The organism is Klebsiella indica (assembly GCF_005860775.1).
Classification (GTDB): domain Bacteria; phylum Pseudomonadota; class Gammaproteobacteria; order Enterobacterales; family Enterobacteriaceae; genus Klebsiella; species Klebsiella indica.
Genome location: NZ_VCHQ01000016.1, coordinates 1 through 115,343 on the forward strand (window position 1 = coordinate 1; position 115,343 = coordinate 115,343).

General features: G+C 53.7%; 102 protein-coding genes, 1 tRNA gene and 4 pseudogenes. 66 read left to right on the top strand and 41 right to left on the bottom strand.

Annotated elements, in window-relative coordinates:
* Positions 1–786 precede the first annotated feature (786 nt).
* Positions 787–874: transfer RNA gene (locus FE839_RS12535), tRNA-Ser, on the bottom strand.
* Between the two features lie 267 nt (positions 875–1,141).
* Here FE839_RS12535 and ghrA point away from each other — a divergent pair.
* The 6 genes from ghrA to FE839_RS12565 all read left to right on the top strand — a co-directional run bounded on the left by ghrA (position 1,142) and on the right by FE839_RS12565 (position 5,461).
* Positions 1,142–2,080, top strand: a complete 939-nt coding sequence (ghrA, locus tag FE839_RS12540) for a glyoxylate/hydroxypyruvate reductase GhrA (RefSeq protein ID WP_138361139.1) — start codon at positions 1,142–1,144, stop codon at positions 2,078–2,080.
* A gap of 86 nt (positions 2,081–2,166) precedes the next feature.
* On the top strand, positions 2,167–2,904 hold the full coding sequence (locus FE839_RS12545) for a phosphatase (protein ID WP_171034873.1): 738 nt from the start codon (positions 2,167–2,169) through the stop codon (positions 2,902–2,904).
* Positions 2,905–2,926: 22 nt separating this feature from the next.
* Complete coding sequence (locus FE839_RS12550; protein ID WP_138361141.1) at positions 2,927–3,481, top strand: TorD/DmsD family molecular chaperone; 555 nt, start codon at positions 2,927–2,929, stop codon at positions 3,479–3,481.
* A gap of 102 nt (positions 3,482–3,583) precedes the next feature.
* Positions 3,584–4,066, top strand: coding sequence for a DUF1097 domain-containing protein (locus tag FE839_RS12555; protein WP_138361142.1), 483 nt, complete (start codon positions 3,584–3,586; stop codon positions 4,064–4,066).
* 213 nt (positions 4,067–4,279) lie between these two features.
* Entirely contained in the window at positions 4,280–4,801 is a 522-nt protein-coding gene (gene ymdB, locus FE839_RS12560; RefSeq protein ID WP_138361143.1) for an O-acetyl-ADP-ribose deacetylase, read from the top strand.
* A 72-nt stretch (positions 4,802–4,873) separates the two neighbouring features.
* Positions 4,874–5,461 carry a TetR/AcrR family transcriptional regulator gene (locus FE839_RS12565; RefSeq protein WP_138361144.1) on the top strand — a complete coding sequence of 196 codons (588 nt, stop codon included), beginning with the start codon at positions 4,874–4,876 and terminating at the stop codon, positions 5,459–5,461.
* A 39-nt stretch (positions 5,462–5,500) separates the two neighbouring features.
* Here FE839_RS12565 and mdoC read toward each other — a convergent pair whose 3' ends face one another.
* Entirely contained in the window at positions 5,501–6,661 is a 1,161-nt protein-coding gene (gene mdoC / locus FE839_RS12570) for a glucans biosynthesis protein MdoC (protein ID WP_138361145.1), read from the bottom strand.
* A 252-nt stretch (positions 6,662–6,913) separates the two neighbouring features.
* Here mdoC and mdoG point away from each other — a divergent pair, with 252 nt between their 5' ends.
* From mdoG to FE839_RS12585, 3 genes are all read left to right on the top strand, one after another.
* Complete coding sequence (gene mdoG, locus FE839_RS12575) at positions 6,914–8,470, top strand: glucans biosynthesis protein MdoG (protein ID WP_206665974.1); 1,557 nt, start codon at positions 6,914–6,916, stop codon at positions 8,468–8,470.
* Positions 8,463–10,988, top strand: a complete 2,526-nt coding sequence (gene mdoH, locus FE839_RS12580) for a glucans biosynthesis glucosyltransferase MdoH (protein ID WP_138361146.1) — start codon at positions 8,463–8,465, stop codon at positions 10,986–10,988. Before mdoG ends, mdoH begins: the two co-directional genes overlap by 8 nt.
* Before the next feature lie 68 nt (positions 10,989–11,056).
* Positions 11,057–11,284, top strand: coding sequence for a YceK/YidQ family lipoprotein (locus FE839_RS12585; RefSeq protein ID WP_138361147.1), 228 nt, complete (start codon positions 11,057–11,059; stop codon positions 11,282–11,284).
* A 4-nt stretch (positions 11,285–11,288) separates the two neighbouring features.
* Here the strand turns inward: FE839_RS12585 and FE839_RS12590 are convergent, their stop codons facing one another.
* The 3 genes from FE839_RS12590 to FE839_RS12600 all read right to left on the bottom strand — a co-directional run bounded on the left by FE839_RS12590 (position 11,289) and on the right by FE839_RS12600 (position 14,124).
* The gene (locus FE839_RS12590; RefSeq protein WP_138361148.1) at positions 11,289–11,675 is read right to left on the bottom strand and encodes a MysB family protein; all 387 of its coding nucleotides are present in this window, start codon (positions 11,673–11,675) and stop codon (positions 11,289–11,291) included.
* A 90-nt stretch (positions 11,676–11,765) separates the two neighbouring features.
* On the bottom strand, positions 11,766–13,016 hold the full coding sequence (mdtG, locus tag FE839_RS12595) for a multidrug efflux MFS transporter MdtG (protein ID WP_138361149.1): 1,251 nt from the start codon (positions 13,014–13,016) through the stop codon (positions 11,766–11,768).
* Positions 13,017–13,203: 187 nt separating this feature from the next.
* A complete protein-coding gene (locus FE839_RS12600) occupies positions 13,204–14,124 on the bottom strand; it encodes a Kdo(2)-lipid IV(A) acyltransferase (RefSeq protein WP_138361150.1) in 921 nt (306 codons plus the stop codon).
* 209 nt (positions 14,125–14,333) lie between these two features.
* Here FE839_RS12600 and trhO point away from each other — a divergent pair, with 209 nt between their 5' ends.
* Positions 14,334–15,398, top strand: a complete 1,065-nt coding sequence (trhO, locus tag FE839_RS12605) for an oxygen-dependent tRNA uridine(34) hydroxylase TrhO (RefSeq protein ID WP_138361151.1) — start codon at positions 14,334–14,336, stop codon at positions 15,396–15,398.
* Here trhO and FE839_RS12610 read toward each other — a convergent pair.
* The 8 genes from FE839_RS12610 to mdtH form a co-directional block, all read right to left on the bottom strand.
* Positions 15,384–15,497: a DUF2770 family protein gene (locus tag FE839_RS12610; RefSeq protein WP_138361152.1), complete on the bottom strand. Its 114-nt coding sequence runs from the start codon at positions 15,495–15,497 to the stop codon at positions 15,384–15,386. The genes trhO and FE839_RS12610 overlap by 15 nt on opposite strands.
* Positions 15,498–15,564: 67 nt before the next feature.
* Complete coding sequence (gene solA / locus FE839_RS12615) at positions 15,565–16,683, bottom strand: N-methyl-L-tryptophan oxidase (RefSeq protein ID WP_138361153.1); 1,119 nt, start codon at positions 16,681–16,683, stop codon at positions 15,565–15,567.
* A gap of 125 nt (positions 16,684–16,808) precedes the next feature.
* The gene (bssS, locus tag FE839_RS12620; protein ID WP_138361154.1) at positions 16,809–17,063 is read right to left on the bottom strand and encodes a biofilm formation regulator BssS; all 255 of its coding nucleotides are present in this window, start codon (positions 17,061–17,063) and stop codon (positions 16,809–16,811) included.
* Between the two features lie 286 nt (positions 17,064–17,349).
* On the bottom strand, positions 17,350–17,595 hold the full coding sequence (gene dinI, locus FE839_RS12625) for a DNA damage-inducible protein I (RefSeq protein WP_138361155.1): 246 nt from the start codon (positions 17,593–17,595) through the stop codon (positions 17,350–17,352).
* Between the two features lie 72 nt (positions 17,596–17,667).
* Entirely contained in the window at positions 17,668–18,714 is a 1,047-nt protein-coding gene (pyrC, locus tag FE839_RS12630) for a dihydroorotase (RefSeq protein WP_138361156.1), read from the bottom strand.
* Positions 18,715–18,836: 122 nt separating this feature from the next.
* Positions 18,837–19,397: a lipoprotein gene (locus tag FE839_RS12635; protein ID WP_138361157.1), complete on the bottom strand. Its 561-nt coding sequence runs from the start codon at positions 19,395–19,397 to the stop codon at positions 18,837–18,839.
* 136 nt (positions 19,398–19,533) lie between these two features.
* Positions 19,534–20,181: a glutaredoxin 2 gene (grxB, locus tag FE839_RS12640; protein ID WP_138361158.1), complete on the bottom strand. Its 648-nt coding sequence runs from the start codon at positions 20,179–20,181 to the stop codon at positions 19,534–19,536.
* Between the two features lie 65 nt (positions 20,182–20,246).
* A complete protein-coding gene (gene mdtH, locus FE839_RS12645) occupies positions 20,247–21,455 on the bottom strand; it encodes a multidrug efflux MFS transporter MdtH (RefSeq protein ID WP_138361159.1) in 1,209 nt (402 codons plus the stop codon).
* 229 nt (positions 21,456–21,684) lie between these two features.
* Between mdtH and rimJ the strand changes: the two genes are divergently transcribed.
* The 4 genes from rimJ to murJ all read left to right on the top strand — a co-directional run bounded on the left by rimJ (position 21,685) and on the right by murJ (position 25,500).
* On the top strand, positions 21,685–22,269 hold the full coding sequence (gene rimJ, locus FE839_RS12650; RefSeq protein ID WP_138361160.1) for a ribosomal protein S5-alanine N-acetyltransferase: 585 nt from the start codon (positions 21,685–21,687) through the stop codon (positions 22,267–22,269).
* A 9-nt stretch (positions 22,270–22,278) separates the two neighbouring features.
* Positions 22,279–22,926: a YceH family protein gene (locus FE839_RS12655; RefSeq protein ID WP_138361161.1), complete on the top strand. Its 648-nt coding sequence runs from the start codon at positions 22,279–22,281 to the stop codon at positions 22,924–22,926.
* Positions 22,927–22,928: 2 nt separating this feature from the next.
* On the top strand, positions 22,929–23,852 hold the full coding sequence (locus tag FE839_RS12660; RefSeq protein ID WP_138361162.1) for a Gfo/Idh/MocA family protein: 924 nt from the start codon (positions 22,929–22,931) through the stop codon (positions 23,850–23,852).
* 112 nt (positions 23,853–23,964) lie between these two features.
* Positions 23,965–25,500 carry a murein biosynthesis integral membrane protein MurJ gene (gene murJ, locus FE839_RS12665; RefSeq protein ID WP_138361163.1) on the top strand — a complete coding sequence of 512 codons (1,536 nt, stop codon included), beginning with the start codon at positions 23,965–23,967 and terminating at the stop codon, positions 25,498–25,500.
* Between the two features lie 77 nt (positions 25,501–25,577).
* Here murJ and FE839_RS12670 read toward each other — a convergent pair whose 3' ends face one another.
* A complete protein-coding gene (locus FE839_RS12670; RefSeq protein ID WP_138361164.1) occupies positions 25,578–26,792 on the bottom strand; it encodes an MFS transporter in 1,215 nt (404 codons plus the stop codon).
* Positions 26,793–26,901: 109 nt separating this feature from the next.
* Here FE839_RS12670 and FE839_RS12675 point away from each other — a divergent pair, with 109 nt between their 5' ends.
* Positions 26,902–27,837: a LysR family transcriptional regulator gene (locus tag FE839_RS12675; RefSeq protein WP_138361165.1), complete on the top strand. Its 936-nt coding sequence runs from the start codon at positions 26,902–26,904 to the stop codon at positions 27,835–27,837.
* A 38-nt stretch (positions 27,838–27,875) separates the two neighbouring features.
* Here the strand turns inward: FE839_RS12675 and rne are convergent, their stop codons facing one another.
* Positions 27,876–31,127: a ribonuclease E gene (gene rne / locus FE839_RS12680; protein ID WP_138361166.1), complete on the bottom strand. Its 3,252-nt coding sequence runs from the start codon at positions 31,125–31,127 to the stop codon at positions 27,876–27,878.
* Between the two features lie 698 nt (positions 31,128–31,825).
* On the opposite strand from rne, the gene rluC reads away from it, so the two are divergent.
* Positions 31,826–32,779 (top strand): 23S rRNA pseudouridine(955/2504/2580) synthase RluC, encoded by a 954-nt coding sequence (gene rluC / locus FE839_RS12685; RefSeq protein WP_171034878.1) that lies wholly within the window; start codon positions 31,826–31,828, stop codon positions 32,777–32,779.
* Positions 32,780–32,790: 11 nt separating this feature from the next.
* Here the strand turns inward: rluC and FE839_RS12690 are convergent, their stop codons facing one another.
* Together FE839_RS12690 and FE839_RS12695 are read right to left on the bottom strand one after the other, a co-directional pair.
* Entirely contained in the window at positions 32,791–33,936 is a 1,146-nt protein-coding gene (locus tag FE839_RS12690) for a dienelactone hydrolase family protein (RefSeq protein WP_138361168.1), read from the bottom strand.
* Between the two features lie 244 nt (positions 33,937–34,180).
* Complete coding sequence (locus FE839_RS12695) at positions 34,181–34,765, bottom strand: Maf family protein (protein ID WP_138361169.1); 585 nt, start codon at positions 34,763–34,765, stop codon at positions 34,181–34,183.
* A 141-nt stretch (positions 34,766–34,906) separates the two neighbouring features.
* Here FE839_RS12695 and yceD point away from each other — a divergent pair, with 141 nt between their 5' ends.
* From yceD to ptsG, 14 genes are all read left to right on the top strand, one after another.
* Complete coding sequence (yceD, locus tag FE839_RS12700; RefSeq protein ID WP_138361170.1) at positions 34,907–35,428, top strand: 23S rRNA accumulation protein YceD; 522 nt, start codon at positions 34,907–34,909, stop codon at positions 35,426–35,428.
* A gap of 16 nt (positions 35,429–35,444) precedes the next feature.
* A complete protein-coding gene (gene rpmF / locus FE839_RS12705) occupies positions 35,445–35,618 on the top strand; it encodes a 50S ribosomal protein L32 (protein ID WP_000290724.1) in 174 nt (57 codons plus the stop codon).
* A 197-nt stretch (positions 35,619–35,815) separates the two neighbouring features.
* Positions 35,816–36,898: a phosphate acyltransferase PlsX gene (gene plsX / locus FE839_RS12710; protein ID WP_171034875.1), complete on the top strand. Its 1,083-nt coding sequence runs from the start codon at positions 35,816–35,818 to the stop codon at positions 36,896–36,898.
* A 67-nt stretch (positions 36,899–36,965) separates the two neighbouring features.
* A complete protein-coding gene (locus tag FE839_RS12715; RefSeq protein ID WP_138361172.1) occupies positions 36,966–37,919 on the top strand; it encodes a beta-ketoacyl-ACP synthase III in 954 nt (317 codons plus the stop codon).
* 15 nt (positions 37,920–37,934) lie between these two features.
* Positions 37,935–38,864: an ACP S-malonyltransferase gene (gene fabD / locus FE839_RS12720; protein WP_138361173.1), complete on the top strand. Its 930-nt coding sequence runs from the start codon at positions 37,935–37,937 to the stop codon at positions 38,862–38,864.
* A 12-nt stretch (positions 38,865–38,876) separates the two neighbouring features.
* Complete coding sequence (gene fabG, locus FE839_RS12725) at positions 38,877–39,611, top strand: 3-oxoacyl-ACP reductase FabG (protein ID WP_138361174.1); 735 nt, start codon at positions 38,877–38,879, stop codon at positions 39,609–39,611.
* A gap of 210 nt (positions 39,612–39,821) precedes the next feature.
* Positions 39,822–40,058 carry an acyl carrier protein gene (gene acpP / locus FE839_RS12730; RefSeq protein ID WP_000103754.1) on the top strand — a complete coding sequence of 79 codons (237 nt, stop codon included), beginning with the start codon at positions 39,822–39,824 and terminating at the stop codon, positions 40,056–40,058.
* Positions 40,059–40,147: 89 nt separating this feature from the next.
* A complete protein-coding gene (gene fabF, locus FE839_RS12735) occupies positions 40,148–41,389 on the top strand; it encodes a beta-ketoacyl-ACP synthase II (RefSeq protein ID WP_138361175.1) in 1,242 nt (413 codons plus the stop codon).
* Between the two features lie 144 nt (positions 41,390–41,533).
* The gene (gene pabC / locus FE839_RS12740; protein WP_138361176.1) at positions 41,534–42,343 is read left to right on the top strand and encodes an aminodeoxychorismate lyase; all 810 of its coding nucleotides are present in this window, start codon (positions 41,534–41,536) and stop codon (positions 42,341–42,343) included.
* 2 nt (positions 42,344–42,345) lie between these two features.
* Entirely contained in the window at positions 42,346–43,368 is a 1,023-nt protein-coding gene (gene yceG / locus FE839_RS12745) for a cell division protein YceG (protein WP_138361177.1), read from the top strand.
* The gene (gene tmk, locus FE839_RS12750; protein ID WP_138361178.1) at positions 43,358–43,999 is read left to right on the top strand and encodes a dTMP kinase; all 642 of its coding nucleotides are present in this window, start codon (positions 43,358–43,360) and stop codon (positions 43,997–43,999) included. The genes yceG and tmk overlap by 11 nt, the downstream gene beginning before the upstream one ends.
* A complete protein-coding gene (gene holB / locus FE839_RS12755) occupies positions 43,996–45,000 on the top strand; it encodes a DNA polymerase III subunit delta' (protein ID WP_138361179.1) in 1,005 nt (334 codons plus the stop codon). Before tmk ends, holB begins: the two co-directional genes overlap by 4 nt.
* A gap of 10 nt (positions 45,001–45,010) precedes the next feature.
* Positions 45,011–45,805: a metal-dependent hydrolase gene (locus FE839_RS12760; protein WP_138361180.1), complete on the top strand. Its 795-nt coding sequence runs from the start codon at positions 45,011–45,013 to the stop codon at positions 45,803–45,805.
* A gap of 297 nt (positions 45,806–46,102) precedes the next feature.
* Entirely contained in the window at positions 46,103–47,536 is a 1,434-nt protein-coding gene (gene ptsG, locus FE839_RS12765) for a PTS glucose transporter subunit IIBC (protein ID WP_138361181.1), read from the top strand.
* 245 nt (positions 47,537–47,781) lie between these two features.
* On the opposite strand, the gene fhuE is transcribed toward ptsG, so the two are convergent.
* Positions 47,782–49,962 carry a ferric-rhodotorulic acid/ferric-coprogen receptor FhuE gene (gene fhuE, locus FE839_RS12770; protein WP_138361182.1) on the bottom strand — a complete coding sequence of 727 codons (2,181 nt, stop codon included), beginning with the start codon at positions 49,960–49,962 and terminating at the stop codon, positions 47,782–47,784.
* Between the two features lie 348 nt (positions 49,963–50,310).
* Between fhuE and hinT the strand changes: the two genes are divergently transcribed.
* The 8 genes from hinT to FE839_RS12810 all read left to right on the top strand — a co-directional run bounded on the left by hinT (position 50,311) and on the right by FE839_RS12810 (position 56,760).
* Positions 50,311–50,667 (top strand): purine nucleoside phosphoramidase, encoded by a 357-nt coding sequence (gene hinT / locus FE839_RS12775; RefSeq protein WP_138361183.1) that lies wholly within the window; start codon positions 50,311–50,313, stop codon positions 50,665–50,667.
* A 5-nt stretch (positions 50,668–50,672) separates the two neighbouring features.
* On the top strand, positions 50,673–51,047 hold the full coding sequence (locus FE839_RS12780; RefSeq protein WP_138361184.1) for a YcfL family putative periplasmic lipoprotein: 375 nt from the start codon (positions 50,673–50,675) through the stop codon (positions 51,045–51,047).
* 21 nt (positions 51,048–51,068) lie between these two features.
* Positions 51,069–51,695 carry a penicillin-binding protein activator LpoB gene (gene lpoB / locus FE839_RS12785; RefSeq protein WP_171034880.1) on the top strand — a complete coding sequence of 209 codons (627 nt, stop codon included), beginning with the start codon at positions 51,069–51,071 and terminating at the stop codon, positions 51,693–51,695.
* Entirely contained in the window at positions 51,676–52,494 is an 819-nt protein-coding gene (gene thiK / locus FE839_RS12790; RefSeq protein ID WP_138361186.1) for a thiamine kinase, read from the top strand. Before lpoB ends, thiK begins: the two co-directional genes overlap by 20 nt.
* A 32-nt stretch (positions 52,495–52,526) precedes the next feature.
* A complete protein-coding gene (gene nagZ, locus FE839_RS12795; protein WP_171034876.1) occupies positions 52,527–53,537 on the top strand; it encodes a beta-N-acetylhexosaminidase in 1,011 nt (336 codons plus the stop codon).
* Positions 53,538–53,573: 36 nt separating this feature from the next.
* Entirely contained in the window at positions 53,574–54,116 is a 543-nt protein-coding gene (gene ycfP / locus FE839_RS12800) for an alpha/beta hydrolase YcfP (RefSeq protein ID WP_138361188.1), read from the top strand.
* A 419-nt stretch (positions 54,117–54,535) separates the two neighbouring features.
* Entirely contained in the window at positions 54,536–55,840 is a 1,305-nt protein-coding gene (locus FE839_RS12805) for an NAD(P)/FAD-dependent oxidoreductase (protein WP_138361189.1), read from the top strand.
* Positions 55,841–56,220: 380 nt separating this feature from the next.
* Positions 56,221–56,760 carry a glycine zipper 2TM domain-containing protein gene (locus tag FE839_RS12810; protein WP_138361190.1) on the top strand — a complete coding sequence of 180 codons (540 nt, stop codon included), beginning with the start codon at positions 56,221–56,223 and terminating at the stop codon, positions 56,758–56,760.
* Between the two features lie 167 nt (positions 56,761–56,927).
* Here FE839_RS12810 and FE839_RS12815 read toward each other — a convergent pair whose 3' ends face one another.
* The gene (locus FE839_RS12815; protein ID WP_138361191.1) at positions 56,928–59,105 is read right to left on the bottom strand and encodes a TonB-dependent siderophore receptor; all 2,178 of its coding nucleotides are present in this window, start codon (positions 59,103–59,105) and stop codon (positions 56,928–56,930) included.
* Between the two features lie 395 nt (positions 59,106–59,500).
* Positions 59,501–60,145 carry a TetR/AcrR family transcriptional regulator gene (locus tag FE839_RS12820; RefSeq protein WP_138361192.1) on the bottom strand — a complete coding sequence of 215 codons (645 nt, stop codon included), beginning with the start codon at positions 60,143–60,145 and terminating at the stop codon, positions 59,501–59,503.
* A 248-nt stretch (positions 60,146–60,393) separates the two neighbouring features.
* Between FE839_RS12820 and bhsA the strand changes: the two genes are divergently transcribed.
* The gene (gene bhsA / locus FE839_RS12825; protein ID WP_138361193.1) at positions 60,394–60,651 is read left to right on the top strand and encodes a multiple stress resistance protein BhsA; all 258 of its coding nucleotides are present in this window, start codon (positions 60,394–60,396) and stop codon (positions 60,649–60,651) included.
* Between the two features lie 232 nt (positions 60,652–60,883).
* Here bhsA and ldtC read toward each other — a convergent pair whose 3' ends face one another.
* Both ldtC and mfd read right to left on the bottom strand, forming a co-directional pair.
* Positions 60,884–61,828, bottom strand: coding sequence for a L,D-transpeptidase LdtC (gene ldtC / locus FE839_RS12830; RefSeq protein ID WP_138361194.1), 945 nt, complete (start codon positions 61,826–61,828; stop codon positions 60,884–60,886).
* Positions 61,829–61,992: 164 nt separating this feature from the next.
* Positions 61,993–65,439, bottom strand: a complete 3,447-nt coding sequence (gene mfd, locus FE839_RS12835; protein ID WP_138361195.1) for a transcription-repair coupling factor — start codon at positions 65,437–65,439, stop codon at positions 61,993–61,995.
* A 39-nt stretch (positions 65,440–65,478) separates the two neighbouring features.
* Here mfd and FE839_RS25105 point away from each other — a divergent pair.
* From FE839_RS25105 to cobB, 6 genes and pseudogenes are all read left to right on the top strand, one after another.
* Positions 65,479–65,544, top strand: a pseudogene (locus FE839_RS25105) (hypothetical protein); the annotation flags it as partial.
* A gap of 200 nt (positions 65,545–65,744) precedes the next feature.
* Positions 65,745–66,944, top strand: coding sequence for a lipoprotein-releasing ABC transporter permease subunit LolC (gene lolC, locus FE839_RS12845; protein ID WP_138361197.1), 1,200 nt, complete (start codon positions 65,745–65,747; stop codon positions 66,942–66,944).
* Positions 66,937–67,638, top strand: coding sequence for a lipoprotein-releasing ABC transporter ATP-binding protein LolD (gene lolD, locus FE839_RS12850; RefSeq protein ID WP_138361198.1), 702 nt, complete (start codon positions 66,937–66,939; stop codon positions 67,636–67,638). Before lolC ends, lolD begins: the two co-directional genes overlap by 8 nt.
* Positions 67,638–68,882 carry a lipoprotein-releasing ABC transporter permease subunit LolE gene (gene lolE, locus FE839_RS12855; protein ID WP_138361199.1) on the top strand — a complete coding sequence of 415 codons (1,245 nt, stop codon included), beginning with the start codon at positions 67,638–67,640 and terminating at the stop codon, positions 68,880–68,882. The genes lolD and lolE overlap by 1 nt, the downstream gene beginning before the upstream one ends.
* Before the next feature lie 48 nt (positions 68,883–68,930).
* Entirely contained in the window at positions 68,931–69,842 is a 912-nt protein-coding gene (gene nagK, locus FE839_RS12860) for an N-acetylglucosamine kinase (protein ID WP_138361200.1), read from the top strand.
* A 14-nt stretch (positions 69,843–69,856) separates the two neighbouring features.
* Positions 69,857–70,687, top strand: a complete 831-nt coding sequence (cobB, locus tag FE839_RS12865; protein ID WP_138361201.1) for a Sir2 family NAD+-dependent deacetylase — start codon at positions 69,857–69,859, stop codon at positions 70,685–70,687.
* 60 nt (positions 70,688–70,747) lie between these two features.
* Here cobB and potD read toward each other — a convergent pair whose 3' ends face one another.
* Genes potD through potA form a run of 4 tightly spaced genes read right to left on the bottom strand, consistent with a single transcriptional unit; the run spans position 70,748 to position 74,550 of the window.
* Complete coding sequence (potD, locus tag FE839_RS12870) at positions 70,748–71,794, bottom strand: spermidine/putrescine ABC transporter substrate-binding protein PotD (protein ID WP_138361202.1); 1,047 nt, start codon at positions 71,792–71,794, stop codon at positions 70,748–70,750.
* Positions 71,791–72,576 (bottom strand): spermidine/putrescine ABC transporter permease PotC, encoded by a 786-nt coding sequence (gene potC, locus FE839_RS12875; protein ID WP_138361203.1) that lies wholly within the window; start codon positions 72,574–72,576, stop codon positions 71,791–71,793. Before potC ends, potD begins: the two co-directional genes overlap by 4 nt.
* On the bottom strand, positions 72,573–73,430 hold the full coding sequence (potB, locus tag FE839_RS12880; protein WP_138361204.1) for a spermidine/putrescine ABC transporter permease PotB: 858 nt from the start codon (positions 73,428–73,430) through the stop codon (positions 72,573–72,575). Before potB ends, potC begins: the two co-directional genes overlap by 4 nt.
* Positions 73,414–74,550: a spermidine/putrescine ABC transporter ATP-binding protein PotA gene (potA, locus tag FE839_RS12885; RefSeq protein ID WP_138361205.1), complete on the bottom strand. Its 1,137-nt coding sequence runs from the start codon at positions 74,548–74,550 to the stop codon at positions 73,414–73,416. The genes potB and potA overlap by 17 nt, the downstream gene beginning before the upstream one ends.
* Before the next feature lie 257 nt (positions 74,551–74,807).
* Between potA and pepT the strand changes: the two genes are divergently transcribed.
* The gene (pepT, locus tag FE839_RS12890; RefSeq protein ID WP_138361206.1) at positions 74,808–76,037 is read left to right on the top strand and encodes a peptidase T; all 1,230 of its coding nucleotides are present in this window, start codon (positions 74,808–74,810) and stop codon (positions 76,035–76,037) included.
* Between the two features lie 278 nt (positions 76,038–76,315).
* Positions 76,316–76,807 carry an REP-associated tyrosine transposase gene (locus FE839_RS12895; RefSeq protein WP_138361207.1) on the top strand — a complete coding sequence of 164 codons (492 nt, stop codon included), beginning with the start codon at positions 76,316–76,318 and terminating at the stop codon, positions 76,805–76,807.
* Between the two features lie 111 nt (positions 76,808–76,918).
* On the opposite strand, the gene FE839_RS12900 is transcribed toward FE839_RS12895, so the two are convergent.
* The 8 genes from FE839_RS12900 to rluE all read right to left on the bottom strand — a co-directional run bounded on the left by FE839_RS12900 (position 76,919) and on the right by rluE (position 84,851).
* Positions 76,919–78,040, bottom strand: coding sequence for a ribosomal protein uL16 3-hydroxylase (locus FE839_RS12900; protein ID WP_138361208.1), 1,122 nt, complete (start codon positions 78,038–78,040; stop codon positions 76,919–76,921).
* Between the two features lie 86 nt (positions 78,041–78,126).
* On the bottom strand, positions 78,127–79,593 hold the full coding sequence (gene phoQ / locus FE839_RS12905; protein ID WP_138361209.1) for a two-component system sensor histidine kinase PhoQ: 1,467 nt from the start codon (positions 79,591–79,593) through the stop codon (positions 78,127–78,129).
* Positions 79,590–80,264, bottom strand: a complete 675-nt coding sequence (phoP, locus tag FE839_RS12910) for a two-component system response regulator PhoP (RefSeq protein ID WP_138361210.1) — start codon at positions 80,262–80,264, stop codon at positions 79,590–79,592. Before phoP ends, phoQ begins: the two co-directional genes overlap by 4 nt.
* A 218-nt stretch (positions 80,265–80,482) precedes the next feature.
* Positions 80,483–81,853, bottom strand: coding sequence for an adenylosuccinate lyase (gene purB, locus FE839_RS12915; protein WP_138361211.1), 1,371 nt, complete (start codon positions 81,851–81,853; stop codon positions 80,483–80,485).
* Positions 81,854–81,856: 3 nt separating this feature from the next.
* Positions 81,857–82,498 carry a high frequency lysogenization protein HflD gene (gene hflD / locus FE839_RS12920; RefSeq protein ID WP_138361212.1) on the bottom strand — a complete coding sequence of 214 codons (642 nt, stop codon included), beginning with the start codon at positions 82,496–82,498 and terminating at the stop codon, positions 81,857–81,859.
* 59 nt (positions 82,499–82,557) lie between these two features.
* Positions 82,558–83,664: a tRNA 2-thiouridine(34) synthase MnmA gene (gene mnmA / locus FE839_RS12925; RefSeq protein ID WP_138361213.1), complete on the bottom strand. Its 1,107-nt coding sequence runs from the start codon at positions 83,662–83,664 to the stop codon at positions 82,558–82,560.
* A 56-nt stretch (positions 83,665–83,720) separates the two neighbouring features.
* Complete coding sequence (locus FE839_RS12930; RefSeq protein WP_138361214.1) at positions 83,721–84,179, bottom strand: NUDIX hydrolase; 459 nt, start codon at positions 84,177–84,179, stop codon at positions 83,721–83,723.
* Between the two features lie 21 nt (positions 84,180–84,200).
* Positions 84,201–84,851: a 23S rRNA pseudouridine(2457) synthase RluE gene (gene rluE / locus FE839_RS12935; RefSeq protein ID WP_138361215.1), complete on the bottom strand. Its 651-nt coding sequence runs from the start codon at positions 84,849–84,851 to the stop codon at positions 84,201–84,203.
* A 233-nt stretch (positions 84,852–85,084) separates the two neighbouring features.
* Between rluE and icd the strand changes: the two genes are divergently transcribed.
* Positions 85,085–86,335 (top strand): NADP-dependent isocitrate dehydrogenase, encoded by a 1,251-nt coding sequence (gene icd, locus FE839_RS12940; protein WP_138361216.1) that lies wholly within the window; start codon positions 85,085–85,087, stop codon positions 86,333–86,335.
* A gap of 119 nt (positions 86,336–86,454) precedes the next feature.
* Here icd and FE839_RS24875 read toward each other — a convergent pair.
* Positions 86,455–86,541: pseudogene (locus FE839_RS24875) on the bottom strand (hypothetical protein); the annotation flags it as partial.
* Between FE839_RS24875 and FE839_RS12950 the strand changes: the two are divergent.
* The 17 genes and pseudogenes from FE839_RS12950 to FE839_RS13040 all read left to right on the top strand — a co-directional run.
* Positions 86,505–87,710: pseudogene (locus FE839_RS12950) on the top strand (DNA cytosine methyltransferase); the annotation flags it as partial. The pseudogenes FE839_RS24875 and FE839_RS12950 overlap by 37 nt on opposite strands.
* Before the next feature lie 33 nt (positions 87,711–87,743).
* The gene (locus FE839_RS12955; protein ID WP_138361217.1) at positions 87,744–88,004 is read left to right on the top strand and encodes a hypothetical protein; all 261 of its coding nucleotides are present in this window, start codon (positions 87,744–87,746) and stop codon (positions 88,002–88,004) included.
* Between the two features lie 930 nt (positions 88,005–88,934).
* On the top strand, positions 88,935–90,050 hold the full coding sequence (locus tag FE839_RS12970; protein ID WP_138361220.1) for a 1-propanol dehydrogenase PduQ: 1,116 nt from the start codon (positions 88,935–88,937) through the stop codon (positions 90,048–90,050).
* A gap of 125 nt (positions 90,051–90,175) precedes the next feature.
* Positions 90,176–90,865, top strand: a complete 690-nt coding sequence (gene pduL / locus FE839_RS12975) for a phosphate propanoyltransferase (protein ID WP_138361310.1) — start codon at positions 90,176–90,178, stop codon at positions 90,863–90,865.
* Positions 90,858–91,676 (top strand): ethanolamine utilization protein EutJ, encoded by an 819-nt coding sequence (gene eutJ, locus FE839_RS12980; RefSeq protein ID WP_138361221.1) that lies wholly within the window; start codon positions 90,858–90,860, stop codon positions 91,674–91,676. The genes pduL and eutJ overlap by 8 nt, the downstream gene beginning before the upstream one ends.
* An 11-nt stretch (positions 91,677–91,687) precedes the next feature.
* On the top strand, positions 91,688–92,434 hold the full coding sequence (locus FE839_RS12985; protein ID WP_138361222.1) for a hypothetical protein: 747 nt from the start codon (positions 91,688–91,690) through the stop codon (positions 92,432–92,434).
* The gene (locus tag FE839_RS12990) at positions 92,416–92,688 is read left to right on the top strand and encodes a EutN/CcmL family microcompartment protein (RefSeq protein WP_138361223.1); all 273 of its coding nucleotides are present in this window, start codon (positions 92,416–92,418) and stop codon (positions 92,686–92,688) included. The genes FE839_RS12985 and FE839_RS12990 overlap by 19 nt, the downstream gene beginning before the upstream one ends.
* Before the next feature lie 20 nt (positions 92,689–92,708).
* Positions 92,709–93,212: a GlcG/HbpS family heme-binding protein gene (locus tag FE839_RS12995; protein ID WP_138361224.1), complete on the top strand. Its 504-nt coding sequence runs from the start codon at positions 92,709–92,711 to the stop codon at positions 93,210–93,212.
* Between the two features lie 33 nt (positions 93,213–93,245).
* On the top strand, positions 93,246–94,457 hold the full coding sequence (gene tdcD, locus FE839_RS13000) for a propionate kinase (protein ID WP_138361225.1): 1,212 nt from the start codon (positions 93,246–93,248) through the stop codon (positions 94,455–94,457).
* A gap of 195 nt (positions 94,458–94,652) precedes the next feature.
* Positions 94,653–94,934: a propanediol utilization system shell hexameric protein GrpH gene (gene grpH / locus FE839_RS13005; RefSeq protein WP_004863596.1), complete on the top strand. Its 282-nt coding sequence runs from the start codon at positions 94,653–94,655 to the stop codon at positions 94,932–94,934.
* 21 nt (positions 94,935–94,955) lie between these two features.
* A complete protein-coding gene (gene pduB / locus FE839_RS13010) occupies positions 94,956–95,741 on the top strand; it encodes a propanediol utilization microcompartment protein PduB (protein WP_138361226.1) in 786 nt (261 codons plus the stop codon).
* Between the two features lie 44 nt (positions 95,742–95,785).
* Positions 95,786–97,294, top strand: a complete 1,509-nt coding sequence (locus FE839_RS13015) for an aldehyde dehydrogenase family protein (RefSeq protein WP_138361227.1) — start codon at positions 95,786–95,788, stop codon at positions 97,292–97,294.
* A gap of 25 nt (positions 97,295–97,319) precedes the next feature.
* Positions 97,320–97,619 carry a BMC domain-containing protein gene (locus tag FE839_RS13020; RefSeq protein WP_138361228.1) on the top strand — a complete coding sequence of 100 codons (300 nt, stop codon included), beginning with the start codon at positions 97,320–97,322 and terminating at the stop codon, positions 97,617–97,619.
* Positions 97,620–97,629: 10 nt separating this feature from the next.
* Entirely contained in the window at positions 97,630–98,205 is a 576-nt protein-coding gene (locus tag FE839_RS13025) for a DJ-1/PfpI family protein (RefSeq protein ID WP_138361229.1), read from the top strand.
* Positions 98,206–98,284: 79 nt separating this feature from the next.
* Positions 98,285–100,834 (top strand): glycyl radical diol dehydratase GrpM, encoded by a 2,550-nt coding sequence (gene grpM, locus FE839_RS13030; RefSeq protein WP_138361230.1) that lies wholly within the window; start codon positions 98,285–98,287, stop codon positions 100,832–100,834.
* 110 nt (positions 100,835–100,944) lie between these two features.
* Positions 100,945–101,862: a glycyl-radical enzyme activating protein gene (locus FE839_RS13035; RefSeq protein WP_138361231.1), complete on the top strand. Its 918-nt coding sequence runs from the start codon at positions 100,945–100,947 to the stop codon at positions 101,860–101,862.
* 103 nt (positions 101,863–101,965) lie between these two features.
* Positions 101,966–102,790, top strand: a complete 825-nt coding sequence (locus tag FE839_RS13040) for an MIP/aquaporin family protein (protein ID WP_138361232.1) — start codon at positions 101,966–101,968, stop codon at positions 102,788–102,790.
* A gap of 3,298 nt (positions 102,791–106,088) precedes the next feature.
* Here the strand turns inward: FE839_RS13040 and FE839_RS25110 are convergent.
* From FE839_RS25110 to FE839_RS13070, 6 genes and pseudogenes are all read right to left on the bottom strand, one after another.
* Positions 106,089–106,355: pseudogene (locus FE839_RS25110) on the bottom strand (BMC domain-containing protein); the annotation flags it as partial.
* Positions 106,356–106,374: 19 nt separating this feature from the next.
* On the bottom strand, positions 106,375–107,559 hold the full coding sequence (gene metK, locus FE839_RS13050) for a methionine adenosyltransferase (RefSeq protein ID WP_138361234.1): 1,185 nt from the start codon (positions 107,557–107,559) through the stop codon (positions 106,375–106,377).
* Between the two features lie 137 nt (positions 107,560–107,696).
* A complete protein-coding gene (locus FE839_RS13055) occupies positions 107,697–108,743 on the bottom strand; it encodes a response regulator (protein WP_138361235.1) in 1,047 nt (348 codons plus the stop codon).
* Positions 108,744–108,758: 15 nt separating this feature from the next.
* On the bottom strand, positions 108,759–109,988 hold the full coding sequence (locus tag FE839_RS13060) for a sensor histidine kinase (RefSeq protein ID WP_171034877.1): 1,230 nt from the start codon (positions 109,986–109,988) through the stop codon (positions 108,759–108,761).
* A gap of 498 nt (positions 109,989–110,486) precedes the next feature.
* The gene (locus FE839_RS13065; RefSeq protein ID WP_138361237.1) at positions 110,487–112,271 is read right to left on the bottom strand and encodes a sensor domain-containing diguanylate cyclase; all 1,785 of its coding nucleotides are present in this window, start codon (positions 112,269–112,271) and stop codon (positions 110,487–110,489) included.
* Positions 112,272–112,499: 228 nt separating this feature from the next.
* Positions 112,500–113,681, bottom strand: coding sequence for an HD-GYP domain-containing protein (locus FE839_RS13070; protein ID WP_138361238.1), 1,182 nt, complete (start codon positions 113,679–113,681; stop codon positions 112,500–112,502).
* A gap of 311 nt (positions 113,682–113,992) precedes the next feature.
* Between FE839_RS13070 and fraE the strand changes: the two genes are divergently transcribed.
* Positions 113,993–115,036, top strand: coding sequence for a fructose-asparagine asparaginase (fraE, locus tag FE839_RS13075; RefSeq protein ID WP_138361239.1), 1,044 nt, complete (start codon positions 113,993–113,995; stop codon positions 115,034–115,036).
* The last annotated feature ends 307 nt before the right edge of the window (positions 115,037–115,343 follow it).

Here is a 115,343-nt window from a genome sequence, read left to right on the forward strand (position 1 = left end):
TCTCATCCCCCCCTGAGTGTGCGATATACAAAAAAGAGCCCGTACTTGCGTACGCGCTCTTCTTTAAAGATGGCGGTGAGGGGGGGATTGACTCGCTGCGCTCGCCCTGCGGGCAGATTCCTCGCGGGCTCGTCATCTGTCCAACTGGCTACGCCAGTTGTCGACCCCCGGTCGGGGCTTCTCATCCCCCCCGGCGTGTGCGATATACAAAAAAGAGCCCGTACTTGCGTACGCGCTCTTCTTTAAAGATGGCGGTGAGGGGGGGATTGACTCGCTGCGCTCGCCCTGCGGGCAGATTCCTCGCGGGCTCGTCATCTGTCCAACTGGCTACGCCAGTTGTCGACCCCCGGTCGGGGCTTCTCATCCCCCCTGGCGTGTGCGATATACAAAAAAGAGCCCGTACTTGCGTACGCGCTCTTCTTTAAAGATGGCGGTGAGGGGGGGATTGACTCGCTGCGCTCGCCCTGCGGGCAGATTCCTCGCGGGCTCGTCATCTGTCCAACTGGCTACGCCAGTTGTCGACCCCCGGTCGGGGCTTCTCATCCCCCCCGGCGTGTGCGATATACAAAAAAGAGCCCGTACTTGCGTACGCGCTCTTCTTTAAAGATGGCGGTGAGGGGGGGATTGACTCGCTGCGCTCGCCCTGCGGGCAGATTCCTCGCGGGCTCGTCATCTGTCCAACTGGCTACGCCAGTTGTCGACCCCCGGTCGGGGCTTCTCATCCCCCCCGGCGTGTGCGATATACAAAAAAGAGCCCGTACTTGCGTACGCGCTCTTCTTTAAAGATGGCGGTGAGGGGGGGATTCGAACCCCCGATACGTTGCCGTATACACACTTTCCAGGCGTGCTCCTTCAGCCACTCGGACACCTCACCATATTGTCTTTCCCGCTGATCTCGGGAACGGCCGCTAATTTAGGGAAATACGTTTCGCCCGTCAATCACCTTTTTGAAAAAAACGCGCGTTTAGCCAAACTTCAGGCAACTTGCTGCCTAAGTACGCGGAAATTGATTTTTTTCTCGCCATTCCCTTTTTCACTCGCGGGTCAGGTGAAATTTGCTATGCTGGCAACTTAATAGAAAACAAAGAGTAAAATACCGCGTTGACGTCACCGTACGTGGCGTCGGCTATCAGGAGTCTTCATGGATATCATCTTTTACCACCCAACCTTCGACACACCTTACTGGATTGCGGAACTGGAAAAACAGTTGCCAGGTTCTCGAGTCCGCGAGTGGAAAACCGGCGATAACCAACCTGCAGACTATGCTCTGGTCTGGCATCCACCGGTAGATATGCTGCAAGAACGAGAACTGAAAGCAGTCTTTGCTCTTGGTGCCGGCGTTGATTCAATTCTTAGAAAGCTCCGGGAGCATCCGGAGATGCTGCCGCAGTCGATTCCGTTGTTCCGCCTGGAAGATACCGGTATGGGGTTGCAGATGCAGGAATACGCGGTGAGTCAGGTGCTTCACTGGTTCCGTCGTTTCGACGATTACCAGGCCTTGAAGCAGGAAGCATGCTGGCATCCGCTGGATGAGTACCTGCGCGAAGAGTTCACTATTGGAATTATGGGCGCTGGCGTGCTGGGCGCTAAAGTGGCTGAGGGGCTGCGTCCCTGGGGGTTCCCATTGCGTAGCTGGAGTCGTAGCCGTAAAGCCTGGCCACAGGTGACCAGTTTTGCCGGAAAAGAAGAGCTGAACACGTTCCTCTCGGGTACACGTGTACTGATTAATCTACTGCCTGACACCGCGGAAACCGCCGGAATCATTGATAAAGCGCTGTTGTCTCAGCTTGCGGATAACAGCTATGTGCTGAACCTGGCGCGAGGCGTTCATGTGATTGAAGACGATCTGCTGGCGGCTCTGGATAGCGGCAAGCTGAAAGGGGCGATGCTAGATGTCTTCAGCCGCGAACCGTTGCCCAAAGAGAGCCCTCTCTGGGCGCACCCCCGGGTGGCGATGACGCCGCATATCGCAGCCGTCACCCGACCGCTGGAAGCGATAGCGTATATCGCCACAACGATTGGTCAACTGGAACGAGGTGAAAAGGTGAGCGGGCAGGTGGATCGCAGGCTGGGATACTAAGCGCTAAGCCCGTCGCGGCGGGGTTTTGCTGATCATATACTCAGATTCCTGCTATCCTTGCCACAAACAAAAAGAAGGAGATTGTGATGTATCCTGTTGACCTGCACATGCACACCGTCGCCAGCACCCATGCATATAGCACTCTGCATGACTATATTGCTGAAGCCAGGCGCAAGGAAATTAAACTCTTTGCCATTACCGATCATGGGCCAGATATGGCTGATGCGCCGCACTACTGGCATTTTGTCAATATGCGTATCTGGCCTCGTCTGGTTGATGGCGTCGGCATCCTGCGTGGCATTGAAGCGAATATCAAAAATACTCAAGGTGAAATAGATTGTACCGGTCCGATGCTTAACTCGCTGGATTTGATTATCGCCGGCTTTCACGAGCCGGTTTTTCCGCCTCAGAATAAAGCGGTCCATACCGAGGCGATGATTGCGGCTATGGCGAGCGGTGCGGTTCATATTATCAGCCATCCCGGCAACCCAAAGTTTCCGGTTGATATCCCGGCTATTGCCGCCGCTGCGGCGAAGTATAATGTTGCACTGGAAATCAATAATTCATCTTTTGTTTCCTCGCGCATTGGCAGTGAGGATAATTGTCGCGCCGTGGCTGCGGCCGTGCGCGATGCCGGAGGATGGGTTGCGCTGGGTTCGGATTCTCACACGGCGTTCACGCTTGGTGAATTTGCCGAATGTCGTAAAATCCTCGATGCCGTCGATTTTCCTGAAGACAGAATTCTTAACGTGACGCCGCGTCGCCTGCTTAATTTTCTTGAATCACGTGGAATGCCACCGATTCCTGAGTTTGCTGAACTGTAATTTTAAAAACTGGAATAAATAAATGAATGAGTTTTCCATCCTCTGCCGCGTGCTGGGTTCGTTATATTATCGTCAGCCGCAGGATCCGCTGCTGGTCCCGCTGTTTACCCTTATTCGCGAAGGGAAGCTGGCGGCGAGCTGGCCGCTGGAGCAGGATGAACTGCTGGAACGGCTGCAAAAGAGCTGCGATATGCCGTCTCTGGCCACGGAATACAATGCGTTGTTTGTTGGTAAAGAGTGCAGCGTTGCGCCCTATCGTAGCGCATGGGTAGATGGCGCAACGGAAGCGGAAGTTCGGGGATTTTTTACCGCTCATGGCATCCCGACAGGTGAGGGGATGGCGGATCATTTAGGATCGCTACTGTTAGCGGCCTCGTGGCTGGAAGATCACGCGACAGAGGATGAAGACGAGGTTCTGGAAACCCTCTTTGCTGAATATATTCTGCCGTGGTGCGGCTCATTCCTCGGCAAAGTTGAAGCGCATGCGGTTACACCGTTCTGGCGGACAATGGCCCCGTTGACCCGTGAAGCCCTCTCCGCAATGTGGGATGAACTGCAGGAACAGCATAACGATTAAGTGTGACTAGAATCACAATTTATATGCAACGAAATGTTCGCTATTCCGCATAATGTGCTTTGTATCTCATTTATGGGGCGCGTATCTGCTATGATACGCGCCATGAATATACTCTTCGCAATCGCATTAACGACCGGCATTCTTTCTGGTATTTGGGGATGGGTGGCGGTCGCGCTTGGCCTGCTAAGCTGGGCGGGTTTCCTCGGCTGTACGGCTTACTTTGCTTGCCCACAGGGCGGGCTGAAGGGGCTGCTGATCTCGACATGCACGGTAATGAGCGGCGTGGTGTGGGCGCTGGTTATCATGTATGGTAGCGCGCTGGCACCGCAATTTGAAATCCTGAGTTATATCATGACGGGGATCGTGGCGTTCCTGATGTGTATGCAGGCACGCAGGCTGTGGTTATCTTTTGTTCCCGGGACCTTTATTGGCGCCTGTTCAACGTTTGCGGGTAATGGCGACTGGCATGTAGTTGTGCCTTCCCTGGCGCTGGGCCTGGTATTTGGTTACGCCATGAAAAATAGTGGGCTGTGGCTGGCGGCGCGCGCGGAGAAAAATAAGCCGCTTGCTAATGAAAGCAACTGATCTCACATAGGCCGCTTTCATTACCTTAGTACCCAGCCCGTTCAGGTTACTGCTGCTCAGTTAAGCCACTCATCGGTTTTATTATCACCATAGCGCGATGCCTGTTCTGATGGCTGATTATCGTCAACATCTTCTTCGCCTTTCGTCATGAGGGCTGTCGTGTCATATTATCCACGAATATCAATCTTAAGACGTATGTCGGCAGGAGGATAAATGGCTGTTCAACCTGAGGTTATTCTCGGCGATATTACAAAACTTGCCGTCGATGTTATCGTGAATGCGGCAAACCCCTCGCTGCTTGGCGGCGGCGGTGTTGACGGCGCGATCCATCGTGCCGCAGGGCCGGAACTGTTGGCCGCCTGTAAAGTGGTGCGGCAACAGCAGGGGGAGTGTCCGCCAGGCCATGCGGTGATTACCCTCGCGGGAAATTTACCCGCCAGCGCGGTTATTCACGCCGTAGGGCCTGTCTGGCATGGTGGTAGCCAGCAGGAAGCGGAGCTACTGGCTGATGTTTATAAAAATAGTTTGCTGCTGGCCTCGGCAAATAACTACCGATCCATTGCATTTCCGGCGATTAGCACCGGCGTTTATGGCTACCCTAAACGTGCGGCGGCAGAGATAGCCGTACGGACGGTGACGGCGTTTCTTACCCGCTATACGCCGCTGGAACGTGTCTGTTTTGTTTGCTTTGATCCCGAAACCGCCGGCATCTACAGACAATTGCTTCAGGTGTAGTCGCGTATCGCGCGGTTGTTGAAGTAAACTATGCGTTTTTAGCCGGAAATTATCACCGCGGGAGAGTAATCGGTGGCTGTAGGGAAAGTATTGCAAAAACAACAGATTCGCCGAGGAGAAATTGTTAATGCGGCGCAAAAATGCTTCGCGGAAAAGGGGCTGCACGGAGCTTCGGTTGCGGATATTGCACGCCAGGCTGGCCTGAGCGTAGGGCAGTTGTACCGCATCTTTGCCAGTAAAGAAGAAATTGTTGAAGCGATTGTCACGGAAATCGTTAATGCCAGAGTCGGCGAAATGATTGCCGGAAATCACGATTTATCCCGGATGGCAGCGATTTTAGCGGGGGCGATCCCCGTGAATGAGCATACTAAAAATGATAATTATCTGTTGATGGAAATTAACGCGGAAGCGTCCAGGAACCCGCGCCTGCGAGACATTATGCTGCAGGCAGATCGCCGTTTGAAAGAAGAAGGGGGGCGGCTTACCCGGCACTACCATCCTGATATGAGCGATGAACACATTAATGCCGCCTGCGAATTTATCGCCATATTAACGGAAGGCGCCGCCTATCGACGTGAACTGGTCACATCGATAGTGGATAAAACGGCAATGGAAGGCCTGTATCGTGATGTCTTTCGTCTGCTGTTCGCGAAAAAGTAGGCTGGTTTACATGAAATACAGTCTGTCTTGCTGTTGGCGTTAGCAGGTCGACGTCTGCGATTTAGCCGCTTTTTGTGGGTATTTCCCGGAAAAAAGAAAGCGCAACAGCGGTATCCGCAGATGGATTTCATACAGAATCAGAGCAATTCCAACAACAAAAACCAGCCCGGTCATAAATCCCAGGATATTTGATTTAATTACCGGCGCTATCCAGGCTCCGTAGAGCAGAGTTAACGGGTGGTGAACCAGATAGATAAACAGCGATGCATTGACGAAATAGGTCACGCGTGCTGACTGAAAATTGAGTAAACGGTGTCCAAGCGAAAAGACGACATTGACCATCCACAGACCCAGCACCATGGTAATAATATATTCTATTTCATACATCCAGCCATCGCCGGAGCCATACTGTTGATTGAGGCGGTAAGCGATAAAACCCAACAGCGCCGCGGTAAAACACCCAGGTGACGGAGTGGTCAACATCGTTTTCAGGCGTGCGTTAATAAATGTCTGGGCGCCGAGTATAAAGAACGGCAGATAAAACAGCGTCTGCATGACGATAAAGTTGAACAGACCGTTGCTGAGAATCGGCGGATATAAAATGAATAGCGTGCGGCGAATGATGGCATATAGCACGCCGAGAACCAGGAAAATGACCGATAGCTGCCTTAATGTGACAGCGTCACCGAAAGTGGATGCTGCGGCAGAACGCCGCTGTGCCAGCCACTTAAACAGCACAACGCCTAATGTCGTCAGTACCATCAGAACTAATAAAAACCACAGGTGTGAGATGAGTTCCCAGGCCAGTGTGTTGAATTTTTCATAACCCGAGAGCGCATGCCAGTTCTCCGTTTTTCCATTGACATACTGCAGCATAATGAACTGCGGAAGGGTGAGTAGCGGAATGGCGGTTAACATGGGAATTCCCACCCGTTCAATGCGTACCTTCCACCATTTCTTAAGCGGATAGCGCAGAAAGAGCATGTAGGAAAAATAGCCGGAAATCACGAAGAACACCTGCATGCGAAAGGCGTGGATGAAGTCATTAAACAATGTCAACCACCATGAGGGCTCGACGCTATTAACATGCCAGCTGTGGCTGGAATAGATGAGCGAGATGTGAAAAGGGATACCTAACAGCATTAACCAGGCGCGGATGCTGTCGAGGAAATATTCACGCTGTACTGGAGTATTATTCATACGATTTCACGGCATTCTCAGACAATTCGTCTTACCACTCAATGCGATAAGCTTTAAATTCACTGTAACCCTACATGAACCCCGGGTATCTGTCTCCAGGATAAGTACGTAAAGTGCGACTGAGAGAGTGAACTGTTTGTTCCCTGTACCGCTAAGCTGAACAATACAGGGATTATGTTGTCGGATTGCCCGAGTTTCCATTAAAATAGATCGGATCGATTTAAGCACACAAAGGGGGAAGTGCTTACTTATATGAAACATAAACCACAGATGATGAAAATGCGTTGGTTAAGTGCAGCTGTCATGTTGTCCCTGTGTACTTCATCTGCATGGGCATTCAGCATTGATGATGTCGCAAAAGAAGCTCAAACGCTAGCTGGTAAAGGCTACGAAGCGCCAAAAAGTAACCTGCCCTCTGTCTTCCGCGATATGAAGTATGCTGACTATCAGCAAATTCAGTTTAATCACGATAAAGCCTATTGGAACAATCTGAAAACCCCCTTCAAACTTGAGTTTTATCATCAGGGGATGTATTTCGACACACCGGTGACCATTAATGAAGTCACTGCAACCAGCGTGCACAAAATTAAATATAGCCCGGACTATTTCAATTTTGGCAATGTCCAGCACGATAAAGATACGGTTAAAGATCTGGGGTTCGCGGGCTTTAAGGTCCTGTATCCGATCAACAGCAAAGATAAGAACGATGAAATAGTCAGTATGCTCGGCGCCAGCTACTTTCGCGTGCTGGGCCAGGGCCAGGTGTATGGGCTTTCTGCCCGTGGGCTCGCCATTGACACTGCGCTGCCTTCCGGCGAAGAATTCCCGCGTTTTCGTGAGTTCTGGATTGAGCGTCCAAAAGCCACGGATAAGCGTCTGACTATCTATGCGTTACTGGATTCCCCGCGTGCCACAGGCGCTTATCGCTTTATCATCATGCCAGGTCGCGATACTGTCGTGGACGTACAATCGAAAATTTATCTGCGCGATAAAGTGGGGAAACTGGGGATCGCTCCGTTAACCAGTATGTTCCTGTTTGGGCCGCATCAGCCATCTCCCACCATTAACTACCGTCCGGCGCTGCACGATTCCAACGGGCTTTCTATCCTGGCCGGTAATGGTGAGTGGATCTGGCGTCCTCTGAATAATCCAAAACATCTCGCTGTCAGTAGTTATGCAATGGAGAATCCACAGGGATTCGGCTTGCTGCAGCGAGGCCGTCAGTTCTCGCGTTTTGAAGACCTTGACGATCGTTACGATTTGCGCCCAAGCGCGTGGATTACGCCAAAAGGCGATTGGGGGAAAGGGAAAATCGAACTGGTTGAGATCCCGACCAACGATGAAACCAACGATAATATCGTTACCTACTGGACGCCGGATCAACTGCCGGAACCCGGTAAAGAGATGAACTTCAGATACACTATCACTTTCACCCGTGACGAAGATAAATTGCATGCGCCGGATAACGCGTACGTTATGCAGACTCGTCGTTCCACTGGTGATGTCAAGCAATCAAATCTGATCCGCCAGCCTGATGGCACTATCGCTTTTATTGTTGATTTTATCGGCGATGACATGAAAAAGATGCCTGCGGATACGCCGGTAACCGCGCAGGCCAGCATTGGTGATAACGGCGAAATCGTTGAAAACAGCGTGCGCTATAATCCAGTGACGAAAGGCTGGCGCCTGATCCTGCGCGTAAAAGTGAAAGATCCGAAGAAAACGACGGACATGCGCGCTGCGCTGGTCAATGCCGACCAGACGACGTTGAGTGAAACCTGGAGCTATCAGCTGCCTGCCAATGAATAAGATAACGAAGTACATCGACGCATTGCCGCTGTCGGAGGCGGAGAAAACCGCATTACCCGACGCGAGTCTACAGGCCGTCCATGAAGCGCTGGACGCGGAGCATCATGTTTATCATCGCGAAGACGATTCACCGCTGGGCTCGGTAAAGTCGCGACTGGCGCATAGCTGGCCGCATTCGCTGTCTGGTGAGCAGTTGATTAAAGATGATGAAGGTCGCACCCAACTGAATGCCATGCCAGAAATAAAGCGTTCCTCTATGTTTCCGGACCCGTGGCGAACCAATCCCATCGGGCGGTTCTGGGATCGTCTGCGTGGTCGTGATGTCACGCCCCGTTACCTCACTCGCCTGAGTAAAGAAGAGCTGGAGAGCGAACAGAAGTGGCGAACTGTGGGTACTATCCGCCGCTATATATTGCTGTTGTTGACCTTGTCGCAGACCATCGTGGCGACCTGGTACATGAAAACTATCTTACCGTATCAAGGTTGGGCGCTGATTAATCCGATGGACATGGTTGGGCAGAACCTTTGGGTGTCCTTTATGCAACTGCTGCCCTATGTGTTGCAGTCAGGGATTCTGGTTCTGTTTGCGGTGCTTTTCTGCTGGGTTTCCGCGGGGTTCTGGACGGCATTAATGGGGTTCCTGCAACTGCTGATCGGGCGCGATAAATACAGCATTTCTGCGTCGACCATCGGAGACGAGCCGCTGAATCCGGAACATCGTACTGCGCTCATCATGCCGATTTGTAATGAAGACGTGGACCGCGTTTTCGCCGGGCTGCGGGCGACCTGGGAGTCAGTAAAAGCCAGCGGTAACGCCAGGCACTTTGATGTCTATATCCTTAGCGATAGCTACAACCCGGATATCTGCGTGGCGGAGCAAAAAGCGTGGATGGAACTGATCGCTGAAGTGCAGGGTGAAGGGCAGATTTTCTACCGTCGCCGCCGTCGGCGCGTAAAACGCAAAAGCGGCAACATTGATGATTTCTGTCGCCGGTGGGGCAGCCAGTACAGTTACATGGTGGTGCTGGACGCTGACTCGGTGATGAGCGGCGAGTGCCTGAGCGGACTGGTTCGGCTCATGGAAGCGAACCCGAATGCCGGGATTATCCAGTCGTCGCCGCGCGCTTCCGGTATGGATACGCTCTATGCTCGTTGTCAGCAGTTTGCCACGCGTGTGTATGGTCCGCTGTTTACCGCGGGCCTGCACTTTTGGCAATTAGGCGAGTCGCACTACTGGGGTCATAACGCGATTATCCGCGTAAAGCCGTTTATTGAGCACTGTGCGCTGGCACCGTTACCGGGAGAGGGTAACTTTGCCGGTTCCATTCTGTCGCACGATTTTGTGGAGGCGGCGTTGATGCGTCGCGCCGGATGGGGGGTGTGGATTGCCTACGATCTTCCCGGTTCGTATGAAGAGTTACCGCCGAACCTGCTGGACGAACTGAAGCGCGATCGCCGCTGGTGCCAGGGTAACCTGATGAACTTCCGTCTGTTTTTGGTGAAGGGAATGCATCCGGTTCACCGTGCGGTGTTCCTGACCGGTGTCATGTCTTACCTCTCGGCGCCGCTATGGTTTATGTTCCTTGCGCTGTCTACCGCTTTGCAGGTTGTACATGCCCTGACTGAGCCACAGTATTTCCTGCAGCCGCGGCAGTTGTTCCCGGTCTGGCCGCAGTGGCGCCCGGAGCTGGCAATTGCGCTGTTTGCCTCGACTATGGTGCTGCTGTTCCTGCCGAAGTTACTGAGCGTTATTCTGATCTGGTGTAAAGGGCCAAAAGCGTACGGCGGCTTTATCCGCGTCACGCTTTCTCTGCTGCTGGAAGTGCTTTTTTCCGTGCTGCTGGCGCCAGTGCGAATGTTGTTTCACACTGTGTTTGTGGTCAGTGCGTTTCTCGGCTGGGAAGTCGTGTGGAACTCGCCGCAGCGTGATGATGACTCCACCCCGTGGAGCGAAGCGTTTATGCGTCACGGTTCACAACTGCTGCTGGGCCTGGTCTGGGCGATTGGCATGGCGTGGCTGGATCTGCGTTTTCTGTTCTGGCTGGCGCCAATCGTGTTTTCGCTTATCTTGTCTCCGTTTGTGTCGGCGATTTCCAGCCGTGCGACAATCGGTCTGCGTACCAAGAGATGCAAGCTGTTCCTGATCCCGGAAGAGTATTCTCCGCCGCAGGTGTTAAAAGATACCGATACCTTCCTGACGCTGAACCGTCAGCGTTCCCTGGACGATGGTTTTATGCACGCGGTATTTAACCCGTCGTTTAACGCACTGGCAACCGCGATGGCGACGGCGCGTCATCGTCACGGTCATATTCTCGATACTGCGCGCGAACGCCATGTTGAACAGGCGCTGAATGAGATGCCGGATAAGCTTAATCGTGACCGCCGCCTGGTGTTGCTGAGCGATCCGGTCACGATGTCGCGTATGCATTATCGTGTATGGGCCGCGCCGGAAAAATATTCTTCGTGGGTGACGGCGTATCAACAGTTGACGCTGAATCCCCTCGCGTTAAAACGATGAAAGCCGTACGTTAAGGAAAATACCGGCAATTGTGCCGGTATTTTTTTACCAGAGAGTCGAGGTTTTTGATGAGAGTTTTACTGGCTATCGCTATGACGCTGCTGCTTAGCGGCTGCGGTAGTATTATCAGTCGTACCGTGCCCGGACAGGGGCATGGAAATCAGTATTATCCAGGCGTTCAGTGGGACGTCCGGGATTCTTCATGGCGTTATATCACCATTCTCGATCTGCCCTTTTCGCTGGTGTTTGATACGTTACTGCTGCCGCTTGATGCCAGCCACGGTCCTTACAACTAATACGCTAGCGGTCATCCCACTCATCGGCTGCGGTCTGACCCTCTTCGCTATCCAGAGAGGGTTCTAACTGAAACTCGCCTTCATCCCACTCGTGCAGCGTATTGTCTTCAAGCCACTCCTGGCGTAGCTCAATTTCGTCATAATCGCCGTCAAAGACGCTTTGTGCCGCCTGGCCGATGAGTATAGGTTGACATTCTCCGTCCTCATCTTCATCGGCAAGAAATTCAGCCTGCCAGGCGATATCGCCATCCTGGAGTACGTATTTCTGAATATTTAATTGTTCGACGCTGGCATTCTCTTCATCGCTATCTGAATGATTAGCAAGAAACTCTTCGCGGGCTGCATCAATAGCTTCTTCAAGCGTGGCATAGAACATTAACTCCTTTGACATGGCTAACCCCCTAAGAAGAATAGAAATGAACACGATTCAATCTATAGAAGGCGTCGGGTCAGGCGTCAAGAGAGGAATGGGCTCGCAATATTAATTTACGGAATGCTGGCCGGAACCCGGATTATCAGAGGCGCGATTGCGGCGAGGGCGGCGAAGAGTGAGGGTTGAATAGATCGCGTTAAACAGCACCACAAAGGCGGTGACTAAAAAGACGGCACGGAAGCCATAGTTAGCGGAAACCGATGCGCCAATCAGCGGTCCGGTGACGTTGCCAATATCGCGAAATGACTGATTGTAGCTGAAAATTCTACCGGATATCTGGTTGGTGGAGTTATATACCAGTAATGTTTGCACCGCGGGTAATAACGCCCCGTCGGCCGCGCCTAACAGAAAACGCAGGATCCCCAGTTGCAGTGGCGTCTGCACGAACGACATCGGTATAAGGAGGACAACGGAGATCACCATCGCGGCAATCAGGATTTTTTCCGGCCCGATGCGGTCGCCCAGTTTCCCCAGACGCGGTGCGCTGAGCAGGGCCGCAACGCCGGGTACTGACGCAATCATACCGCTAATAAACGCAATATTACTGACATTACCCGCAAGATCGCGCACGTATAGCGTCAGAATCGGGGCAATTGAACCTGTGGCGACCTGAATAATCAGCGATGTGACAAACAGACTCAGCACCAGCTTCGGATTTTTCAGCGAAGAGACAACCGCCTTCGCGTTGAGCATCTCTTTTTTATTAACCGGCACAAACTGCTCGCGGATAAGAAACCAGGTAAATAAGAAACAAATAAACAACACAGTCGCAGTGATAAAGAAGACGGTACGCAATCCCCAGTTATCGGCCAGAATCCCCCCCACCAACGGCCCAAGCAGCGCACCGCTGACGCCGCCTGTCGATAGCGTTCCCAGCGCCCACCCGCTCTTTTGTCGGGGAACCTGGGTGGCAATCAGGGCATTGGCGTTAGGAATGAATCCGCCAAGCAGACCTAACAGTGCGCGCAGGATCAGAAATTGCCAGATTGTTTGCGCCAGTCCCATCAGCAACATGACGATCCCCATGCCGAGGGCCGAGCGCAGCAGCATAATTTTGCGGCCTTTACGGTCAGCCAGCCCACCCCAGAATGGCGAAGCGATAGCAGAAAATAAAAAGGTAATGCTGAAAACCAGACCTGACCACATATTAAGCGCGCTGTAGCCGGTTACGCCGAGTTGTTCAACATACAGAGGGAGAAATGGCATTACCAGGCTGAAGGCGGCGCCGGTTAAAAAACAGCCAAGCCAGGTGACGGTAAGGTTACGCTTCCAGTTAATCGAAGTATCAGCAGCCGGCATAGGTTCCCACTGGCCTGCAGCGCAGGTCAAATAATTGAAAATATGAGCATGCTAATTATGCGCCCGGGAAAGGGTTGCCGCAATGGAGGACAGCTTTTAAAGCTTAAAAAAGGCTGACAGATGGCAGAGTTATCCCACATCCGTATTCAGATGCGGGATAACCGCGTTGCTGGGCAGGATGCGGGAATCAATAGCGGGACGGGACGCCCTGGGGACGCGTTTTAAAGCGACGGTGCATCCACATATATTGCTCAGGCGCCATCAGAATGCACTGCTCGACAACCTTGTTCATCCAGGCGGCGGTGGTTTCCCCATCATCCAGCGGTGGGTCGCATTCCGCTGGCAGGATGATTAATTCATACCCTTTGCCACCCGGTTTGCGGCGAGGAACAAAGGGAACAATGCAGGCTTTTGACATTCTGGCCAGCATCCAGGTACCCGAAGTGGTGGCGGCCTGGTCGACAGCGAAAAATGGCACAAACACGCTGGATGCCGGGCCATAATCGTGGTCGGGGGCGTACCAGATAACTTCCCCTTTTTTCAGGGCACGAATCATACCTTTCAGATCTTTGCGATCGATCATGTCTTTATTCGAACGCAAACGCCCCCATGTCTGCAACCAGTCGATGACCGGGTTGTCATTTGGGCGGTAGACGCCAATACCAGGGGCATTAATACCAAACATGCGCGCGCCCATCTCCAGGGTCAGAAAATGGATGCCAATCAGCAAAATACCGCGCTTTTGCGCCTGCACTTGCCTGATATGCTCAACGCCAATGGAGTCAGTCCAGCGCGCAATACGCTTTGTCGGCCAGAACCAGGCCATGCCGGTTTCCATGAGTCCCATGCCGACAGATTCAAAGTTAGCCACCACCATCTGGTGACATTCCCGCTCACTTTTATCCGGAAAGCAGAGTTGCAGATTACGATAAGCAATTTTGGCCCGCCGCTTCATCAAATGCCGGGCCAGATGGCCCAGTCCGGTTCCCAGACGATAAATTAGCGGATAGGGGAGTTGTACAACTAACCAGAGCAGGCCAATACCTGACCAAAGCAACCAATAGCGTGGATGCAGCAACGCTGCGGAAAATTTAGGTAATTGGGTCATCTTATACCTGTTTAATTAAGCAACGCGTTCTATTATCGCATTTTTTTATGCTCCAGCCAAAATACCGCCGCCCAATGGCATTTAATGTTAATGTGGGCACCTGTGAGTGAGAGAAATGTAGCTCAAAATGTAGGGATGTAAATTAATCGTGTTTGCTATATGATGCCCGCCGTTTATTTTACTCATTGACTATGTTGAACAGGTACACCATGCCAGTGTTACATAACCGCATTGCAAATGAGACGTTAAAAGCGCAAATGTTGGCTGAGACCGAGCCGCGCACGACGATCTCGTTTTATAAGTATTTCACGATTACCGATCCTCAAGCGACGCGCGATGCGCTGTGGCTTGCGCTGACTAAACTGAATGTTTTTGGCCGTATTTATCTGGCTCATGAAGGCATCAACGCACAAATCAGCGTGCCGCAAAGCCGGGTCAATGCGTTACGTGAATTTTTGTACGCGTTTGATCCCGCCCTGAATGGTTTGCGCCTGAATATCGCGCTGGACGATGATGGTAAATCCTTTTGGGTTCTGCGCCTCAAAGTTCGCGATCGTATCGTTGCGGATGGTATTGACGATCCGACGTTCGATGCATCAGACGTGGGGGAGTATCTGAAAGCGGCGGAAGTTAACGCGATGCTGGATGATCCGGATGCCGTTTTCATCGATATGCGTAACCATTACGAATATGAGGTCGGGCACTTCGAGAAGGCACTGGAGATCCCGGCGGATACTTTCCGCGATCAGTTGCCGAAGGCCGTTGAGATGATGCAGGAACATAAAGATAAGAAAATCGTTATGTACTGCACCGGCGGTATTCGTTGTGAAAAAGCGAGCGCCTGGATGAAGCATAATGGATTCAGTAAGGTCTGGCATATTGAAGGCGGGATCATTGAGTATGCGCGACGGGCGCGGGAGCAGGGGCTGCCAGTACGCTTTGTCGGTAAGAACTTTGTCTTTGATGAGCGTATGGGCGAACGTATTACTGAGGATGTTATTGCGCATTGCCATCAGTGCGGCGCACCTTGCGATAGTCATACTAACTGTTTGAACGATGGCTGCCACCTGCTGTTTATCCAGTGCCCGTCCTGCGCGGAGAAATTTTCCGGCTGCTGCAGCGAAGCCTGCATGGAAGAGCATAAGCTGCCGGAAGAGGAGCAGAGAAAACTGCGCGCCGGACGTGAGAATGGCAATAAGATCTTCAATAAATCTCGCGGTCGGCTGAATACTAAGTTAGGGATCCCGGACCCTGAATTTTCAGAAAAACCATAACCAGATGAGATCGAGAATCGCCAGCAGCAGCCATAGCGCGAGATAAATCATAAAATGTTCGCGGATGTTGTTGACCAGCAGTTCAAAAAGGCGACGCATAATCTCTCTCTGCACATAACGGCCTCAATTGAGGCCGTTGTTTTTTGCTCACCAGTAAATCGGGCGCTTATAACGTAAATCGCGCCAGTGAAAAGGGCGTCAGATCAAACTCAAAGGGCGCTCCAAGCGCGAACCGGGTAGCCAGTTCCCCTAGCACCGGGGCGAACTTAAAACCGTGCCCGCTGAGGCCCGTAATCAACAGCGTATTGGGCTGACCGGGAAGAGTATCAATAATAAAGTCTTCATCGACGGTGTTATCGTAGGTACAGGATGCGCCATGCAGACAGCCGCCAATACCGGGCAACACGTTACGCAAGAAGTTGAAAGACTCCGAGCCATCCGTCGCCACGCTGCCAAACGCTGTACGCTCTTCCGGGGCGGAAATGCGCTGCCCGCCGTTGTGCTTTCCGATTTTCAGTTCGTTATCTTCCGCCGGAAAACCGTAAAACTGATCGCCGTTGGCTAACTCGCCGGTAAATGCCGGGAAGTTATTTTTGCTGCTGTAACGTCCATCCGCCTGGAACCAGGCGAAAACTTTACGTACGGGCTGAACAGGGAGCTCAGGCAGAAGGCGCGTGACCCAGGTTCCGGCGCTGACCAGCAATTTTTTACCGCTGTACTCACCCTCTATCGTCTCGACCGTCACGCCATGCGATTGCGGGTGAATGGCCGAGACCGGGCAATTAAACAGCTGTGCGGCTCCCGCTTCGCGGGCGAGACGAATCCAGGTTTCAACGGCCAGTTCGCTGCGCAGTACGCCGGAGGCGGGTTCAAATATCGCCCGATAATCATCTGGCACACGAATTTCCGGCCAGCGAGCCATAACCGCTCGTGCGTCCATTTCCTCGACATCTAGCTGGAACTGGGCTGCACTGCTGGCGACGTTACGCAGGAATTCAGAACCGGCAGGCCCCAGGTTTATGACACCGGTTGGTTCAAAAACGGTTTCGCCGCTGGCTGCGGCAAATTCATCCCACAGCTTTTGCGCGCGTAATAGCAGAGGGACATATTTCTCGCCTTCGCCGTAGGCATGACGAATGAGACGCGTACTGCCATGATGGCTGCCTTCCCGATGTGGAGGCTGATGCGCATCGATCATCAGGACGTTGAGCCCTGCCTGCCGTGCATAATAACCAGCTGCGGCGCCGACTGAGCCGCTACCGAGGATGATAAGATCGTATTGCATGGTGCGTTCCGGGTTATTGCTTTATAAGCAGGGTAATTAACAACCTGTTGTTATACAAGCCCGAAAATAATTCAGGCACCCTGGGGTGCCTGTTTAGTGAATATTTAGACATCATGGCGGTAATACTAATGTCTGCGATACTCATTTTCCTGGTATTCGCCAGATTCAATCTTCGCAATACCGGCTTGCAGAATAGAAATAAACTGACGTGCGACGTCCGTCGTTAGCCATAGCGTCTGGCCAATTTCTGCGTCTTTACTGCTTTCTTGAGTGGGGTTTTGGTAGTGTAAGCGCAACATCAGCGCATCGTAACTGTCTACGGTGCTGATGTCCCATCCGACGAGGGGATGGGTCTGGATGACTTCATTATTCTTTTCCATCATAACCCCTTATTCATATGTTAAAAGACAACAGTTATCGAGGTTTAATGCGCGTTTTCTGAAGCAAGTTAATTATATCAGTAGTCAAGAATAAACTCGAGAAATTAAATGGAACAGAAGGTACATACGCTATCATTTGTTGATTTTTTGCGCAAAAAAGTATCGGTTCTTTGTTATTTTTGAAGACACTAAACAGAAGTATCAGGAGGATGTATGAGTCTGAAAAATAAAAAAGCCGGGGCGACCCGGCAAAAAAACAGCACAATGAGGGAGCAAAGTTAATTGACTAGTCGTGGACAAACCAGTCATCGGCGCTTTCCCAGGTTTCTTGCAGGATTTCACTAATCCGGTCTTTATCTTCTTTCAGGCCGCCGATAACCGACAGATTATTATTAGCCGCATAGCGTACGCTCACCTCACTGGATATTGCGGGGAACTGCTGTTCGATACGGCGGGAGAGTTCATTGTTCAGCGCTTCTAAGGCACCATTGGGTAGAGCTGTTGATTTGGCGATGGACACTTCAATGCGCATAATTGCCCCCTGCGTAATGCACTGTTTATTTATACAGTTATTATTGCGCGTTTACAACAGGGAGCGAGATTTTTATTTTTTCATTGTCCAGCGCACGGTTTCACCGGCGAGGAACGGAACCAGCGCATCGCCTGGCAGGGGAATTGTTTCCGCCACCTTGCTTTCCTCGCGCACCAGCTCAACGTAGCCTTCATTGACCGGCAGTCCGTAAAAACGCGGGCCATTGAGCGAACAAAAGGCTTCAAAGTGCTGCAGGGCGTTCATCTCTTCAAACACCGTCGCGTAACTACCCAGCGCGGTTGGCGCGTTGAAACAGCCGGCGCATCCGCAACTGGCTTCTTTACGATGGCGGGCGTGCGGCGCGGAGTCCGTTCCGAGGAAAGTGCGGTTGAAACCGCTGGCAACCAGTTCACGCAAAGCTTGCTGGTGGATGTTGCGTTTCAGAATCGGCAGGCAGTAGAGATGAGGGCGCACCCCGCCAACCAGCATATGGTTACGGTTAAACATCAGGTGCTGCGGGGTGATGGTGGCCGCCAGCAGTTCATTGCCGTCGCGTACATATTCAGCGGCATCTTTGGTGGTGATATGCTCGAAGACAACCTTCAGGCCTGGCAGACGCTGGCGCAGCGGCTCCATGACCGTGTCAATGAAACGCGCCTCCCGGTCGAAAATGTCGATATCAGGATGGGTAACTTCCCCGTGAACCAGCAGCGGCATCCCCAGTTTTTCCATGCGCTCCAGCACCGGCATAATCGCATCGGTACTGGTGACGCCATGGCTGGAGTTGGTGGTGGCATTGGCGGGATAGAGTTTGGCGGCAGTGAATACGCCTTCGTTGAATCCGCGCTCCAGCTCCGCCGGTTCGAGCGTATCGGTCAGATAGCAGGTCATCAGCGGCGTAAAATCGTGGCCCGCAGGGACGGCAGCAAGAATACGCTGGCGATAGGCGATGGCGGCGTCTACGGTGGTGACAGGCGGCACCAGATTCGGCATCACGATCGCCCGGCCATAGAATTCACTGGTATATGGCACGACGGTTTGTAACATATCGTCATCTCGCAGATGGATATGCCAGTCGTCAGGGCGGCGGATTTTCAATACCTGGGATTGTGCTGTCATGGAAGGCTCCGGCTAGTAGGTTCAGTCATCAGGGCTGTTTTTGCCGGGCACTAAGGATAAGCGTAAACGTTTTCCTTTGCACCCATTTCCGCAAAAAAACGGGCGCGTCAGCGCCCGGAGAACTAATCGGTGAACGGGATAATGATTTCCCCTGGCTTCACCTCTATACCTTTAGCATATTTCTTAGCCAGCGCTTCACCGGTGCTGGCATCTTCGCGCAGTACGTAGGCAGGCTGTTGATTAAAATAGCTGCGCAGGGACTGATTGAGATAAGGGATCAGCGTTTGCACAACGGACTGGAGCTTCTCAGGCTGAACTTTTGCATCAACGACCTCCATCTCCTGCAGGAAAATGGCCCCTTTCTCTTGATTAAATACCGGCAGTGCCTTGAGCTTCAGGTCGATGGTTGCTTTCTGATTGCCGAATAATGAATTGAGATCTAAATTGGCTTCTCCGCTTAGCGTCACCTTGTTGGGTTCTTCCCGGCCAATGGCGCTGGTAAGGTTTTGCAGTTCAATATGGGCATCCGCTACGCCCGGCAGGCCAATGTCTTTGGCGAAATGGTTACGTTTCTGCAGCGCCTGGTTGATCTCCTGCTCGCTCACGGAATACTGCGTAAGCTGGTTACAGCCGCTCAGCAGGCCGATAACCATAAGCGCGGCCACGATAAACATCTTTTTCATTGGGTTCCTTAATGTCATGCCATGGGTTCATCCTGACATAAAGCAGCATGGTCGGCCAGCGCAGGAAGTGCTAGCGGAAAATACTGAAAACGCGCCTGAATGGCAGCGAACGGCCAGACCTTTCGCTGCCTTCTTTTTAGATGGCCATGGATGACAGCAGATTTATCTGCGTCTGTTTGGCCATATTATCACGATAGGCGGCCACGCGGCTTGGCCAGTTTACGCCGGCGACCAGCGTCAGGTTCCGCAGTAGCGGGAAGAGATGAATATCATCTTCGGACAGATCACCGTTGACGGCATTTGGCTGGACTATTCGTTTATCCAGCGCGCGCAGATCGTCGCTGATGTTCTTTACCAGACCGGGTGAATGCGCAAGATGGTCGGTGAAACTGCCGATTGCCGCTTCTTTATTATTCACAAACCAGGCACGCGCTTCTGGCGTTGAGAACTCATCGAACGCCGATTTTGCAAAGCGCGGGAGCAGCAGGCGGTTAACATAACCGTTGACCTTTCGCAGCCAGGTGTCGATGGCCGGGTTACGCGAGCCGGTAAGTAGCGGTTTGCCGTCCAGTTTATCGACATAGTGCACGATATCCATACTTTCAGGCATGTAACGGCTATCGTCTTTTTGCAGGATCGGAACCATTTTTTCCCCGATCAGTCGGGTGGGTGTTGATTCATCATCGTTCAGGAGCGTGATCAGCTCGACAGGAATGTTTTTCAGGCCGAAAATCATGCGGGCTTTAAGGCAGAACGGGCAGTGATCGTAGATATATAACTTCACGTTTCTCCTCCATTGGTACTGAACATCCTCAATTCAGTATGGAGGAGAAACAAAGGACCGGCAACTCAGGTACGCGGCTCCAGCATGCGGGGCGTTGAGCGCTTTGAACTGAATTGCCACCATAACGCGACGAAGGTGGCCAGTCCGATAACGCCCAGCATTAGCCACGGCAGCGCGGGCTGAGATGCCGCTTTACCGGCGTCGAACAACCAGCCGCCACCGGCATAGCCGAAAGCGCCACCAAAGGCCAGTCCTAAACGACTAAAACCCATATAGCTGCCGCGCGCCCTGGCATCCGCCAGCGAAGCGCCCAGCGTTTCACGTGCAGGTTCCGCAATAATTGAGCCAATATAAAACACACAGATCAGGGTAAACAGCTGCTGCAGGTTGCTGGTTAAGCCGATCGGCATCATCGCGAGGGTCATCACTAACAGACCGGCCATCAGGCGCTGCTCAAGGCGAAAACGCTTTTCACTCCAGCGGGCAATGGGGTAAAGCAGGGTGAGCGAAATGGTTGCTTCAATGGCATACATCCATTTCACCGCCGACGGCGAACCGGCAATGTCGTTAACCATGATCGGCAGCATTAACATCACCTGCACCGCCAGCATGTAGTAACCCGTCAGCGTCAGAACGTAAGTGACAAAGCGTTTGTCGCGCAGCACGCGCCCCAGCCCTTCGCGAACCGGTGCTTTTACCGTCGACAGTTTCCAGGCCGGGAGATACCAGGCATTGAATGCCGCACAGGCGATAAACAGCGCCGCGCCGGCGCTACAAACCAGACGAAAATCATATTGCAACAACCAGCTACCCAACAGCGCGCCGACTACCGCGCCCGCGCTGTCCTGCATCATCAGAACAGAAAAAAAACGCCCACGATGCTGAGGGCGCACCAGTTTGACCACCAGCGCGGCGCGAGGCGGATCGAACAACGTGCCGCCGAGGCCGGAAAGCACACAGGATAGCCACAATACCCACGGTTCATGGGCGATGGCCATGGCCGCGAAGCCGGCAGCGCGCATCAGCATACCGGTAACAATCATCGGTTTGGCGCCGAAACGGTCGGCAATTGCACCGCCAAATATACCAAATCCTTGCTGTACAAGCTGGCGCAAGCCAAGGGCTATTCCGACCGTTAGCGCCGCCCAGCCCATCTGGTCGACGAAGCGAATAGAGATCAGTGGGAATACAACGAAAAAACCGAGCACCACCAGCATGTTATCGACTAACAGGAAATATTTACCCAGGCTCCTTGCCTGCGATACGCGGGACATTTCCCCTCCCGGGAAAGATAAGAATAAGCGCTGATATTTTGCGGGGTTAATGGCTATTTTCCCAGCAAACTGGCGACAATATTTTTTTATCAAAATGCAAGAACGATAGACGCTATTCATCGAAAAGCAGAGATGGTGCAGAAAATGGTATGTTGCTGTTTTCACACCACCGTGCAGGACAGGTATAGTGAAGTTAGTATGTATTGCGTCAGGGGAACAGGAGAGGGAAATGTTTGGCTATCGCAGTAACGTACCGAAGGTACGTTTGACGACGGATCGGCTGGTGGTCCGGCTGGTTCACGATCGTGACGCCTGGCGTCTGGCCGATTATTACGCGGAGAATAAAGGGTTCTTAAAACCCTGGGAGCCCGTGCGCGATGACAGCCACTGTTATCCGTCCGGCTGGCAGGCGCGGTTATCGATGATATCGGAGTTTCATAAACAGGGTTCGGCATTCTATTTTGCGCTTCTCGATCCGGAAGAAAAAGAGATTATCGGCGTGGCGAATTTTTCCAATGTTGTGCGCGGGTCGTTCCATGCCTGCTATCTGGGCTATTCCATTGCGGAAAAGTGTCAAGGGCAGGGGCTGATGTTTGAAGCGCTGACCGCGGCAATTCGCTATATGCAGCGTACACAACATATTCATCGCATAATGGCAAACTATATGCCACATAATCAGCGCAGCGGCGATTTGCTGGCGCGTCTGGGCTTTGAAAAAGAGGGATACGCCAAAGATTACCTGCTGATCGATGGGCAGTGGCGCGATCACGTACTGACGGCGTTGACAACACAGGACTGGACCCCGGGTCGCTAAGGAGACATCATGAAATATCAGTTAACCGCGCATGAAGCGCGCGTCATTGGCTGCCTGCTGGAGAAGCAGGTCACTACGCCGGAACAGTACCCTCTGTCGGTCAATGCGGTTGTGACCGCCTGTAACCAGAAAACGAACCGTGAACCGGTGATGTCGCTAAGCGAAAGCGCGGTCCAGGATCTGCTTGATACGTTAGTGAAGCGGCATTATTTGCGTACGGTCAGCGGTTTTGGCAATCGGGTGACGAAATATGAACAGCGTTTCTGCAACTCAGAATTTGGCGACCTGAAATTAACCGCCGCTGAGGTCGCTATTGTGACCACCTTGCTGCTGCGCGGCGCGCAGACGCCAGGCGAGCTACGTAGTCGCGCGCAAAGAATGTATGAATTCAGCGATATGGCGGAAGTGGAAAGCGTCCTTGATAACCTGGCGGCGCGGGAAGATGGGCCGTATGTCGCGCGTCTGCCGCGTGAGCCGGGAAAACGTGAAAGTCGCTATATGCATCTGTTCTGCGACGATATGGATTCATTTATCGCTACGGTTGACGCCGTTTCGCTGCCGGGCGACGATCTTCAGGCCCGGGTTGAAGCGCTGGAGGAGGAAGTCGCAGAATTAAAAGCACGGCTGGATTCACTGCTCGCTCATTTGGGAGATTAAGTATGGCGGCGAAGCTACGCGTCGGCGTTGTGGGTTTAGGTGGTATCGCGCAAAAGGCCTGGCTGCCGGTCCTGGGCCCCGCGGACGGCTGGACGCTACAGGCGGCGTGGTCCCCGGGGAAAGAGAAAGCGCTGCGTATCTGTGAAACCTGGCGTATACCCTATGCCGATTCTTTGGATCTGTTGGCGGCGCAATGTGACGCCGTATTCGTCCACAGTTCGACGACTTCACATTATGACGTGGTGAGTCGGTTGCTTAATGCTGGCGTTCATGTCTGCGTTGATAAACCGCTGGCGGATAAGCTTAGCGACGCGGAGGCGTTGGTTGAACTGGCGTCCCGCCGCAATCTCACGCTGATGGTCGGTTTTAACCGCCGTTTTGCTCCGCTGTATCGTGAACTTAAAACGCAACTTACGCATGCGGCGTCGCTGCGAATGGATAAACATCGTAGCGATAGCGTGGGTCACGATCTGCGTTTCACGTTATTGGATGATTATCTGCATGTGGTCGATACCGCGCTGTGGCTGGCGGGCGGGCAAGCGCGTTTGCGCGGCGGGGCGCTACAAACCACGGCGCAAGGTGAAATGTTGTATGCAGAACATCATTTCAGTTCCGGCCCGCTACAGATCACCACCAGTATGCACCGTCGCGCCGGAAGCCAGCGGGAGTGGGTACAGGCGGTGAGCGATGGCGGATTATATGAAGTACGGGATATGCGGGAGTGGCAGGAGGAGCGGGGAAGCGGTGTGCTCCAGCGTCCTGTTCCCGGCTGGCAGACCACCCAGGAGCAGCGAGGATTTACCGGTTGCGCGCGGCACTTTATTGAATGTGTGCAAAATCAGACAGTTCCTGAAACATCCGGAGAACAGGCGCTTCTGGCTCAGCGCATCGTGGAAAAGCTGTGGCGCGAAGCGATGAGCGAATAATCCGTTGTAACATCTGACAGTAGTAATTCAGTATGAACCCGGTAGACTATCGCCACTTTCCCGCGCCCGCCATTGCGGGCGTTTTACTCCAGGGTTGTGGAATAATACGTTAATGAATCTTTTAAAATCACTGGCGGCAGTCAGTTCGATGACCATGTTTTCGCGCGTGCTGGGTTTTGCTCGCGATGCGATTGTGGCACGTATTTTTGGCGCAGGGATGGCAACTGACGCTTTCTTTGTCGCGTTTAAACTGCCAAACCTTTTACGGCGTATTTTTGCTGAGGGCGCTTTTTCTCAGGCCTTTGTGCCGATTCTGGCTGAATATAAAAACAAACAGGGCGAGGATGCAACGCGCGTTTTCGTGGCCTATGTGTCGGGACTGTTGACGCTGGTACTGGCGCTGGTGACCGTTGCCGGTATGCTGGCAGCGCCATGGGTGATTGCCATTACCGCGCCGGGCTTTGCCGATACGCCCGATAAATTCACGCTGACCACACAACTGCTGCGTATTACATTTCCCTATATTCTGCTGATTTCTCTGGCCTCGCTGGTGGGCGCGATTCTCAATACCTGGAACCGTTTTTCGGTTCCGGCCTTTGCGCCGACGCTTCTTAACGTCAGTATGATCGGTTTTGCCCTGTTTGCGGCGCCATACTTTCATCCGCCGATGTTGGCCATGGCGTGGGCGGTGACGGTTGGCGGCGTGTTGCAGCTCGCCTGGCAACTGCCGCATCTGAAAAGAATTGGCATGCTGGTACTGCCGCGAATTAATTTTAAAGATGCGGGCGCGATGCGGGTCATGAAACAAATGGGGCCGGCGATCCTTGGCGTGTCCGTCAGCCAGATTTCACTGATCATTAATACCATTTTTGCTTCATTTCTGGTTTCCGGCTCCGTTTCCTGGATGTATTACGCCGATCGTCTGATGGAGTTTCCGTCCGGTGTGCTGGGCGTGGCGCTGGGGACCATTCTGTTGCCTTCGCTGTCGAAAAGTTTCGCCAGCGGCGATCACGACGAGTACTGCCGCTTAATGGACTGGGGATTGCGCCTGTGCTTTCTGCTCGCGCTGCCGAGCGCCGTGGCGTTGGGCATACTTGCTAAACCGTTGACGGTCGCGTTATTCCAGTACGGCAAATTTACCGCTTTCGATGCAGTGATGACGCAACGCGCGCTGGTGGCGTATTCCGTCGGACTGATGGGGCTTATTGTAGTGAAAGTACTGGCCCCGGGATTCTATTCGCGGCAGGACATAAAAACCCCGGTGAAAATTGCCATCGTTACCCTGATTATGACGCAGGTGATGAACCTGGCATTTATTGGCCCGCTGAAGCACGCGGGCCTGTCATTATCAATTGGCCTGGCTGCCTGCCTCAACGCTGCGCTGCTCTACTGGCAACTGCGGAAGCAGAAAATTTTCACGCCTCAGGCGGGCTGGTTTATGTTCCTGCTGCGCTTAGTGATAGCGGTGATTGTGATGGCTGTGGCACTGCTGGGGGTGATGTCCGTGATGCCGGAGTGGTCGCAGGGGACGATGCCGTTTCGCCTGTTGCGTTTGATGGTCGTGGTGGCGGCTGGCGTCATCGCCTATTTTGCGACGCTGCTGTTGCTGGGGTTCCGCATTAAAGAGTTCGCCCGCCGTACCGTCTGAGTTGCCGTGTCGGGTTGAAAATGGAGCCGCTCTGCGTCATGGCAGAGCGGCTTTTGGTTATATGAACGGGAGAATGTTTATTTGTCCTCTCGCTGGGCTGAGAGCACTCTGGCGCTTTCGAGCAAACGAATACCAAGCGCAACCGCGCCGCTGATGATCCCCAGGATAACCACGCCGCCCCAGCCTGCCAGCACATACAATTTGCTGCCGAGGATTGAACCCAGCGACATCCCAATAAATACGCCGGTGAACAGCAGTGCGTTAAGGCGACCACGGGCCTGAGGCTCCAGGCCATAAACCAGATTCTGGTGGGCCACCAGGCTGGATTGCAGCCCAAGGTCAAAACCAACAGCCGAGATGGCAATCAGCATCAACTGGCCATGCGGAGGCAGGACAGGCAGCAGGAGCATCAGGGCGAACGATGCAGTCACCAGCGCCGCGCCCATTTGCGTGACTTTTCCCGCGCCCAATTTATCGGCCAGACCACCGGCCAGCGGCGCAGCGAGCGCCCCGGCGGCACCGGCAATACCAAAGCCGCCAGCCACCGCGCTGCCCATCTGATAGCGCGCCAGCAACATAACCGCCAGTGTTGACCAGAATGCGCTGAAGGCGACGGACAGGAAGCCCTGCGCCAGTGCGGCACGGCGCAGCGCAGGATAGCGCTGCCACAGGTGTGCCATTGACTTCATCAACTGCGGGTAGCTCAGGGTGGAATGAATCGCAAAACGCGGCAGGACGCGCCACATTAGCACGCCAATGAGCGCGATACTGATCGCAGCGGCCTGATACATGACTCGCCAGCCGAATATTGCCCCCACCAGACCACTGACGGTTCTGGAGAGCAGGATCCCCAACAGCAGGCCGGTCATGACTGTGCCAACCATTTTACCTTGTTTGCCCGCCGGCGCCAGGATAGCGGCTGCCGGTACGATATCCTGCGCCATGGTTGCCGCCATACCAATAAGCAGGCTGACAATCAGCAGAGTGCTGAGTTGCCCGGTGAGACTACATAACAACAGAAGTACGGCCAGGGCGGCGCTTTTCATCAGAATGAGCGTTCTGCGATCATGGCGATCACCGAGAGGAAGCAGAAAAAGGATCCCCAGCGCGTAGCCTGCCTGAGTCAACGTCGGCACCAGACCCATACCTTCGACGCTTAGTTGCATATTGGCCCCTATCAGCGGCAGAAGCGGTTGCGCATAATAGATTGAAGCAACGCTGAAGCCGGCGCCCAGGGCGAGGATGAAGATGACCCACCCGGCATTGCGGGAGGAGAGTGGAGTCGGTGTCATGGTATGTTCCTTGTAAAAACGATGGCGCTATTTTTCCCCTAATAGGCCAGATGCGGTAGATGGCCCGGTGGTAAAACGGTTATACGCTAAACGTATAGGAAAAATAAAAATGAAGAAGCAGGAACGTATAGATCGTATTGCGCTGATGCGTACATTTATTCGTATCGTTGAGGCGGGTTCGCTCTCCGCGGCGGCGATACAGATGAATACCACGCAGGCGACGGTAAGTCGACGGCTCCAGTCTCTGGAAGGGTTGCTGGGCGTCAAGCTGATTCTGCGTACCACCCATGCAATGAAACTGACTGATGACGGTGAACGCTGTTATCAGCATGCTCGTCAGATTGTCGATGCCTGGCTGGCGCTGGAGGACGATTTGCATATCGCCGATGACCGGCCTGTCGGAGTATTAAGAGTGCGGGCACCGCATGCATTTGGTCAACAGCAGTTACTGGGACCGCTGGTGAATTTTCTCCAGCGCTATCCTGAACTTTCTGTCGAGTGGATGCTGAATGACAAGACCGTCGATTTCCTGAGTGAGGGTATCGACTGCGCGATTCGCGTGGGGGCGGAAGTGGACCCGGCGACGGTATCAGTATTGCTGGCCGAGGTGCCACGTAGCGTGGTCGCCTCGCCGACGCTGCTGGCGCGCTATCCGGCATTAACATCCCCACGGGAGATGTCGGCATTACCGTGGGTGGCGATCAGCACCTTTTATCAGCACGAGGTGATGCTGCAATCTCAGGTTGATAACCAGCTTATCACCTTTGGCATTGCCCCCTGTCTGAGCACGGATAGCGTGCATGTCGCCCGTAATACCGCCGTAGCCGGGCTGGGCGCGGCGATCGTTTCGAGCTGGGCGGTTGTGGAGGATATCGCCGCCGGGCGACTGATTGAGCTATTTCCACAGTGGCGGGCACCTTCGCTGCCGGTGCATCTTGTGTATCCCTGGGCACGCTATTATCCGATGCGCTTGCGTAAATTTCTTGATCTGATGAGAGCGGTGATGCCGCAGGTTGCCGGAATGCAGAGGCCGGAAGCTGAATAAAAAAACCGGCCGCAGGGGCCGGTTTTCAGGTGCAGACGTTACTCTACAGGATGCGGGCGGGTTGGTTCCGCCGTGGCTGTACGGGTTGCGCTATGGCCGCCAGCGGCGCCTTTGCCATCAAAAGCAAATTTCGGGCGAACCCAGTCGCTCTGGCGAGGCGCCTCCGGCACGTAGTCAGGTGCCGGGGCTCGGGTCATCGGCGCGGTCGCATGACGATTTCCCACCACGACAACCGGAGCGGCGGTGTCAGGTTTTGGTTCAACAACCGATTCCGCAACCGGGGCTGCCACCGGCGCGGAAACCACAGGGGCGTCCTCAACGGCAGTAACCGTGTCTTCGACGACAACAGGCGCCTGAGCGACGATCGCCGCTTCCGCTCCGGCTGCGTCGTGTGCAGCGGTTTCAGTGGTAGCCTCTTGTGCAACGGCCTCTACGGCTTCGGCGGCAACGTCATCGGCGACGGCCTGGTCAACCTCTGCAATCAACTGCGGCTGTTCATCAACCGGGGCAGCGATAACGTCCGGATGAGTTGTTTCGACCACCGCAACGTCAGGCTCGCTGATCGTCGCCTGCGGCTCAACAACCTCAACCTCTGCCGGATTCACAGCATTTTCTTCAACAACGTCAGGCGCGATGACTTCCGCGACAACCGGTTCTGCGCTAACCGCGGGTGTAACTTCCGGCGCGACTGCCGCAGCGGTCAGTGCCTGATCCTGAACCTGGGCCTCTTCTTGCTGCTGGTCCTGTGGACGAACAACCGGGTAACGGATCCACACTTTGCCAGACGCCATTTCCGGCGATGCGCAGGCAACGGCCAGCGGCATCGGGGATTGTGTCGGGTAACGCTCATCACGGTAGCGACGGCGACGCTGGCCGCTTACGCGCAGATGGCGTGGTGAACGACGCGAACGACGCGGCATTCCGTTAGTCTCACGAGCTTCACCGTTATCGTCGCTCTCCGCTGTTGCTGTGGTCTCAACAACCGCTGGCAGATCGACTTTTGCCAGTTCAGTGCGTGGGGCAACGGCTTCCGGCTGAGCGGCGTCTGTTTGCCCGGCAACGACCGCTTCGGCGACGTCTGCCGCAGCGGATTCAATGCGCACCTTCTGTGCCAGCTGGCGCGGTTTGCGACGTGGCATCGTCTGAACCCGCTCTTCCTGCTCGCTATCCTGTGCTACCGGCTCTTCACGGGTTTGCGCTTTTGCTTCCTGTTGCGCCTGGCGCTTGTCATCGTTACGACGACGATTACGTTCACGACGCGGCTGCTGCTCGTCGCGGGTTTTGCCTTTTTCGCTGTCTTCGTTCACGGTCTGACGAGACTCGCGCGGCTCGACGTTTTGCGGTTTCTCACGACGATTGCGTCGGTTTTCTTCACGAGGTTCACGAACGTCGCCATTTTCAGCGCGATTATCACGGTTCTCGCGACGATCGTTACGATCTCGCCGGTTGTTTGCGCGAGGTTTGCGACGTTCCTGTTGACGACCGGATTTCTCTTCGCTTTTCTTCTCGACCGGCGTTGCGGCCGGTTTGGCCTCATCCGCGCCGGAGAACATATTTTTCAGCGCGCTGAAGAAGCGTGAAATCAGACCCGGTTGCGCAGGGACAGAAACGTGAGGCGCCACCGGGGCGCTGGTGACCACTGGCGCTTTAGCCGGGGCTTCCTGTGCCGGCGCAGGAGGCACATCCGGCATCACAAACGCGGCCAGCGCCGGTTGCTCAGGAAGTTTACGTTCGGCAGGTTCTTCATCCGAAGGTAACGCCATCTCTTCTTCGTGCAGCTTCGGCAGCAGATAGCTCAGGGTCGAGGTCTCTTCGCCTTTACGCACGCGCAGAACAGAGTAGTGCGGTGTTTCCATCTGGTCGTTTGGCACGATGATGACGCGCACATCCGTCTGACGGTTTTCAATCGCGCTGACCGCAGCACGTTTTTCGTTCAGCAGGTAAGAGGCAATCGGTACGGGCACAATCGCGTGCACTTCTTTGGTGTTCTCTTTCAGCGCCTCTTCTTCAATCAAACGCAGAATGGAGAGCGACAAAGACTCGTTATCGCGGATAGTGCCTGTGCCGCTACAGCGCGGGCAGACGTGGTGGCTGGATTCGCCCAGCGACGGGCTCAAACGCTGGCGCGACATCTCCAGAAGGCCAAAACGTGAAATATGGCTGATCTGGATACGCGCTCTGTCCTGACGCACGGCTTCACGCAGGCGATTTTCCACCGCGCGCTGGTGGCGTACCGGAGTCATATCGATGAAGTCGATTACGATCAGACCGCCGAGGTCGCGCAGACGCAGCTGGCGGGCGATTTCATCGGCCGCTTCAAGGTTAGTGTTGAACGCCGTTTCTTCGATATCGCCGCCGCGGGTTGCCCGTGCGGAGTTGATATCGATAGCGGTCAGCGCTTCTGTGCTATCAATAACGATAGAACCGCCGGAAGGCAGACGAACTTCGCGCTGGAATGCGGATTCAATCTGCGATTCGATTTGGTAGTGGCTGAACAACGGGATTTCGCCGGTGTACAGTTTGATTTTGCTGCTGAAATCCGGACGCCCCAGCGCCGCGATATGCTGGCGAGCCAGCTCAAGCACTTTTGGGTTGTCGATAAGGATTTCGCCGATATCCTGACGCAGATAGTCGCGAAAGGCGCGGACAATCACGTTGCTTTCCTGGTGGATCAGAAACGGAGCAGGGCGACTTTCAGCGGCTTTCTGAATGGCTTCCCAGTGCTTCAGGCGGAAACTTAAGTCCCACTGCAGCGCCTCGGCGGATTTGCCGACGCCAGCGGTACGTACGATAAGTCCCATGCCTTCCGGCAGCTCAAGGCTGGCCAGCGCTTCTTTAAGCTCGGTGCGATCATCACCCTCAATACGGCGCGAAATACCACCAGCACGCGGGTTGTTCGGCATTAATACCAGATAACTTCCCGCCAGGCTGATAAACGTGGTCAGCGCGGCGCCTTTATTGCCGCGTTCTTCTTTATCAATCTGCACAATAACTTCCTGACCTTCACGCAGCACATCCTTAATGTTTGGACGGCCATGGGAATTGTAGCTGGCAGGGAAGTATTCGCGGGCAATTTCTTTGAGAGGGAGGAAACCATGACGCTCGGCACCATAATCAACAAATGCGGCTTCGAGGCTCGGTTCAATACGTGTGATTTTGCCTTTGTAGATGTTCGCTTTTTTCTGTTCGTGCCCGGGGCTTTCGATATCCAGGTCGTACAGGCGTTGCCCATCAACAAGGGCGACACGCAACTCTTCCTGCTGAGTTGCGTTGATTAACATTCTTTTCATCGTAACTTACTCATTATTCTTACATTGACGACTAAGCTGCGGGCAGAGTAACGCCTTACCGGGAGAAACCGATGGCCTCGTGTCTGTTTCACGTCGCCAACCTCACGGTTGTCGCGCGCTTAAGAGGCGCAGAGTGTCGGTTGCCTGTATTTCAAACGGAAACACAATGCAATTATCAGGGGAACTGCCTGGGATGTATCACCAGAGAAGATTCCATTTATACTCAATGTTTTTCACGTTGCAGGCAAAGTGGCTTAACTTGCTCACCTTAATCATCAGACTGAGATGAACATCCGGGGAACCCGGAAGTTGACGCCTTCCTGCGATGTGAAATCCATAGAGCCTGTACCGGTAAGGACTGCAACCCGCAGCCCGCTAACTGTCTGAAAGATCAATACGTCTTACGCCATTGCTGCGTGGATGAACGGTCAGACAAAATTGGTCATTCCGCTAATTTCTTGTTCTAACAAGGTTCAGCACGGAAAACTGCACCATTATTCCATTGCTGAGCGCGTTATAGCAAGTTGACTTTCACCTTTTATTTCCCGCTTACTCACCGTTTTTTCACCTGTGTATACAGATTGTTCTAATAACCAACAAAATACCGGAGGAGCATGTGATGATATGCGGATGATGATAAATATAAGCATATAAAAATGAGTGGCGCTAATGCGCAGGGATATTTAGAATCGCGCACCATGAAAACTGAGATCCCAAGCGTAAAAATGGTTGCCATTGCTGATGATGAAGCCGGGCAACGTATCGACAACTTTTTGCGTACGCAACTGAAAGGCGTACCGAAGAGCATGATTTATCGCATCTTGCGTAAAGGCGAGGTGCGGGTGAACAAAAAACGCGTTAAGCCGGAGTATAAACTGGAAGCCGGCGACGAAGTGCGTATCCCGCCTGTGCGGGTGGCAGAGAAAGAAGAAGAGGCGGTGTCGCCGCATTTGCAAAAAGTGGCTGCGCTGGCTGATGTGATTCTCTATGAAGATGAACATATTCTGGTGCTTAACAAACCTTCCGGCACGGCAGTGCACGGCGGCAGCGGCCTGAGTTTTGGCGTGATTGAAGGCTTGCGGGCGTTGCGCCCGGAGGCCCGCTTCCTGGAACTGGTGCATCGCCTCGATCGCGACACATCTGGCGTTTTGCTGGTGGCGAAAAAGCGTTCGGCGCTGCGTTCGCTGCACGAGCAACTGCGCGAGAAAGGGATGCAGAAGGATTATCTGGCGCTGGTGCGCGGCCAGTGGCAGTCGCATATGAAAGTGGTGCAGGCGCCCTTGCTGAAAAACATTCTGCAAAGCGGTGAACGTATTGTGCGGGTAAACCAGGAGGGGAAACCCTCGGAGACGCGTTTTAAAGTCGAAGAGCGTTATACGCATGCCACGCTGGTACGCTGCAGCCCGGTAACCGGGCGTACGCACCAGATTCGTGTGCACACGCAATATGCTGGTCACCCCATCGCGTTCGACGATCGCTATGGCGATCGCGAATTCGACAAGCAACTGGCAGGAACGGGCCTTAATCGCCTGTTCCTGCATGCCGCCGCGCTGAAGTTTACGCATCCGGGAAGTGGCGAGGTGCTGCGTATTGAAGCGCCGCTGGATAATCAGCTAAAGCGCTGTCTGCAGGTATTGCGTAGCACGAAATAATCCGCAGCAGTTCAGGGTTTAAGCCACTTATCCAGCCAGGGGAAAACCGCATCCTGCTGCTCTTTATAAAAGACGTGGCCCAGTTCCGGCCACGTTTTCGTTTCAAGTCGGTCCTGCGCTTTTTGTGATGCCCAGACGCTGCGTACTTTTGCGAAGGCATCGTTTACGGCCTCAGCCGGGAACAGCTTATCCTGACCACCGCTATAAATAAGCATCGGTTTTGGCGCCGCAATGCTGGCGATATCGGGGATATCCAGACGCGTGGATAAGCCCGGGTGCAGCATATAAAATGCCGATTGACCGCGCAGGATGTTATTACCCGCTTGCATCAGGCCGCTCCTGGTGCCAAACCAGGAGATAACGGCAGTGGCGGCCACATTATCGGAGAGCGCGGCAAGTTGCCAGGCGCGAAAGCCTCCCATCGAGAAACCCAGCACCCCGATTCGTGTACTGTCAACTTTTTTGAGCGTAGTGAGAAAATTGACGGTGCGCAGATCTTCGTAGGCCATTTCACCGGCCAGCGAGCGTCCAAGATTAAAATAGTTGCTGGCCAGCGCCTGCTGCTGTTCGTAAACCATAGGCCCGCGATCTCCCCAGCCTGGGCTATCAATGGCGATCACGAGATAACCGCGCTTTGCCAGTTCGTCACCGATGAATCTACCGGTGAAAAATTTATCCGCCCACGCCTGGGCGCTGGCTAACTGCGCGGCATTATTCCATGGGCGAATGAGCTTTTCCTTACCGATATCAAACTTAGCGCCATGATCGTGAAGCAGAACGATCGCCGGGTGAGGGCCTGCGGATTTTGGCGTCAACATCAGGGCGGCGATTCGATTATCGTCGGTGATATTGAGCGCGATTTTTTCGGCGAGATAACTTCCGCGATCTTCCGTCATGATCGTCTGCGGATCAAAGGGGATGGTTGAATCAGGCGTGAGCAGAGATTGCCGAAGCAGTTGACGAGCATGCTGTCGCCAGTGATTAAAATCGCTATAGCGGCCAGAGAGCCAGGAATCCGGGTAAGTCATTTGTGCTTTCAACTGTTGCCAGGAGGCGGGGAGATTGCCGTCTACCACACCTTGACGCTGCCAGTCATCGGCGTTGGCGCTGGCGGCGGCCAGCAGGGTAATAGCTAAAAGCGCGACGCGACTATTCATCGGGGCTCCATTTTTAAAATAAAACGACGTTTCATTATTGTGTGGATTGTAATGGAGGCAGAGAAATAAACTGTGATCGACAAGACAATAAAGGAGTCGATAACACCCCGTAGTGTGGGCGTGTTGTGCTGCTTGCCGCACCGCCAGGCGGGCCTGTCGGATGAACGGGTCGCGCTGGCATAAAGAAAAGGGCGCAGGAATCGGGGGCGGGCGGTGAAATCCCTGATTCCCGTTTTCTGTCTCCTTAGGCAAGCAGCGGATTAAATCCTTCCCGACGCAGCATCTGACATAAGGCGATTAGCGGTAAACCGACCAGCGCGTTCGGATCGCGTCCTTCCAGGCGTTCGAAAAGCGTGATGCCTAAACCCTCGCTTTTGAAACTTCCGGCACAGGCTAACGGATTTTCTTTGCGAATATAGCTGTCAATTTCCTGGTCGCTTAAATGGCGAAAATGAACATCAAAGGGTTCACATTCGGTTTGTAAATGACCCCTGGCTGAATTGTATAACGCCAGCCCGGTATAAAACGTCACGATGGTGCCGCTGGCTTTCTTCAACTGACGATGGGCATTTTCCGCCGTGTGCGGCTTACCGGTAATTTCGCCATCCAGGACGCAAACCTGATCGGAGCCTATAATAAGGTGTTGTGGATAGCGCTCGGCGAGGGCCTGCGCTTTAGCTTGCGCCAGGCGCATCACCAGCTGGCGCGCCGGTTCGCCGGGCAGCGGCGTTTCATCAACCTCCGGCGCCGCGCAGGCAAAAGAGACCGACAGCTTTTCCAGCAGCATCCGCCGCCAGGGGGAGGTTGACGCGAGGATCAGTTCAGACATATTTTTTCATCCACATATAGCGCTTCGCAGTGCATCATTTTAAACTATGCGCCGCAATGTGTGCGAATAAATGGCAAAAGGCAACCTGAGGCTGCCTTTTTCTTTGACTCTATGACGTTACAAAGTTAATATGCGCGCCCTATGCAAAAGGTAAAATTACCCCTGACTCTCGATCCGGTTCGCACGGCTCAAAAACGCTTAGATTACCAGGGTATCTATACTCGTGATCAGGCTGTGCGTGTCGCCGATTCTGTTGTCAGCGTGGACAGTGATGTGGAATGTAGCATGTCGTTCGCTATTGATAACCAGCGTCTTGCCGTTTTACGCGGCGATGCGACGGTGTCAGTAACCCTCGAATGTCAGCGTTGCGGGAAACCGTTCTCTCATCATGTCCACACAACGTATTGTTTCAGCCCCGTCAGAAATGACGAACAGGCCGAAGCACTGCCGGAAGCGTATGAGCCGATTGAGGTTAACGAATTCGGTGAAATCGATCTGCTGGCGCTGGTTGAAGATGAAATTATCCTCTCCTTGCCTGTAGTTCCGGTGCATGATTCTGAACACTGTGAAGTGTCCGACGCGGACATGGTCTTTGGTGAACTGCCTGAAGAGGCACAAAAGCCGAACCCATTTGCCGTATTAGCCAGCTTAAAGCATAAGTAATTGAGGAGTAAGGTCCATGGCCGTACAACAGAATAAACCAACCCGTTCCAAACGTGGCATGCGTCGTTCACATGACGCGCTGACCGCTGTCACCAGCCTGTCTGTAGACAAAACTTCTGGTGAAAAACACCTGCGTCACCACATCACTGCCGACGGTTTTTACCGCGGCCGCAAGGTAATCGCTAAGTAATCACGCATTACTCCATGGATTTCGCGTTGCAAAAAGAGGCAAGCGAGAGCGCGCCGGTAGCATAGATGATGTAACTGGCGTGAATGCGCGCAGTCACCCCCTTGTAACGTGAAAGACAAAGAGTAAACGCGTGATGAAGCTTAGTGAGGATTTCCCTGGGTGACCGGGGAATAACTGAACCGGGCAGCGACGATACTTTGACACGTCTAACCCTGGCGTTAGATGTCATGGGTGGGGATTTTGGCCCTTCCGTGACGGTGCCTGCAGCTTTGCAGGCACTGAATTCTAACTCACAACTTACACTCCTTTTAGTCGGCGATCCCGACGCAATCGTACCATTACTCGCCAAAGCTGATTTCGAGCAACGTTCGCGTTTACAGGTTATTCCTGCGCAGTCAGTTATTGCCAGTGATGCTCGTCCCGCACAAGCGGTTCGCGCCAGTCGCGGTAGCTCAATGCGCATGGCGCTGGAGTTAGTGAAAGAAGGGCGGGCGGAAGCCTGTGTGAGCGCAGGAAATACCGGCGCGCTGATGGGGCTGGCCAAGCTGTTGCTCAGGCCTATTGACGGGATTGAGCGCCCGGCGCTGGTCACGATGTTACCGCATCAGTTAAAGAGCAAAACGGTGGTGCTTGACTTAGGCGCCAACGTCGATTGCGATAGTACGATGCTGGTGCAGTTTGCCGTGATGGGGGCCGTTCTTGCCGAAGAAGTTATCGGCATTAAGAATCCCCGCGTTGCGCTGCTGAATATTGGTGAAGAAGAGACGAAAGGTCTCAGCAGTATTCGCGATGCGGCAGCCGTCTTGAAAACGTTGCCGACCCTGAATTATATCGGCTATCTGGAAGCCAATGAATTATTGACGGGGAAGACGGATGTTCTGGTTTGTGATGGATTCACAGGCAACGTCACATTAAAAACGATGGAAGGTGTTGTCAGAATGTTCCTTTCACTGTTGAAATTACAGGGAGAGGGGAAAAAAAGGTCGTGGTGGTTGCTTTTATTAAAGCGTTGGTTACAAAAAAGCCTGTCGAGGCGATTCAGTCACCTCAACCCCGACCAGTATAATGGTGCTTGTCTGTTAGGATTGCGCGGCTCGGTGATTAAAAGCCACGGGGCTGCTAATCAGCGCGCTTTTTGCGTCGCGATAGAACAGGCGGTGCAGGCGGTGCAGCGGCAGGTTCCCCAGCGAATCGCCGCTCGCCTGGAATCTTTATACCCTACAGGTTTCGAACGGCCTGAGAGCGCCCAAACGGAAACGCCGGGTCACGGACCCGGGTGACCGGATACGATCGACGCCTCACAGTTTGACTAAACCAGGTATATTACCCAAGAGTGACTGAGCGTACATGTATACGAAGATTATTGGCACCGGCAGCTATCTGCCTGAGCAAGTGCGTACTAACGCCGATTTGGAAAAAATGGTTGATACGACTGACGAGTGGATTGTGACTCGTACCGGTATCCGCGAACGCCGTATTGCCGCACCGAATGAAACAGTCGCTACTATGGGCTTTGCAGCCGCTAAGAATGCGCTGGATATGGCGGGCGTTAAGCCGGAGCAAATTGGTCTGATTGTTGTTGCGACCACCTCCGGAACCCATGCGTTCCCCAGCTCAGCTTGCCAGATTCAATCAATGCTGGGTGTTAAAGGTTGTCCGGCGTTTGATGTTGCCGCGGCGTGCGCAGGGTTTACCTACGCGTTAAGCGTTGCCGATCAATACGTAAAAAATGGCGCGGTTGATTATGCGCTGGTTATTGGCGCGGATGTTCTGGCGCGTACCTGCGATCCCGCCGATCGCGGAACAATTATTATCTTCGGCGATGGCGCGGGTGCAGTGGTGCTGGGGGCTTCTGAAGAACCGGGAATTATCTCAACGCATTTGCATGCGGATGGCAGCTACGGCGAACTACTGACGCTGCCGAACGCCGATCGCGTCGAGCCGGAAAATTCAATTTATCTGACGATGGCGGGCAACGAAGTCTTTAAAGTCGCGGTGACCGAGCTGGCGCATATCGTTGATGAGACCTTAGCGGCGAATAATCTCGAACGTTCTGAGCTGAACTGGCTGGTGCCGCATCAGGCTAACCTGCGTATTATCAGCGCCACGGCGAAGAAACTGGGGATGTCGATGGACAACGTGGTGATAACCCTTGACCGGCATGGCAATACGTCGGCGGCTTCTGTTCCCTGCGCGCTGGATGAGGCGGTTCGTGATGGTCGCATCGAGCGTGGTCAGTTGATTCTGCTGGAAGCCTTCGGTGGTGGTTTCACCTGGGGTTCCGCGCTGGTTCGTTTTTAGTATAAGGATTTAAACATGACGCAATTTGCTTTTGTGTTCCCGGGACAGGGTTCTCAGAGTGTCGGGATGCTGTCGGATATGGCGGCGGCTTACCCGGTCATCGAAGAGACATTCCGTGAAGCCTCTGCGGCGTTGGGTTACGATCTGTGGGCGCTTGCGCAGCAGGGCCCGGCGGAAGAGCTGAATAAAACCTGGCAGACGCAACCGGCGCTGCTGACCGCGTCTGTCGCGCTGTATCGCGTCTGGCAGACGCAGGGCGGTAAAGCCCCTGTTCTGCTGGCGGGCCACAGCCTCGGCGAATATTCTGCGCTGGTCTGCGCGGGCGTGATCGATTTTGCCGACGCCGTGCGTCTGGTTGAAATGCGCGGTAAGTTTATGCAGGAAGCGGTGCCGGAAGGCACTGGCGCGATGTCGGCGATTATTGGCCTCGACGATGCGGCGATTGCCAAAGCCTGCGAAGAGTCTGCTCAAGGGCAGGTTGTTTCACCGGTGAACTTTAACTCGCCGGGCCAGGTGGTTATCGCCGGTAACAAAGAGGCCGTCGAACGTGCCGGCGCCGCCTGTAAAGCGGCGGGCGCTAAACGTGCGCTGCCGCTGCCGGTCAGCGTACCGTCACACTGCGCGCTGATGAAACCAGCGGCGGAAAAACTGGCCGTTGAATTGCAAAAAATCACCTTTAACGCGCCGACGATTGCGGTGGTGAACAACGTTGATGTGAAAAGCGAAACCGCGCCCGATGCTATCCGCGATGCCTTGATCCGTCAGCTTTACAGCCCGGTTCAGTGGACCAAAACCGTTGAGTTTATGGCAGCGCAGGGCGTAACGCATCTGTATGAAGTGGGGCCGGGTAAGGTCCTCACCGGTCTGACTAAACGTATTGTTGACACCCTGACAGCCTCCGCGCTTAACGAGCCGGCGGGCCTGTCTGCGGCGCTTGAGCAATAAAAGAGGAATACCATGAGTTTTGAAGGAAAAATCGCGCTGGTCACCGGTGCAAGTCGCGGTATTGGCCGCGCAATCGCTGAAACGCTCGTTGCCCGTGGCGCGAAAGTTATCGGTACTGCGACCAGCGAAAGCGGCGCACAGGCGATTAGCGATTATTTAGGTGCGAACGGCAAAGGTTTGCTGCTGAATGTGACCGATCCTGCATCTATTGAATCTGTTCTTGGAAATATTCGCGCAGAATTTGGTGAAGTTGATATCCTGGTAAATAATGCCGGGATCACTCGTGATAACCTGTTAATGCGCATGAAAGATGACGAGTGGAACGATATCATCGACACCAATTTGTCATCTGTTTTCCGTCTGTCAAAAGCGGTAATGCGCGCTATGATGAAAAAGCGTTATGGGCGTATTATCACTATCGGTTCTGTGGTTGGTACCATGGGAAATGCGGGTCAGGCCAACTACGCTGCGGCGAAGGCGGGTCTGATTGGCTTCAGTAAATCACTGGCTCGCGAAGTTGCGTCCCGTGGTATTACTGTAAACGTTGTTGCTCCGGGCTTTATTGAAACGGACATGACGCGTGCGCTGACTGATGAGCAGCGTGCGGGTACGCTGGCGGCTGTTCCTGCGGGGCGCCTTGGCTCTCCAAATGAAATTGCCAGTGCGGTTGCATTTTTAGCCTCTGACGAAGCGAGTTACATCACCGGTGAAACCCTTCACGTCAACGGCGGAATGTATATGGTCTGATCGAGTTTTGCGCAAAACGTTCAGGAACCGCGCAGTCCGTGCAGTTCCCTGCGATGTTTTGTGCAAAATGATTTGCGTTATTAGGGGATATGGCCTCAAAATAACGTAAAATCGTGGTAAGACCTGCCGGGATTTAGTTGCAAATTTTTCAACATTTTATACACTACGAAAACCATCGCGAAAGCGAGTTTTGATAGGAAATTTAAGAGTATGAGCACTATCGAAGAACGCGTTAAGAAAATTATCGGCGAACAGCTGGGCGTTAAGCAGGAAGAAGTCACCAACAATGCTTCCTTCGTTGAAGACCTGGGCGCTGATTCTCTTGACACCGTTGAGCTGGTAATGGCTCTGGAAGAAGAGTTTGATACTGAGATTCCGGATGAAGAAGCTGAGAAAATCACTACAGTTCAGGCTGCCATTGATTATATCAACGGTCACCAGGCGTAAGTGAGCATCTCCAGGCGGTCGTTCGACCGCCTGAGTTTTATCTATATTTTGTCCCACAAGAATCTATTTTCCCTCCCTGGAGGACAACCGTGTCTAAGCGTCGTGTAGTTGTGACCGGACTGGGCATGTTGTCTCCTGTCGGCAATACCGTAGAGTCTACCTGGAAAGCTCTCCTTGCCGGTCAGAGTGGCATCAGCCTGATCGACCATTTCGATACTAGCGCCTATGCAACCAAATTTGCTGGCTTAGTAAAGGATTTTAACTGTGATGATTTCATCTCGCGCAAAGAACAGCGCAAGATGGACCCCTTCATTCAATATGGAATTGTCGCTGGCATTCAGGCCATGCAGGATTCTGGCCTTGAAGTGACGGAAGAGAATGCGACCCGCATCGGTGCTGCTATTGGCTCCGGTATTGGCGGTCTCGGTTTGATCGAAGAAAACCACAGTTCGCTGGTAAAAGGCGGACCGCGTAAGATCAGCCCGTTCTTTGTTCCTTCCACAATTGTTAACATGGTGGCCGGGCATCTGACCATCATGTTTGGTCTGCGTGGGCCAAGTATCTCCATCGCGACCGCTTGTACGTCAGGCGTACACAACATTGGCCACGCAGCGCGCATCATTGCCTATGGCGATGCCGACGCTATGGTTGCCGGTGGTGCGGAAAAGGCCAGTACCCCACTGGGCGTAGGCGGTTTTGGCGCGGCGCGTGCGCTGTCCACGCGCAATGATAACCCGCAGGCGGCAAGTCGCCCGTGGGATAAAGAGCGTGACGGTTTCGTGCTGGGCGATGGCGCGGGCATGCTGGTACTGGAAGAGTACGAGCACGCGAAAAAGCGCGGTGCAAAAATTTACGCTGAAGTCGTCGGTTTCGGTATGAGCAGCGATGCCTACCATATGACGTCGCCGCCGGAAGATGGCGCTGGCGCGGCGCTGGCGATGGTGAACGCCATTCGTGATGCGGGCATTGAAGCCAGCCAGATTGGCTACGTCAACGCCCACGGTACTTCTACGCCGGCAGGCGATAAAGCAGAAACGCAGGCGGTGAAATCCGTTTTCGGTGACGCAGCCAGCCGCGTAATGGTCAGCTCCACCAAGTCAATGACGGGTCACCTGTTGGGCGCTGCGGGCGCGGTAGAGTCAATCTATTCGATCCTCGCCCTGCGCGATCAGGCGATCCCGCCAACCATTAACCTGGATAATCCGGATGAAGGTTGCGATCTGGACTTTGTTCCGCACGAAGCGCGCCAGGTCAGTGGTATGGCGTATACGCTGTGCAACTCTTTTGGTTTCGGTGGCACTAACGGTTCGTTGATCTTTAAAAAGGTGTGATGTGCGCCCGACGTAACATCGTTGATGTCGTCAATGCGCATCGGAAAACTGGCCCGCTTGTCGGGCCTTTTTTATTCGGTTTTCTCCGCTTGCTCCATACCTTTCCTCCTGCGACACTGACCGGTCAGCGATAAGGAGTCCTTTATGTTTTTGATAAATGGCACTAAAAGTGAAACGCTTGCGGTTAACGATCGTGGTGTACAGTTCGGCGACGGCTGTTTTACCACCGCCCGCATCGTCAGAGGCCGCGTTCAGTTCCTTGTGGCCCATCTGGAGCGGTTGCGGACTACCTGTGAAAAACTTTTTATTCCCTATAATGAGTGGGCATTATTACGTCAGGAGATGAAGCATCTTGCGCAATCGCAGCAGGATGGCGTACTGAAGGTGATGATCACACGTGGAGCGGGAGGACGTGGCTACAGTACCGCAGGGTGTGTGAATCCCACGCGTATTCTTGGCGTATCACCTTATCCTGCCCACTATACCCGCTGGCGCGAAGAGGGGATCTCTGTGACGCTGAGTCCTGTTCAACTGGGACGTAACCCTTCCCTGGCGGGACTTAAACATCTCAACCGCCTGGAGCAGGTGCTGATTCGTTCTTATCTTGAGCAGACGGACGCCGATGAAGCGCTGGTCCTTGACAGTGACGGGTGGCTTACGGAATGCTGTGCCGCAAACGTATTCTGGCGTAAAGGCTTTGACGTATATACTCCACGCCTCGAACAAGCGGGCGTTAACGGTATTATGCGTCAGCATATTCTCGCGCAGCTGGCACCCTCGCCGTTTCGTGTTGTCGAAACCACCGCACGCCCCGAGGCGTTACGCGATGCCGATGAGGTGCTTGTCTGCAACGCATTAATGCCGCTGGTGCCGGTTCGCCGCTGGGACGATATATGCTGGTCCGCGCGGGAGCTTTACCCTATTTTAGCCCCATTGTGTGAGCTGTCTGATTAGTTATGAAGAAAATGTTACGTTTCATCCTGTTGCTGGTGGTGATGCTGGGCATCGCCGCAGGCATCGGTATGTGGAAGGTTCGTCAACTGGCGGACAGCAAGTTACTGATTAAAGAAGAGACTATTTTTACTCTTGCCGCGGGTACCGGACGTCTGGCGTTGGGGCAGCAGTTGTATGGCGAGAAAGTGATTAACCGGCCCCGGGTTTTCCAGTGGCTGTTGCGCGTTGAGCCGGAGTTATCTCATTTTAAGGCCGGGACCTATCGTCTGACGCCTGAAATGACGGTACGGCAGATGCTGCAACTTCTGGTCAGCGGCAAAGAAGCCCAGTTTCCGCTACGCTTCGTTGAAGGGATGCGGGTGAGTGATTATCTGCGCGAGCTGCGCGATGCGCCTTATGTGAAGCATACGCTGGCGGATGATAGTTATGAAACCGTTGCTAAAGCGCTCAACCTGGATCATGCGGATTGGGTTGAGGGCTGGTTCTGGCCGGACACCTGGATGTATACCGCCTATACCAGCGACGTCGCAATCCTCAAACGCGCACATGAGAAAATGGTTTCTGAAGTTGAAAAGGCCTGGGCAGGGCGAGCGGATAATCTGCCGTATAAGGATCAGAATCAACTGCTGACGATGGCGTCGATCATTGAGAAAGAGACGGCGGTACCCGAAGAGCGCGATCGCATCGCGTCTGTATTTATTAATCGTTTACGGATCGGTATGCGCCTGCAAACCGATCCGACCGTGATTTACGGGATGGGTGAGCGTTATAATGGTAGGTTAACGCGTAAAGACCTGGAAACCCCTACTGCTTACAATACCTATGTCATTAACGGCATGCCGCCAGGGCCAATTGCTACACCGGGTGAAGCCTCACTGAACGCTGCCGCGCATCCGGCAAAAACGCCTTATCTCTATTTTGTCGCAGATGGTAAGGGCGGGCACACGTTTAGCACTAACCTGGCCAGCCACAACCGTGCGGTACAGGACTATTTAAAGGTACTTAAGGAAAAAAATGCGCAGTAACTATATTGTCATCGAAGGCCTGGAGGGGGCGGGGAAGACTACCGCACGTAATCTGGTGGTGGAGACGTTGCAACAGTCAGGCGTCAGCGATCCGCTGTTTACCCGCGAACCGGGCGGCACCATTCTGGCCGAGAAGCTGCGTAGCCTGGTGCTGGATATCCAATCTACCGGCGATGAGGTGATCAATGATAAAGCGGAAGTGCTCATGTTTTATGCCGCTCGGGTGCAACTGGTCGAAACGGTGATTAAACCGGCGCTGGCCCGTGGACAATGGGTGATTGGCGATCGTCACGACCTGTCGACTCAGGCTTACCAGGGCGGGGGACGCGGTATCGATCAAACAATGCTGGCGACGCTGCGGGATGCGGTGCTGGGGGATTTTCGCCCTGATCTGACGCTCTATCTTGACGTTACCCCTGAGGTCGGCCTGAAACGTGCTCGCGCACGCGGTGAGCTTGATCGCATTGAACAGGAGTCGCTGGATTTCTTTAATCGTACCCGCGCACGCTATCTTGAACTGGCGGCGCAGGACGCCACTATTCGCACCGTTGACGCCACGCAGCCGCTGGAGGCTGTTGCGCGCGACATTCGCGCTGCGGTCACTCAGTGGCTCGCGGAGCAGCGTGCATGAAATGGTATCCGTGGTTACGCCCCTCTTTTGAACAGTTAGTCTCCAGCTACCAGGCGGGACGGGGGCACCATGCGTTACTGGTCCAGGCCCTACCAGGAATGGGGAGTGACGCGTTGATTTATGCGCTGTGCCGCTTCCTGATGTGTCACCAGCCCCAGGGGCATAAGAGCTGCGGTCATTGTCATAGCTGTCAGTTGATGCAGGCCGGTACCCATCCTGATTATTATCTCCTGGCCCCTGAAAAGGGAAAGATTTCCCTTGGGATCGACGCTGTGCGTGAGGTAAGCGAAAAGCTTTATGAACGCGCCCGATTAGGGGGGGCTAAGGTAGTATGGATAGACGATGCCGCGATGCTGACTGACGCAGCGGCCAATGCATTACTGAAAACGCTGGAGGAGCCGCCGGAGAATACCTGGTTCTTCCTTGCCTGTCAGGAGCCCGCTCGCTTGCTGGCTACGTTGCGTAGCCGCTGCCGCTTGCATCATCTTGCTCCCCCGTCAGAACACTATGCGCTGGCGTGGCTGGAGCGAGAAGTGACAATGTCACAAGATGCATTGCTGACGGCGTTACGCCTCAGCGCCAATGCGCCAGCGGCGGCTCTGGCGCTGTTACAGGAGGCGCACTGGGCCTCACGCCAGCAACTGTGTCAGACACTGGCGACAACTTTAACCCACGGTGACTGGCTGACCCTGTTGCCGATTCTGAACCATGAACAGGCCGCCGTTCGTCTGTACTGGCTGGCATCGCTGCTGGTTGATGCGCAAAAAAGGCAGCAGGGGGTCACGCTGGTCAGCAACCCGGATGTCTGGCCCCTGTTGAATCAACTGGCCGCCACGTTGCCTGCCGCCTGCTTACAGGCGATTGCGGGTGATGTTGGCGTCTGCCGGGAACAGCTGTTGAGTGTGGTCGGCGTTAATCGCGAACTGCTACTAACCGAGCGTCTTCTGCGCTGGGAACACTATCTGCAACCCGGGGCGGTTTTGCCCCTATCCCACCTCTGAGAGAGACATCATGATTTTAGTCGACTCCCATTGCCATCTTGATGGCCTGAATTATCAAACGCTGCATAAAGATGTAGACGATGTGCTGGCAAAAGCCTCTGCGCGTGATGTGAAATTTTGTCTGGCGGTTGCCACGACGCTGCCGGGGTATCGTGATATGCGCAAACGGGTGGGCGAGCGTAACGATGTGGTTTTCTCGTGCGGCGTGCATCCGTTAAATCAGGATGAAGAGTATGACGTTGACGAGCTCCGCAAACTTGCGGCAGAGGAAGGGGTAGTGGCGATGGGAGAAACCGGCCTGGACTATTTCTACACGCCGGAAACTAAAACGCGTCAGCAGGCATCGTTTCGTGACCATATTCGCATTGGTCGGGAGCTGAATAAGCCGGTTATCGTGCACACCCGCGACGCCCGGGCTGATACGCTGGCGATTTTGCGCGAGGAAAACGTGATGGATTGTGGCGGCGTACTACACTGTTTCACTGAGGACAGGGAGACGGCGGGTAAGCTGCTGGATATGGGATTCTATATCTCGTTTTCCGGTATTGTGACGTTCCGTAATGCAGAACAGCTTCGTGATGCTGCGCGTTATGTGCCTCTCGACCGCCTGCTGGTCGAGACCGATTCACCATACCTGGCCCCGGTACCGCACCGGGGTAAAGAGAACCAGCCGGCGATGGTTCGGGATGTCGCCGAGTACATGGCGGTTCTGAAAGGTGTTTCGCTGGAGCATCTGGCTCGACAGACCACGGAAAATTTCATTACGCTTTTCCATATCCATCCCTCCAGGCTGCAATCTGTCTGATACCCCTATTATTTTAATGCTCGTAATTAATAGCTAAAGCGAGTAAAGTTCACCGCCAAAAATGCGGCGGTGAAGGGGTTATGACAACCTTCAAGACCATGATGTGTAAACTAACGTAAATTTTTATCTGATGTCTGTTTGAAACGTGATAGCCGTCAAACAATCATTCGGGGAATTATTTTACTCTGTGTAATAAATAAAGGGCGCTTAGATGTCCTGTCCACGGTGCGGTTCTCCCCCCGCGCCAATGCGTGAAAGCGTAAAAAAAGCACCAAATACTCAGGAGCACTCTCAATTATGTTTAAGAATGCATTTGCTAACCTGCAGAAGGTCGGTAAATCGCTGATGCTGCCAGTATCCGTACTGCCTATTGCAGGTATTCTGCTGGGCGTCGGTTCTGCGAACTTCAGCTGGCTGCCAGTCGTCGTCTCTCACGTCATGGCGGAAGCGGGCGGTTCGGTCTTCGCTAATATGCCGCTGATTTTTGCTATCGGTGTCGCGCTGGGCTTCACCAATAATGATGGCGTATCCGCGCTGGCATCGGTTGTCGCGTACGGCATCATGGTGAAAACCATGGCGGTTGTGGCGCCATTGGTTCTGCATTTACCCGCGGAAGAAATCGCGGCTAAACACCTGGCGGATACCGGCGTCCTTGGCGGTATTATCTCGGGCGCTATCGCAGCGTATATGTTCAACCGCTTCTACCGTATCAAACTGCCTGAATATCTGGGCTTCTTTGCGGGCAAGCGCTTTGTGCCGATTATTTCCGGTCTGGCCGCGATCTTCACTGGTGTGATCCTGTCCTTTATCTGGCCGCCGATCGGTACTGCTATCCAGACGTTCTCTCAATGGGCCGCGTACCAGAACCCGGTTGTGGCGTTCGGTATCTATGGCTTTATTGAGCGCTGCCTGGTGCCGTTTGGTCTGCACCATATCTGGAACGTTCCTTTCCAGATGCAGATTGGCGAATACACCAACGCTGCGGGTCAGGTCTTCCACGGCGATATCCCACGCTATATGGCGGGCGACCCGACGGCGGGTAAACTGTCCGGCGGCTTCCTGTTCAAAATGTATGGTCTGCCGGCTGCTGCAATTGCTATCTGGCACTCCGCGAAACCGGAAAACCGCGCGAAAGTGGGCGGTATCATGATCTCCGCGGCGCTGACCTCGTTTCTGACCGGCATTACCGAACCGATCGAATTCTCTTTCATGTTCGTTGCGCCGATCCTGTATGTTATTCACGCAATTCTGGCAGGTCTGGCCTTCCCTATCTGTATCCTGTTAGGGATGCGTGATGGCACGTCGTTCTCTCATGGGTTGATCGATTTCATCGTTCTGTCCGGCAACAGCAGCAAGCTGTGGTTGTTCCCGATTGTGGGTATCTGCTACGCGATCGTTTACTACGTCATATTCCGTGTGCTGATCAAAGTACTGGATCTGAAAACGCCGGGTCGTGAAGACGCAACGGACGACAGCAAGGCTGGCGTCGCCAGCGAGATGGCTCCGGCGCTGATTGCCGCCTTTGGGGGTAAAGAGAACATTACCAACCTGGATGCATGTATCACCCGTTTGCGTGTGAGCGTGGCGGATGTAGCGAAAGTTGATCAGGCGGGCCTGAAAAAACTGGGCGCCGCTGGTGTGGTGGTTGCAGGTTCAGGCGTTCAGGCGATTTTCGGTACCAAATCCGATAACCTGAAGACTGAAATGGATGATTATATCCGCAGCAACTAAGTTGTGATGTGGGGAGACTAAGGCAGCCAGACGGCTGCCTTTTTTAATGCGCGCAATAAATCTGTGGCGACCAGGCTGCAGAAGGCCGTAATAAATAACATTCTGCAGGCGGAAGCAGAGTAGACATTACTTTCGTCGTCCCATCCGTAAAAAGAGCGTTACGCCGGTAAGCAAAATAAAAACCGGATGACGCCCGTAACGGACCTGCTTTAGCCCGTTACTCCCTTTACGCCGCGAATAAGGGATCAGAACTGATAGCTGGCAGTGATACTAAAGTTGCGGGGTTCACCGTACACAATCGAACCATCAATATTGGTATCGTAGGTTTTGTCAAACAGGTTATTAACGTTACCCTGTATGGCAAAATTTTTGCTGACCTGATAACGGGTGAACAAATCAACCAGCGCATAGCTGCCTTGTTCGACACGGAAAGTACCGTATGGCGTCACCTTATCTGTATAAACGCGGTTCTGCCAGGTGACACCGCCGCCCACCGTCAATGCGGGCATAGCCGGCAGGCGATAGCGAGTGAAGAGTTTGACGCTGGTGCGCGGCAGATTCGGGTTTACCGTATTGCCTTCATTGTCTTTGGCGACAAAGCGCGTGGCCCCGAAGGTCATCTGCCAGTTATCGGTGAGCGCGCCGTTGATTTCAAACTCCACCCCTTTGCTTACGGTACCGTTGACGGTCTTATAAGCGTCTTCGCCGTTGCTGCCGGGAATTTGCGCGCCGGTCGCCTGGGCGAGATTATCCTGTTCGATTCGGAAAAGGGAGAGGCTGGTGGTCAGGCGGCTATTCATCCAGTCTGACTTCAGACCGACTTCATAGTTATTCCCGGTAATGGGCGTCAGATATTTTCCGGAAATATCGCGCTTATTCTGCGGCTGGAAGACGGAAGTATAGCTGGTATAAGCCGACCAGTTATCGTTGATGTCGTAGACCACACCGGCATAGGGGGTGGTATGATTTTTCTCCATAGTGTAGGTCAGCGTCTCGATACTCCAGTTGTTAAAGCGGACGCCAAGGATCAGATGCAGCGGGTCAAGCAGCGAAAAGCGCGTCGCCGCGTACAGCGACTTCATCCGCGTGGTATCGTCCTGCGCCAGGCTCTGCGGACCCCAGTTGGTTTCCGGGAAGTTGCTGCTATTGAAGTTATAGAAACTGCCGATCTCATCCGGGAAGACGTTCGCCCAGGCGCTGAAATAGCGGTTATTTTGTTTACTGTAGCTGCCGCCAATCATCAGATTATGCTGGCGGCCGAACAGGTCGTAGCCGCCGTCAACGAACAGATCCAGAGCATCAACTTTTCGCTTGCCGCTGTTCCAGCCGGTTCCGCCGACGTAGTCGTAGCCTGCGCCGTAATTACTGTAGGGGCCCTCCAGCATTCCGGTGTCTTTGTTGACGTACGCATCTACATACATCATTTTACTGTCGAACTTAACCTCTGAATGGGTTGCATTCAGGGTCGCCTGCCAGGTTTCGGCAAAGCGCTGTTTCAGCGTGACGAAAACTTTGTTGAACTCTTTATCGTTATAGGCCCAGTCCGGTGAGGTACTGTGGGCGCGATCGTAGTGGTTCTTGCTGCCATCCGTGTTCCAGCGCGGCAGACCGCCCCATGTCGGGCTATTGACGTCGATACGTTGATATTCGTAGCCTGCGGACAAGCGGGTTGATGTCCCGAGGTCAGCATCGATAATACCGGAGAAGAAGGTTTTCTCATTGTTATAGCGATCGAGCCATGAATCGTTGTTCTGGTAGCCCGCGATAATACGGGCGCGTACGTTGCCATCTTCAGTCAGCGGGCTCTGCAGATCGGCAACGTAGCGCTGCTTGTTCCAGCTACCATACTCCGCGGAGACATGACCTTTGAACTCACGGCTGGTTGCGTGTTTGCGAATCATATTGATTGAAGCGGCTGGGTTGCCTGTGCCGGTCAATAAGCCATTGGCGCCACGTACGATTTCGACCCGCTCGAAGAGGGCCATATCAGAAAGCGCGTCGCCAAGATTCCAGCGGGATTCAAACCATGTCGGGATGCCGTCAACCATATAGTTGTCGATCTGAAAACCGCGTGAGTAATAGGTGGTACGATCGGAGTCCGCCTGACTACCGTTGATCCCGAGCGTGTGATCCATCACGTCGCCGAGCGTTTGTAACTGCTGATCCTGCATCCGCTGTTCGGTGATGATACTGACCGATTGCGGAATATCGCGCTGGGTCATTTCCATTTTAGTCCCGGCAGCGGTGGTTTTGACGTTGTAATCCTGCGCTTGTGTATCGGAATCATTATTAGTGGAACCGTCTACAATAATGGTGTCTTCGCTATTGGCGGCGTGGCTGAGATGAGGGAAGAGCGCCAGGGTAATAGCCATAGCAAGCAGGGATGGTGCAATACGCCCATCACGAGAAGATGTGGAGAGAAACATTGTAATTCCTTGATCATATGAGTGTTGTTATTCGCCATGGATCTGTGTCCGCGGTCGATTGGGAATATTTCTACTTATGAATGCAAATGAGAAATATACGCATTAATATTTAATATGTAAACATAAGTAACATAGATGCTGTGAATGGTTTCCGCGAAGACTGCCGTAGGGGAAAACGTACGAAGTGATGAATCAACCAACAGCTAAATGGTTTGTTGCGTAAGAAAAAACGCATTCAGGTTGAAAGAGAGGGAGTAACTCGCTCATACTCTTAGGCGAATCCTGTGCATCCGCGTTTATCTGCAGAGGCAGGCCAGAGCACAGTTAAAAATTAAGAAGGAATCAGTCATGGCAGAAGAAACGATTTTCAGCAAAATCATTCGCCGGGAGATCCCGTCGGATGTGGTCTATCAGGACGAGTTAGTTACCGCCTTTCGCGATATCTCTCCGCAGGCGCCGACCCATATTTTAATCGTTCCCAATATTCTGATTCCTACCGTTAACGATGTGACCGCCGAGCATGAGCTGACGCTGGGGCGTATGATGACCGTAGCAGCGAAAATTGCCCGCGATGAGGGGCTGGCCGACGATGGTTATCGTCTGATCGTCAACTGCAATCGCCACGGCGGTCAGGAGGTCTATCATATCCATATGCATTTGCTGGGTGGTCGCCCGCTAGGCCCGCTACTGGCCCATAAAGGCTAATACTCGTGCGCGTGGTCCCTTTCTGTGTCTTCCTGGCGGCAGTGCTGTTGGCCGGATGTCGTTCGCATCCGGAAATTCCGGTCAGCGATCGGCAAAGTCTGGTGATGGAGTCCAACGTCCTTGCCGCAGGGATTAGCGCTGAAGTACCGACGGTGAGCGCATCCGAGATCCAGGCGAGGGCGACAACCAGAGTGTTTAATGAACGCCCGGTACCGGTCACCGTGCATTATCGCTTTTTCTGGTATGACGCCAGGGGACTGGAGATGCACCCGCTGGAGCCTGCGCGTAGCATAACAGTCCCTGCGCACGCTTCCGTTACGCTGTATGGCAGCGCCAATATTCTCGGGGCGCACAAGGCCCGACTTTATCTTTATCTGTAAGAGGTCTTCGTAATGACTAAAATATGTCGCTATGCATTCGTTACCGCACTGGCGATATTCCTTGCCGGATGCGCGGGGCAACGCCAGGAGCCCGCTCCCGTTGAGGAAGCGCAGCCGAAACCGCAGCAGCCCGTTCAGCCGCAGCCGGTAGTGCCGAGTATTCCGGTGATACCTACGCAACCCGGTCCGATTGAACATGGGGAGCAGCCAACTCAGCCGGCACCACGCGTGCGTCATTTTGGCTGGAGCGCGGCGGTTCAGCCCATGGTCGGGCAGATGCTGCAGGCAGGCGGCGTGAATGCAGGTAGCATTTTGCTGGTTGATAGCGTCAATAACCGTACGAACGGCTCACTGGATGCCAGTGAAGCCACAACGGCGCTGCGCAATGCGCTGACGGGGAACGGGAAATTTGTTCTGGTATCCCAGCAGCAGTTGAGCGTGGCCAAACAGCAGCTTGGCCTGTCGCCGCAGGATAGCCTCGGCAGCCGTAGTAAAGCGATGGGCATTGCACGCGCCGTTGGCGCGCAGTATGTGCTTTATTCCAGCGCGACCGGCAACGTCAATTCACCTGAGCTGAAAATGCAACTGATGCTGGTGCAGACCGGCGAAATTATCTGGTCAGGTAAAGGTGCCGTTCAGCAACAATAAACTCTCGCGCGATGAAGTGTTATCGCGCTTTTTCCCGCGTTATTCACCCGTCGCCGCGCAGTCCCCGTCGGGTCTGAGCGGCGGCAGTTGTATTCTCAGCGATGGTCGACGAAAGCTGGTGTTGCGTCAGCCGCATGATTTGCAGGCGCCCGTTTATCATTTTCGTCGCCAGTATCATGCGCTTTCCCGCCTGCCTGATTCTCTCTCGCCGGTGCCGCTTTTTTATTCTCCCGCCTGGATGGTGGTGGAATATTGCGCGGGTGAAATCGGAAACGTACTGCCAGCGTGTCCGGCGCTCGCAGGGTTATTGTATCATCTGCATCAGCAGCCGCGTTTTGGCTGGCGCATCGCGTTGAGGCCATTGCTTGAGTTGTACTGGCAGCAGTGCGATCCCGCCCGGCGTACCCCGCAATGGCTACGCTGGCACAAACGGCTGCTGCGCCACGGCGAGCCCCGTCCTCTGCGTCTTGCCCCCTTACATATGGATGTTCATACCGGCAATATTGTGCATGGCGCAGGCGGGCTGCGCTTGATTGACTGGGAATATGCAGGGGATGGCGATATTGCGCTGGAGCTGGCGGCGGTATGGGTCGATCCGGTTACTCGTCGCCGGTTAGCGGCAGAATATGCGAAACAGGCACATATTGATGAGCGTCAGCTCTGGCGACAAATACGGCGCTGGCGTCCGTGGGTGCGGTTGCTGATGGCAGGATGGTACGAACGACGCTGGCAGCAAACCGGCGACCGACAGTTTATCGCGCTGGCGGATGAAATATGGCGTCAGTCAGACAACGAATAAAAGGATAAAGAGAGGTTTATGTGGGGCCGGTAATGTTGGATGTCGAAGGTTTTGAACTGGATGCGGAAGAGCGAGAGATTCTGGCCCATCCGTTGGTTGGCGGGTTAATACTGTTTACCCGCAACTACCACGATCCGGCGCAGCTACGTGAACTGGTTCGCCAGATCCGTGAGGCATCGCGAAACCATCTGGTGGTGGCCGTCGATCAGGAGGGCGGTCGCGTGCAGCGTTTTCGCGAAGGTTTTACCCGTCTTCCCGCGGCGCAATCCTTCGCGGCGTTGCTGGGCATGGAAGAGGGCGGCAGACTGGCTGAAGAGGCAGGCTGGCTGATGGCCAGTGAAATGATCGCCATGGACATTGATATTAGCTTTGCGCCGGTGCTGGATGTTGGTCATATCAGCGCCGCGATCGGCGAGCGCGCATATCATGAAGAGCCCGAAAAAGCGCTGGCGATAGCCCGCCATTTCATCGACGGGATGCACGGCGCGGGCATGAAAACGACGGGTAAGCACTTTCCGGGGCACGGCGCGGTGACGGCCGATTCCCATAAAGAGACGCCGCGAGACCCGCGCACGGAAGCGGAAATTCGCGCCAGAGATATGGCCGTGTTTCGCACGCTTATTAGCGAGCAGCGGCTTGACGCCATCATGCCTGCCCACGTTATCTACAGCGATGTTGACCCACGACCGGCGAGCGGCTCCGCTCACTGGCTAAAAACGGTTCTGCGCGGTGAGCTGGGTTTTGACGGGGTGATTTTCTCTGACGATCTGTCGATGGAAGGAGCGGCGATTATGGGCAGTTACGCTGAACGAGGACAGGCATCGCTGGATGCGGGTTGCGATATGATCCTCGTTTGCAATAATCGTAAAGGTGCGGTCAGCGTGCTGGATAACCTGTCGCCGATCAAAGCAGAGCGTGTTACAAAATTGTATCATAAAGGTTCATTTAGTCGTCAGGCGTTAAGGGATTCCGCCCGCTGGAAGACGATAAGCGCGCAACTGGATCAGCTTCAGGCGCGCTGGCTGGAGGCGAAATCAGCATAATTAACCTGAACGGCGTTGTTGTCTGGTGAGGATGCGATGATTATTTATTTACATGGTTTTGACTCAAACAGCCCCGGTAACCATGAGAAGGTGCTTCAGCTACAGTTTATCGACCCCGATGTCCGGTTGATTAGCTACAGCACGCGGCATCCCAAACATGATATGCAGCACTTGTTAAAAGAGGTCGATAAGATGCTGCAGCTCAGCGCCGACGCTTGCCCGTTGATTTGCGGCGTGGGCCTCGGTGGTTTCTGGGCGGAGCGGATTGGCTTCCTTTGCGATATTCGTCAAACTATTCTGAACCCGAATCTGTTTCCCCATGAAAACATGGAAGGGAAGATTGATCGGCCGGAAGAGTATGCGGATATCGCTACCAAGTGCGTGGACAATTTCCGCGAAAAAAACCGCGATCGTTGTCTGGTTGTGCTGTCACGGCAGGACGAAGCGCTGAATAGCCAGCGTTCGGCGGACTTGCTGAGCCGTTACTACGAGATAATCTGGGATGAAGAGCAGACCCACAAATTTAAAAATATCTCTCCGCATCTTCAGCGTATAAAGGCCTTTAAAACCCTCGGCTGATCTCCCCGGCCCGCAGCGTTAAGATGCTGCGGGTGTTTTCACCTCTCCCGTCTTTTTCTGGTTGTCGACGCGTTGGCTACACGTTTTCACATTGCTGACGAAGCGCATTCTTCCGCCACCAGAAATGGTGGATGTTGTTGACCGTCATCCTGCAGAAATGTGCGCACGTTATGTCAGCGGGCACGAGCCTGTCATCAGCCTCGTTTTTGCCCCGTAAGGCGGATTATTTGGTGTATATGTGATTGTGTGCACAAAAAATATGCAGTAAAACTTGATGCATATCAATTTTGGTATGACCAATGCACCGTTCATGTTATTCTCGATCTCGCTGAATGGTTTCACTTCCGTAACCTGTTGTTAAATAAAGGCTATTTTAATAACTTTTAATTAACAATTGGTTAATAATTTTAGGGGGTTGCGTGACTACACCATTGAAAAAAATAGTGATTGTGGGTGGCGGTGCCGGAGGGCTGGAGCTGGCCACTCAGTTGGGTAAAAAGCTGGGCCGCGGTAAAAAAGCGAAAATTACGCTGGTCGATCGCAACCACAGCCACCTGTGGAAACCGCTACTGCATGAAGTCGCGACCGGTTCACTTGACGAAGGCGTCGATGCGCTGAGCTATCTGGCCCACGCCCGCAATCACGGTTTTCAGTTCCAGCTCGGGTCGGTGGTTGATATTAACCGCGAAGCGAAAACCATCACCCTGAGCGAGCTACGTAACGATAAGGGCGAGCTGCTGGTGGCTGAACGTAAGCTGTCATACGATACGCTGGTGATGGCGCTGGGAAGCACCTCAAACGATTTCAATACCCCGGGGGTGAAAGAGAATTGCATTTTCCTCGATAACCCGCATCAGGCGCGCCGTTTCCATCAGGAAATGTTGGATCTGTTCCTCAAGTACTCGGCGAATCTCGGCGCGAACGGCAAGGTGAATATCGCGATCGTCGGCGGCGGCGCGACCGGCGTTGAGCTGTCGGCCGAACTGCACAATGCGGTGAAACAGCTGCACAGCTACGGTTATAAAGGGCTGACCAATGAAGCCCTGAACGTGACCCTGGTTGAAGCCGGGGAGCGTATCCTGCCGGCTCTGCCGGAACGTATTTCAGGCGCCGCGCACAGCGAGCTGACCAAACTTGGCGTTCGCGTATTGACCAAAACCATGGTCACCAGCGCTGATGCCAACGGTCTGCACACGAAAGACGGCGAGTTTATTGATGCTGATCTGATGGTCTGGGCTGCCGGGATTAAAGCGCCGGACTTTATGAAAGAGATCGGGGGGCTGGAAACTAACCGCATCAACCAACTGGTGGTGGAAGCGACGCTGCAAACGACGCGCGACCCGGATATCTATGCGATTGGCGACTGCGCATCCTGTGCTCGTCCGGAAGGGGGTTTTGTGCCGCCGCGCGCGCAGGCGGCGCACCAGATGGCGACCTGTGCTCTGCACAATATTCTGGCGCAAATGAAAGGCAAACCGCTGAAATCATATACCTATAAAGATCACGGTTCGCTGGTGTCGCTCTCTAATTATTCAACCGTCGGGAGCCTGATGGGTAACCTGATGCGCGGCTCTATGATGATTGAAGGGCGTATTGCGCGTTTCGTCTATATCTCTTTATACCGTATGCATCAGATTGCCCTGCATGGTTACTTTAAAACCGGTCTGATGATGCTGGTTGGACGTATCAACCGTATTATTCGTCCGCGTCTGAAGCTGCATTAAAGTTCCCTGTCTCTGGCCGCTGTCCTGGCGGCCAGTCCTGGATGCGCGCCTGCGTTCTCGCCGGGTTTCCTTGGCGCGAACAACTCCCATGCGGTGAGCCCGTAATCAATCTGCGGCTACCCGGCTGCTGCATGCCATGAAAAAACAGGCGATATTCATCAGCCCTCGTACAGCATCAGAGCCGCAAATAAAACAGCATAAAACGCCGATGGCTCGCTTAACTGACCGGCATTACCTGCCAGAGGCCGGTTATTTTCTCGGATTCATCTTAATTGCACCGCTTTTACGGATCCGCACGCACTTTTCATCCTCTTTCTTATTTTCGAGCCTGACGTCTGAATTACAGAATGACGGACAATAGCAATAAAGGAGGATCTCCCGTGAATAAATCAATGTTGGCGGGTATAGGGATTGGCGTGGCCGCCGCGCTGGGCGTCGCAGCTGTTGCCGGTCTTAACGTGTTCGATCGCGGCCCGCAGTATGCGCAGGTGGTGTCCAGTACGCCAATAAAAGAGCGTATCAAAACGCCACGCCAGGAGTGCCGGAACGTCACCGTCACCCATCGTCGTCCGGTGCAGGATGAAAACCGTATCGCCGGTTCCGTTTTAGGCGCCGTCGCCGGTGGGGTTATTGGTCATCAGTTTGGCGGCGGACGCGGGCGTGATGTCGCCACCGTGGTGGGGGCGCTGGGCGGTGGCTATGCCGGTAACCAGATCCAGGGATCAATGCAGGAGGGGGATACCTACACCACCACGCAGCAGCGCTGCAAAACCGTGTACGACAAATCGGAAAAAGTGCTGGGTTATGACGTCACTTATAAAATTGGCGACCAGAAAGGCAAAATTCGTATGGAACGCGATCCCGGTAAGCAAATTCCGCTGGACAGCAATGGTCAACTGATTCTGACGAATAAAGCGTAAAAGGGGCATTTATCTCAGTACCCGGATAATGTGGGCTTACTTAATTCAGTGAGCCGGGTGACACAGCGTTGAACCCGGCTTGCCGGCCCCTGTAAGAGAGAAATGGCCCAAATAACGCATAAGTAATGATAGTAGCCCCTCAGGCGCACAGGCTGAGGGGCGCTTTATCAGAAACTCAGAGAATAATTCAGGCCAAAGGTGCGGCCGCGTCCTTTGTACTCGTATAGCGCGCTGCTGCCGTAGGTCGGGCTGTAAAGCAACTGTGCGCGTTGCCCCCAGAGAGTGACATAGTCTTCATTGAGCAGGTTCTCAATGCTGAAGGTGAGCTTACCGAGAGGAAGTGCGTAGCTACCGATAAAGTCCACGGTATTATAACCGTCGAGTTTATTACCGCTGGCGTCGCTTAAATCAAACACCTGCTGGCTCTGTACCCGCAGCGACCACGGATCCGGCGTCCAGCCTACCCATACGGTGGCTTTTGATGGGGAGGCGAGCGTAACATCCCACTTCTGCCAGCGACCGTGGCTCTTCACCTGGGATTTCAGAACATTAAAGTTTGCCCCTGCAAGCCAGTCGCTGTTCGGGAAGACGTAATCCACCGCACCTTCTACGCCATAAATGCGACGTTTGTCCGACTGTACGTTAATCGTCATATCGGTACGGTTGACGGCGATGGTTTTGTCGGAAGTTGAGTAGTAAGCCGCCAGTTGGGTCCGCAGATTATCACCCGTGTAACGCCAGCCAAGTTCGTAAGAGTTGACTTTAATTCCCTGCAGCGGCGAGTCGCCGATGTTCACACTTGAGAGCAGTGGAAGGTGACCATTGACCGCTGCGCCATATTTTCCGATGCCGTAGTATTTACCCGGATCCGGTAGTTCAACGCCTTGAGAGAAGTTAAACCAGGTCTGCTGACGCGCGGTAAGATGGGCGACAATCCCGGCGTTAAATAAAACGTTATCGTAATCGGTTTTTCCGCCGGGAATCGCATCCGCTGAATTGGCCGCGCCGCTGGCGACAGCCTGTTGCTGGGCGTAACCTACGAAATCGTCGACCCGGTTTTCCGTCCACTGATAGCGCACGCCGCCGCTGAGGGTAAAGATATCGTTCAGGTCATAGCTGGACTGCAGGAACGGCGCCAGGTTGGTAATACTGTAGCCAGGGTAGCGACCGGTGGTATAGATAGCCTGATTGCTGAGCCCGCCGGAAGACATCGCCTGGTCCAAATCAAAGAACATCTGGTTGGCATTGAAGGTTTCGTGGTCGGCATCCACTCCCCATGTCAGGTCCCAGCCATTCAGCGGCTGGCTATTCAGGGTTATTTTCGCGCCGTATTGATCGGTATCCTGCTTTGAAGAAGAGAAACTGCTGACCTGACCATTGCTGAGTGTAGGGAAAGGGTAAAAGGTCAGGGACTCGTCGCGATAATAGACCTGGCTTATCAGGTTCTGGCCGAAGAAATCGGCATCCGAGTACTGGAGACTCATCAGGTGGCGTTCAGTGCCGGGAACGCGGTCGGAATTCAGGCCGTTAGTGGTAAAGGCTTTACCCTTGCCGGTCACCGCCGACATATTTTCACCCAGGTACAGGCCGTAATCGTCACCCTGGCTTTTATAGTATTGGGTTATTAGCTGCAGTTGACGGTTATTGTCAATTTCAACGGTTCCCGTTGCCATCACATCCAGGCGATCGGAATGCTGAAGCCCGGTCTGAGTATTATCGAGGAGTAGCGCGTCGTTGTTACCATCATACCAGCCGCCAAAACGCTGATATGCCACGGACAGCCGACCGGAAGCGTGGTCGGTACCGCCGCTCACCGCTGCTGCGACGCGCTCGTCATGATCGTTACGATTGGCAAAGCCGGTTTTTCCTCCCAGTTCCAGGTCGACCTGGCGCTCCTGCTGGCCCTTTTTGGTGACAATATTGATAAGACCGCCGGTACTGCCGCCACCGTACAGCGATGTTGCTCCGGAGATCACCTCAATGTGCTCAATGTTAAAAGGATCAATGGCGTCGAGCTGACGGCTGTCGGTACGGGAGGAGTTCAGGCGAACGCCGTCAATCAACACCACAATGGCTCGACCACGCATATTCATACCGTAGTTGGTCCGTCCCTGGCTGCTGACGTCGATACCGGGGATCAACTGTGCCAGTACATCTTTGAATTCTTTACCGCCCTGAACCTGTTGTTCAATTTCCTGTCCTTCAATAACCCAGGTGGTCTGGGCCATTTCAGCGACGGTACGGTGCGTTCGGTTGGCGCTGACGATCATATTGTCATCAGCGGACCAGGCGGGGAGGGCGCTTGCCAGCAGCAGTGGGTTAAGCACCCAGAGACGTTTTTTCATGCTCATTCCTTTTCTGAATTTACGATATTGTTGTTTTAATTTCCGGCACAGGTGCACCGTTTGTTACAAACTGAAATAAAGAGAAATATTCAAGGCTGAAGTTTGCCCGTATTGATTATTGTTATCAATATCATTCTCGAAAATTAATCAAATAAGCTATTGAAAGTACTATTAAATGTGTGGTTAAGGCGGGAGGGGAAATTAAATGGAAAAGCCGGAAAGAAAAATCGGTGACAGTGATGATAAGCCTGTATCAGCAACTGCGCTCGCCTTTCTGCCGGGGGGCGGATGACGCCTTACCCGGCAAGGAAAATCACGAATATCAGCATGTCATGCAGTGAGCCAGTCCCGCACAGGCGAAGCGCGGCCGGAAAATTCCAGAATCCGCGCTTTTGTCAGACAGCCTGGTGGTGGAGAACCAGCGGCCACAGGCGCAGCGTCGTTTCGGCGATTTGCATGATTTTAGTGAAATCAGCGCCTTCCCGGGCACTGATCGACATCCCTTGTAATATGCAATTGAGGAACTGCGCCAGCTGATTTACATCGCCGTCTGGCGGTAATTCACCACGGCGCTGTCGCTTCAGAAGAAACTGGGTGAGTGTCTGTTCCTGCATTGCGTGCCGTGATTTTACGGTATTGGCAATATCGGTAGATGAGGCCGCCAGCGCCGCGGAAGTGTTGATCATAAAGCAGCCGGCTGGTGTTTCTTTGCTGGTGAAACAGGTGGCGACGGCGGTGAAATAATCGCGCAATGCCTGATCGACGGATTTGTCTTCATCAAGCAGTAATGCTTCATGTCTGGCGGCAAAACGAGAGATATAGCGATCCAGCACTGCGCGAAACAATCCCTCTTTATTTACAAATTCGGCGTATAGCGTTGGGGCTTTAGCGCCCGTCGCCTCAACCAAATCGGCGAGAGAAGTAGCTTCATAGCCGTGCTTCCAGAAGAGTGTCATGGCCTTATCCAGCGCCGCTTCCCTGTCGAACACTTTAGGTCGGCCACGGCTTTTTTTTGTGCAACTTTGAACATCAGTTGTCATGGTGCCGTTGTACCTGTGTTGGTATGTTGAAAGGGTATTATAAAAACAAACCTTACCGGCTACCAGCACTGTCAGATTAAAAATAAATAATTCATATCCGTATGAATTTCAAACTGTTTGTTAATATTGTAACGTTCATTATGAAAATGGTTTGACGCGTGATTTGCTTCACATTATCATTTATTTATCGATCGTTAATTTAATGTGTTGGTTCCAACAAAATCATTCATCTGCACAGGTATATCATCATGAAAAATAGCACTGTAGTTGCCATCGCCGCTGTCCTTAGCTCACTCTCTTTCGCCAGCTTTGCGGCGGTTGAAGTTCAGTCAACGCCGGCAGGGCAGCACAAAATCGGCACCGTTTCCGCCTCAGCCGGGACTAACCTGGGTTCGCTGGAACAACAACTGGCGCAAAAAGCGGATAAGATGGGCGCAAGCGCTTACCGTATTACTTCCGTCTCCGGTCCGAATAACCTGCACGGGACAGCAGTGATCTACAAATAAATTTGAGGCATGGCGTACACCCCTTCGGTTAAACGCTATTGGCCGCGCATAACCCGATTTGATGGTCAGCCAGAAGCGAATACTTAATCGGGGGTTCGGGGAAAGCGATATCGTGTTTCCGCGCATGGGCCCGAAGGCCGATGAAGGCCGCCTGTTTTTATGGCGCTGAACAGGCGGCGGGCTTCATCCGGCAAGGTGGCAGACAGACGATGAAAGTCTGTGGAATCGTGACCTATAGCGACTGTTGGGTAACGTAATCGTCGCGGGTGACGTCAACCAGCGCCATGGCGCGCACCATCACCTCTTCATCGGTTAACGGCGACTGTTTAAAAGCCTGCATGCTGTCGTCAAGCGTCATCGGCAGCGTTCGCGGATCGTCATCAATATGCTTCGACAGCGGCTGATGAATTTCCACCAGCCGGGTACCGTTGGGCTCAACGGAAGCCTTCACTGGCGTATTAATAATCGTGACTTTTGTTCCCGGCGTTATTTCGTTGTACAGCGTTTTAATGTCGTCATCGCGCAGGCGGATACAGCCGGAACTAACGCGCATACCAATACCGAAATCCGCGTTGGTGCCATGCAGCAGATACACGCCGCCGTATGCCGCCAGACGAATAGCGTGATGACCCATCGGGTTATCGGGTCCGGCGGGTACCACGGCAGGTAGTTCAATGCCCATTGCTTTATAACGGGCGCGGATATTGGCCGTTGGCGTCCAGGTGGGGTTAGCGCGTTTATCCGAGACGGTGGTAACCATCGTCGGAGTGACGGTATCGCTGCCCAACTGACCAATGCCAATCGGGTAAACGGTGACCTCATTTCTGTCCGGCGGATAGTAGTAGAGACGAAGTTCAGCCAGATTAATGACCAATCCTTCGCGCGGGGTATCGGGCAGCAGGGTCTGTTGCGGAATGGTCAGCACGCTACCGGCGCGCGGAACGTAAGCATCAACGCCGGGATTGGCCTGTAGCAGAGCCAGAAAACCCACGTTGTATTTTTTGGCGATGGCTTCGAGAGAGCCGCCGTTATTCTCAACGACGTGAAACTGGTTTTGTCCGACCAGACGGCTATCAGGCGGGGGAAGTGGCCAGGTACTGGCGTGCGCGGGTAGCGCCAGCGTGGCGGTAATGGCTATCATCCTTAGCCAGACGGAAATGAGTGAACAGCGTTTCATCACCCTAACTCCATAATCACTAACCATTTATTTTTATACGCAAAGTCACTGCATTATGGCGTAGCGAGTATCAGGAAGTGCCGGAAGAGTGCAAAATGTTTGTAAATTTTTCCGCTAGTGACGGGGAACGGACCGGGATACGGAATACCGCATCCCGGATACCCCTATGCGGCGGCGTTCTCTTCCAGCTGGCGCATAAACTGGCGCACCCAGTCCATTCGCATTTTACGTTCAGTAAGATCCTGCATAAACTTCAGCCTCGTGGGGCCATCCAGCCGGTAGTGCTGAGGCTGTTTCTGCAGCAGGCCAATTAACCATAGTGGATTAACGTTATTCTTCTCGTTGAACTCAATGATGCCGCCTTTTTCGTTACTCTCCAGCTTACGGATCCCCAGTTTCTGCGCCTGCTGACGTAACCGGGCAATATCAAGCAGGTTTCTTGCCGGGTCCGGCAACATGCCAAAGCGATCGATAAGCTCGACCTTGATCTCTTCCAGCTCATTTTCGTTCTTCGCGCTGGCAATGCGCTTATAGAACGACAGGCGGGTATTCACGTCCGGGATAAAGTCGTCCGGCAGCAGCGACGGCATGCGCAGTTCCACTTCGGTCTGCTGGCTGGTGAGATCTTCCAGCGATGGCTCGCGTCCGGCTTTCAGCGCATCAACGGCGTTTTCCAGCAGCTCCATATACAGCGAGAAGCCAATGGTTTCCATGGAACCGCTCTGATCCTCACCCAGCAGTTCACCAGCGCCGCGAATTTCAAGATCGTGGGTTGCCAGCGCGAATCCGGCGCCAAGATCTTCCAGCGAAGCGATAGCCTCAAGGCGTTTTTGCGCATCGGTGCTCATGGCTTTTGGATGCGGCGTCAGTAGCCAGGCGTAGGCCTGATGGTGCGAGCGCCCAACGCGACCGCGCAACTGGTGCAACTGCGCCAGACCGAAGTGATCGGCGCGCTCGATAATAATGGTGTTGGCGGTTGGAATATCGATCCCGGTTTCAATAATGGTGGTACACACCAGCACGTTAAAGCGCTGATGATGGAAATCGTTCATCACCCGTTCCAGCTCGCGCTCGCGCATCTGTCCGTGGCCGATGGCGATACGCGCTTCCGGCACCAGTTCAGCCAGCCTGTCCGCCGCTTTTTGGATATTTTCCACATCATTGTAGAGATAGTAGACCTGGCCGCCGCGCAGCACCTCACGCAGGATCGCCTCGCGAACCACCAGCGCGTCATATTCGCGAACGAAGGTTTTGACTGCCAGACGACGGGCGGGCGGCGTGGCGATAATCGACAGGTCGCGCATGCCGCTCATCGCCATATTCAGGGTTCGCGGGATTGGCGTGGCGGTCAGGGTCAGGATATCGACGTTGGCGCGCATCGCTTTGATACGCTCTTTGTGACGTACGCCAAAGCGGTGCTCTTCATCAACAATCAACAGACCGAGATCGCGCAGCTTTACGTCCGGCTGCAGCAGCTTATGGGTGCCGATAAGAATATCGATTTTCCCTTCCGCCACCTGTTCGAGGATCTGCGCCTGCTCTTTGGCGCTACGAAAGCGTGAAAGCATCTCAATGCGTATCGGCCAGTTAGCGAAGCGATCGCGGAAGTTATCGAAGTGCTGCTGGGCGAGCAGGGTGGTGGGCACCAGCACTGCCACCTGCTTATGGTTTTCGACCGCCAGAAAGGCGGCACGCATAGCCACTTCGGTTTTGCCGAAGCCGACATCGCCGCAGACCAGGCGATCCATCGCCAGTGGTTGACACATATCGCTCAAGACGGCGTTAATGGCCTGCGCCTGATCGGGCGTGGTTTCGAATGGGAAGCTGTCGCAGAATAGCTGATACTGCTCTTTATCATGTTTAAATGCGTAGCCTTCTTTCGCCGCGCGCTGGGCGTAGATATCCAGCAGCTCAGCGGCGACATCGCGCACTTTCTCGGCCGCTTTTTGGCGCGCCCGCGCCCACGCATCGCCGCCCAGCTTATGCAGCGGCGCATTCTCTTCCGCGCCACCGGCGTAACGGCTGATCAAATGCAAAGATGAAACCGGTACGTACAGTTTGGCATCGTTGGCGTAGGTCAGCATCAGGTATTCGCCGTTGATGCCGCCTGCTTCAAGCGTGGTCATGCCCGCGTAGCGCCCGACACCATGCTCAAGATGTACCACCGGCTGGCCGATATGCAGTTCCGCCAGATTACGGATTAAGGTGTCCGGGTTAATCGTGCGTCGCGAATCCTGACGGCGGCGGGCGACGCGCTCACCCAGCATGTCGCTTTCGCAAATCAACGCCAGATTACGCTGGCTGTCGATAAAGCCATGCTCAGCCGCGCCAATCATCAGATAGCGTCCGTCACCAGTCGCCTCTTCAAGGCGCAAAATATGTTTTGGCGCCACTTTAATTCGCGCCAGCATTTCACTCAGCGCTTCGCGACGCCCCTCGCTCTCTACGGAAAAAATAACCGGCCCGCTGAAGGACTCAAGGAACCGACGCAGGTTATCCATCGGCGCTTTGTTCTGCGCCTGAATCGCCAGTTCGGGTAAGGTTTGATAACCAAGATTGGTATTGGCGGCTTTATCCGCCAGACGTTCCGTTTTGAGCTGTACGCGCGGCCATTTTTTCAGCTCGCTAAACAGTTCATCACAGCGCAGCCATAGCTGTTCCGGCGGCAGAAGCGGACGCATCGGGTCGACGCCGCGATTTTCAAAACGCGCGCGGGTCTCATTGTGGAAGCGTTCGGCGCTGGCCTCCAGATCGCCGGTGTTAACGATTAACGTCTTCGGCGGGAAATAACTGAATAGCGGCGGCAGCGGCTCGTTAAAGAACAGCGGCTGCCAGTATTCGATCCCCGCAGGCAGCGTGCCTTTACTGACCTGCTGATAAATATGTTCGGCGTCGCGTTTCACCTCAAAACGGTCGCGCCACTGGCTGCGGAAGATCTCTATGGCCGCCTGGTCGGTCGGGAACTCGTGCGCCGGAAGCAGGTTGATGCTGGCGACTTCCTCCAGCGTGCGCTGGCTATCAACGTCAAACAGACGCAAGCTGTCGATTTCGTCATCGAAAAAATCGAGGCGGTAAGGCTGTTCGCTGCCCATAGGGAACAGGTCGAGCAATGCGCCGCGCGTAGCATATTCGCCGTGCTCCATGACCTGGTCGACATGACGATAGCCGGCGCTATCCAGTTGGGCGCGCAGCGCATCGCGCGACAGACGCTGACCTTTTTTCATCACCAGCGCGTGGCCGTGAAGAAAATTATGCGGACAGACGCGCTGCATCAGCGTGCTGACCGGGACAATTAATACGCCGCGTTCCATCGTCGGTAGCTGGTACAGGGTCGCGAGGCGAGAAGAGATGATGTCCTGATGCGGGGAGAAACTGTCGTAGGGGAGCGTTTCCCAGTCCGCCAGGCCCGCCACCATGCTGTCGGTAAACTGGCTGATTTCATCATTCAGACGCAGGGCATTTTGCATATCGGGGGCAATCAGAACCACCGGACCACGATGGCGTTCGGCCATTTCCGCCACCAGAGTGGCGCAGGCCGCGCCGGTAAGTTCGCCGAGCTGGCGCTGATCGCCAGCGTTAACCGGCAAGGAGTATCGATATTGTTCAGGCATAGACGGTATCATAGTCTCTTGGGGATTCGCTTTGCCGATATGGAGGGCAACTCGCTGATATTCAATAGGGTGATTATCCGCGATCGATCCGGATTCGCCAACCCGTATCGCCAGTGTTATGTTGCGGGCAAAAATGTAACGGACTCTGATAAGCGTAAAGATAAATCAGCACTGACCTTACTATCCTTATGTTTTTATTATGTTTATAGACCAATTGCTAATAAAACCGTCAGGTATCAGACATTTACGCTGTCCATAATCGCTTATATACTCGGGCATCGGCTATCAGCAATCAGATGGATTACATGTATCAACCTGCCGCACTTTTTATCGGCCTCCGCTATATGCGCGGCCGCGCAGCCGACCGCTTCGGTCGTTTCGTCTCCTGGCTCTCGACCATTGGCATTACGCTTGGCGTGATGGCGCTGGTCACCGTTTTGTCGGTGATGAACGGCTTTGAACGTGAACTGCAAAATAACATCCTGGGGCTGATGCCGCAGGCCATTCTTAGCGCCCAGAATGGGTCCCTGAACCCGCAGAAGCTACCGGAAAGCGCCGTTAAATTACAGGGTGTTACCCGTATTGCGCCGTTAACCACCGGCGATGTGGTGCTGCAAAGCGCCCGCAGCGTGGCGGTTGGCGTGATGTTGGGGATCGATCCGGCCCAAAAAGATCCTTTGACGCCATATCTGGTTAACGTGAAGCAGAGCGATCTGCAGCCAGGAAAATATAACGTGATCCTCGGTGAGCAACTGGCAGGGCAACTGGGGGTTAATCGCGGCGACCAGATTCGCGTGATGGTGCCTTCCGCCAGCCAGTTCACGCCGATGGGGCGGGTTCCCAGCCAGCGTCTGTTTAATGTGATCGGCACCTTTGCTGCCAACAGTGAAGTCGATGGCTATCAGATGTTGACCAATATTGACGACGCCTCGCGCCTGATGCGTTACCCGCTGGGTAATATTACCGGCTGGCGTCTGTGGCTGAGTCATCCTTTACAGGTCGATACCCTGAGCCAGCAGACGCTGCCGGCAGGCACCAAATGGCAGGACTGGCGCGAGCGTAAGGGCGAACTGTTTCAGGCCGTACGGATGGAAAAAAATATGATGGGCCTGCTGTTGAGCCTGATCGTCGCCGTTGCCGCGTTTAACATCATTACCTCGCTGGGAATGATGGTGATGGAGAAACAGGGAGAAGTGGCGATTTTGCAGACTCTGGGCCTGACGCCGCGGCAGATTATGCTGATCTTTATGGTCCAGGGGGCCAGCGCTGGCATCGTCGGCGCGCTGCTGGGCGCCGGGCTCGGTACGCTGCTTGCCAGCCAGTTAAATAATCTGATGCCGATTATCGGCGCGTTTCTTGACGGTGCCGCGCTGCCGGTGGCTATTGAGCCGCTGCAGGTGATTGTGATTGCCCTGGTGGCGATGGTCCTGGCATTACTGTCTACGTTGTATCCTTCATGGCGCGCTGCCGCCACTCAACCCGCTGAGGCTTTACGTTATGAATAAGATCCTGCTGCAATGCGACAACCTGTGCAAACGCTATCAGGAAGGCACCGTACACACCGACGTGTTGCATAATGTCAGCTTCAGCATTGAAGAGGGTGAGATGATGGCGATTGTCGGTTCCTCCGGTTCCGGCAAGAGTACGCTGTTACATCTGCTTGGCGGGCTGGATACGCCGACCGCCGGCGATGTTATCTTTTCCGGCCAGCCGATGAGCCAGCTCTCTGCCGCCGCCCGTGCTGACCTGCGCAACCGTGAACTGGGATTTATCTATCAGTTTCACCATCTGCTGCCCGATTTTACCGCCCTGGAAAACGTGGCGATGCCGCTGCTGATTGGTAAGCAGAAAGCGGCGGAGATTGAGCGTCAGGCGAAAGCGATGCTGCACGCCGTCGGGCTTGAGCACCGCAGCGCTCACCGCCCGTCCGAGCTTTCAGGCGGTGAGCGCCAGCGGGCCGCCATTGCGCGCGCGCTGGTCAATAAACCGCGTCTGGTGCTGGCGGATGAACCTACCGGTAACCTTGATGCCCGTAATGCCGACAGTATTTTTCAACTGCTCGGTGAACTGAATGCGGCGCAGGGCACCGCATTTCTGGTGGTTACCCATGATCTGCAACTGGCAAAACGCATGGGTCGTCAGCTGGAGATGCGCGACGGGCGTCTGACCGATACCCTTTCCCTGATGGGGGCCGAGTAATGGCTTCTCCGTTATCGTTATTGATTGCCCTGCGCTTTAGCCGTGGACGGCGGCGCGGCGGGATGGTATCGCTGATTTCGGTTATCTCCACCATCGGCATCGCGCTGGGCGTCGCGGTGCTGATTGTTGGCCTGAGCGCGATGAACGGCTTTGAGCGCGAGCTGAACAACCGCATTCTGGCGGTCGTGCCGCACGGCGAAATTGAACCGGTTAAGCAGCCGTGGAATAACTGGCAGGATGCGCTCGCCAGGGTTGAAAAGGTGAAAGGTATTGTTGCTGCCGCCCCCTATATCAACTTCACCGGACTGGTGGAGAGCGGCAGTAACATGCGCGCAATTCAGGTGAAAGGCGTCGATCCGCAGCAGGAGAGTCGCCTCAGCGCATTACCCCATTTTGTGCAGAATAACGCCTGGGCCAGCTTTACAGCCGGTGAACAGCAGGTGATCCTTGGTAAAGGCGTCGCCGACGCGCTGCATGTTAAGCAGGGCGACTGGATTTCCATCATGATCCCCAACGCCGACGCTGAGCATCAGCTGCTGCAGCCAAAGCGTGTCAGACTTCATGTCACCGGTATTTTGCAACTTAGCGGCCAGCTCGATCATAGTTTTGCCATGATTCCGATGCAGGATGCGCAGCAGTATCTTGATATGGGCAGCAGCGTAACCGGTATCGCCATTAAAGTGACTGACGTCTTCCATGCCAATACGCTGGTGCGCGATGCCGGCGAAGTGACCAACAATTATGTGTACATCAAGAGCTGGATAGGCACCTATGGTTATATGTATCGCGATATTCAAATGATCCGCGCCATTATGTATCTGGCGATGGTGCTGGTGATTGGCGTCGCCTGCTTTAACATCGTCTCTACCCTGGTGATGGCGGTGAAAGATAAAAGCGGCGACATTGCGGTGTTGCGAACGCTTGGCGCGAAAGACGGCCTGATCCGCGCGATTTTCGTATGGTATGGTTTACTTGCCGGTTCGGTAGGGAGCCTGATTGGCGCAGCGATTGGCGTTATCTCCGCACTTAATCTGACGGCGATGATTAACGGTATTGAGGCTGTGATCGGGCATAAATTCCTCTCCGGCGACATCTATTTTATTGACTTCCTGCCGTCTGAACTGCACTGGCTGGATGTCGTTTACGTGCTGGTGACGGCACTGTTGCTGAGTTTGCTGGCCAGCTGGTATCCCGCCCGCCGCGCCAGCCGTATTGACCCGGCGAGGGTGCTGAGCGGCCAGTAATTTATCGTCATCGTCAGCGTTGCTGACGACTCAAGAGGAATTGCTGAAATGTACTATGGATTTGACATTGGCGGCAGCAAGATAGCGTTAGGCGTTTTTGATAAAGCGCGGCGACTACGGTGGGAAAAACGCGTCGCCACGCCGAAAGCGAGCTATGAGGCATTTTTACAGGCGATAGAAGCGCTGGTTCAGGAGGCCGACCAGCGTTTTGGCTGCCAGGGTTCGGTGGGAATCGGTATTCCTGGAATGCCGGAAACGGAAGATGGCACGCTGTATGCCGCTAATGTGCCCGCGGCCAGCGGCAGGCGATTGCGGGCCGATCTGAGCGAACGTCTGGGGCGCGACGCGCGTCTGGATAACGATGCTAACTGTTTTGCGCTCTCCGAAGCCTGGGATGATGAATTTGCCCGGTATCCGCTGGTAATGGGGCTGATTCTTGGCACCGGCGTCGGCGGTGGTCTGGTGCTTAACGGTAAATCGATTACCGGGCATCACTATATCACCGGCGAGTTTGGTCATATCCGTCTGCCGGTAGATGCGCTGGACGTGGTAGGACGTGATTTTCCACTGGTCCGCTGCGGCTGCGGTCAACTGGGCTGCATTGAAAATTACCTTTCTGGCCGTGGTTTCGCCTGGCTGTACGACTATTTTTATCAACAATCCTTCACCTCGCCAGAGATTGTTGCACTCTGGCAGCAGGGGGACGCAAAAGCACATGAGCACGTTGAGCGCTATCTCGACCTGCTGGCGGTCTGCCTGGGAAATATTTTAACCATTGTCGACCCGGATCTGCTGGTGCTTGGCGGAGGATTGTCTAACTTTACTGCAATTACAGAAGGACTGGCGCAGCGCCTGCCGCGACATTTGCTTCCGGTCGCCAGCGCGCCGCGTATAGAGCGTGCGCGTCATGGTGATGCCGGCGGCATGCGCGGAGCGGCTTTTCTTCATCTGACTCATTAATGACAGAGGTAGCTATGCAGTCGCGCCGCTTACATCGATTAAGTCGATTTCGCCGCAACAAACGTCGGTTACATGACCGTCTGCGTCAGCGGATTTTTTTCGGCGAAGATAAGGAGACTTTAGCAACGATGGAAAAACCAAGAGTAGTGGTGCTGACCGGGGCGGGTATTTCGGCGGAATCGGGAATTAAAACCTTCCGCGCCGCCGATGGCCTGTGGGAAGAGCATCGGGTTGAAGATGTGGCGACGCCGGAAGGCTTCGCTCGCGACCCGGCGCTGGTGCAGGCGTTTTACAACGCTCGTCGTCGCCAGTTGCAAAGCCCGGATATCGTGCCTAACGCGGCGCATCAGGCGCTGGCGCGGCTGGAAGAGGCGCTGGGTGACCGTTTTCTGCTGGTCACCCAGAATATCGATAATCTGCATGAACGCGCCGGCAACCGTCGGGTGATTCATATGCACGGCGAGCTGCTGAAGGTGCGCTGTTCGTGGAGCGGACAGGTACTGGAGTGGACCGGCGATGTGACGGCGGATGACAAGTGCCACTGCTGCCAGTTCCCGGCGCCGCTGCGTCCGCATGTAGTGTGGTTTGGAGAGATGCCGCTGGATATGGATGAAATTTATCTGGCGCTGGCCGAAGCTGATATTTTTATTGCCATCGGCACCTCCGGGCACGTCTATCCGGCGGCAGGCTTTGTTCATGAAGCGCGGCTGCAGGGCGCCCATACGGTTGAGCTAAATCTTGAGCCAAGCCAGGTGGGCAGCGAGTTTGAAGAGAAGCATTACGGCCTGGCGAGCAAGGAAGTACCGCGTTATGTGGATAAACTGCTGAAAGAGATAGCCGGGTAACCACACAACGCGCTTTTAGGCGCGAAGGGCGTGAGCCTTTCGCGCAGATTTTGCCGGTAACTAGCGACCCGCTTTCAGCTTCTGATAATACTCTTCGTACAGGGCGCTGGCGCTGCCGACGTCATTCTGCCATTCGCCTTTTTGAATGGTCGCGGCATCAGGGTAGAGCGATTTATCGTTGGCGATTTCCGGCTTCAGCATTTTACGCGCGGCAAGGTTTGGCGTCGGGTAGCCGATAGTTTCTGCTACCTGTTTGGCGATTTCCGGACGCAGCAGGAAGTTGATCAGCTTCAGCGCGCCGTCGACGTTTTTGGCGTTGGCCGGAATCGCCAGACTATCCATCCAGAAAATACCGCCTTCTTTCGGCCACACCACTTCCAGCGGCGTACCGGCCTGGCGCGCGACCCAGGCGGAGCCGTTCCATACCATGCCGAGATTCACTTCGCCTTCCATATACGGGTTCGCCGGATTATCGGAGTTGAACGCCGCTACGTTTGGCATCAGCTTTTTCAGCTCGTTATAAGCCGCTTCGATCTCTTTTGGATCGGTGGTATTGCCGGAATAGCCCAGTTTACGCAGCGCAATCTGGAACACTTCGCGTGCGTCATCGGTCAGCAGCAGGCTATTTTTATACTGCGGCTTCCAGAGGTCGGCCCAGCTGGTCACGGTCTTCGGGTCGATAGCATCGCTATTAACGCCAATCGCTGTGGCGCCCCAAATGTAGGGAATCGAGTAGTCGTTATTCGGGTCGAAGGGTTTATTGAGCATTTGCGGATCGAGATTGCCGAAGTTGGTCAGCTTGCTTTTATCGATCTTCTGTAGCATGCCCTCTTTGCGCATTTTATCGACAAAATAGGTGGAAGGCACCACCAGGTCATAGGCGCCGTTTTTGTAGGTTTTGAGCTTGGCGTACATGGTTTCGTTTGACTCGTAGGTCGAATAGATAACCTTGATACCGGTCTCTTTGGTGAACTGTTCCAGCAGGCCTGGCGGAACATACTCGGTCCAGTTGTAGAAATAGAGCGTTTTGCTATCGTCCGCATGCGCGGTGCTCATCCCGATTGCCAGAGCGCCTGCAGCGAGCAGGTGGCGCGACCATTTTTTCATTTTAACGTCCCCTGAGTTTTATCACGTGCAATTAACTGGCTGGCAATAACCATCACCAGCGACAGAACCAACAGAATGGTCGCCAGCGCATTAACCTCTGGCGATACCCCAACTTTGACCATTGAATAAATTTTTAGCGGCAGGATCTCATAACCCGGCCCGGTAACGAACGACGAGACCACCACGTCGTCCATCGACAGGGTAAAGCTCAGCAGCCAGCCCGCAGCCACAGCGGGCAGCGCCAGCGGAAAAATGATTTTCCGCAGAATAGTCAGCTCGCTGGCGCCGAGATCTTTCGCAGCTTCCAGCATTCGCACATCAAAGCCTTTCAGGCGCGAAAACACCGTGACCACCACGAAAGGCAGGCAGAAAGTAATATGCGAAAACAGCAGCGACCAGAAGCCCAGTTGAATACCGATCAGCATAAACAGCACCAGAAGCGAAATGGCCATCACGATATCCGGTGACATCATCACTACAAATAACATCCCGCTAACGAACGGCTTGCCGCGAAAGCGATAGCGATACAGCGCTACGGCGGTCAGGGAGCCGATAAGCGTCGCGAAAGTTGCCGACAACACCGCCATGGTCAGCGAGTGCTGCGCCGCCTGCAACAGGCTGTCGTTGTTTATCAGCAGGCTATACCACCTGGCGGTGAAGCCCTGCCAGTTGATGCCGAATCGCGAACTGTTAAAAGAGTTAACGATCAGAATAATAATGGGAATATAGAGATACGCGTAAATGGCGGTCATAAAGCCGCCGCGCAGCAGTCGACCGATCATTCCAGCTCTACCTTTTTATTAAGCAGACGCGCCGCGCGCCAGTAAATCAGCAACATCAGGCCCATTACCAGCGTTAACGTAATGCTGGTTGCCGCGCCGAACGGCCAGTCGCGAATGTTAAGAAACTGGCTCTTAATCACGTTACCAATCAGCAGGTTTTTCGCTCCGCCCATCAGGTCGGAAACATAGAACAGCCCCATTGCCGGGAGCATCACCAGCAGGCAGCCGGCAATAATTCCCGGCATGGTCAGCGGAATGATAATGCGGATAAAGGTTTGCAGCTTGTTGGCGCCCAAATCTTTTGCTGCTTCCAGCAGCGGACGATCGAGCTTTTCAATGCTGGAATAGAGCGGCATCACCATAAACGGCAGCAGAATATAGACCAGACCTAAAATCACCGCTGAAGGGGTGTACATGATGCGTATTGGTGTATCAATAACGCCCAGCCACAGCAGGAATTCGTTGAGATAACCTCTGGTGCTGAGAAAAATCTTTAGTCCATAAATACGAATCAACGAGTTGGTCCAGAACGGTACGATCAGCAGAAACAGCATCAGGGGGCGCACTTTCTCCGGCAGCCTTGCCAGAAACCAGGCGAAAGGATAGCCCAGCGCCAGGCAGGCCAGCGTCGCCTGCAGAGCCATATTTAACGAGTGCAGCAGTACCTCGTAATAGAGCGGGTCGAGCAGGCGCGCGTAGTTGTCCAGCGTAAAGACCAGTTTGACGAAATTAGCATCGTCGCGGGTCAGAAAACTGGTAGCGATGATCATCAGGTTGGGCAGAAAGACAAACAGCACAAGCCAGCCCACGATAGTGGCGATCACCACACTCTGGAATTTACTTGTGTTCTTCATCGGCCAGCACAACCTCCCAGCTTTCTACCCAGTTAATCGCCATTTTCTGATTGAGAGAGTGGTCAAAATCGGGATCGTCTTCGTTAAAGAATTCGCTGACCATCACCATCTTGCCGTTTTCCAGTTCGACCACCGACTCCAGCGTCATGCCTTTATAGTTGCGTTCGCGGATATAGCCGATCAGGCCATCGGCTTCATTCGCGTGATGGATCTCGTCGACGCGCAGGTCCTCCGGGCGCAGTAAGACGTTAAGGCGCTGGTCTTTTTCAACGGCGAAGTTGACGTAAATATTACATTCGCGGCCTTCAACGCTGGCGCGGACCCGCTGTTCGTCAATACGTTCGATGACCGTGGCGCTGAAGATGTTAATTTCGCCAATAAAGCTGGCGACAAACAGATTTTTCGGCTCTTCATAGATTTCGCGCGGCGTACCGTCCTGCTCGATTTTGCCATCGCGCATTACCACAATACGGTCGGACATGGTCAGTGCCTCTTCCTGATCGTGGGTGACAAAGACGAAGGTGATACCGAGTTTACGCTGCAGTGCTTTGAGCTCGTTTTGCATCTGCTTGCGCAGTTTGTAATCGAGGGCGGAGAGCGATTCATCAAGTAGTAGCAGGCTGGGTTTGTTGACCACGGCCCGGGCAATCGCCACACGTTGCTGCTGCCCGCCGGAGAGCTGGTGCGGCTTACGCTGGGCGAACGCTTCAAGCTGCACCATCCGCAGGGCCTCGTGGACGCGCGGGGTGATTTCCGCCGCCGGAGTTTTCTGCATACGCAGACCAAACGCGACGTTCTCAAATACCGTCATGTGCGGAAACAGGGCGTAGCTCTGGAATACGGTGTTGACATGGCGATTTTCCGCCGGGATTTGGGTGATATCCTGATCTTCGAGATGGATTCGGCCGCTATCGACATTTTCCAGCCCGGCAATAAGACGAAGAACGGTGGTTTTACCGCAGCCGGAGGGGCCAAGCAGGGTGAGAAACTCACCGTTGTTGATGGTCAGATTGAGGTTGGATATTACCGTTTTACCATCAAAGCTTTTGCTAATTTCCGCCAGTTGAACCAGCGGCGCACGCGAACGCGGTTGCATATTCAATTTTTGACTCTGTCCCATGTAGACGCAACGGAAAGCTGACCGATGCGGGGTTTGTGGTTAACCACCTTTGGGGTTGCGCATAGAATAATAAGGGCCCGCATTCTACGGCAAACGTCTATAATCGCCAATGATTGATGCACCATGATGACCGACCTTTACAACATTATTGTGCGAAATGTATTAAATTCTCATTTGCCGGGCTAAAAATGACCTGACGCAATATTTGTCTTGTCCGGCTTATCAATAATGTTGTCACAAGAGAAGAGGGTGGCTACATGGATAAATTGCTTGAGCGTTTTTTACAGTACGTTTCTTTGGACACGCAGTCGAAGCCCGGCGTGCGTCAGGTACCGAGCACGGAAGGGCAGTGGAAACTATTACGTCTGCTTCAGACTCAGCTGCAAGAAATGGGACTTGTCAATGTGACGCTAAGTGAGAAAGGGACGGTCATGGGCACCCTGGCGGCCAACGTCGCGGGCGATATTCCGCCCATTGGCTTCATTTCCCACGTTGACACGTCGCCTGACTTTAGCGGCAAGAACGTCAATCCGCAGATCGTAGAAAACTACCGCGGCGGCGATATCGCTCTTGGGATCGGTGATGAGGTGCTCTCACCGGTGATGTTTCCTGTTCTGCATCAGTTGCTCGGTCAGACCCTGATTACCACCGAGGGGAAAACGCTACTTGGCGCTGATGATAAAGCGGGGATCGCTGAAATTATGACCGCGCTGGCGACGTTAAAGGCGAAAAACGTTCCCCACGGCGATATCCGGGTGGCCTTTACTCCGGATGAAGAGGTGGGCAAAGGGGCGAAGCATTTTGACGTTGCCGCGTTTGACGCTCGCTGGGCCTATACCGTGGATGGCGGCGGTGTCGGCGAGCTGGAGTTCGAAAACTTTAACGCCGCGTCGGTGACCATTAAAATTGTCGGTAACAATGTTCACCCCGGCACGGCGAAAGGGGTGATGGTCAATGCGCTGTCGCTGGCGGCGCGCATTCATGCCGAGGTGCCTGCCGATGAAGCGCCGGAAACCACTGAAGGTTACGAGGGCTTCTATCATCTGGCCAGTATCAAAGGCACGGTCGACCGGGCCGATATGCACTATATTATTCGCGATTTTGACCGTAAGCAGTTTGAGGCCCGCAAGCGAAAAATGATGGAGATTGCCAAAAAAGTCGGCAAAGGGTTACACCCGGATTGCTATATTGAACTGGTGATTGAGGACAGTTATTACAATATGCATGAGAAGGTGATGGCGCACCCACATGTGGTGGAGATTGCCCGTCAGGCGATGGTTGACTGCCAGATTGAGCCGGAGATGAAGCCAATTCGCGGCGGCACCGACGGCGCGCAGCTCTCGTTTATGGGGTTACCGTGTCCGAATCTGTTTACCGGCGGTTATAACTACCACGGCAAGCATGAGTTTGTGACTCTGGAAGGCATGGAGAAAGCGGTGCAGGTGATTGTGCGCATTGCCGAACTGACGGCAAAACGAGGCGAGTGACGGTTGTTTTCACCGGCTTGCGCTGTGCTTATCCCATGCTTCCCGCAGGCCCGGTAAGGCGCCAGCCGCCACCGGGCAAAACGAAGAGTCCGCAATATAAACCGCAGTGCGCTTTTGTAGGCCCGGTAAGGCGTTAGCCGCCACCGGGCAAAACGGAGAGTCCGCAACATAAACCGCAGTGCGCTTTTGTAGGCCCGGTAAGGCGCGAGTCTCCACCGGGCGAACTGACGACTCAGCACTCAAAGCCGCCGTATCTGCTGGAGAGGAGGGAACCTCTGATGTCAAATTATCGCCGTAGTTATATTCCCGGCGGCACCTGGTTCTTTACTGTCAATTTGCAAAACCGCCAAAGCGATCTTCTGACTCGTCATATGGATCAACTTCGTGTTGTGACAGCCCTCATTAAACGCAAAAATCCCTTTCTGATTAATGCCTGGGTTATTTTACCCGAGCATATGCACTGTATCTGGACGTTGCCGGAAGGTGATACTGATTATTCGGGACGCTGGCGGGATATTAAAAAAACGTTCACCCGCGATCTGGGAATGCGTCAGGTCTGGCAGCCTCGTTTTTGGGAACATACGATCCGCAGCGAAGACGATTACCGACGGCATATGGATTACGTTTATATCAATCCGGTGAAGCATGGCTACGTAAAGCGGGTTATTGACTGGCCGTATTCAACTTTTCATCGCGATGTGCGTACGGGATTGTATCCGGCTGATTGGGCAGGGGATGTTGTCGATTTTAACGCTGGCGAGCGCAGATAGAACGCCGGGTGGCGGCTTACGCCTGACCCGGCCTACCAAACCTAACCCGGAGTTTATCCCACAGGCCCGGTAAGGCGCCAGCCGCCACCGGGCAAAACAGATACGGATGCCTCAGTCCCCAAAGAACCAATAGCCGCTGTTGACCAGCGCGGCCAACAGGGCGAGAAAGGACGGATCTTCCAGCGCATCGCCGAAGTGTTCAGCTTTCAGCGTCAGGTGGGTTGCCAGCGCATCAAGGGCCGGGCGGTGCGGAGAGTTAATTTTTTCGCCATTGACGAACACCTCGCCATCAATGCGCAGCACGCGCAGCCCCCCGAGGCGCGAGAGTGTATCCCCCTGCTGCAGGGCATCGTATATCTCATCCGGCTGGTACGGTGGTTCGGGCGGCGCAACATCCAGTTCGTGACGGGACTGGGTGATAAACTCGCCAAACCACTGCGTAAAGTGCTCCGGCTGGTTAATTAAGTCCAGCATCATATCGCGCAGGCGATCCAGCTCTGATGGCAGAATATCTGCCGGATGATCGCGCGACGGCACATCGGGATCGGCATAGCGCTGGCTACCCAGTTCCCGTTGCAGAACATAATCGGCAAAGCCGCTGAACAGCTCGCGGGCGTTAGGCGCGCGATAGCCAACCGAATAGTTAAGCGAATTCTCCAGCGAATAGCCTTCGTGCGGGAATCCTGGCGGAATATAAAGAATATCCCCCGGCTCCATCTCTTCATCAATAATGGCGTCAAACGGGTCGACCTGCAGCAGGTCCGGATGCGGGCAGTGCTGCTTCATCGGCACTTTCTCGCCTACGCGCCAGCGGCGGCGGCCGGTGCCCTGAATAATAAACACATCATATTGATCGAGATGCGGGCCGACGCCACCGCCGGGAACGGAAAAGGAGATCATCAAATCGTCAATGCGCCAGTCGGGCAGGGCGCGGAAAGGATGCATGAGCGCCGCCGTCGGTTCGTGCCAGTGATTTACCGCCTGTACCAGTAACGACCAGTTATTCTCACTCAGATGATCGTAGCTCTCAAACGGACCGTGACTGACCTGCCATTTACCGTCCTGATGACTGACGAGGCGGCTGTCGACTTCGCTCTCCATAGCCAGTCCTGCCAGCTCGTCCGGGCTTAACGGATCGACGAAATTGGTAAAGCCCCGCTTCAGGACCACCGGGCGTTTTTGCCAGTAGCGTTCAATAAAGTCGGGCCAGTTAAGCGTTAATTGATAATCCATATTTATATTCCATAGCAGGTGTCTGTCAGGGATTATAACGGATAGAGCCCTGGCATGATGCAGGCGCCGTTAAAAAACGGGCTGGTTTAGCTCTCTTTATCTTCCGGGAACTGGCGGCCAAAAATAACTTCCATGCAGGCGCCGCCAAGTAAGCTCTCTTCGGTAAGGATACGACCATCGTACTGTTCAACGATATCACGCGCGACGGCCAGCCCCACGCCCTGACCGGGGCGCAGGGTATCGGCGCGCTGGCCACGGTCAAACACCACATTGCGCAGACTTTGCGGGATCCCCGGACCATCATCTTCAACCAGAATATGCAGGGCGTTGTCGTTGGTCTGACGCACAGAGACTTCCACAAACTCCAGACAGTATTTGCAGGCGTTATCGAGCACGTTGCCCATGACTTCCATAAAGTCATTCTTTTCGCCAACAAAACTGATTTCCGGCGATATATCAAGAGTAATGTTCACCCCTTTACGCTGATAGACTTTATTCAGCGCAGAAGTCAGGTTGTCGAGCAGCGGGGCAATAGGGTGCAGTTCACGGCTGAGCAGTGAGCGGCCGCTACGCATGCTGGCGCGGTGCAGATAATAACCGATTTGCTGTGAAATACGGCTAATCTGTTCCAGCATTATCGGCTCTGCCTCGTTGACGCCAAGCTTCCCGCCGCGCATGGAACGCAGCGTACTTTGCATGACCGCCAGCGGTGTCTTCAGACTATGAGTGAGATCGGTCAGCGTCGTACGGTATTTGTTATAGCGCTCACGCTCGCTTTTCAGCAGGCGGTTTAGGTTGCTGACCAGTCGCGTAAGCTCGCGGGTCGTGTTCGGGTTGAGCATTTCACGGTGATGCTCTTCCAGTTCACGTACTTCTTTAGCCAGCGACTCAATAGGACGCAAACTCCACCACGCGGCGACCCACAACAGCGGGATGACCAGCAGCAGGTTGGCTGCCAGCACGTAGATAAACCAGCTCCACACCATATAGGAGTTCTTAAGCTCCACGGGAATAGTGTCGACAACGACGATACTCAACTGCGGCATTGTGCTGGTCGCCGGATAGATATTGATCGCGACCGAATGGGTCATTTCGGTATCGTCACCCTCTTCACGAATAGCGTCCAACTGTTGTTGAATTTCATGATTGTTGTGCTGCAACATACTGCTCTTACTGATGTCAGTTTCAATCTCATGAAAGCCGTTGTTTTTAAGCCATTCCGGCTGAATGCGTTTTGTCAGCCAGGGGACATCGTGTTGCGCCCATAACAGACGGCCGTTGGCGTTGTAAATCAACGTTACCGTCGGGCTTTGCATATTGAGATTTTCGGGAATATCAACGACGATGGTATCGTTTTCCCACTTCGCCAGCATATAAAACAGGTTACTTTCGCCGCGCAGCAGGCGGAAAGTGGTTTTATCGAAGCTTACGCTATAACCAACCAGCGCGACCATGCCATAAGATAGCGACAGCACCAGAACCACGGCGGCCGTCGCCAGCAAAAAGCGGACGCGTAGCGACAACGGCAAAATATGCCGCATCAGCCCTTTCATCCGCGCAGTTCGAACAGATAGCCCTGGCCGCGCACTGTCGTAATGACATCCTGCGGATATTCGGCCTGGATTTTTTTGCGCAATCGCCCCATCAGGACATCAATCGTGTGGCTTTCCCGCAGTTCGGCATCGGGATAGAGTTGCAGCATCAGCGAATCTTTACTGACAACTTTACCCCGGTTACGGATCAGGGTCTCCATAATCGTGTATTCGAACGCCGTCAGTTTGATTGGCTGACCGTTAACTGAAAGCTCCCGGCGCGACAAATCCACCTGGAAAGGCGGAATAGAGATAATCTGCGATGCCAGGCCGCTATTACGCCGCAGAAGCGCCTGCATGCGGGCGGCAACCTCTTCGATATGGAACGGCTTGGTGACGTAATCATCGGCCCCGGCGCTCAGAACTTCGACTTTATCCTGCCAGCCTTCGCGTGCGGTCAGCACCAGCACCGGCACCGAAACGTCATGACTGCGCCAGCGGCGGATCAGGGAAAGTCCGTCTTCATCAGGCAGGCCAAGATCGACGATGGCGATATCCGGAACGTGTTCATCCAGATAGTAATCCGCTTCCTTTGCGTCTTCCGCCGCATCGACCTGATGGCCCAGCTCTTGTAGCTGAACTTTCAGATGATGGCGCAGCAGAGCGTTGTCCTCAACCACGAGTACGCGCATGCCAGTTCTCCATTTCATTGTGATTTGAATAGTTTAACGCTGATTTGCGGTTATGGGGATAAACATTGTATAAACCGAACGGCAGCGCGCTTTATTCAGCAGATTAATCCGCCACACGTCAGGCGCTGCATCTCTGAGACGCTTTCCGTGCAGAACCTATATCGAACAGGCGTTGACCAGCAGGCCCCTCTTCCCGGGCGGGAAGAGGGGAAGGGGAATTACTTCAGTTCGTCAACCAGGGTAATCGCGCGACCGATATAGTTGGCTGGCGTCATGGCTTTCAGGCGAACTTTCTCATCTTCCGGCAGCGCCAGGCTGTCGATGAACTGCTGCATACCTTCCGCGTCAACGCGCTTGCCGCGGGTCAGTTCTTTCAGCTTCTCATACGGCTTCTCGATGCCGTAGCGGCGCATCACGGTCTGAATAGGTTCCGCCAGAACTTCCCAGTTATGATCCAGTTCATCCAGCAGACGATCCTGATTCAGCTCCAGCTTGCTTACTCCCTTCAGCGTGGACTGATAAGCGATCAGCGCATAGCCAATACCTACTCCGAGGTTACGCAGTACGGTGGAGTCGGTAAGGTCGCGTTGCCAGCGGGAAACCGGCAGTTTGCTCGCCAGATGCTGCATGACCGCATTGGCCAGACCGAGGTTGCCTTCGGAGTTCTCGAAGTCGATCGGGTTAACTTTATGCGGCATAGTCGAGGAACCGATTTCGCCGGCAATGGTTTTCTGTTTGAAATGATTGAGCGCAATATAGCCCCATACGTCACGATCGAAATCGATCAGAATGGTGTTGAAGCGCGCAACGCAATCGAACAGTTCGGCGATATAGTCGTGCGGCTCAATCTGCGTGGTGTACGGGTTCCACTGGATGCCCAGCGAGGTCACGAACGTTTCGCTGAACTGGTGCCAGTCCACTTCCGGGTAAGCGGCGATATGGGCGTTGTAGTTACCCACCGCGCCATTGATTTTGCCAAGAATTTCAACCTGATTCAGCTGACGGTACTGGCGTTCCATACGGTAAGCGACGTTTGCCATCTCTTTACCCATGGTGGACGGCGTTGCCGGCTGACCGTGAGTGCGGGAGAGCAGCGGAATATCGCGATACTGCTGCGCGAGATCTTTAACTGCGTCGATCAGCTTGCGCCACCAGGGCAGGAGCACTTCATCGCGGGCGGTTTTCAGCATCAGCGCATGGGACAGGTTGTTGATGTCCTCGGAGGTGCAGGCGAAATGGATAAACTCGGAGACCGCATGCAGTTCAGGGACGTCGGCGACTTTTTCCTTGAGGAAATACTCAACCGCTTTCACGTCGTGGTTAGTGGTACGTTCGATAGTTTTGATGCGTTCTGCATCTTCTACGCTGAAATCGGCGACGATTTTATCGAGGTAACCGTTTGCGTCGGCAGCAAAAGCAGGAACTTCCTTGATCGCTGCGTGCGCGGCCAGTTTTTGCAGCCAACGTACTTCTACCTGAACACGGAATTTCAGCAAGCCGAATTCGCTGAAGATACCGCGCAGCGCGCTGACTTTGTCGCCGTAGCGGCCGTCGACTGGGGAAACGGCGGTCAGTGAGGATAATTCCATAGATCAAAACTCCGGGGTTAAATGAGCAAGAATTTGTTTTGCCTGGTTAACCAGACGATGACGAGAAAACATGAGCTGCAGGCGTCCACCGCCCACCTGGTGCCAGAGCACGGCGGAACGAATGCCCGCCAGCAGGGCTGAGCGCACCTTTGCCTGTACCTGAGGGCTTTGTAGCACGGCTGGCGAACCGGTGACCTGAATTCGCGGGCCCAGCGGGCTAATCACATCAACATAGATGCCCGCCATCGCGCTGAGCAGCGTTTCAGATTGCAGATCGAAATGCTCCAGTTGACGGCGCAGGCCACAGATACGGTTGCCAAGGGTATCCATAGCCTTTTTGTTGGCGGCAAGCTTACGCTCCAGCACCATCAGGCTTAAAGTATAGCGGGTGAGTTCCGCGTTCATACCCTGGCGACTGCTGGTATTCAGCACGCCGAGGAGGGTTTCCAGCCCGAGGCGAAGATTGGTTTCACTGCCGCCGAACACCGCCAGCGTTGACGCCGGGTCGAGGTCGATGATGCTGTTCAGCGATACATGCAGGGCATCGTTGTTACAATGTCCCTGATGCGCCAGTTCCTGAACCAGCCGCGCGGCCTGGCAAATTCCGGCCAGCGCCAGCGTAATGTCATAATAATTCTTCGCCACACATTCTCCTTGTAAACCGCCGCTCGCCTGACTGAGGCGTTCGGCGGCAAAAATGTCTGTCAGGCCTGCAGAGGCAAGCGTTGTTCAATAATACCGCCGCCAAGGCAGACTTCATCGCGATAGAAAACCGCTGACTGGCCTGGCGTGACCGCCGCAACCGGCTCATCAAAAATCACTTCGATGCGGTCATCGTCCAGCGCGTTTACGGTGCAGGAAATATCAGACTGGCGATAGCGGGTTTTTACCGTACAGCGCAGCGTTCCGGTTAGCGGCTCGCGATCGACCCAGTGAAGCTGCTGGGCGATCAGTCCGACGGACATCAGGCGCGGATGGTCATGGCCCTGAGCCACAACCAGAATATTGTTTTCCACGTCTTTATCGACCACATACCACGGATCTTCGCCGCCGTCTTTAATGCCGCCGATACCCAGCCCTTTGCGTTGACCCAGCGTGTGGTACATCAGCCCCTGATGTTCACCAAGTTCGTCGCCGTCAACGCTGACAATTTTACCGGGCTGAGCGGGCAGGTAGCGGCCGAGAAACTCGCGGAATTTCCGCTCGCCGATAAAGCAGATACCGGTCGAGTCTTTTTTCTTCGCGGTGACCAGGCCCAGATCCTCGGCAATTTTGCGTACCTGCGGTTTTTCCAGTTCGCCGACCGGGAAGAGGCTTTGCGCGATTTGCTCGTGGCTCAGGGTGTAAAGGAAATAGCTCTGGTCCTTATTGCCGTCGAGGCCGCGCAGCAACCGGCTCTTGCCGTTCACATCGGCACGGCGCACGTAGTGGCCGGTGGCGATGTAGTCGGCGCCGAGGTCTTCTGCGGCAAATTCGAGGAAGGCTTTAAATTTAATCTCTTTGTTGCACAGAATATCCGGGTTCGGCGTGCGTCCGGCTTTATATTCTTCGAGGAACAGTTCGAATACGTTGTCCCAGTATTCTGCGGCAAAGTTAACGGTGTGAAGTTCAATCCCGAGCTTATCGCAGACGGCCTGGGCGTCGGCAAGATCGGCTGCAGCGGTACAGTATTCCTCGCCGTCGTCCTCCTCCCAGTTCTTCATGAACAGGCCTTCCACCTTATACCCTTGCTGGAGCAGCAGCCAGGCGGAAACGGAGGAATCAACCCCGCCGGACATGCCGACGATCACTTTTTTCTGGCTTTCTGACATTGGAATACTCACTACATTCAACTTCGAGGCGGCGTATTCTAGCACGCGCCAACCGTTCAGGCACCCCCTGTGAACGGCCAGTTAAATTCCCCGATCAATGACAACGGATAACGTGGTTCCTGGTGATAGCTGCGAATACTCTCGGCAACCAGGGGGGAACGCAGGTTTGTTGCGTTAAGAATTTCCTCATCACTAAGCCACAGGCAGCGATCGATATCGCTGTCGTGCGGTTCGGTTGCGCACATAGCGTCAAGCTCGATAGCAAAAAGGAAACGCAAAAAAGGAGTGCGATCCGGCGCGATCCACTGATGCATGCGAATAAAATGCTGCGGCGTGGCGCGAATGCCGGTCTCTTCCCAAAGCTCGCGTTCTGCGGCCTGTACCAGGGTTTCATCGGCTTCGAGATGACCCGCAGGCTGATTCCATAGCGCTTTACCATGAATGGTTTCTTCAACGATCAAAAATTTGCCTTTTGCGTGCACCAGGCAGGCAACGGTAACGTGTGGTTTAAACATCGTTTTTCCTTATGAAGGTTGTTATTCGCTTTTGCGCCATTCGCCGTTGACCAGCCCATCCAGCGTATAGCCGCCCATGGCATAGCGAATCAGGCGCAGCGTCGGATAGCCGACATGCGCGGTCATACGCCTTACCTGGCGGTTGCGCCCTTCGTAAAGGGTGATTTTCAGCCAACGGGTAGGAATGGATTTTCGCTCGCGGATCGGCGGGTTACGCGGCCACAGCCATGCAGGTTCCTCCACCCATTCAACGCCTGCCGGCAGGGTCGGGCCATCATTCAACGTGACGCCGTCCCGTAGTGCAGCCAGCGCCTCAGGTGTGGGTTCTCCCTCAACCTGAACGTAATAAATTTTACCCGTACGTTTACCTGGCTGGGTGAGCGCCGCCTGCAGCGCGCCATCGTTGGTCAGCACCAGCAAACCTTCGCTGTCGCGATCAAGGCGGCCTGCGGCATAGACTCCGCTGACGGGAATAAAATCTTTTAGCGTTCGGCGTCCGGATGCATCGGTAAATTGCGGCAACACATCATATGGTTTATTGAACAAGATCACGGTTTTTACTTGGCGTTCTCTATTTTGTCTGGTGACTTGTCGGCGGCTGAATCGCTCAACGCGATGTTTTCTAAATGAAGTTTTTTGCATGGTATTTTCAGACTCTGTCAATTGCCGCATTATAGCCTAATTACGAATGCCTTTCATGGACGCAAACATTCAGGTAGTATCGACATGCCCATTACAAATTATTAACAAAAGTTGCTCACACCGATTCGCATCGCAGGAAGGCGACAAGGACGCGACATCTTCGGTTAGCGGAACATTCCGATAGCGGGAGGGGCGGATAAAGCCAACGCCCGGCTGGCGTGAAGAGGGAAGAGCAGAACCAGAAGCGCTCGAAGGAGAGGTTAATGGAAAGCAAAGTAGTAGTTCCGGCGGAAGGTCAAAAAATCACCCTACAAAATGGCAAGCTGAACGTTCCTGACAATCCGATTATCCCGTTCATTGAAGGCGACGGAATCGGTGTTGACGTCACGCCGGCAATGCTGAAAGTGGTTGATGCTGCCGTTGCGAAAGCCTATAAAGGCGAGCGTAAAATTTCCTGGATGGAAGTTTACACCGGCGAAAAATCGACCCAGATTTATGGCCAGGACGTCTGGCTGCCCGCCGAAACGCTTGATCTGATTCGTGAATATCGTGTTGCTATTAAAGGCCCTCTGACGACGCCGGTCGGCGGCGGCATTCGTTCCCTGAACGTTGCCCTGCGTCAGGAGCTGGATCTCTACGTTTGTCTGCGTCCGGTACGCTACTATCAGGGAACGCCGAGCCCGGTTAAACACCCCGAACTGACCGATATGGTTATCTTCCGCGAAAACTCGGAAGACATCTATGCCGGTATTGAGTGGAAAGCGGATTCTGCTGAAGCCGATAAAGTGATTAAATTCCTGCGTGATGAAATGGGCGTGAAGAAAATTCGCTTCCCGGAACATTGCGGTATCGGTATCAAGCCATGCTCTGAAGAAGGTACCAAACGTCTGGTTCGCGCCGCTATCGAATACGCGATCACCAACGATCGCGATTCGCTGACGCTGGTGCACAAAGGCAACATCATGAAGTTTACCGAAGGTGCGTTCAAAGACTGGGGCTACCAGCTGGCACGCGAAGAGTTCGGGGGTGAACCGATCGACGGCGGCCCGTGGCTGAAGATTAAAAACCCGAACACCGGGAAAGAGATTGTGGTGAAAGATGTTATCGCCGATGCCTTCCTGCAGCAAATCCTGCTGCGCCCGGCTGAGTATGATGTTATCGCCTGTATGAACCTTAACGGTGACTACATCTCTGATGCCCTGGCGGCACAGGTCGGCGGTATTGGTATCGCCCCGGGCGCGAATATCGGCGACGAGTGCGCACTGTTCGAAGCAACCCACGGTACGGCACCGAAATATGCCGGTCAGGATAAAGTGAACCCAGGCTCTATCATCCTGTCCGCTGAAATGATGCTGCGCCACCTGCAGTGGTTCGAAGCCGCAGACTTAATCGTTAAAGGCACTGAAGGCGCGATTGCCGCCAAGACCGTGACCTATGACTTTGAACGTCTGATGGACGGCGCGAAGCTGCTGAAATGTAGCGAGTTTGGCGACGCGATTATCGCAAACATGTAATCCAAATCTTTGCTTGAAAAACAACGGGAACTTAATAGTTCCCGTTGTTATTATTTTTATTGGAAGAGTTATCAAAATTTTATCAAAATAAATTATCAAAACCCCCATCCCTAAAAATTCTAAATGGCGACAGTGGTCCAGTCCTTTCCACGATCATCATGGTAGCGATCTGTCTGCTGTTGAGATTTATGTCCTGGCAGTTCCTTTGGCGGTCAACACCCTGAAACGTATTGCGCGCGGCATTCAGCGTTTCGTTATCGAAAGCGCATCGCCGTTTATCGTGAAGTGCAATCACACCACGACAAAAGGGAAATATGACTGTTTCCGGGGACAGTCGCTGGATGAACCGCTGCAGACGATTACGAAAACCCATGGCTACGCAATCGCGGTACCTCACCTGACAAAATTCCGTACCGGTGCAACAGGGCAGGAAGTCACCGAACCAGTACCGACTGTAACCGCTGGCACGTCGGCGCTCCCGGGCGGGAATGGTCATGCCCTCGGCATCGTTGAGGCAGCGCTGACGCCGTTTATTGTTGGGGCCGGTGGGCCAAAGTATTCGGCGAAGCCCCGCAGTATGGAAAGCCCGATGCACACCCTGTGCAATACGAATCATGCGTGCGTTATTGCGCCAGTTATCGCCCGGCAGTTTGGTGCCAGTGTAGGCCACTGCGCCGACGAGCCCAGCGCAACAATCACCGCGGGCGGCGGCGGTAAATCGCAACTGGTATCTGCATTCCTGGCGAAACACTACGGCGGGAACTATACCGGGGCGGGCGTAGGGCTGAATGAGCCAGCTCATTCAGTAACGACTGTAGACCATCACGCGGTGGTAGCTGCGCATCTTATGGTGAACAATACCGGCCATCCCGGCGGTTCCGTGGATTCCCCTGCGCATACAGTTACGACAGGAAATCACCATGCTGTGGTTGCTTCTCATCTGGTCAAATTGCGCGGTACCTGCCGCGACGGCCAGCGCACTGACGAGCCGATGCCGACAATTACGGCTGGTGGCCAGCATGTCGGTGAGGTTAAAACGACATTGGCGGTCGAGGACTACGACGAAGAGCGAGCGCAGCAGGTGCTGGCGTTCCTGCAAGAATACTGCGGAGAGGAATGCACCGGGCTGGTGGAAATTGGCGGAGTGACTTACCGCATCGTTGATATCGACATGCGCATGCTTCAGCCGCATGAGCTATACCGCGCGCAGGGATTCCCCGAGTGGTACATCATCGACCAGGACTACCGCGGCGTGAAGTACGCCAAAGATAAGCAGGTCGCGCGCTGCGGAAACGCCGTCCCTCCGCCGTTCGCGGAAGCACTTGTACGCGCAAATTTGCCGGAAATATGCCAGTCGAAAGATTTGGCTGCTTAACCTATAATCCCCCTCAGTAATTGTGGGGGAACAATGAAAAATATTAAATTGATGATGGGCATTACGATCATAGGAATGCTGTCAGGGTGTGCGGCAGTCCAATATAACGATGGTGAAAAGGTCAGTATTCAGTCCGATGCCTGGTATGGGCTGGATAGCTTACATGGCACAGCTGTTAAGGCATGTCAGCAGTATGGCAAGTCGAAAGCTGTGTATGTGCATAGCGCAAATATGAATCCGAACTTACCGAAAGGTAGTGGTGTGCAAAATACTATCTGGAAATGCGAACCCTAATCATGTCCAAATATGGTATTGCGGATAAATTGAAATAGATCTCGGCCTAATAATATTTGTTTACGCCGATGTGCTCTCCATAACATCAGAGAACACGTATCATTGAGTGTCAGGAGGACTTATGAGTGTTGGAAAGGCAGAACCAAAAAATCCGAATGCGGCCGATTACAAAATTTATGCTCGTCTTGACGCTGGAGAATCGCTGGAGAGCATCATCGCTAACCCACCGACAACGAAGTATGGAAGGCTTACTTGCGAGAACAATATTAGGCAAGAATATGGTTTCTGGAAGCGGTGGCGAAAGATGCATCCACGTCCGTAAACTAACCCAATGTGGCTGTTTTTAGTCCAAAATATTTTGATGCCAAATTTATAGAATGAGAAAAATAATCTATTCAGAGCTCCCGTTCAGGCGGCTATACGAAGGTGTGGCCGCTCCGATAAAATTTACGGAGTTCTGTTATGAAATCACAAAAGCGCGCTCTGCGCCGACATCATGCTGCAAGACTTAAATCAAAACGCAGACATTACCGCAATGCGTATTCTGGTGGGCCAGTTGCATTTGGTAAGGTATACCATACACCATGTCCGTGCTCCTGCTGGATGTGTGGTCATCAGCGCAGGTACCACGGTATGGGAAGACAAGAGATTAAAGCCCGGGCGCGATGCTCTTAATGATTAAACCCGCTTCAGCAGTCTGAGGCCCCCTTCCAGGGGGCCCCATTTAAAGCCACCTCTTCAATAGGTGGATTTTTACTGATGTCACCTCTGTATTTTTTTGTCAGCCGCCGGAGACGACAGCAACATAATCCTGCCAGTGCACAAACATGGTCAGCCCATTTTTATGCCTCATATGACACCATCAGGTCTCTTTTAACGATCGGCGTTTACCCACCGACGCTCAGTATTAAGGGATAAGGTAGTCGAGAGATGGCGAACTATTTTTTTTCTATTCCGAAAGTCTATTTTGGCGAAGATGCTATTAAGGCATTACGTCAGTTAGATCATAAACGGGTTGGGATTGTCACTGACAGCTTTATGGCGACTTCGGGTAAAACCCGCTATCTGATTAATGAGATGCCGCAGGCTTCCGTGTCTATTTTCAGCGACGTGAAACCCGATCCCAGCGTTGAAATCCTGCAAGCGGGGGCCGCCCAATTTAAAACATTTAAGCCGGATGTCATTATTGCGCTGGGCGGCGGTTCTTCACTTGATGCCGCAAAAGGGATTAAAGCCACGCTGGAAGAGTATTTCCCGGACCATGCGATTGCGCTTATTGCTATTCCCACCACCAGCGGTTCCGGTTCGGAAGTCACCTCCTATGCAATTATTTCCGATCCACAAAATGGGCGAAAATATCCGCTGATTGCCGACGAACTGGTGCCCGATTATGCCATCCTTGACCCGCATCTGGTGCTGTCTGTTCCCCGGCAAGTGGCGGTCGATACGGGCATGGATGTGCTGACGCATGCCATTGAAGCGTTGGTCTCCTCTGGCGCAAATGACTTCAGCGACGCGCTGGCGGAAAAAGCGATTGCCCTGACATGGCAATACCTTCCCGTGGTTTTCCGCAATGAACAAGATATTCAGGCACGCACCCATATGCACAACGCGTCCTGCATGGCCGGCATGGCGTTTAATTCCGCAGGCCTGGGGCTGGTGCACGGCATGGCGCATGCCATTGGCGGCATGCTGCATATACCGCATGGCAAGATCAACGCCATGTTGCTGCCTGTCGTTATTGCCTGGAACGCCAGTCATGCCGAACAAGCGATTCCGCGTTATTTAAAATGCGCCAGCATCATGGGTATTCAGGCTGCCACGGCGGAACAAACCCTCCGGGCACTGATCAACAGCATTCACGAGATTAATCGCTATTTCGGGATTCCTGCCACATTGCGGGAGCTGGGTAAAGATCTGACGGATTTCGAATCTTTACGTCAGCCGCTGATTAATGCGGCGTTAGCCGATGGATGTACCACGTCAAATCCCTGCCAGCCAGGGGCCGCAGATGTGGACCAGCTACTGACGCAAATTGTCGGGTAAATCTGGATAAGTTTGTCCTGTGAATACCGGACAGTCAAAAAAGTCCTGCGTGACGGCAAAAAGCACAATTCAGGACTGAATATTCTGAAGATCGTTTTATTCCTCTTTTTCAGGTCGTTGACATGATGAATGATAACCAGCTGCAAGCCGAATTGATTACCCGGCAGATCCTTCAGGAACTGGCGGCCCGCGGCGCGATAGCAAGCAATGAAACAGGTACGCCGCGGACGCTGGAAATCCCGGTCGGCATTTCCAATCGCCATGTGCATTTGAGCCGGGAAGACATGGACGCGCTGTTTGGCTACGGCTCAACGCTCACCCGCATGAAAGCGGTAAAACAGCCCGGACAATACGCCGCCGAAGAGACGGTCACGCTGCGCGGCCCGAAAGGCGAATTAAGCAAGGTACGCGTACTTGGCCCACTGCGCAGCGCCACCCAGATTGAAATCTCCGTATCCGATAGCTTTGCCCTCGGCGTGAAAGCCCCCGTCAGGATGTCAGGCGATTTGCAGGACTCTCCGGGCATTGAAATCATCGGCCCGCGGGGATGCGTGAGCAAACCGAGCGGGGCGATTGTTGCCTGGCGGCATATTCATATTTCGCCAGCCGAGGCGGAGCAGTATGGGCTGCGCGACGGTATGGAAATCGATGTCCACATTGAAGGTCACCGGGGCGGCATTCTCAGCCATGTAGTGGTGCGTGTAAGCGCCGATGCCGTGCTGGAAATGCATATCGACGTGGAAGAAGCCAATGGCTTCGGCTTACGTAACGGCGACTGCGTAAAACGTGTACTGACGGAATGCCGTTATGGCTAAGAACCCCGAAACCCGGCGCTTACACGAACTGGCGGAATTGGTCAGCCGTGGCGAATGTCGTCGCGGTGAGGGGGGACTGAAAGTGGGTGTCGATCCCGGTACGGCCAATATCGCGATAATCGTTGTGGATGAAAACGATCGTCCAGTTGCTGGCATCAGTCATCCCTCGCGGGCGATCAAAGATGGTGTGGTGGTGGATTTTCTGACCGCCAGTCGGGTGGTTAGCGGGCTGAAAGCGACGCTGGAGGAACGGCTCGGCAGGCCGCTAACCCATGCGGCAACCGCAATCCCGCCGGGCATCATTCCCGGCAATACCAAAGTGATCGTCAATATGGTGGAAGCGGCCGGTTTCGAGGTGACGGACGTGGTGGATGAACCGGTTGCGGCGGCGCGGGCGCTTAACATCCGCGACGGCGCGGTTGTCGATGTCGGTGGCGGCACCACCGGGATCAGTATTCTGCGCAATGGCGAAGTTATCTTTAGCGCCGACGAGCCTACCGGCGGTAATCATATGACGCTGGTACTTTCCGGCGCGCTGGGCATCACTTTCGCTGAAGCGGAAGAGATGAAGAAATCACCTGAAAATGAAGAGCAGGTCTTCGCGCTGGTGCGTCCCGTAGCGGAAAAAATGGCCCATCTGGTGGCGACCTGGCTGGTGGAATATCCGGTTGAAACGCTCTATCTGGTCGGGGGCGCAAGCAGTTTTCCGCAGTTTGCCGATGTTTTTCGCAAATCTACCGGCAAACGGGTTGTTCAGGCCACGCAGCCGCTTTTGGTCACCCCGCTTGGCATTGCGATGCTGAGCCGCTGAGAAGGAAAACTATGGACTCGCAACGACTCTCTCGCCTGCTGGATACCATTATTGATGACATCCTGATGCAGCGGAAACAACGCCTGCAATCGCGAAACCGAGTGATGCGCGTGGTGATCAGCGGGGAAGATCTCACCACACTGCCCACGACGCTGGCGTGCCTCGCGGCGCTGGATCGTAGCGGTTATTTACTGGTTATGACATTCTCCTGGAGCGCCAGACACTCGTCGTTGCAATCCTCCTGCCTGGACGCGCTGGCCCGGCGCGGTATTGATGTCGTGTGCGATAACCGGGACCCGCAACCAGCAGAGACCCCCGCCACCGGCGTCTATTTTCCGGCCCTCTCCAGTAATAGTTTAAGCAAAATCGCCCTCGGTATTCGGGATAACCTGGTCTGTCGCTGGGCCTGGCATGCGCTCAGCGTGAATCAATCCGTCATCGTAACGCTTAATGGCGAATGCCGCGATGAGACGCTGCCGCAAGCGTTCCGCGCGCGTCTGGCGAACTATGCCAGCACGCTGGTGGAATATGGTTTCACCGTCATGGGCCATCAACACACCCACGGGAAACACAGGTCACCTACGCGTCATCACCCGCGGCTGGTAACCCTTAGCGATGTGCGTCAGTACCCAAAGGGCCAGACGCTGTATATCGGTAACCATACGCTAATCACTCCCGCTGCCCGCGATGAAATCCGGGATCGCGGTCTCGTCGTTGTTCAGAACCACCAGGAGGATACATGTATCTGGCAAAGGTAACCGGCGCGTTAGTTTCAACCACCAAACACGCTTCGCTCAATGGCGCGAAATTGCTGATTGTCGCCCGTCTGGATGAGCACTATCAGCCCACGGGCAAGGCACAGGTGGCCGTGGATTTTGTCGGCGCAGGGAATGGGGAAACGGTGATTGTGACCACGGGCAGTTCTGCCCGCATGAGTACCAGCAAAGAGCACTCCGTTATTGATGCCGCGGTCGTCGGTATCGTCGATTCGCTCGACCTGAATGGTCAGTGAGAGTCCTGAGAGGAAAAGCCATGCGCATTGAGCAAAACCGCGACCTGGAACAGCGCATTAATGAGGCGATTTCACGTCAATTGCCGGTTCGGCGCATGTCGCTGAGCCTCGCTGACGCCAGGCGACTGGCGCAATATGCCAGCGATGCCGCCGACGCCGCCGATGTTCCCATTGTTTTCAGTCTGGTGGATGCCTGCGGTCAGCAACGCTACTTCTTTAGCATGGACAACGCGCTGCTTGTCAGCCACCGGCTGGCCGGGCAAAAGGCCTGGACAGCAGTGGCGCTAAAAATACCGACGCATCAGCTTGCGGGCGAAGTACAACCCGGTGCCAGCCTGTATGGTTTGCAAAATGAACCCGGCATCTGCTGTTTTGGCGGCGGATTGCCCTGCTGGTCAGACGGTGTGCTGCTTGGGGCGATCGGCATCAGCGGCGGCAGCGTTGAGGAAGATATTGCGATTGCCAGCGAGACGCTCGCGCGTTTCAGCCGTGAACGGTTTCCACTCACGCCTTTCAATAGATAGTTTTTGAAAAGACAAATACGGACAGAGGTTATCATGTCGCTAGCATCATTGGTTCTGGTTATTAACTGTGGATCATCGTCACTAAAATTTTCGCTTATCCCACTGGATGAGGAGACGCCATTACTCTCTGGTCTGGCTGAAAAGCTTGGACTGACAGACGCCTGCATCACATTCAAAGATGCGGCAGGGGGGAAAACCACGGCGCGACTTGCTGAATCCACCCATAACAGTGCGTTAAAAACGCTTTTCTCCCGGCTCGATAATATGGGGATGCTTGAACGCGTATGCGCCATCGGTCATCGCGTGGCGCATGGCGGCAGAGATTTCAAACAATCTGTTCTGCTTACACCGTCGGTGATTGCGCGGATTCGTGAGCTTTCGGCCCTGGCGCCGTTGCATAACCCGGCTAATCTGATTGGCATTGAGGCAACCCTGTCGTTGTTACCGCAGTTGCCCCAGGTGGCCGTCTTTGACACGGCATTCCACCAGACCCTGCCGCCAGAAGCCTATACCTACGCCATTCCGCTTGAGTATCAACAGCAACATCAGGTCCGACGATATGGTTTTCATGGTACATCGCATCGCTTTATCGCGGCGGAAGCCGTGGCGCGATTAAATCTTGATCCCGACGATCATGGCATTCTTATCGCGCATCTTGGCAACGGTTCGTCGGTATGCGCGGTGAAAAACGGGAAAAGCGTGGATACCTCAATGGGAATGACGCCCCTTGAAGGTCTGGTGATGGGAACGCGCTGCGGCGACCTGGATTTGGGCGCGGCAGCCTATATCGCCCGTTGTACAGGGCAGACCATCGAATCACTGTACAAAATGGCGAATAACGACTCAGGTTTATTGGGGTTGTCCGGTCTCTCCAGCGATTGCCGTACGTTGCAGGACGCACGCAGCAAAGGCGATCCCCGCGCAACGCTGGCTATTGATGTCATGGTTCACCGTCTTGCCCGCCATCTTGGCGCGCACCTCGCCTCGTTGCACCGCTTTGATGCGCTTATTTTTACCGGCGGTATTGGCGAGAACTCTGCGCTGGTGCGTGAACTGACGGCCCGGCGGCTGGCTATCTTTGGTATACGCCTGGATACGGCGAAAAATGCGCAGATTGTTGCTGGCCGTGAGGGCGTTATTTCACTCCCAGGTTCTCCCGTTGTGGCAGTGATCCCCACCAATGAAGAAAAAATGATCGCGCAGGATGCCGCCGGGCTTTCAGCTTCATTTGAGGGCGCGGCCTGAGTCGCCATTATTGCGGATGGGGAGGATTTTATTGTCCAGTGGAATAGTGAATAGCAAGAAAGTCTATCTGGCGAACAAAACATTTTGTCTTTAGTGCAATAACATCATAGTGCATGAATTTATTAGGTATATGAATTTCCCTTCAGCGTTAATTCATTACTGACTTTACACTTACCTGGAAATATTGAGGTCGTTATGCAACAAGAAGCATTAGGTATGGTTGAAACAAAAGGTCTGGTATCGGCAATTGAAGCCGCAGATACCATGGTTAAATCTGCTAACGTAACGCTGGTTGGTTACGAAAAAATCGGTTCCGGGTTAGTTACTGTTATGGTCCGCGGCGACGTCGGGGCAGTAAAAGCGGCGACTGATGCGGGCTCCGCGGCGGCAGGGAAAGTGGGTGAACTGGTATCCGTACATGTTATTCCGCGCCCGCATATTGAAGTGGAAAAAATCCTGCCGAAAGCTGTCAGTTAATAAAGCCAGAGGATACTGACTATGAGAGATAATCTTGTTGAACAGATTATATCTGAAGTAATGAATAAGCAGACTGACGCCCAGACAAATAACAAAACAGCAGCCAGCTTTACCGGTTGTAGTTTAACGGAATTTGTCGGTACAGCGTTAGGGCATACCATCGGGCTGGTTATTGCTAATGTTGATCATCAACTACATGAAGCCATGAATATCGACAAGAAATATCGCTCAATTGGTATTCTTGGCGCACGCACTGGTGCCGGTCCGCATATTTTTGCTGCGGATGAGGCAATTAAAGCCACCAACAGCGAAATTCTTTCTATTGAGCTGGCACGTGATACAGAAGGCGGCGGCGGTCATGGTTGCTTAATTATCTTCGGTGCATCTGATGTGTCCGATGTTCGTCGTGCGGTTGAAGTCGCTCTGGCGGAAATTGAACGCACAATGGGTGATGTCTATGGTACGCCGGCCGGCCACCTTGAGTTCCAGTATACCGCTCGCGCCAGCTATGCCCTTAACAAGGCTTTCGGCGCACCGATCGGTAAATCCTTTGGCATGACCTGCGCTTCCCCTGCGGCGATTGGTGTGGTGGTTGCCGATGCGGCGGCGAAAGCCGCGGTGATTGAACCTGTGGGTTATGCGAGCCCGGCGAAAGGCACCAGCTTTAGTAATGAAGTGATTTTCACTTTTGCCGGTGACTCGGGTGCCGTTCGTCAGGCGGTTATTGCAGCAAGAGATGTTGGAATGCAACTGCTGTCCACCCTGGATCCGGCGCCAATCAAATCGACAACAACACCGTACATTTGATGGCGGGCGGCAACGTGTGTGAAGTGAAGTAAGGAAAGTAGAGCATGAACGATCTTGAAATTACTCAGGCCGTTTCCCGCGTACTGAGTAAGTACACAAAAACAACGCCGGAAACTCAGGCCTCCGGCACGCCTGCTACAGCGCCCGTCGCCGATAGCGCCAGTATTGAAGCGATTGTCGCCAGCGTACTGGCGAGCCGTTTGGCAACGGCGCCAGCTGCGGAGAATGCCTCTGGCGACGGCGCTTTCGCGACAATGGATGAGGCGATTAGCGCCGCGCAGCACGCACAGATCCAATATCGTCACTGCTCCATGCAGGATCGTGCCAGTTTTGTTGATGGAATTCGCACGCTTTTTCTGCAGGATGATGTGTTGCAGGCGATTTCCAGAATGGCGGTAGAAGAAACCGGAATGGGCAATTATGCTGACAAACTGGTGAAAAACCGCGTTGCCGCGCAAAAAACCCCTGGCATTGAAGATCTGTCAACCGGTGCGCTCAGTGGTGACGGCGGTCTGACGCTGACCGAACACTCAGCCTACGGTGTTATTGGTTCCATTACGCCGACCACCAACCCGACGGAGACCATTATTAATAACGCCATCGGCATGCTGGCGGCGGGTAATACGGTGGTCTTTAGTCCTCATCCGCGTTCACGTAACGTTTCACTGCATTGCGTCGCCCTGATCAACCAGCAGCTGGCACGGCTTGGCGCGCCCGCCAATCTGGTTGTGACGGTAACGCAGCCCTCGATTGATAACACTAACGCCTTAATCAACGATCCCCGGGTCAATATGCTGGTGGCAACCGGTGGTCCGGGCATTGTCAAAACGGTTATGTCGTCAGGTAAAAAGGCGATTGGCGCTGGCGCTGGCAACCCACCTGCGGTGGTGGATGAAACCGCCAATATCGAGAAGGCCGCCCGGGATATCATCAATGGCTGCAGTTTTGATAATAACCTGCCTTGCGTGGCTGAAAAGGAGGTCATCGTTGTCAACGAGGTGGCGGATTATCTTATCCATTGCATGAAGAAAAGCGGGGCCTGGCTGCTGTGCGATAAGCAGCTTATTCAGCAGCTGCAGTCGCGGGTGTTGAATGAAAAAGGCACCGGGCCGAATACGGCGTTCGTGGGTAAAGATGCCCGCTATATTCTGCAGCAGATAGGTATTAGCGTACCGGAAGAGATCAAAGTGATTCTGATCGAAACCGAGCGTGATCATCCTTTCGTCGTACATGAACTGATGATGCCGATTCTGCCGGTCGTGCGGGTCGAAAATGTCGATGAAGCGATCGATCTGGCGGTGAAAGTGGAACACGGTAACCGCCATACGGCCATGATGCACTCCACCAATGTGGAGAAGCTCACCAAAATGGCGCGTCTGATCCAGACCACTATTTTCGTGAAAAACGGCCCGTCATACGCAGGTATTGGTGTGGGCGGCGAAGGTCATGCCACGTTTACCATCGCCGGGCCGACCGGGGAAGGGCTGACCTCTGCGCGCACCTTCAGCAGAAACCGCCGGTGTGTGATGGTCGAAGCGCTGAATATTCGCTGATATAAGCAGGACGGGTAACGCTGAGATGAAAAAACGGATTATCAACGCGCCGACGCCAGAAACGCTGGCCATGCTGAAACGACGAATGCCATCTGAGTCACGCAGTCGTCTGGAAAGGGTTCGTATTGACGCGGTCGGGTTGATTATGTTGCCAATACCGGATTTGTACTTTTATGCCGATCAGGCCAGTAAAAGCGCACATGTTGCGGTATCGGAAATCTTTGGCAGTTGCCCGCAACATATCACAACGCTGGCCATATTCGGCGAAGTCGCCGCAGTGAATGAAGCCATGCGCGTTATTGAAGATGATGACAATACATTCTGAGAGTTCGCTTATGAAAAGAATTTTGATGCTCGCAGGCGATTTCTCTGAAGACTATGAAGTCATGGTGCCATGGCAGGCATTAAGCATGTTAGGTTTCAGAGTGGATGTTGTTTGCCCAGGGAAACGCGTGGGAGAATATATTAAGACCGCAATTCATGATTTTGAAGGCGATCAAACCTATACCGAAAAACCCGGGCATTTATTTCGCTTAACTGCCTCCTTTGATGAAATCAGGATGCAAGAATACGGCGGCGTATACATTGTTGGCGGTCGTGCGCCAGAATATTTACGCCTCAATAAATCGGTACTGAATATTATTCATTATGCGAATAATTTTTCACTGCCCATTGCGGCAATCTGTCACGGTCCGCAAATTCTGGTGGCCGCCGGTATTTTGAAAGGAAAAAAATTAACGGGATATTTCACCCTGAAACCAGAGATTGAAATGGCCGGGGGGAGCTGGGTTACTGCAGCTGATGATGAAGCTGTTCAGGACGGAAAGCTGGTGACGGCCACAACCTGGAAGGCGCACCCGGCAATATTACGTTATTTCATTAGTTTAATAGGTGCCAACATTATTCACTAGTGTATTCAGCTCTGCCGTCAGATTAAACAATTCAGGTGTGGTTGATCAATCACGCTAATATCATTTCGGGAGTTATTGTATGTTAGAGAAAGGCTTTACTCATCCGACCGATCGTGTTGTAAGACTCAAAAATATGATTCTGCATGCTAAACCCTATGTGGAATCTGAGCGTGCAGTGCTGGCCACTGAGGCGTATAAAGAAAATGAACATCTTCCTGCAATTATGCGTCGCGCAAAAGTCGTTGAAAAGATATTCAATGAATTACCCGTCACCATTCGTCCGGACGAATTAATTGTCGGTGCGGTCACCATTAATCCGCGTTCCACGGAGATCTGCCCTGAATTCTCCTACGACTGGGTTGAGAAAGAGTTCGACACCATGGAGCACCGCGTCGCTGACCCGTTCATTATTCCGAAGAAAACCGCGGATGAGCTGCATCAGGCATTTCAATACTGGCCGGGCAAAACCACCAGCTCGCTGGCCGCCTCTTATATGTCTGAGGAGACCAAAGAGAGTATGGCCAGCGGTGTATTCACCGTGGGGAACTATTTCTTCGGCGGTGTCGGCCATGTCAGCGTCGACTACGGTAAGGTACTGAAAATCGGTTTTCGCGGTATTATCAATGAAGTCACCCGGGCGCTGGAAAATCTTGACCGCAGTTCGCCGGACTACATTAAAAAAGAGCAGTTCTATAACGCCGTCATCGTGAGCTATCAGGCGGCGATCAATTTCGCGCATCGCTACGCCCAGGAAGCGTCCCGTCTGGCACGGGAAGAACGCGATCCTACCCGCCAGCGTGAACTGGAACAAATTGCGCAAAACTGTACCCGCGTACCGGAATATGGCGCGACCACCTTCTGGGAAGCCTGTCAGACATTCTGGTTTATTCAGAGCATGCTGCAGATTGAGTCCAGTGGTCACTCGATTTCTCCGGGGCGTTTTGACCAGTATATGTACCCCTATCTGGCCGCGGACAAATCGATCAGCAATGAATTTGCTCAGGAACTGGTGGACTGCTGCTGGATCAAACTTAACGATATCAACAAAACCCGCGACGAAGTCTCTGCTCAGGCCTTCGCCGGTTATGCCGTATTCCAGAACTTGTGCGTAGGTGGCCAAACGGAAGATGGTCGCGATGCGACCAACCCGTTAACCTACATGTGCATGGAAGCCACCGCCCATGTGCGTTTGCCGCAACCCTCTTTCTCTATCCGCGTCTGGCAGGGCACCCCGGACGAGTTCCTCTATCGCGCCTGTGAACTGGTGCGTCTGGGCCTTGGCGTACCCGCCATGTATAACGATGAGGTGATTATTCCGGCGTTGCAAAACCGCGGCGTCTCCCTGCACGATGCGCGTGACTATTGCATCATCGGTTGCGTGGAACCGCAGGCACCGCATCGTACGGAAGGCTGGCACGATGCGGCTTTCTTCAACGTGGCTAAAGTCCTGGAAATCACCCTCAACAACGGGCGGGCCGGTAACAAACAGCTCGGTCCGGTTACCGGAGAGATGACGCAGTACACCTGCATGGACGACTTCTATACCGCTTTCAAAAAACAGATGGCGCACTTTGTTCACCAGTTAGTCGAAGCCTGTAACAGCGTTGACATCGCCCATGGAGAACGCTGCCCGCTGCCGTTCCTTTCCGCGCTGGTGGATGATTGTATTGGTCGCGGTAAATCCCTGCAGGAAGGTGGCGCAATCTATAACTTTACCGGCCCGCAGGCGTTCGGCGTCGCGGATACTGGCGACTCGGTTTATGCCATTCAGAAGCAGGTGTTTGAAGATCGCCGTATGACTCTCCAGGAGTTGAAAGGCGCGCTGGATGCTAACTTCGGTTATCCGGTTGGCGGCAACCCGCATAGCGCCGCGGAGAAATCTTCCCTGGGCGAGCAGGATATCTATGAGGTGGTCAAACGGATTATCGATCAGCACGGCTCCCTCAATCCGGCGGCGATTAAAAATGAAGTCTACCGTCAGCTCTCCGCTAACGGCGCTGGCGCCGAGTCCGCTTCAGGCAACGCGCGTTATGAAGAGATCCGCCATATTCTGGAAAACACGCCTTGTTTCGGTAACGACATCGACGACGTTGACCTTGTTGCCCGCAACTGCGCATTGATTTACTGCCAGGAAGTGGAGAAATACACCAACCCGCGCGGCGGTCGTTTCCAGGCCGGCATCTACCCGGTATCGGCTAACGTGCTGTTTGGTAAAGACGTCAGCGCGCTGCCGGATGGCCGTCTGGCGAAAGAGCCGCTGGCGGACGGCGTATCGCCGCGTCAGGGGAAAGATACCCTTGGCCCAACCGCTGCGGCCAACTCCGTGGCCAAGCTGGATCACTTCATCGCCTCAAACGGCACGCTCTATAACCAGAAGTTCCTGCCGTCGTCGCTGGCCGGCGAGAAAGGTCTGCGTAACTTTGGCGGACTGGTGCGCAACTACTTCGATAAGAAAGGGATGCACGTCCAGTTCAACGTTATCGATCGCAATACGTTAGTGGAGGCGCAGAAAAATCCGCAGCAGCATCAGGATCTTGTCGTTCGCGTTGCCGGCTATAGCGCCCAGTTCGTGGTGCTGGCCAAAGAAGTTCAGGATGACATTATCAGCCGTACCGAACAGCATTTCTGATTTTGTCTCTCCTGTCCGGGCCATGCCGGGAGGCATGGCCCGCTATCGGACCCGATTTTAGCGGCTGGCCTGTTTATTACCGCGTGGTCGCTTTTTTGATGAGTGATGTTATGAATAGAGTCGAATACGATACCGAGGGCGTTTTATTCAATATTCAACGCTATTCGCTGCACGATGGCCCAGGTATCCGGACAATCCCTTTTTTTAAAGGCTGCCCCCTGGCGTGCAAATGGTGCAGTAATCCTGAATCGCAACGTCCGCAACCTGAGCTAATTTATAAAAAGAGCGATTGTATTCAGTGCGGGAAATGTATTGCTACCTGTAAGCAAAAGGCGCTCTCTCCCGGCAACCCCTTTTTTATCGATCGCGAACGTTGTATCCAGTGCGGTGATTGTACGCGCGTTTGTCCGACCCAGGCGCTGGAGATGAAAGGTAAACGCATGACGGTGAGTGAAGTTATGCGTGAATTGCAGAAGGAAGAGAATCTGTTTCGTCGTTCCGGCGGCGGGGTAACGTTATCGGGCGGCGAGCCGCTGGCGCAGCCGGAATTCGCCCGTGAATTATTAAAGGCGTGCAAAGAAAAAGGCTGGCATACCGCAATAGAAACTACCGGGTTTGCCCGCAAAGAGGTGATCGAAGATGTCTTTCCGTGGATTGATCTGGCATTGACCGATATTAAAGCGATAAATCCAGCGGTACATAAAGCGAATACCGGGGTAGATAACAGTCAAATTCTGGAAAACCTACTGCGAATTTCATTTATCACCAACGTTATCGTCCGCATACCGGTCATTCCTGGCGTCAACGACAATCCGGAGGAGATTCGTAGCATTGCCGAATTTGCCCGCCTGATGTCCGGTGTCGATACTATTCATCTGCTGCCATATCATACGTTTGGCGAGAATAAATATAATTTGCTCGGCAGAATTTATCCAATGGGAGATGCCGCCGCGCACTCAGAAGAAAAAATGGACAGTCTTAAAAAAGTGGTTGAGTCAATGGGTTTTCACTGCCATATCGGCGGCTAAGCAGTAGCAGAAAGATGATTCTGGTTAATTTTAATTGTCCTCTCGTACCCACAATTCATTAAGCGATATACGGCGATAATATCGCTTAAGACAGGAAAATATTATGAGCGAATCAACTGAGACGTTAAAAGGGCAGTGCATTGCCGAATTTCTCGGTACCGGACTGTTTATGTTCTTCGGCACCAGCGTACTTTGCGCGACCAAAGTGGCTGGCGCCAGCTTTGGCCTTTGGGAAATATGTATCGTATGGGGCCTGGCTATATCCCTTGCCGTGTATTTGACGGCGGGGATATCCGGTGCGCATCTTAACCCGGCGGTGACTATTGCGTTATGCGTATTTGCTAACTTTGATGTAAAAAAAGTTGTGCCCTATATTCTGGCGCAGATGGTCGGCGCGTTTTGCGGCGCGGCGCTCACTTATCTGCTGTATCACAATATGTTTGCTGATTATGAACAACTCCACCATATGGTACGTGGAAGTCAGGATAGTCTGTACTTAGCCAGCATATTTTCGACTTATCCGGCGCCGAGTATTAGCGTCTGGCTGGCCGCGCTGGTAGAAATTGTGATTACCTCGATGCTCATCGGGCTAATTATGGCGTTGACTGATGATGGTAATGGTGTGCCTAAAGGCCCGCTGGCGCCATTATTGATTGGTTTACTGGTTGCGGTTATCGGCGCGGCAACGGCGCCATTGACCGGGTTTGCCATGAACCCTGCCCGTGATTTTGGCCCGAAACTTTTCACCTGGCTGAACGGCTGGGGATCGATTGCAATGACGGGAGGCCGGGAAATTCCTTATTTCCTTGTCCCTCTGATCGCCCCGGTGATTGGCGGGCTTCTCGGCGCAGCCATTTATCGTTATGGCATCGGACGTAATCTGCCCGCAGCCAGAGGGGAGGAAATCGCGAAGAATACCGCAGTCTGATCCTAATAAATTCTCTGCGGGGTAGCGGTGAACGGAACCCGTGCCGTTGGGCTTATATTTATGGGGTTTGTAGGTCAGGTAAGGCGTCAGCCGCCACCTGACAGGAATACGGGCATGACAGCTAAAACAGGCCTCTCATCCCCCCGGTGAGAACAGTGCTGGTTCCTCACATTCTGACATTCTGGTTCAGTGGGCTGTTCCGTTCACTGTGAATACGCGGATAGTTTTTCTGTCCGTTGCGTGTGAACGGGCAGGGGGACGTTTCGCCCGTCCCCCTGCACCCCCGGCATGGCGCTGAAAACCTGCCGCTGCGCGGTCCGCTCCACTCCGGCTTCATCTGGCGGACCGGCTGAGACGCGGCATCCTTGCCGCGACTCAGCCTCTGGCCGCCGTCCTGGCGACCAGTCCTGGATGCGCGCCTGCGTTCCCGCCAGGTTTCCCTGATGCGCCCAACCCCCCGGCGGTAAGCCCGCAGGAAACCTGCAACTGCCTGACCGCTGAAGGTGATAAAAAACTGTTTCTTTAAGCAGCGACGAATACGCTGCTGAAAGCACAAAACTCACAGCGATGCCCTGGTGCCCGCTGAAACCGGCGAACCGGAGACCCGAAGACAAGGGCTGGACGCCAGGGATGGTGGCCAGAGGCGAATCGAGGCATGACAAAATTGCCCGGAGCAATTTTGAACAGCGCTTGCGCTGGCCCTGAAAGGGCGGGTCCCAGGGATGGGACGAGTAGTACCGAGTTGAGCCGACCGCAGGCTGAGGGTCGGGAGGTGAGCGCAGTGCGCAGCACCGGTTTCTCTGCGGGACCGCGGGGATAGTAAAGGGGGAGACGGTTTTCTCCCCCTTTACCCGTTCACGGGCGACGGTCATCCATTTTCTGAGGGGTTACGGTGAACGGAACCCGTGGCGCAGGGCTTATATTTATGGGGTTTGTAGGTCAGGTAAGGCGTCAGCCGCCACCTGACAGGAATACGGGCATGACAGCTAAAACAGGCCTCTCATCCCCCCGGTGAGAACAGTACTGGTTCCTCACATTCTGACATTCTGGTTCAGTGGGCTGTTCCGTTCACTGTGAATACGCGGATAGTTTTTCTGTCCGTTGCGTGTGAACGGGCAGGGGGACGTTTCGCCCGTCCCCCTGCACCCCCGGCATTGCGCTGAAAACCTGCCGCTGCGCGGTCCGCTCCACTCCGGCTTCATCTGGCGGACCGGGCGCGACTCGACGGCCTTGTCTCGACCCGCCCTCTGGCCGCCGTCCTGGCGACCAGTCCTGGATGCGCGCCTGCGTTCCCGCCAGGTTTCCCTGATGCGCCCACCCCCCCGGCGGTGAGCCCGCAGTAAACCTGCAACTGCCTGGCCGCTGAAAGTGATAAAACACAGTTTCTTTAAGCAGCGACGAATACCCTGCTGAAAGCACAAAACTCACAGCGATGCCCTGGTGCCCGCTGAAACCGGCGAACCGGAGACCCGAAGACAAGGGCTGGACGCCAGGGATGGCGGCCAGAGGCGAATCGAGACAGGCCGTCGAGTTGAGCCGACCGCAGGCTGAGGGTCGGGAGGTGAGCGCAGTGCGCAGCACCGGTTTCTCTGCGGGACCGCGGGGATAGTAAAGGGGGAGACGGTTTTCTCCCCCTTTACCCGTTCACGGGCGACGGTCATCCATTTTCTGAGGGGTTACGGTGAACGGAACCCGTGGCGCAGGGCTTATATTTATGGGGTTTGTAGGTCAGGTAAGGCGCCAGCCGCCACCTGACAGGAATACGGGCATGATAGCTAAAACAGGCCTCTCATCCCCCCCCGGTGAGAACAGTGCTGGTTCCTCACATTCTGACATTCTGGTTCAGTGGGCTGTTCCGTTCACTGTGAATACGCAGATAGTTTTCTGACCCTTGCGTGTGAACGGGCAGGGGGACGTTTCGCCCGTCCCCCTGCACCCCCGGCATGGCGCTGAAAACCTGCCGCTGCGCGGTCCGCTCCACTCCGGCTTCATCTGGCGGACCGGGCGCGACTCGACGTCCTGTCTCGACACGCCCTCTGGCCGCCGTCCTGGCGACCAGTCCTGGATGCGCGCCTGCGTTCCCGCCAGGTTTCCCTGATGCGCCCAACCCCCCGGCGGTGAGCCCGCAGTAAACCTGCAACTGCCTGACCGCTGAAGGTGATAAAACACAGAACCTCCCCTGAAAAAACGAACAGCGACGAATACCCTGCTGAAAGCACAAAACCCGCAGCGATGCCCTGGTGCCCGCTGAAACCGGCGAACCGGAGACCCGAAGACAAGGGCTGGACGCCAGGGATGGCGGACAGAGGCGAATCGAGACAGGCCGTCGAGTTGAGCCGACCGCAGGCTGAGGGTCGGGAGGTGAGCGCAGTGCGCAGCACCGGTTTCTTTGCGGGACCGCGGGGATTGTAAAGGGGAGACGGTTTTCTCCCCCTTTACCCGTTCACGGGCGACGGTAGTTCATTTTCTGCGGGATTAAGGTGAACGGAACCGGTGGCGCAGGGCCTGTATTTATGGTTTTCCAGGTCAGGTAAGGCGTCAGCCGCCACCTGACAGGAATACGGGCATGACAGCTAAAACAGGCCTCTCATCCCCCCGGTGAGAACAGTGCTGGTTCCTCACATTCTGACATTCTGGTTCAGTGGGCTGTTCCGTTCACAGCGAATACGCAGATAGATTTTCTGTCTAATTCGAGCTGCAGGACAAAACGGTTAACCGTTTTGCACAGCGCTTACGCTGGCCTCACAGAGGTGAGGCCACAGGCCAAATCACGCGGCAAGAGAGTCAATCTCCGGGAGCATAGATAGCTATGTGACGGGAGAAACGACAAATCTGTCAGCAACAGATTTGGACGTCGTAAAGCGACAGCCCGCAAGGGCGAGTCTCATGGATGAGACCAGTCACTCAGAAGCCAACACACATGCAACCTGAAGTATGACGAGTATAAATATTATTTTTAGCGCCGGGTGCTCTTTACCCTTGCCCGCAATGGCTTTTTATTGTCATTGGCCGTTTTTTCTGCCTTCTCTGTTATTAACAGAGAAGCCGGTACTGCCTCCACGCCACTCTGCGTGAGTTCAGACTCTGGCTGGGGAGAAACCGTGTCCGCCATATCCGTCACCACGTTCTCTTCTTGCGCCAGACAATCGGAGATAATCTCATCCGGTTCAACGTTAACGACCGGGATGATAGCTTCTTTATTTTCCTCTACTGGCGTGCTGCTTTGATCCACCGGCTTCATCGCTTCTACAGATTTCACTGGTTCCTGAGGCGCAACACCCTGCGTTTCCTTTGAGGCGATCAGTTCGTCAATGCCGGTTGCGGTACGGGCAATGACTTTCCAGGCGTAGACACTGCCCACGTTATTTGCAGCGGCAACGCCAGCGGAAACCGCCGCGTTCATCGCGCCGATTTCTCCCGTTAATTTCACCGTCACCAGACCGCCGCCTTTCGTCAACTCGTATCCGATCAGGTCGACATTCGCCGATTTCATTGCAGCATCGGCGGCTTCAATCGCCACCGTTAAGCCGACGGTTTCGATTAAGCCTAAGCTCTGTCCGGCCATAACTATCTCCTGTCATTTTTCAATTGAATGGGGTATCAGAGAGAGCACACGTCTGGCCTGCCGCTTCGTCACGCAGCAGTGCCGCTTTATCGGTGAGTTCCCAGGGAAAACCTTCGCGGCCAAAGTGGCCGTAACACGCGGTCTGACGATAACGGGGAGCCAGTAAATCAAGCTGGCGAATAATGCCATATACGCTCAGATCAAAATGACGTTCGACCATCCGGGTCAAAAACTCGGATGTGAGTCGCGACGTGCCGAAGGTATTAATACGTACAGAGACTGGCCGGGATAATCCGATGGCCCACGCCAGTTGCACTTCACAGCGCGTTGCCAGGCCGGCTGCAACGATATTTTTTGCTACATAGCGCGCGGCATAGGCGGCGGAGCGATCGACTTTAGACGGGTCCTTACCTGAAAATGCGCCACCGCCATGGCAGGCCGCGCCGCCGTAGGTATCGACGATGATTTTACGGCCGGTTAAACCACAATCCGCAGCCGGTCCGCCGTTAATGAATGGCCCCGCGGGGTTAATCAGCAAACGTGTTTCTGCCGTCAGCCAGGCAGCGGGAATGACGGGTTTAACGATCTCTTCGATAACCGCTTCACGCAGCAACGCAAGCGAAAGATCGGCACGATGCTGCGTGGACACCACGACTACTGCGGCATGGTGTATCTGGCCATTGCAATATTGCAACGTGAGCTGGCTTTTGGCATCCGGTAATAGCCCGTCAAGTTGGCCAGTTTTACGCAGTAGCGCCTGTCGTGCCATTAAGCGATGCGCATACAAAAGCGGGGCGGGCATGAGCTGCGGTGTTTCGTCGCACGCATAACCGAACGTGATCCCCTGGTCACCTGCGCCAGGCCCTGTCGGCGAGTTTGCGCGAATGCCTCTGGCGATATCGTCCGATTGTCGGCCCAACATGCTCATCACGGCACAGGTCGCACCGTCAAACCCTTTCGCGGAATCATCGTAACCAATGGATTTTACCGTCCGGCGAACAACGTGCTCGATATCAATATGCGCATCGGAGGCAATTTCACCGGCAAGGATCACCGCGCCGGTTTTCACCAGACATTCACAGGCGACTTTGGCCCAGGGGTCTTGCACCAGGTAAGCATCCAGAATGGCATCAGAGATCTGGTCAGCCATCTTATCCGGATGACCTTCGGCAACGGATTCTGAGGTAAAAAGATATTCAGACACGGCGGAACCACTGTTAAACAAGCGTATCTTATTTTAGCGGTTACCGTTTTGCTGGCGCGTAAACTATTTTGCCCGCGTGGCGGACTTTTTTGCGCTCGGCCATACTGCCAGCGCAAAAAATCCACGGTAAATCAGCACTACTCTGGTGATACAATGCGGCGGTAATCTGACGGGGCAATCCCCGTCTCTTTTTTGAAGATGCGGCAGAAATAATTCGCATCTTGCCACGAAAGTTCAAGTGCGATGGTGTTGATTTTTAAATCACTAAATTGCAACAGTGATTTCGCAATATTAATTTTACGGCTGGTAATGTAACTTGAAAAACCTGTCCCGGTACTCTTTTTAAATGCCCGGCTTAAATAGCAGGGACTCACGAACGCTTTCGCCGCTATGTCATCAAGGGTAAGGTTTTTAAGAATATTTTTCTCAATATGAAATTTTGCCCGGGAAACGAAATCCATCTCACCGTGAGTATTTTTTATCGCCTGTTCAAAAATGTCTTCGCTGAGACTTAACAAGCTGTTCATGGTATGCCAGTAGTGGCTGGCGGGTAGGCCTTTTTGATGGATATGTTGAACGATATCAGCCGCCTTATTGCGGCAGTGCTCATATTTTTCCCCTGATCCCGCAAGATATTGCTGGAGTAATTCAAGAACGTCGATCAGCGCCTTCGAGCGATCGCCGCCAAAAGCCCGGCCCGTACAGGCGGCATCAAGAATACTGAATAATAAAGTATGCCAGCCAGGATAGTCGCAGCGGCTAATCAGATCGCTAATATTTTGTCGCAGTTCGCGTATTGCTGACGCTTCTTCTTCATCGACCAGCAGGGTTTTGCGAATTGTGTCGCTCAGGGTGCTTTGCTTAACGGGCTTTAAAAGATAGTCGTCAATTTTCAGACTGAGCATATGGCGAACAATGTCAAAGTCATCGTTTGCCGTGGTGACAATGACTTTGGTCTCAGTATTCTTCTGTTTAAGATACTCAATGACCTGGTTACCATTGGGTAACGGGATGTTTATATCTACAAACATCATGTCTATTTGGTTAAGTTGATCAATGAGTTGAATGGCTTTTCTCCCCGTTGACGCTTCATGAATCACTGAATTTTCGACGCAGTGGGAAATGATGCGTTTTAACGCTTCCGATTCAATATACTCATCTTCGACAATGACAATATTATACATATTTATGCTCCAGACTCAGGCTGGCACCATCGGGAACCGTAGTTTTATTGTGGTACCCAGCATTGGCTTATGGGGACTGATGATTTGCAGGCCATAGCTTTCACCAAATAGCAATTGCAGGCGATTTTTAATATTATTGATACCTATTCCACCTTTTTGTCGGTTCTGGCTTCCTGAAAGGATATGTTCGATATTCTCCCGGGAAATGCCATCACCGTTATCAGTGATTTCAATAATCACATCCTTGCCATCGTCAGTTGCGCGCAGAATAATATAACTCTTGGTTTCTCGTGGCTCCACCACATAATTGAAAAAATTCTCAACAAGAGGCTGAAGGATTAAAAAAGGGCAAACAACATCCTTATATTTTTCGGGGATCTCGCAGATGTAATCAAAACGGTCATTCATTCTGACCTTCTGAATCGCCATGTAACAATTCACATAGTTCAATTCCTGACCAAGCGTAATCAGGCCGTTATTATTTTTACGCAAAAGGTAGCGCATCATATCTGAAAAATCGTGCACCATGGTTTCAGTACGGCTGGCCTCTTCAAGAAACGCCAGGCGACCTATCGTATTGAGTACATTAAATAAAAAATGCGGATTAATCTGGTAAGAAAGCGCTTTGAATTCCGCTTCATGTAATGAACGTTCAATCTCAACGCGTTTGCGTAATTCGCTGGTTAACTCCTGCTCTTTGTGGCGTAGCTCGCGTTGAATGTTGTTGGCATGCGCCTGTTCCACCAGATAAGAAGCCACATGAAGCAGCGTATACGCTGTGGATTCAAAGCGCTCATAAGGCATACGCGGGGTGTTTTCATGGAGGTTGATAAGCCAGGTGTTTTCTTGCCAGAGGTGGTTGTTGTCAAGGATATAGGGGATACTTTTTTCTTTCTCTTCTTCTACCTTCACCTGGCCTGATATAAATGCGCCAAGATAATGATTATTAATCATTATCGGTACCGCAAACTCGACAAAACCGCAGTAACAACGGTATACGACGGGCTTTCCGGCACGCATTGCGGCCTTACCGCCCGCGCTGTCGCTATCGTAGCAGTGCCGGGCTAACGTTTCATTCATTCTGGAGCGCGCGCAAAAATCTGAAAAGCCGCTGGGGCGGGTAACCGGCACCCCTTCCTGATCCACGACGACCAGAGCAATCATCATTGATTTACTGAAATTGTCTTGCAGTGTTTGTAAACGATTGACATCAAGAAATTCGTGTAATTTATATTTATTATTCATGATATCCACCAAATCAATTTACATACGCTGAAAGCATACCTTTTTCTACCGATAAAAATGATGAAATGGCTCACAAACAAAAAATGAGTTGTGATTAAAATGTTATCATAATGATGATTATGTTTTTATTTTATTTAAATAAATAGAGGTGTTGTCTTTATTAAATAAAAGCAAGCTTATGTTAAATAAAAATATCAGGAAAAATAAGTAAACATCTTGTTTCAATTATTTCCGTTAAACACCCGCGCATCAGCACATTGTCGGGAGTAACTCTGTTTATTGATGGTTCTCGCGCAGTGAAATTGCTGCAGACGATATTGATCCTCTTTCCTGAGCAAACTCTTGCACCTCAGTTATGGATTTTACTTAAAGCCAGGAAATGGGGCGGCCACGCCGGACAAGAACAACGCACGGTCACCGCGCATGCATCTTGCGAATGGCGGTGTAACCTCCTTGTCGCACGCCGTTATACCGTCAGGTGGATTATCTCTTCGCCATTCACTCTGTTTTCAATCTGCCAAAACTTACCACCCGCGATCTCCCCAGCTCTTTTGCCCGGTAGAGTGCCGCATCCGCCGCGCGCAGAAGACCTTCGCTTTGTGTGTTTTGCGGGTAGCTGGCGATACCTATTGATACATCGACCTGGCCAATTTCGGTCAGACCATAGCGCAGCGCCAGCAGATGAACACCGTTATAGATGTCGGTTGCGCAGGCCATCGCCGCCTCTTCGTTGGTTCCGGGCAGCAGCACCAGAAACTCTTCGCCGCCATAGCGGAATGCCATACCGTTATCGCACACGACACGCTGGATAATAGCCGCGATGCTTTTTATCACCAGATCACCTGCCTCGTGACCGTAATGGTCATTAATCGTTTTAAAGTGATCGATATCAATCATCAGACAGCTCAGCGGCGTGTCATTACGCACTGCCAGATTCATCTGCGTATGCAGCGCATCGTCCAGATGGTGGCGGTTACGCAGACCGGTCAGTGAATCGAACAGCGCTTTTTCCAACAGCGCATGACGTAAACGCTGGTTGGCCAGCGCCAGTCCCAGCGCTTCCGCCATCAGTTCGAGATAGGGGCGGGAAAGGGCGGTTGCAGAGGTGATATGGCTGAACGAGAGCAGGCCAATGGTTTCCCCCTGGGCAATGAGGGGGACGCACAGCGATTGCCCGGCCTGCGCATCCGGCAGATGATAACAGGCAATATCGGGTTCGCCATTCACCGGGGGATGGCTCAGTCCGCGCCGCACGGCCCAGCAATCATCTGGTTGAAAGACGGCGGTTTCTTCCGGTGGTGAAAGCCACTGTGCGACGCAGCGCATCTGCCAGGGGGCGGTGTCGAGAATATAGAGCCGGCCTGGGATCTCAGGCGCAATATTCGGCGCGAACAGCTCCGCGACTTTAATGATATCCTCGAACGACTCACAGCCCTGTAAGCGCTGGGTCATGCGCGCCAGCAGCGTGCGAATCGCCCAGTCGGCATCGCGCTCTTGTTCCAGCCGTTGGCGCGCGAGTCCATTTTCGCGAAAGATGCTAATCGCCTGGGCCATATCGCCAATTTCATCAATCTGGTTAAACTGCGGCGTCTCGACAGCATAATCCTGCGATGCCAGCCGCTGTACCACATCGCTGAGGCGGACCACAGGGTACAGTACCCGGCGTTTAAGAATAAAACCAAGCACAAACAGGAACATGAGCGCCGTGATTGCGACCATCACCTCAGAAAGCGTTCTCCAGTGACGCGATGTCTCGGTCGCCTGCAAAATCGCTTTATTTACCCGGCTTTCCAGCATCAGATGAAAATGGTCAAGCTGCGTCTGAATTTGCTCAAGCTGCTGCTCATAGGATGGGCCGTAAAGTAGAGTGATGGCCGCTTTATCTTCGCCTCTGGCAATCTGCGCCAGCGATGTTTGCTGCTCTGCCTGGAGCGCATCGGCAATCTGCAAACCGTCGCGCAATAGCGCCAGTTCATCTGCGGTGGCGCCGTTTTCTTTTAGTTTTTCCAGCCGGTGTTCAATGGTGGTGGTAGCCTGAGATTGTCGCCGGTATTCTTGTAGTACATCCGGATCTTTTTGGATGATGTAGAGCCGCGCGAGATCTGAAAGTTCCCAGGCGCCGCTTTCTACCTCTTCGCTTAATTGGTAGAACTGCTGGCGTTGTTCGACGGCCCGACGTTCGGCGTTATCGGCGCCGGAGGCCATCAACATCGCGATGCCGGAAGTGAGGGTGAGGGCGACGGTGATGCCGTACGCCCAGTTGGTTATGGTGGCGATTCTCACCGGATATGTCCTTGCGTAGAGATCAATTAATTATCTTTTTTAGAGCCTATCCCATTAGGGCTATTTTGCTTGTCATTTTGAACCTGGGCAGTGCTCAGAATCCTCACGTACTACGTGTACGCTCCGGTTCTTCCGCGCTGGCCGTGTTCAAACTGTCTGCGCCAATAACGCCTGGTGGGATAGGCTCTTAATCGTTGTATTCCCGCTTCACCAGAAGCGCGCCAGTGATTATGGGCGCGGTGTGTTAATAACGGCATGGAGCGTATCGGCATGCTGGTGCAAAACACGATATACATCGTTGTCTAACGCGCCATTTATAACATCAATCTCTATCAGCCGTAACGCCTGCTTATGGCTCATACCATGACGATAGGGGCGCTCTTCGGTAAGGGCGGTGAAAATATCAGCGATGGCGATAATCCGGTCCGCTTGTTGCAGATGATCCTTATTAAGATGAAGAGGATAACCGCTGCCATCCAGTTTTTCATGATGGTTAGCGGCCCAGTTGATGATCTCGCCGAGTTCGCTAAAAGCGCTAAGGATTTCGCCGGTCATATAGCTATGTTCACGAACCAGTAACCGCTCTTCGGCATTCAGTTCACCCTGTTTCTCCAGAATCGCCAGTGGAATGTAGACTTTGCCGATATCATGTAAATAACCGGCGATTTCAATTTTTTTACACTCTACCGCGGGCAGGCCTATATAGTCCGCCAGCATGTGAGAGATTTTCCCCACCATCAGACTATGGCTGGCGGTAAAACTGCTGTAGGTATCAACCACGTTAGCGATCAATAAGCAAATATCTTTCAGCCCGTCGATATCGATATAAACATCGTTGATGGGGCCAATAATTTCCAGCATCCGCTGGATATGTCCAGGATTAAGATGCAGCCAGAAATGCTCCTTTTGTGCGAGCTGGCATAAGATTTTACACAGTTCCGGGTCAATATCCTGGTGCAGCGAGCGAAATTTATCGATTATATCGGTTTTATATGTCGTTTCATTTTTACCGCCGGAAAGCAGGCGTTCGAAGACGTCAGCAAAATAAACGATATGTTGTTCCTGGCTGCCTTTGTGGGATGGGCTGAAATGGTGGTCGCGGATAATTGGCAGTATGGGGGACAGGGTGGTTAACCCGAGAAGCATTTCGGCTCCCCGTTGCTGATGCGGATCGTCGAGGTTATCAATGTCATTCAACGATGAGATAACTCTTTTATCGCCCAATACGCCGATATCGTGTAACAACGCGGCGCAAAAAATGACTTGCTGCTGCCGGTGTGAGAGTCCGGCAGCCAGCGCAAGCTCCAGGGCAATCAGCGCCGTTCTTTGCATGTGCAGGTGCAATTCAGGATTAATGATTTGGATGACGCGGCTGGTAAGCATCAATGCCGATTTTAAGGCGATACGCATTGTTTTTCTCCGTCGCGTTGCTCGTATCGTTTTACTTCATTTAGCGCGCGGCTAACTGAGGATGTCATGATTGCACGTTTTGCGTCTGTACGACAGGATACGCTGAATCGGAATTGTGCATTTTTATGCATGCTCATTTTGGGTGCGCTGTTGCACTGAAATGGTGCCATCCGACAGTGGCGACACTCTTTCTGCTTGAAAATTAATCACTTTACTAAGTAAAGCCGAATAAAGTGACGAATAAATTCTGGCAAGGCCTTTGCATTACCGCTGCGCAGGTTCGATTAATATCTATTTCGGGATGAGTAAATATGAATTTTAGAGCATTACTGGCAATTGGGTTACTGACGATGAGTGCTTTCGCGTTCAGTGAGACGCGTTTACCGCACATCGTGATCCTGGCGACCGGGGGAACCATTGCCGGTTCAGCGGCGAATAATACCCAGACTACGGGATATAAAGCCGGCGCGATTGGCGTACAGACGCTGATTAATGCCGTGCCTGAAATGAGCAAGGTGGCGCGCGTTGACGGTGAGCAAGTGGCGAATATCGGCAGTGAAAACATGACCAGCGATATTATTCTCAAGCTCTCAAAACGCGTCAACGAACTGCTGGCCCGCGACGATGTGGATGGGGTTGTGATTACTCATGGTACGGATACCCTTGATGAGACGCCTTATTTCCTCAACCTGACGGTAAAAAGCAATAAGCCGGTGGTTTTCACGGCGGCGATGCGTCCGGCGACGGCCATCAGCGCTGACGGCCCGATGAATTTGCTGGAAGCGGTAACCGTGGCGGCGGATCCGGCGGCAAAGGGGCGCGGCGTGATGGTGGTCCTTAATGACCGCATTGGCGCTGCGCGTTTTGTTACCAAAACCAATGCCACGACGCTGGATACCTTTAAGGCGCCGGAAGAGGGCTATCTTGGGGTGATCGTCGGTGGCAAACCGCAGTTTGAAACCCGTGTGGATAAAATTCACACTGTTCGCTCGGTCTTTGACGTGCGTAACCTTAACACGTTGCCGAAAGTGGTCATTATTTATGGCTATCAGGATGATCCGGAATATATGTATGACGCGGCGATTGCGCATCATGTTGATGGTATTGTTTATGCAGGGACGGGCGCGGGATCGGTCTCTGTGCGCAGCGCGGCGGGGATCAAAAAAGCGGAAAAAGCCGGGATTGTGGTGGTGCGCGCTTCGCGTACCGGCAGCGGCGTAGTGCCGGTTGATGATAGCCAGCCGGGTCTGGTGGCTGATTCGCTCAACCCGGCCAAAGCGCGTATTTTGCTGATGACCGCGCTGACTGAGACTAAAAATCCGCAGGTGATTCAGCAGTATTTCCACACTTACTGAGAAACGCAGGCGATGGCGTCCGGGGATTATAGTCCGGCGCCAGTCAGTTAAACGGTGGTTTTGGCGAAAATGGCGTATTTTGCGTTTCCTCCCATTTGATTCAGTGGCCTGTTCCGTTCACGATAAATACGCGGATATCCGTTATATCCACAGCGTGTGAACGGGCAGGGGGACGTTTCGCCCGTCCCCCTGCACCCCCGGCATTGCGCTGAAAACCTGCCGCTGCGCGGTCCGCTCCACTCCGGCTTCATCTGGCGGACCGGGCGGGACTCGACGTCCCTGTCTCGACCCGCCCTCTGGCCGCCGT

Coding starts and splice junctions, on each gene's coding strand:
- trhO (WP_138361151.1), top strand. CDS start 14,334: ATGCCAGTGTTACATAACCGCATTGCAAATGAGACGTTAAAAGCGCAA.
- mdoC (WP_138361145.1), bottom strand. CDS start 6,661: ATGAATAATACTCCAGTACAGCGTGAATATTTCCTCGACAGCATCCGC.
- FE839_RS12590 (WP_138361148.1), bottom strand. CDS start 11,675: ATGTCAAAGGAGTTAATGTTCTATGCCACGCTTGAAGAAGCTATTGAT.
- FE839_RS12550 (WP_138361141.1), top strand. CDS start 2,927: ATGAATGAGTTTTCCATCCTCTGCCGCGTGCTGGGTTCGTTATATTAT.
- potA (WP_138361205.1), bottom strand. CDS start 74,550: ATGGGACAGAGTCAAAAATTGAATATGCAACCGCGTTCGCGTGCGCCG.
- lolE (WP_138361199.1), top strand. CDS start 67,638: ATGGCTTCTCCGTTATCGTTATTGATTGCCCTGCGCTTTAGCCGTGGA.
- FE839_RS12995 (WP_138361224.1), top strand. CDS start 92,709: ATGCGCATTGAGCAAAACCGCGACCTGGAACAGCGCATTAATGAGGCG.
- rne (WP_138361166.1), bottom strand. CDS start 31,127: ATGAAAAGAATGTTAATCAACGCAACTCAGCAGGAAGAGTTGCGTGTC.
- FE839_RS12585 (WP_138361147.1), top strand. CDS start 11,057: ATGAGAGTTTTACTGGCTATCGCTATGACGCTGCTGCTTAGCGGCTGC.
- icd (WP_138361216.1), top strand. CDS start 85,085: ATGGAAAGCAAAGTAGTAGTTCCGGCGGAAGGTCAAAAAATCACCCTA.
- ldtC (WP_138361194.1), bottom strand. CDS start 61,828: ATGAAACGCTGTTCACTCATTTCCGTCTGGCTAAGGATGATAGCCATT.
- FE839_RS12635 (WP_138361157.1), bottom strand. CDS start 19,397: ATGAAAAAGATGTTTATCGTGGCCGCGCTTATGGTTATCGGCCTGCTG.
- mdtG (WP_138361149.1), bottom strand. CDS start 13,016: ATGCCGGCTGCTGATACTTCGATTAACTGGAAGCGTAACCTTACCGTC.
- mdoG (WP_206665974.1), top strand. CDS start 6,914: ATGAAACATAAACCACAGATGATGAAAATGCGTTGGTTAAGTGCAGCT.
- dinI (WP_138361155.1), bottom strand. CDS start 17,595: ATGCGCATTGAAGTGTCCATCGCCAAATCAACAGCTCTACCCAATGGT.
- FE839_RS12545 (WP_171034873.1), top strand. CDS start 2,167: ATGTATCCTGTTGACCTGCACATGCACACCGTCGCCAGCACCCATGCA.
- pepT (WP_138361206.1), top strand. CDS start 74,808: ATGGATAAATTGCTTGAGCGTTTTTTACAGTACGTTTCTTTGGACACG.
- FE839_RS12955 (WP_138361217.1), top strand. CDS start 87,744: ATGAAAAATATTAAATTGATGATGGGCATTACGATCATAGGAATGCTG.
- FE839_RS13035 (WP_138361231.1), top strand. CDS start 100,945: ATGAATAGAGTCGAATACGATACCGAGGGCGTTTTATTCAATATTCAA.
- fhuE (WP_138361182.1), bottom strand. CDS start 49,962: ATGTTTCTCTCCACATCTTCTCGTGATGGGCGTATTGCACCATCCCTG.
- tmk (WP_138361178.1), top strand. CDS start 43,358: ATGCGCAGTAACTATATTGTCATCGAAGGCCTGGAGGGGGCGGGGAAG.
- hinT (WP_138361183.1), top strand. CDS start 50,311: ATGGCAGAAGAAACGATTTTCAGCAAAATCATTCGCCGGGAGATCCCG.
- FE839_RS13055 (WP_138361235.1), bottom strand. CDS start 108,743: ATGTATAATATTGTCATTGTCGAAGATGAGTATATTGAATCGGAAGCG.
- purB (WP_138361211.1), bottom strand. CDS start 81,853: ATGGAATTATCCTCACTGACCGCCGTTTCCCCAGTCGACGGCCGCTAC.
- lolC (WP_138361197.1), top strand. CDS start 65,745: ATGTATCAACCTGCCGCACTTTTTATCGGCCTCCGCTATATGCGCGGC.
- bhsA (WP_138361193.1), top strand. CDS start 60,394: ATGAAAAATAGCACTGTAGTTGCCATCGCCGCTGTCCTTAGCTCACTC.
- rpmF (WP_000290724.1), top strand. CDS start 35,445: ATGGCCGTACAACAGAATAAACCAACCCGTTCCAAACGTGGCATGCGT.
- FE839_RS12895 (WP_138361207.1), top strand. CDS start 76,316: ATGTCAAATTATCGCCGTAGTTATATTCCCGGCGGCACCTGGTTCTTT.
- FE839_RS12760 (WP_138361180.1), top strand. CDS start 45,011: ATGATTTTAGTCGACTCCCATTGCCATCTTGATGGCCTGAATTATCAA.
- FE839_RS12990 (WP_138361223.1), top strand. CDS start 92,416: ATGTATCTGGCAAAGGTAACCGGCGCGTTAGTTTCAACCACCAAACAC.
- FE839_RS12970 (WP_138361220.1), top strand. CDS start 88,935: ATGGCGAACTATTTTTTTTCTATTCCGAAAGTCTATTTTGGCGAAGAT.
- murJ (WP_138361163.1), top strand. CDS start 23,965: ATGAATCTTTTAAAATCACTGGCGGCAGTCAGTTCGATGACCATGTTT.
- potD (WP_138361202.1), bottom strand. CDS start 71,794: ATGAAAAAATGGTCGCGCCACCTGCTCGCTGCAGGCGCTCTGGCAATC.
- ymdB (WP_138361143.1), top strand. CDS start 4,280: ATGGCTGTTCAACCTGAGGTTATTCTCGGCGATATTACAAAACTTGCC.
- pyrC (WP_138361156.1), bottom strand. CDS start 18,714: ATGACAGCACAATCCCAGGTATTGAAAATCCGCCGCCCTGACGACTGG.
- grpM (WP_138361230.1), top strand. CDS start 98,285: ATGTTAGAGAAAGGCTTTACTCATCCGACCGATCGTGTTGTAAGACTC.
- mdoH (WP_138361146.1), top strand. CDS start 8,463: ATGAATAAGATAACGAAGTACATCGACGCATTGCCGCTGTCGGAGGCG.
- phoP (WP_138361210.1), bottom strand. CDS start 80,264: ATGCGCGTACTCGTGGTTGAGGACAACGCTCTGCTGCGCCATCATCTG.
- FE839_RS13015 (WP_138361227.1), top strand. CDS start 95,786: ATGAACGATCTTGAAATTACTCAGGCCGTTTCCCGCGTACTGAGTAAG.
- FE839_RS12985 (WP_138361222.1), top strand. CDS start 91,688: ATGGACTCGCAACGACTCTCTCGCCTGCTGGATACCATTATTGATGAC.
- yceD (WP_138361170.1), top strand. CDS start 34,907: ATGCAAAAGGTAAAATTACCCCTGACTCTCGATCCGGTTCGCACGGCT.
- lolD (WP_138361198.1), top strand. CDS start 66,937: ATGAATAAGATCCTGCTGCAATGCGACAACCTGTGCAAACGCTATCAG.
- FE839_RS12715 (WP_138361172.1), top strand. CDS start 36,966: ATGTATACGAAGATTATTGGCACCGGCAGCTATCTGCCTGAGCAAGTG.
- FE839_RS13020 (WP_138361228.1), top strand. CDS start 97,320: ATGAAAAAACGGATTATCAACGCGCCGACGCCAGAAACGCTGGCCATG.
- FE839_RS12820 (WP_138361192.1), bottom strand. CDS start 60,145: ATGACAACTGATGTTCAAAGTTGCACAAAAAAAAGCCGTGGCCGACCT.
- FE839_RS12690 (WP_138361168.1), bottom strand. CDS start 33,936: ATGAATAGTCGCGTCGCGCTTTTAGCTATTACCCTGCTGGCCGCCGCC.
- FE839_RS12555 (WP_138361142.1), top strand. CDS start 3,584: ATGAATATACTCTTCGCAATCGCATTAACGACCGGCATTCTTTCTGGT.
- ptsG (WP_138361181.1), top strand. CDS start 46,103: ATGTTTAAGAATGCATTTGCTAACCTGCAGAAGGTCGGTAAATCGCTG.
- FE839_RS12660 (WP_138361162.1), top strand. CDS start 22,929: ATGGCGGCGAAGCTACGCGTCGGCGTTGTGGGTTTAGGTGGTATCGCG.
- acpP (WP_000103754.1), top strand. CDS start 39,822: ATGAGCACTATCGAAGAACGCGTTAAGAAAATTATCGGCGAACAGCTG.
- FE839_RS13040 (WP_138361232.1), top strand. CDS start 101,966: ATGAGCGAATCAACTGAGACGTTAAAAGGGCAGTGCATTGCCGAATTT.
- solA (WP_138361153.1), bottom strand. CDS start 16,683: ATGCAATACGATCTTATCATCCTCGGTAGCGGCTCAGTCGGCGCCGCA.
- fraE (WP_138361239.1), top strand. CDS start 113,993: ATGAATTTTAGAGCATTACTGGCAATTGGGTTACTGACGATGAGTGCT.
- FE839_RS12600 (WP_138361150.1), bottom strand. CDS start 14,124: ATGACCCAATTACCTAAATTTTCCGCAGCGTTGCTGCATCCACGCTAT.
- grpH (WP_004863596.1), top strand. CDS start 94,653: ATGCAACAAGAAGCATTAGGTATGGTTGAAACAAAAGGTCTGGTATCG.
- rluE (WP_138361215.1), bottom strand. CDS start 84,851: ATGCGGCAATTGACAGAGTCTGAAAATACCATGCAAAAAACTTCATTT.
- nagK (WP_138361200.1), top strand. CDS start 68,931: ATGTACTATGGATTTGACATTGGCGGCAGCAAGATAGCGTTAGGCGTT.
- FE839_RS12900 (WP_138361208.1), bottom strand. CDS start 78,040: ATGGATTATCAATTAACGCTTAACTGGCCCGACTTTATTGAACGCTAC.
- FE839_RS12655 (WP_138361161.1), top strand. CDS start 22,279: ATGAAATATCAGTTAACCGCGCATGAAGCGCGCGTCATTGGCTGCCTG.
- tdcD (WP_138361225.1), top strand. CDS start 93,246: ATGTCGCTAGCATCATTGGTTCTGGTTATTAACTGTGGATCATCGTCA.
- yceG (WP_138361177.1), top strand. CDS start 42,346: ATGAAGAAAATGTTACGTTTCATCCTGTTGCTGGTGGTGATGCTGGGC.
- cobB (WP_138361201.1), top strand. CDS start 69,857: ATGCAGTCGCGCCGCTTACATCGATTAAGTCGATTTCGCCGCAACAAA.
- pduL (WP_138361310.1), top strand. CDS start 90,176: ATGAATGATAACCAGCTGCAAGCCGAATTGATTACCCGGCAGATCCTT.
- nagZ (WP_171034876.1), top strand. CDS start 52,527: ATGTTGGATGTCGAAGGTTTTGAACTGGATGCGGAAGAGCGAGAGATT.
- ycfP (WP_138361188.1), top strand. CDS start 53,574: ATGATTATTTATTTACATGGTTTTGACTCAAACAGCCCCGGTAACCAT.
- potB (WP_138361204.1), bottom strand. CDS start 73,430: ATGAAGAACACAAGTAAATTCCAGAGTGTGGTGATCGCCACTATCGTG.
- pabC (WP_138361176.1), top strand. CDS start 41,534: ATGTTTTTGATAAATGGCACTAAAAGTGAAACGCTTGCGGTTAACGAT.
- holB (WP_138361179.1), top strand. CDS start 43,996: ATGAAATGGTATCCGTGGTTACGCCCCTCTTTTGAACAGTTAGTCTCC.
- FE839_RS12610 (WP_138361152.1), bottom strand. CDS start 15,497: ATGCGTCGCCTTTTTGAACTGCTGGTCAACAACATCCGCGAACATTTT.
- bssS (WP_138361154.1), bottom strand. CDS start 17,063: ATGGAAAAGAATAATGAAGTCATCCAGACCCATCCCCTCGTCGGATGG.
- FE839_RS13070 (WP_138361238.1), bottom strand. CDS start 113,681: ATGCGTATCGCCTTAAAATCGGCATTGATGCTTACCAGCCGCGTCATC.
- FE839_RS12670 (WP_138361164.1), bottom strand. CDS start 26,792: ATGACACCGACTCCACTCTCCTCCCGCAATGCCGGGTGGGTCATCTTC.
- mnmA (WP_138361213.1), bottom strand. CDS start 83,664: ATGTCAGAAAGCCAGAAAAAAGTGATCGTCGGCATGTCCGGCGGGGTT.
- fabG (WP_138361174.1), top strand. CDS start 38,877: ATGAGTTTTGAAGGAAAAATCGCGCTGGTCACCGGTGCAAGTCGCGGT.
- pduB (WP_138361226.1), top strand. CDS start 94,956: ATGAGAGATAATCTTGTTGAACAGATTATATCTGAAGTAATGAATAAG.
- mfd (WP_138361195.1), bottom strand. CDS start 65,439: ATGCCTGAACAATATCGATACTCCTTGCCGGTTAACGCTGGCGATCAG.
- FE839_RS13025 (WP_138361229.1), top strand. CDS start 97,630: ATGAAAAGAATTTTGATGCTCGCAGGCGATTTCTCTGAAGACTATGAA.
- FE839_RS12695 (WP_138361169.1), bottom strand. CDS start 34,765: ATGTCTGAACTGATCCTCGCGTCAACCTCCCCCTGGCGGCGGATGCTG.
- rimJ (WP_138361160.1), top strand. CDS start 21,685: ATGTTTGGCTATCGCAGTAACGTACCGAAGGTACGTTTGACGACGGAT.
- FE839_RS12930 (WP_138361214.1), bottom strand. CDS start 84,179: ATGTTTAAACCACACGTTACCGTTGCCTGCCTGGTGCACGCAAAAGGC.
- phoQ (WP_138361209.1), bottom strand. CDS start 79,593: ATGAAAGGGCTGATGCGGCATATTTTGCCGTTGTCGCTACGCGTCCGC.
- FE839_RS12675 (WP_138361165.1), top strand. CDS start 26,902: ATGAAGAAGCAGGAACGTATAGATCGTATTGCGCTGATGCGTACATTT.
- rluC (WP_171034878.1), top strand. CDS start 31,826: ATGAAAACTGAGATCCCAAGCGTAAAAATGGTTGCCATTGCTGATGAT.
- potC (WP_138361203.1), bottom strand. CDS start 72,576: ATGATCGGTCGACTGCTGCGCGGCGGCTTTATGACCGCCATTTACGCG.
- ghrA (WP_138361139.1), top strand. CDS start 1,142: ATGGATATCATCTTTTACCACCCAACCTTCGACACACCTTACTGGATT.
- fabD (WP_138361173.1), top strand. CDS start 37,935: ATGACGCAATTTGCTTTTGTGTTCCCGGGACAGGGTTCTCAGAGTGTC.
- eutJ (WP_138361221.1), top strand. CDS start 90,858: ATGGCTAAGAACCCCGAAACCCGGCGCTTACACGAACTGGCGGAATTG.
- FE839_RS12815 (WP_138361191.1), bottom strand. CDS start 59,105: ATGAAAAAACGTCTCTGGGTGCTTAACCCACTGCTGCTGGCAAGCGCC.
- FE839_RS13060 (WP_171034877.1), bottom strand. CDS start 109,988: ATGAATAATAAATATAAATTACACGAATTTCTTGATGTCAATCGTTTA.
- mdtH (WP_138361159.1), bottom strand. CDS start 21,455: ATGTCCCGCGTATCGCAGGCAAGGAGCCTGGGTAAATATTTCCTGTTA.